At 68.8% G+C, this 108,932-nt stretch carries 113 protein-coding genes, 1 tRNA gene and 1 pseudogene (1 of these 115 running past the window's edge); 62 read left to right on the forward strand and 53 right to left on the reverse strand.

Annotation, left to right across the window (positions count from 1 at the left end; all coding sequences use genetic code 11):
* Positions 1-96 precede the first annotated feature (96 nt).
* The 6 genes from rpmI (at position 97) to C0481_RS14705 (ending at position 5,265) form a co-directional block, all read left to right on the forward strand.
* Positions 97-297, forward strand: coding sequence for a 50S ribosomal protein L35 (gene rpmI / locus C0481_RS14680; RefSeq protein ID WP_293405330.1), 201 nt, complete (start codon positions 97-99; stop codon positions 295-297).
* Positions 298-310: 13 nt separating this feature from the next.
* Positions 311-667, forward strand: a complete 357-nt coding sequence (rplT, locus tag C0481_RS14685; protein WP_293405077.1) for a 50S ribosomal protein L20 — start codon at positions 311-313, stop codon at positions 665-667.
* A gap of 118 nt (positions 668-785) precedes the next feature.
* Positions 786-1,889: a phenylalanine--tRNA ligase subunit alpha gene (pheS, locus tag C0481_RS14690; protein WP_293405079.1), complete on the forward strand. Its 1,104-nt coding sequence runs from the start codon at positions 786-788 to the stop codon at positions 1,887-1,889.
* A complete protein-coding gene (locus C0481_RS14695) occupies positions 1,889-2,290 on the forward strand; it encodes an ASCH domain-containing protein (protein WP_293405081.1) in 402 nt (133 codons plus the stop codon). Before pheS ends, C0481_RS14695 begins: the two co-directional genes overlap by 1 nt.
* Positions 2,287-4,662 carry a phenylalanine--tRNA ligase subunit beta gene (gene pheT, locus C0481_RS14700; RefSeq protein ID WP_293405083.1) on the forward strand — a complete coding sequence of 792 codons (2,376 nt, stop codon included), beginning with the start codon at positions 2,287-2,289 and terminating at the stop codon, positions 4,660-4,662. The genes C0481_RS14695 and pheT overlap by 4 nt, the downstream gene beginning before the upstream one ends.
* Before the next feature lie 54 nt (positions 4,663-4,716).
* Positions 4,717-5,265, forward strand: a complete 549-nt coding sequence (locus tag C0481_RS14705) for a TIGR00645 family protein (RefSeq protein WP_293405086.1) — start codon at positions 4,717-4,719, stop codon at positions 5,263-5,265.
* Positions 5,266-5,272: 7 nt separating this feature from the next.
* Here the strand turns inward: C0481_RS14705 and C0481_RS14710 are convergent, their stop codons facing one another.
* Entirely contained in the window at positions 5,273-6,031 is a 759-nt protein-coding gene (locus C0481_RS14710; protein ID WP_293405088.1) for an alpha/beta fold hydrolase, read from the reverse strand.
* A gap of 19 nt (positions 6,032-6,050) precedes the next feature.
* Complete coding sequence (locus tag C0481_RS14715; protein ID WP_293405090.1) at positions 6,051-6,686, reverse strand: DUF1134 domain-containing protein; 636 nt, start codon at positions 6,684-6,686, stop codon at positions 6,051-6,053.
* 122 nt (positions 6,687-6,808) lie between these two features.
* Here C0481_RS14715 and C0481_RS14720 point away from each other — a divergent pair, with 122 nt between their 5' ends.
* Entirely contained in the window at positions 6,809-7,438 is a 630-nt protein-coding gene (locus tag C0481_RS14720) for a hypothetical protein (RefSeq protein WP_293405092.1), read from the forward strand.
* Positions 7,439-7,483: 45 nt separating this feature from the next.
* The gene (gene lepA / locus C0481_RS14725; RefSeq protein WP_293405094.1) at positions 7,484-9,289 is read left to right on the forward strand and encodes a translation elongation factor 4; all 1,806 of its coding nucleotides are present in this window, start codon (positions 7,484-7,486) and stop codon (positions 9,287-9,289) included.
* On the opposite strand, the gene C0481_RS14730 is transcribed toward lepA, so the two are convergent.
* Entirely contained in the window at positions 9,258-9,656 is a 399-nt protein-coding gene (locus C0481_RS14730; protein WP_293405096.1) for a DUF2784 domain-containing protein, read from the reverse strand. The genes lepA and C0481_RS14730 overlap by 32 nt on opposite strands.
* A 109-nt stretch (positions 9,657-9,765) precedes the next feature.
* Between C0481_RS14730 and C0481_RS14735 the strand changes: the two genes are divergently transcribed.
* A complete protein-coding gene (locus C0481_RS14735; RefSeq protein WP_293405098.1) occupies positions 9,766-9,903 on the forward strand; it encodes an entericidin EcnA/B family protein in 138 nt (45 codons plus the stop codon).
* Positions 9,904-9,911: 8 nt separating this feature from the next.
* On the opposite strand, the gene C0481_RS14740 is transcribed toward C0481_RS14735, so the two are convergent.
* Entirely contained in the window at positions 9,912-10,073 is a 162-nt protein-coding gene (locus tag C0481_RS14740; RefSeq protein WP_293405100.1) for a hypothetical protein, read from the reverse strand.
* 164 nt (positions 10,074-10,237) lie between these two features.
* Between C0481_RS14740 and C0481_RS14745 the strand changes: the two genes are divergently transcribed.
* Together C0481_RS14745 and C0481_RS14750 are read left to right on the forward strand one after the other, a co-directional pair.
* Entirely contained in the window at positions 10,238-10,618 is a 381-nt protein-coding gene (locus C0481_RS14745) for a DUF983 domain-containing protein (RefSeq protein WP_293405102.1), read from the forward strand.
* A gap of 69 nt (positions 10,619-10,687) precedes the next feature.
* Positions 10,688-11,401, forward strand: coding sequence for a DUF599 family protein (locus C0481_RS14750; protein ID WP_363223633.1), 714 nt, complete (start codon positions 10,688-10,690; stop codon positions 11,399-11,401).
* Here C0481_RS14750 and C0481_RS14755 read toward each other — a convergent pair.
* From C0481_RS14755 to msrA, 3 genes are read right to left on the reverse strand one after another with little or no spacing between them, the layout of a single operon-like run.
* On the reverse strand, positions 11,398-11,736 hold the full coding sequence (locus C0481_RS14755; RefSeq protein WP_293405104.1) for an MmcQ/YjbR family DNA-binding protein: 339 nt from the start codon (positions 11,734-11,736) through the stop codon (positions 11,398-11,400). The two genes, C0481_RS14750 and C0481_RS14755, sit on opposite strands and share 4 nt — an antisense overlap.
* Complete coding sequence (locus C0481_RS14760; protein ID WP_293405106.1) at positions 11,733-12,077, reverse strand: MmcQ/YjbR family DNA-binding protein; 345 nt, start codon at positions 12,075-12,077, stop codon at positions 11,733-11,735. The genes C0481_RS14755 and C0481_RS14760 overlap by 4 nt, the downstream gene beginning before the upstream one ends.
* Positions 12,074-12,727 carry a peptide-methionine (S)-S-oxide reductase MsrA gene (msrA, locus tag C0481_RS14765; protein ID WP_293405108.1) on the reverse strand — a complete coding sequence of 218 codons (654 nt, stop codon included), beginning with the start codon at positions 12,725-12,727 and terminating at the stop codon, positions 12,074-12,076. The genes C0481_RS14760 and msrA overlap by 4 nt, the downstream gene beginning before the upstream one ends.
* 139 nt (positions 12,728-12,866) lie before the next feature.
* On the opposite strand from msrA, the gene C0481_RS14770 reads away from it, so the two are divergent.
* The 3 genes from C0481_RS14770 to C0481_RS14780 all read left to right on the forward strand — a co-directional run bounded on the left by C0481_RS14770 (position 12,867) and on the right by C0481_RS14780 (position 14,839).
* Complete coding sequence (locus tag C0481_RS14770) at positions 12,867-13,778, forward strand: tetratricopeptide repeat protein (protein ID WP_293405110.1); 912 nt, start codon at positions 12,867-12,869, stop codon at positions 13,776-13,778.
* A complete protein-coding gene (locus C0481_RS14775) occupies positions 13,745-14,701 on the forward strand; it encodes a hypothetical protein (RefSeq protein WP_293405112.1) in 957 nt (318 codons plus the stop codon). Before C0481_RS14770 ends, C0481_RS14775 begins: the two co-directional genes overlap by 34 nt.
* Before the next feature lie 48 nt (positions 14,702-14,749).
* Positions 14,750-14,839, forward strand: a tRNA-Ser gene (locus C0481_RS14780).
* A gap of 53 nt (positions 14,840-14,892) precedes the next feature.
* On the opposite strand, the gene C0481_RS14785 is transcribed toward C0481_RS14780, so the two are convergent.
* The 3 genes from C0481_RS14785 to C0481_RS14795 form a co-directional block, all read right to left on the reverse strand.
* Positions 14,893-16,389 (reverse strand): arylsulfatase, encoded by a 1,497-nt coding sequence (locus tag C0481_RS14785; protein WP_293405114.1) that lies wholly within the window; start codon positions 16,387-16,389, stop codon positions 14,893-14,895.
* A gap of 115 nt (positions 16,390-16,504) precedes the next feature.
* On the reverse strand, positions 16,505-17,368 hold the full coding sequence (locus tag C0481_RS14790) for a hypothetical protein (RefSeq protein ID WP_293405116.1): 864 nt from the start codon (positions 17,366-17,368) through the stop codon (positions 16,505-16,507).
* A gap of 133 nt (positions 17,369-17,501) precedes the next feature.
* Positions 17,502-18,695: a trypsin-like peptidase domain-containing protein gene (locus C0481_RS14795; protein WP_293405119.1), complete on the reverse strand. Its 1,194-nt coding sequence runs from the start codon at positions 18,693-18,695 to the stop codon at positions 17,502-17,504.
* On the opposite strand from C0481_RS14795, the gene C0481_RS14800 reads away from it, so the two are divergent.
* Positions 18,694-22,701, forward strand: a complete 4,008-nt coding sequence (locus C0481_RS14800; protein WP_293405121.1) for a CHAT domain-containing protein — start codon at positions 18,694-18,696, stop codon at positions 22,699-22,701. The two genes, C0481_RS14795 and C0481_RS14800, sit on opposite strands and share 2 nt — an antisense overlap.
* A 4-nt stretch (positions 22,702-22,705) precedes the next feature.
* On the opposite strand, the gene C0481_RS14805 is transcribed toward C0481_RS14800, so the two are convergent.
* Positions 22,706-23,101, reverse strand: coding sequence for a DUF6491 family protein (locus tag C0481_RS14805; RefSeq protein WP_293405123.1), 396 nt, complete (start codon positions 23,099-23,101; stop codon positions 22,706-22,708).
* A 99-nt stretch (positions 23,102-23,200) separates the two neighbouring features.
* The gene (locus C0481_RS14810) at positions 23,201-24,574 is read right to left on the reverse strand and encodes an L-serine ammonia-lyase (protein WP_293405125.1); all 1,374 of its coding nucleotides are present in this window, start codon (positions 24,572-24,574) and stop codon (positions 23,201-23,203) included.
* 105 nt (positions 24,575-24,679) lie between these two features.
* Between C0481_RS14810 and C0481_RS14815 the strand changes: the two genes are divergently transcribed.
* Positions 24,680-25,216 (forward strand): GNAT family N-acetyltransferase, encoded by a 537-nt coding sequence (locus C0481_RS14815; RefSeq protein WP_293405127.1) that lies wholly within the window; start codon positions 24,680-24,682, stop codon positions 25,214-25,216.
* A gap of 74 nt (positions 25,217-25,290) precedes the next feature.
* Here C0481_RS14815 and C0481_RS14820 read toward each other — a convergent pair whose 3' ends face one another.
* Positions 25,291-27,948, reverse strand: a complete 2,658-nt coding sequence (locus tag C0481_RS14820; protein WP_293405129.1) for a TonB-dependent receptor — start codon at positions 27,946-27,948, stop codon at positions 25,291-25,293.
* Between the two features lie 645 nt (positions 27,949-28,593).
* On the opposite strand from C0481_RS14820, the gene C0481_RS14825 reads away from it, so the two are divergent.
* The 6 genes from C0481_RS14825 to C0481_RS14850 all read left to right on the forward strand — a co-directional run bounded on the left by C0481_RS14825 (position 28,594) and on the right by C0481_RS14850 (position 34,569).
* Positions 28,594-30,186, forward strand: coding sequence for a flavin monoamine oxidase family protein (locus tag C0481_RS14825; protein ID WP_293405131.1), 1,593 nt, complete (start codon positions 28,594-28,596; stop codon positions 30,184-30,186).
* Positions 30,187-30,241: 55 nt separating this feature from the next.
* A complete protein-coding gene (locus tag C0481_RS14830; protein WP_293405134.1) occupies positions 30,242-30,733 on the forward strand; it encodes a RidA family protein in 492 nt (163 codons plus the stop codon).
* Between the two features lie 101 nt (positions 30,734-30,834).
* Entirely contained in the window at positions 30,835-31,350 is a 516-nt protein-coding gene (locus C0481_RS14835) for a Rid family hydrolase (protein ID WP_293405137.1), read from the forward strand.
* Positions 31,347-32,546, forward strand: a complete 1,200-nt coding sequence (locus C0481_RS14840; RefSeq protein ID WP_293405139.1) for a DSD1 family PLP-dependent enzyme — start codon at positions 31,347-31,349, stop codon at positions 32,544-32,546. Before C0481_RS14835 ends, C0481_RS14840 begins: the two co-directional genes overlap by 4 nt.
* A 69-nt stretch (positions 32,547-32,615) precedes the next feature.
* Positions 32,616-33,728, forward strand: coding sequence for an S-(hydroxymethyl)glutathione dehydrogenase/class III alcohol dehydrogenase (locus C0481_RS14845; protein ID WP_293405141.1), 1,113 nt, complete (start codon positions 32,616-32,618; stop codon positions 33,726-33,728).
* 19 nt (positions 33,729-33,747) lie between these two features.
* Positions 33,748-34,569: a PhnD/SsuA/transferrin family substrate-binding protein gene (locus tag C0481_RS14850; protein WP_293405143.1), complete on the forward strand. Its 822-nt coding sequence runs from the start codon at positions 33,748-33,750 to the stop codon at positions 34,567-34,569.
* Between the two features lie 64 nt (positions 34,570-34,633).
* Here the strand turns inward: C0481_RS14850 and C0481_RS14855 are convergent, their stop codons facing one another.
* Positions 34,634-35,122 (reverse strand): hypothetical protein, encoded by a 489-nt coding sequence (locus C0481_RS14855; RefSeq protein ID WP_293405145.1) that lies wholly within the window; start codon positions 35,120-35,122, stop codon positions 34,634-34,636.
* Between the two features lie 981 nt (positions 35,123-36,103).
* On the opposite strand from C0481_RS14855, the gene C0481_RS14860 reads away from it, so the two are divergent.
* A complete protein-coding gene (locus C0481_RS14860; RefSeq protein WP_293405147.1) occupies positions 36,104-36,889 on the forward strand; it encodes a hypothetical protein in 786 nt (261 codons plus the stop codon).
* Here the strand turns inward: C0481_RS14860 and C0481_RS14865 are convergent.
* Genes C0481_RS14865 through C0481_RS14880 form a run of 4 tightly spaced genes read right to left on the reverse strand, consistent with a single transcriptional unit; the run spans position 36,862 to position 42,333 of the window.
* Positions 36,862-37,662 (reverse strand): aminoglycoside 3'-phosphotransferase, encoded by an 801-nt coding sequence (locus C0481_RS14865; protein ID WP_293405149.1) that lies wholly within the window; start codon positions 37,660-37,662, stop codon positions 36,862-36,864. The genes C0481_RS14860 and C0481_RS14865 overlap by 28 nt on opposite strands.
* A 41-nt stretch (positions 37,663-37,703) precedes the next feature.
* Positions 37,704-39,584: an acetyl/propionyl/methylcrotonyl-CoA carboxylase subunit alpha gene (locus C0481_RS14870; protein ID WP_293405151.1), complete on the reverse strand. Its 1,881-nt coding sequence runs from the start codon at positions 39,582-39,584 to the stop codon at positions 37,704-37,706.
* A 2-nt stretch (positions 39,585-39,586) separates the two neighbouring features.
* Positions 39,587-41,179, reverse strand: coding sequence for a carboxyl transferase domain-containing protein (locus tag C0481_RS14875; RefSeq protein WP_293405153.1), 1,593 nt, complete (start codon positions 41,177-41,179; stop codon positions 39,587-39,589).
* Entirely contained in the window at positions 41,176-42,333 is a 1,158-nt protein-coding gene (locus C0481_RS14880) for an isovaleryl-CoA dehydrogenase (RefSeq protein ID WP_293405155.1), read from the reverse strand. The genes C0481_RS14875 and C0481_RS14880 overlap by 4 nt, the downstream gene beginning before the upstream one ends.
* Positions 42,334-42,444: 111 nt before the next feature.
* On the opposite strand from C0481_RS14880, the gene C0481_RS14885 reads away from it, so the two are divergent.
* Both C0481_RS14885 and C0481_RS14890 read left to right on the forward strand, forming a co-directional pair.
* Positions 42,445-43,299: a LysR family transcriptional regulator gene (locus C0481_RS14885; protein WP_293405157.1), complete on the forward strand. Its 855-nt coding sequence runs from the start codon at positions 42,445-42,447 to the stop codon at positions 43,297-43,299.
* A gap of 77 nt (positions 43,300-43,376) precedes the next feature.
* A complete protein-coding gene (locus C0481_RS14890) occupies positions 43,377-43,766 on the forward strand; it encodes a DUF202 domain-containing protein (RefSeq protein WP_293405159.1) in 390 nt (129 codons plus the stop codon).
* A gap of 1 nt (position 43,767) precedes the next feature.
* Here C0481_RS14890 and C0481_RS14895 read toward each other — a convergent pair whose 3' ends face one another.
* Positions 43,768-44,145 carry an META domain-containing protein gene (locus C0481_RS14895; RefSeq protein ID WP_293405161.1) on the reverse strand — a complete coding sequence of 126 codons (378 nt, stop codon included), beginning with the start codon at positions 44,143-44,145 and terminating at the stop codon, positions 43,768-43,770.
* Positions 44,146-44,186: 41 nt separating this feature from the next.
* Positions 44,187-44,771, reverse strand: coding sequence for a beta/gamma crystallin-related protein (locus tag C0481_RS14900; RefSeq protein ID WP_293405163.1), 585 nt, complete (start codon positions 44,769-44,771; stop codon positions 44,187-44,189).
* Between the two features lie 131 nt (positions 44,772-44,902).
* Between C0481_RS14900 and C0481_RS14905 the strand changes: the two genes are divergently transcribed.
* Positions 44,903-45,490 (forward strand): GNAT family N-acetyltransferase, encoded by a 588-nt coding sequence (locus tag C0481_RS14905; protein ID WP_293405165.1) that lies wholly within the window; start codon positions 44,903-44,905, stop codon positions 45,488-45,490.
* Here the strand turns inward: C0481_RS14905 and C0481_RS14910 are convergent.
* Entirely contained in the window at positions 45,487-46,014 is a 528-nt protein-coding gene (locus C0481_RS14910; protein ID WP_293405167.1) for a GNAT family N-acetyltransferase, read from the reverse strand. The genes C0481_RS14905 and C0481_RS14910 overlap by 4 nt on opposite strands.
* A gap of 38 nt (positions 46,015-46,052) precedes the next feature.
* Here C0481_RS14910 and fghA point away from each other — a divergent pair, with 38 nt between their 5' ends.
* Entirely contained in the window at positions 46,053-46,886 is an 834-nt protein-coding gene (gene fghA, locus C0481_RS14915) for an S-formylglutathione hydrolase (RefSeq protein WP_293405169.1), read from the forward strand.
* A 156-nt stretch (positions 46,887-47,042) separates the two neighbouring features.
* Here fghA and C0481_RS14920 read toward each other — a convergent pair whose 3' ends face one another.
* Positions 47,043-47,906, reverse strand: coding sequence for a dienelactone hydrolase family protein (locus tag C0481_RS14920; protein ID WP_293405171.1), 864 nt, complete (start codon positions 47,904-47,906; stop codon positions 47,043-47,045).
* Between the two features lie 76 nt (positions 47,907-47,982).
* Positions 47,983-48,678, reverse strand: coding sequence for a hypothetical protein (locus C0481_RS14925; RefSeq protein ID WP_293405172.1), 696 nt, complete (start codon positions 48,676-48,678; stop codon positions 47,983-47,985).
* 160 nt (positions 48,679-48,838) lie between these two features.
* Here C0481_RS14925 and C0481_RS14930 point away from each other — a divergent pair, with 160 nt between their 5' ends.
* Both C0481_RS14930 and C0481_RS14935 read left to right on the forward strand, forming a co-directional pair.
* A complete protein-coding gene (locus C0481_RS14930; protein WP_293405173.1) occupies positions 48,839-49,312 on the forward strand; it encodes a hypothetical protein in 474 nt (157 codons plus the stop codon).
* Positions 49,309-50,646 (forward strand): GAF domain-containing protein, encoded by a 1,338-nt coding sequence (locus tag C0481_RS14935; RefSeq protein ID WP_293405174.1) that lies wholly within the window; start codon positions 49,309-49,311, stop codon positions 50,644-50,646. The genes C0481_RS14930 and C0481_RS14935 overlap by 4 nt, the downstream gene beginning before the upstream one ends.
* Here the strand turns inward: C0481_RS14935 and C0481_RS14940 are convergent.
* Positions 50,643-51,284, reverse strand: a complete 642-nt coding sequence (locus C0481_RS14940) for a TetR/AcrR family transcriptional regulator (protein WP_293405175.1) — start codon at positions 51,282-51,284, stop codon at positions 50,643-50,645. The genes C0481_RS14935 and C0481_RS14940 overlap by 4 nt on opposite strands.
* 91 nt (positions 51,285-51,375) lie before the next feature.
* Between C0481_RS14940 and C0481_RS14945 the strand changes: the two genes are divergently transcribed.
* The 5 genes from C0481_RS14945 to C0481_RS14965 all read left to right on the forward strand — a co-directional run bounded on the left by C0481_RS14945 (position 51,376) and on the right by C0481_RS14965 (position 58,627).
* Positions 51,376-52,464: an efflux RND transporter periplasmic adaptor subunit gene (locus tag C0481_RS14945; protein ID WP_293405176.1), complete on the forward strand. Its 1,089-nt coding sequence runs from the start codon at positions 51,376-51,378 to the stop codon at positions 52,462-52,464.
* A 4-nt stretch (positions 52,465-52,468) separates the two neighbouring features.
* Positions 52,469-55,561 (forward strand): efflux RND transporter permease subunit, encoded by a 3,093-nt coding sequence (locus C0481_RS14950; RefSeq protein ID WP_293405177.1) that lies wholly within the window; start codon positions 52,469-52,471, stop codon positions 55,559-55,561.
* Positions 55,558-56,724: an MFS transporter gene (locus C0481_RS14955; protein WP_293405178.1), complete on the forward strand. Its 1,167-nt coding sequence runs from the start codon at positions 55,558-55,560 to the stop codon at positions 56,722-56,724. Before C0481_RS14950 ends, C0481_RS14955 begins: the two co-directional genes overlap by 4 nt.
* Before the next feature lie 65 nt (positions 56,725-56,789).
* Positions 56,790-57,806 (forward strand): serine hydrolase, encoded by a 1,017-nt coding sequence (locus tag C0481_RS14960; RefSeq protein ID WP_293405179.1) that lies wholly within the window; start codon positions 56,790-56,792, stop codon positions 57,804-57,806.
* Positions 57,803-58,627: a PIG-L family deacetylase gene (locus C0481_RS14965; RefSeq protein WP_293405180.1), complete on the forward strand. Its 825-nt coding sequence runs from the start codon at positions 57,803-57,805 to the stop codon at positions 58,625-58,627. The genes C0481_RS14960 and C0481_RS14965 overlap by 4 nt, the downstream gene beginning before the upstream one ends.
* Positions 58,628-58,769: 142 nt before the next feature.
* Here the strand turns inward: C0481_RS14965 and C0481_RS14970 are convergent, their stop codons facing one another.
* Genes C0481_RS14970 through C0481_RS14980 form a run of 3 tightly spaced genes read right to left on the reverse strand, consistent with a single transcriptional unit; the run spans position 58,770 to position 62,067 of the window.
* Positions 58,770-60,515, reverse strand: a complete 1,746-nt coding sequence (locus C0481_RS14970; protein ID WP_293405181.1) for an amylo-alpha-1,6-glucosidase — start codon at positions 60,513-60,515, stop codon at positions 58,770-58,772.
* Between the two features lie 59 nt (positions 60,516-60,574).
* On the reverse strand, positions 60,575-61,075 hold the full coding sequence (gene gloA, locus C0481_RS14975; protein ID WP_293405182.1) for a lactoylglutathione lyase: 501 nt from the start codon (positions 61,073-61,075) through the stop codon (positions 60,575-60,577).
* 2 nt (positions 61,076-61,077) lie between these two features.
* Complete coding sequence (locus C0481_RS14980; RefSeq protein WP_293405183.1) at positions 61,078-62,067, reverse strand: WYL domain-containing protein; 990 nt, start codon at positions 62,065-62,067, stop codon at positions 61,078-61,080.
* Between the two features lie 84 nt (positions 62,068-62,151).
* On the opposite strand from C0481_RS14980, the gene C0481_RS14985 reads away from it, so the two are divergent.
* A complete protein-coding gene (locus C0481_RS14985; protein WP_293405185.1) occupies positions 62,152-62,532 on the forward strand; it encodes a hypothetical protein in 381 nt (126 codons plus the stop codon).
* Here C0481_RS14985 and C0481_RS14990 read toward each other — a convergent pair.
* Positions 62,529-63,464: a nitronate monooxygenase gene (locus C0481_RS14990; protein ID WP_293405187.1), complete on the reverse strand. Its 936-nt coding sequence runs from the start codon at positions 63,462-63,464 to the stop codon at positions 62,529-62,531. The two genes, C0481_RS14985 and C0481_RS14990, sit on opposite strands and share 4 nt — an antisense overlap.
* Before the next feature lie 154 nt (positions 63,465-63,618).
* Between C0481_RS14990 and C0481_RS14995 the strand changes: the two genes are divergently transcribed.
* Both C0481_RS14995 and C0481_RS15000 read left to right on the forward strand, forming a co-directional pair.
* Positions 63,619-64,131, forward strand: coding sequence for a hypothetical protein (locus C0481_RS14995; protein ID WP_293405189.1), 513 nt, complete (start codon positions 63,619-63,621; stop codon positions 64,129-64,131).
* A complete protein-coding gene (locus C0481_RS15000) occupies positions 64,131-64,769 on the forward strand; it encodes a VOC family protein (RefSeq protein ID WP_293405191.1) in 639 nt (212 codons plus the stop codon). Before C0481_RS14995 ends, C0481_RS15000 begins: the two co-directional genes overlap by 1 nt.
* Here the strand turns inward: C0481_RS15000 and C0481_RS15005 are convergent.
* On the reverse strand, positions 64,754-65,002 hold the full coding sequence (locus C0481_RS15005; protein WP_293405193.1) for a DUF333 domain-containing protein: 249 nt from the start codon (positions 65,000-65,002) through the stop codon (positions 64,754-64,756). The genes C0481_RS15000 and C0481_RS15005 overlap by 16 nt on opposite strands.
* A 140-nt stretch (positions 65,003-65,142) precedes the next feature.
* Between C0481_RS15005 and C0481_RS15010 the strand changes: the two genes are divergently transcribed.
* A complete protein-coding gene (locus C0481_RS15010; protein WP_293405195.1) occupies positions 65,143-66,201 on the forward strand; it encodes a class I SAM-dependent methyltransferase in 1,059 nt (352 codons plus the stop codon).
* Positions 66,202-66,204: 3 nt separating this feature from the next.
* On the opposite strand, the gene C0481_RS15015 is transcribed toward C0481_RS15010, so the two are convergent.
* On the reverse strand, positions 66,205-67,563 hold the full coding sequence (locus C0481_RS15015) for an SLC13 family permease (protein ID WP_293405196.1): 1,359 nt from the start codon (positions 67,561-67,563) through the stop codon (positions 66,205-66,207).
* Positions 67,564-67,734: 171 nt separating this feature from the next.
* Here C0481_RS15015 and C0481_RS15020 point away from each other — a divergent pair, with 171 nt between their 5' ends.
* The 4 genes from C0481_RS15020 (at position 67,735) to C0481_RS15035 (ending at position 69,469) form a co-directional block, all read left to right on the forward strand.
* Complete coding sequence (locus tag C0481_RS15020) at positions 67,735-68,460, forward strand: hypothetical protein (protein ID WP_293405197.1); 726 nt, start codon at positions 67,735-67,737, stop codon at positions 68,458-68,460.
* Positions 68,461-68,510: 50 nt separating this feature from the next.
* On the forward strand, positions 68,511-68,822 hold the full coding sequence (locus tag C0481_RS15025) for a GNAT family N-acetyltransferase (RefSeq protein ID WP_293405199.1): 312 nt from the start codon (positions 68,511-68,513) through the stop codon (positions 68,820-68,822).
* Positions 68,819-69,115 (forward strand): GNAT family N-acetyltransferase, encoded by a 297-nt coding sequence (locus C0481_RS15030; protein ID WP_293405201.1) that lies wholly within the window; start codon positions 68,819-68,821, stop codon positions 69,113-69,115. The genes C0481_RS15025 and C0481_RS15030 overlap by 4 nt, the downstream gene beginning before the upstream one ends.
* Positions 69,116-69,259: 144 nt before the next feature.
* Entirely contained in the window at positions 69,260-69,469 is a 210-nt protein-coding gene (locus C0481_RS15035) for a hypothetical protein (protein ID WP_293405203.1), read from the forward strand.
* Between the two features lie 9 nt (positions 69,470-69,478).
* Here C0481_RS15035 and C0481_RS15040 read toward each other — a convergent pair whose 3' ends face one another.
* From C0481_RS15040 to C0481_RS15060, 5 genes are all read right to left on the reverse strand, one after another.
* The gene (locus C0481_RS15040) at positions 69,479-71,014 is read right to left on the reverse strand and encodes a hypothetical protein (RefSeq protein WP_293405204.1); all 1,536 of its coding nucleotides are present in this window, start codon (positions 71,012-71,014) and stop codon (positions 69,479-69,481) included.
* 92 nt (positions 71,015-71,106) lie between these two features.
* Entirely contained in the window at positions 71,107-71,403 is a 297-nt protein-coding gene (locus C0481_RS15045; RefSeq protein WP_293405205.1) for a UBP-type zinc finger domain-containing protein, read from the reverse strand.
* On the reverse strand, positions 71,400-72,209 hold the full coding sequence (locus C0481_RS15050; RefSeq protein WP_293405207.1) for a hypothetical protein: 810 nt from the start codon (positions 72,207-72,209) through the stop codon (positions 71,400-71,402). Before C0481_RS15050 ends, C0481_RS15045 begins: the two co-directional genes overlap by 4 nt.
* A gap of 48 nt (positions 72,210-72,257) precedes the next feature.
* Positions 72,258-73,334, reverse strand: coding sequence for an acyl-CoA dehydrogenase family protein (locus tag C0481_RS15055; RefSeq protein WP_293405208.1), 1,077 nt, complete (start codon positions 73,332-73,334; stop codon positions 72,258-72,260).
* Between the two features lies 1 nt (position 73,335).
* On the reverse strand, positions 73,336-74,523 hold the full coding sequence (locus C0481_RS15060; RefSeq protein WP_293405209.1) for an acyl-CoA dehydrogenase family protein: 1,188 nt from the start codon (positions 74,521-74,523) through the stop codon (positions 73,336-73,338).
* Between the two features lie 567 nt (positions 74,524-75,090).
* Here C0481_RS15060 and C0481_RS15065 point away from each other — a divergent pair.
* From C0481_RS15065 to C0481_RS15120, 12 genes are read left to right on the forward strand one after another with little or no spacing between them, the layout of a single operon-like run.
* Complete coding sequence (locus tag C0481_RS15065; protein WP_293405210.1) at positions 75,091-77,001, forward strand: methyl-accepting chemotaxis protein; 1,911 nt, start codon at positions 75,091-75,093, stop codon at positions 76,999-77,001.
* 37 nt (positions 77,002-77,038) lie between these two features.
* Entirely contained in the window at positions 77,039-77,320 is a 282-nt protein-coding gene (locus tag C0481_RS15070) for an STAS domain-containing protein (protein ID WP_267232026.1), read from the forward strand.
* Between the two features lie 10 nt (positions 77,321-77,330).
* Complete coding sequence (locus C0481_RS15075; RefSeq protein WP_056017186.1) at positions 77,331-77,696, forward strand: response regulator; 366 nt, start codon at positions 77,331-77,333, stop codon at positions 77,694-77,696.
* 27 nt (positions 77,697-77,723) lie between these two features.
* Complete coding sequence (locus tag C0481_RS15080; protein ID WP_293405211.1) at positions 77,724-80,060, forward strand: chemotaxis protein CheA; 2,337 nt, start codon at positions 77,724-77,726, stop codon at positions 80,058-80,060.
* 2 nt (positions 80,061-80,062) lie between these two features.
* Positions 80,063-80,533 (forward strand): chemotaxis protein CheW, encoded by a 471-nt coding sequence (locus C0481_RS15085; RefSeq protein ID WP_293405334.1) that lies wholly within the window; start codon positions 80,063-80,065, stop codon positions 80,531-80,533.
* Positions 80,530-81,411, forward strand: coding sequence for a protein-glutamate O-methyltransferase (locus C0481_RS15090; RefSeq protein ID WP_293405213.1), 882 nt, complete (start codon positions 80,530-80,532; stop codon positions 81,409-81,411). Before C0481_RS15085 ends, C0481_RS15090 begins: the two co-directional genes overlap by 4 nt.
* Positions 81,408-82,445: a chemotaxis response regulator protein-glutamate methylesterase gene (locus tag C0481_RS15095; RefSeq protein WP_293405215.1), complete on the forward strand. Its 1,038-nt coding sequence runs from the start codon at positions 81,408-81,410 to the stop codon at positions 82,443-82,445. The genes C0481_RS15090 and C0481_RS15095 overlap by 4 nt, the downstream gene beginning before the upstream one ends.
* A complete protein-coding gene (locus C0481_RS15100) occupies positions 82,445-82,834 on the forward strand; it encodes a response regulator (RefSeq protein ID WP_293405217.1) in 390 nt (129 codons plus the stop codon). The genes C0481_RS15095 and C0481_RS15100 overlap by 1 nt, the downstream gene beginning before the upstream one ends.
* Positions 82,831-83,391 (forward strand): chemotaxis protein CheD, encoded by a 561-nt coding sequence (locus C0481_RS15105; RefSeq protein WP_293405219.1) that lies wholly within the window; start codon positions 82,831-82,833, stop codon positions 83,389-83,391. The genes C0481_RS15100 and C0481_RS15105 overlap by 4 nt, the downstream gene beginning before the upstream one ends.
* The gene (locus C0481_RS15110; RefSeq protein ID WP_293405221.1) at positions 83,391-83,756 is read left to right on the forward strand and encodes a hypothetical protein; all 366 of its coding nucleotides are present in this window, start codon (positions 83,391-83,393) and stop codon (positions 83,754-83,756) included. The genes C0481_RS15105 and C0481_RS15110 overlap by 1 nt, the downstream gene beginning before the upstream one ends.
* Before the next feature lie 13 nt (positions 83,757-83,769).
* Positions 83,770-84,366: a response regulator gene (locus C0481_RS15115; RefSeq protein WP_293405223.1), complete on the forward strand. Its 597-nt coding sequence runs from the start codon at positions 83,770-83,772 to the stop codon at positions 84,364-84,366.
* The gene (locus C0481_RS15120; protein WP_293405225.1) at positions 84,363-84,812 is read left to right on the forward strand and encodes a hypothetical protein; all 450 of its coding nucleotides are present in this window, start codon (positions 84,363-84,365) and stop codon (positions 84,810-84,812) included. Before C0481_RS15115 ends, C0481_RS15120 begins: the two co-directional genes overlap by 4 nt.
* Positions 84,813-84,826: 14 nt before the next feature.
* Here C0481_RS15120 and C0481_RS15125 read toward each other — a convergent pair whose 3' ends face one another.
* The 3 genes from C0481_RS15125 to C0481_RS15135 form a co-directional block, all read right to left on the reverse strand.
* Entirely contained in the window at positions 84,827-85,300 is a 474-nt protein-coding gene (locus C0481_RS15125; RefSeq protein WP_293405227.1) for a hypothetical protein, read from the reverse strand.
* Positions 85,297-85,899, reverse strand: a complete 603-nt coding sequence (locus C0481_RS15130; RefSeq protein WP_293405229.1) for a response regulator — start codon at positions 85,897-85,899, stop codon at positions 85,297-85,299. The genes C0481_RS15125 and C0481_RS15130 overlap by 4 nt, the downstream gene beginning before the upstream one ends.
* 95 nt (positions 85,900-85,994) lie before the next feature.
* The gene (locus C0481_RS15135) at positions 85,995-87,482 is read right to left on the reverse strand and encodes a CehA/McbA family metallohydrolase (protein WP_293405231.1); all 1,488 of its coding nucleotides are present in this window, start codon (positions 87,480-87,482) and stop codon (positions 85,995-85,997) included.
* Between the two features lie 109 nt (positions 87,483-87,591).
* Here C0481_RS15135 and C0481_RS15140 point away from each other — a divergent pair, with 109 nt between their 5' ends.
* Positions 87,592-88,719, forward strand: a complete 1,128-nt coding sequence (locus tag C0481_RS15140; RefSeq protein WP_293405233.1) for a zinc-binding dehydrogenase — start codon at positions 87,592-87,594, stop codon at positions 88,717-88,719.
* A gap of 110 nt (positions 88,720-88,829) precedes the next feature.
* On the opposite strand, the gene C0481_RS15145 is transcribed toward C0481_RS15140, so the two are convergent.
* Complete coding sequence (locus tag C0481_RS15145) at positions 88,830-89,969, reverse strand: hypothetical protein (RefSeq protein WP_293405235.1); 1,140 nt, start codon at positions 89,967-89,969, stop codon at positions 88,830-88,832.
* A gap of 13 nt (positions 89,970-89,982) precedes the next feature.
* Positions 89,983-90,387, reverse strand: a complete 405-nt coding sequence (locus C0481_RS15150; protein WP_183771665.1) for an OB-fold domain-containing protein — start codon at positions 90,385-90,387, stop codon at positions 89,983-89,985.
* Between the two features lie 117 nt (positions 90,388-90,504).
* Here C0481_RS15150 and C0481_RS15155 point away from each other — a divergent pair, with 117 nt between their 5' ends.
* The gene (locus C0481_RS15155) at positions 90,505-90,957 is read left to right on the forward strand and encodes a DUF1810 domain-containing protein (protein ID WP_293405241.1); all 453 of its coding nucleotides are present in this window, start codon (positions 90,505-90,507) and stop codon (positions 90,955-90,957) included.
* On the opposite strand, the gene C0481_RS15160 is transcribed toward C0481_RS15155, so the two are convergent.
* A complete protein-coding gene (locus C0481_RS15160; RefSeq protein WP_293405243.1) occupies positions 90,902-91,591 on the reverse strand; it encodes a winged helix-turn-helix domain-containing protein in 690 nt (229 codons plus the stop codon). The genes C0481_RS15155 and C0481_RS15160 overlap by 56 nt on opposite strands.
* 102 nt (positions 91,592-91,693) lie before the next feature.
* Here C0481_RS15160 and C0481_RS15165 point away from each other — a divergent pair, with 102 nt between their 5' ends.
* Together C0481_RS15165 and C0481_RS15170 are read left to right on the forward strand one after the other, a co-directional pair.
* Entirely contained in the window at positions 91,694-92,002 is a 309-nt protein-coding gene (locus C0481_RS15165; RefSeq protein ID WP_293405245.1) for an NIPSNAP family protein, read from the forward strand.
* Complete coding sequence (locus tag C0481_RS15170; RefSeq protein ID WP_293405247.1) at positions 91,999-92,325, forward strand: antibiotic biosynthesis monooxygenase; 327 nt, start codon at positions 91,999-92,001, stop codon at positions 92,323-92,325. Before C0481_RS15165 ends, C0481_RS15170 begins: the two co-directional genes overlap by 4 nt.
* Here the strand turns inward: C0481_RS15170 and C0481_RS15175 are convergent.
* From C0481_RS15175 to C0481_RS15185, 3 genes are read right to left on the reverse strand one after another with little or no spacing between them, the layout of a single operon-like run.
* On the reverse strand, positions 92,322-92,741 hold the full coding sequence (locus tag C0481_RS15175) for a hypothetical protein (protein ID WP_293405249.1): 420 nt from the start codon (positions 92,739-92,741) through the stop codon (positions 92,322-92,324). The two genes, C0481_RS15170 and C0481_RS15175, sit on opposite strands and share 4 nt — an antisense overlap.
* Positions 92,738-93,757, reverse strand: a complete 1,020-nt coding sequence (locus tag C0481_RS15180; protein WP_293405251.1) for a phosphotransferase family protein — start codon at positions 93,755-93,757, stop codon at positions 92,738-92,740. Before C0481_RS15180 ends, C0481_RS15175 begins: the two co-directional genes overlap by 4 nt.
* Before the next feature lie 8 nt (positions 93,758-93,765).
* Positions 93,766-95,046 (reverse strand): cytochrome P450, encoded by a 1,281-nt coding sequence (locus C0481_RS15185; RefSeq protein ID WP_293405253.1) that lies wholly within the window; start codon positions 95,044-95,046, stop codon positions 93,766-93,768.
* Positions 95,047-95,228: 182 nt separating this feature from the next.
* Here C0481_RS15185 and C0481_RS15190 point away from each other — a divergent pair, with 182 nt between their 5' ends.
* From C0481_RS15190 to C0481_RS15200, 3 genes are all read left to right on the forward strand, one after another.
* Positions 95,229-96,311, forward strand: coding sequence for a hypothetical protein (locus C0481_RS15190; protein ID WP_293405255.1), 1,083 nt, complete (start codon positions 95,229-95,231; stop codon positions 96,309-96,311).
* A 269-nt stretch (positions 96,312-96,580) separates the two neighbouring features.
* A complete protein-coding gene (locus tag C0481_RS15195; RefSeq protein WP_293405257.1) occupies positions 96,581-97,543 on the forward strand; it encodes a MoxR family ATPase in 963 nt (320 codons plus the stop codon).
* Positions 97,544-97,548: 5 nt separating this feature from the next.
* The gene (locus C0481_RS15200; protein ID WP_293405260.1) at positions 97,549-98,901 is read left to right on the forward strand and encodes a VWA domain-containing protein; all 1,353 of its coding nucleotides are present in this window, start codon (positions 97,549-97,551) and stop codon (positions 98,899-98,901) included.
* A 3-nt stretch (positions 98,902-98,904) separates the two neighbouring features.
* Here C0481_RS15200 and C0481_RS15205 read toward each other — a convergent pair whose 3' ends face one another.
* The 8 genes and pseudogenes from C0481_RS15205 to C0481_RS15235 all read right to left on the reverse strand — a co-directional run bounded on the left by C0481_RS15205 (position 98,905) and on the right by C0481_RS15235 (position 107,959).
* Positions 98,905-99,375: a hypothetical protein gene (locus C0481_RS15205; RefSeq protein ID WP_293405262.1), complete on the reverse strand. Its 471-nt coding sequence runs from the start codon at positions 99,373-99,375 to the stop codon at positions 98,905-98,907.
* Between the two features lie 4 nt (positions 99,376-99,379).
* Positions 99,380-99,736, reverse strand: a complete 357-nt coding sequence (locus C0481_RS15210; RefSeq protein ID WP_293405264.1) for a hypothetical protein — start codon at positions 99,734-99,736, stop codon at positions 99,380-99,382.
* A 192-nt stretch (positions 99,737-99,928) separates the two neighbouring features.
* Positions 99,929-100,198 carry a hypothetical protein gene (locus tag C0481_RS15215; protein WP_293405266.1) on the reverse strand — a complete coding sequence of 90 codons (270 nt, stop codon included), beginning with the start codon at positions 100,196-100,198 and terminating at the stop codon, positions 99,929-99,931.
* 109 nt (positions 100,199-100,307) lie between these two features.
* Positions 100,308-100,475: pseudogene (locus C0481_RS21895) on the reverse strand (helix-turn-helix transcriptional regulator); the annotation flags it as partial.
* Between the two features lie 134 nt (positions 100,476-100,609).
* Positions 100,610-103,942 (reverse strand): carboxyl transferase domain-containing protein, encoded by a 3,333-nt coding sequence (locus C0481_RS15220; protein ID WP_293405268.1) that lies wholly within the window; start codon positions 103,940-103,942, stop codon positions 100,610-100,612.
* A gap of 66 nt (positions 103,943-104,008) precedes the next feature.
* Positions 104,009-105,226 (reverse strand): TetR/AcrR family transcriptional regulator, encoded by a 1,218-nt coding sequence (locus C0481_RS15225; protein WP_293405270.1) that lies wholly within the window; start codon positions 105,224-105,226, stop codon positions 104,009-104,011.
* An 82-nt stretch (positions 105,227-105,308) separates the two neighbouring features.
* Complete coding sequence (locus C0481_RS15230) at positions 105,309-107,489, reverse strand: xanthine dehydrogenase family protein molybdopterin-binding subunit (protein WP_293405272.1); 2,181 nt, start codon at positions 107,487-107,489, stop codon at positions 105,309-105,311.
* Between the two features lie 2 nt (positions 107,490-107,491).
* Positions 107,492-107,959 carry a (2Fe-2S)-binding protein gene (locus C0481_RS15235; protein ID WP_293405274.1) on the reverse strand — a complete coding sequence of 156 codons (468 nt, stop codon included), beginning with the start codon at positions 107,957-107,959 and terminating at the stop codon, positions 107,492-107,494.
* Positions 107,960-108,228: 269 nt separating this feature from the next.
* Here C0481_RS15235 and C0481_RS15240 point away from each other — a divergent pair, with 269 nt between their 5' ends.
* Positions 108,229-108,552 carry a UrcA family protein gene (locus tag C0481_RS15240; RefSeq protein ID WP_293405276.1) on the forward strand — a complete coding sequence of 108 codons (324 nt, stop codon included), beginning with the start codon at positions 108,229-108,231 and terminating at the stop codon, positions 108,550-108,552.
* A 61-nt stretch (positions 108,553-108,613) separates the two neighbouring features.
* Here the strand turns inward: C0481_RS15240 and C0481_RS15245 are convergent, their stop codons facing one another.
* On the reverse strand, positions 108,614-108,932 hold the final stretch of the coding sequence (locus C0481_RS15245) for a DUF4908 domain-containing protein (protein ID WP_293405278.1). Its footprint extends 407 nt past the window's final position; 319 of the gene's 726 nt are visible here — the last part of the coding sequence; the start codon falls outside the window, past its right edge; its stop codon occupies positions 108,614-108,616.

Below are 108,932 nucleotides of genomic sequence, written 5' to 3' on the forward strand. Positions count from 1 at the left end.
CGTAAACGCCCCGCTCTTCGGAGTCGTCTGGCCAAAGGCATGCCAGGGCGGTTCATCAATACACCAGAGGACGGGGCCGCGAGGTTCCGCAGAGAAATGCCCAAACTGAAGACCAAATCGGGCGTGAAAAAGCGCTTCAAACTTACCGCGTCCGGCAAGCTGAAGGCCGGCGTCGCTGGCAAGCGTCACCGCCTGATCAGCCACAGCGCGAAGTACATCCGTCAGAACCGCGGCACCAAGGTGATGAGTGAAGCTGACACCAAGATCGTCAAGCTTTGGCTCCCCTACGGCCTTTAAGGAGAACTGACACATGGCTCGCGTGAAACGGGGCGTTGTCGCCCACGCCAAGCACAAGAAGGTTCTCGAGCAAGCCAAGGGCTTCTACGGGCGCCGCAAGAACACCATCCGCGCCGCCAAGGCGGCCGTGGACAAGGCCGGCCAGTACGCCTACCGCGACCGCAAGGTCCGCAAGCGCAACTTCCGTTCGCTGTGGATCCAGCGCATCAACGCTGCGGCTCGCCTGGAAGGCTTCACCTACTCGCAGTTTGTCTTCGGCCTGGACAAGGCCGGGATCGAAATCGACCGCAAGGTCCTCTCGGACATCGCGGGTAACGATCCCACCGGGTTCAAGGCCATCGCCGACAAGGTTCGCGCCGCGCTGGCTTGAGGCCGTTTGAGTCGACAGACTCACTGAGCATTCGAGAAGCCCTTCGGCGTGAACCGCCGGAGGGCTTTTTGCTGTCTCCGCTTCCCGCGCTCCATCCGATCCCTTAGACGAGCCCGTCATGACCGCCCAACTCGAAGCTGACATCCTCGCCGCCGTCGACGGCGCGGGCGACGCCGCCGCCCTTGAGGCCGTGCGCGTCTCCGCCCTCGGCAAGTCCGGCTCCATTTCCGACCTGCTCAAGTCGCTGGGGGGCATGAGCCCCGACGAGCGGCGCGAGCGCGGTCCGCAGATCAACGGCCTGCGCGACCGGGTCCAGACCGCCATCGCCGCGCGCAAGCAGGTGCTGGAGGCCGCCGAGCTCGACGCCAAGCTGGCGGCCGAGAAGGTCGACCTGACCCTGCCCGCGCCGCCGCGCCGAACGGGCAGCGTCCACCCGACCATGCAGGTCATGGACGAGATGATCGCGGTGTTCGCCGAGATGGGCTTCTCGGTCGCCGAAGGCCCGGACATCGAGACCGACTTCAACAACTTCACGGCGCTGAACTTCCCGCCCAAGCATCCGGCGCGGGAGATGCACGACACCTTCTTCCTGCCGGAAGACGCCAATGGCGAGCGCAAGGTGCTGCGCACCCACACCAGCCCGGTGCAGGTGCGGGTGATGCACGCGGTCAACGAGAAGCTGCCGTCCTGGATCGCCAACGGCCAGGAGCCGCCGATCCGGGTGATCGTGCCGGGCCGCACGTTCCGCAAGGACTCAGACCAGACCCACACGCCGATGTTCCACCAGATCGAAGGCCTGGTGATCGACAAGGCCATCCACATGGGCCACCTGAAGTGGACGCTGGAGACCTTCCTGTCGCGCTACTTCGAGACCCCGGACGTGGTCACCCGCTTCCGCCCGCACCACTTCCCGTTCACCGAGCCGAGCGCCGAGATGGACGTGCAGTGCGACCGCTCCGGCGGCGAGGTGAAGATCGGCCAGGGCACTGACTGGCTGGAAATCCTCGGCTGCGGGATGGTGCACCCCAACGTGCTGCGCAACTGCGGCCTGGATCCTGACGTCTGGCAGGGCTTTGCGTTCGGCTGCGGCGTCGACCGGCTGGGGGTGCTGAAGTACGGCATGCCCGACTTGCGCGACATGTTCGCCAGCGACGTGCGGTGGCTGGAGCACTACGGCTTTAGCCCCTACGCGGCGCCCAACCAGGCTTCGGGCCTGAGCTGATGTCCGCCGCGCGCGACGCATTGGAGCACTTCGCCTTCGGCGACAGTCCGGCGACGGCCGACGAGCTTCTCGCCCTGGTGCTCCAGGGCAAGAAGACCGCGACCTGCTGGGCCGCCTCGCAGGGGTTGAAGGGCAGCGCTCCGAACGCGCGCTACGTGGTGCTCGACAGTGCGGGCGCGCCCCGCGCTGTCATCGAGTCCACCGAACTGGTCCAACGGCGCTTCGATGAGGTTCCGGCCGACTTCGCCGCCGAAGAAGGCGAAGGCGATCTCAGCCGCGCCCATTGGGCCGCCGTCCACGAAGACTGTTTCACCCGCGAAGGCACATTCGCGCCCGACATGGCGCTCTGGTGCGAACGCTTCCGCCTGGTCGAGATCATCGGCGAAGGAGCCGATCAATGAAATTCACGCTCTCCTGGTTGAAAGACCACCTCGAAACCGAAGCCACCACCCAGCAGGTGGTCGACGCCATGACCATGGCCGGGCTGGAGGTCGAACACGTCGACGACCCGGCCGCCAAGCTGGCCGCGTTCTCGGTCGCCAAGATCGTCGAGGCCGTCCAGCACCCGAACGCCGACCGCCTGCGCGTCTGCCAGGTGGACACCCGCGACGGCCGCAAGGAGATCGTCTGCGGCGCGCCGAACGCGCGGGCCGGGATCACCGTCGTTTACGCCCCGATCGGCGCCTATGTGCCGGGCCTGGGCGTCACCCTGGTCGAGAAGCCGGTGCGCGGCGTCGTCTCGCACGGCATGCTGTGCTCGGCGTCCGAGTTGGAGACCGCCTCGGAATCGGACGGCATCATGGAGCTGCCCGACAGCCTGGCGGTCGGCACGCCGGTCGCCCAGGCGCTCGGCCTGGAAGCGGTCATCGACTTCGAAGTGACCCCCAACCGCCCCGACTGGCTGGGCGTGGTCGGCATCGCCCGCGACCTGGCCGCCGCGGGCCTGGGCAAGCTGAAGGACGTCAGCGTCGCGCCGGTCGCCGGCACGTTCGCCAATCCGATCGATATCCGCCTGGACGGTTCGGACGGCTGCCGCCAGTTCACCGGCCGGCTGATCCGCGGCGTCAAGAACGGCCCCTCGCCGGCCTGGCTGCAGCAGAAGCTGACCTCGATCGGCCTGCGCCCGATCAACGCCCTGGTCGACGTCACCAACCTGATCTCCTACGACCGCGCCCGGCCGCTGCACGTCTATGACGTCAGCAAGCTTTCGGGCGGCTTCATCGAAGCCCGCGCCGGCAAGGACGGCGAGAGCGTCGAGGCGCTGGACGGCAAGACCTATGCGGTCACGCCCGAGATCACCGTCATCGCCGACGGTTCGGGCGCGATCGGCCTGGGCGGGGTGATGGGCGGCCTGTCGACCGGCTGCTCGGACGAAACCACCGACGTCTTCGTTGAGAGCGCCTGGTTCGACCCGATCCGCATCGCCCAGACCGGCCGCACGACGGGGATCACCTCGGACGCGCAATACCGCTTCGCCCGCACGGTCGACCCGGCCAGCCAGGTCCCCGGCCTGGAGCTGGCCACCAAGCTGATCGTCGAGCTCTGCGGCGGCGAGCCGTCGGAAACGACCGTGGTCGGCGAGGCCCCGGCCGCGCCCGACGCCGTCGTCTTCGACCGGGCCTATGTGAAGCAGCTGTCGGGCCTGGACCTGTCCGTCGCCCGGATCGACGAGATCCTGACCGACCTGGGCTTCGCCCTGGACGGCGACAAGGTGCAACCGCCGAGCTGGCGCCGCGACGTGGAGGGCAAGGCCGACCTGGTCGAGGAAGTGGCCCGCATCGAGGGCTATGACGCCCTGCCCGCCTCGCCCCTGCCCGAGATGGCGCGGCCGGCCGGCGGCGTGCTGACCGCCCGCCAGGCGCGCGTGCGCAGCGGCCGCCGGGCGATGGCCGCCAAGGGCTATGCCGAGACCATCACCTGGAGCTTCACCAAGCGCGAGACCGCGGCCCTGTTCGGCGGCGGCCAGCCGGAGCTGGTGATCACCAACCCGATCGCCTCGGACCTCGACTGCATGCGCCCGTCGATCCTGCCGAACCTGATCGAGGCGGCCGGCCGCAATGCGCGCCGCGGCTTCCCGGACGTCGCCCTGTTCGAAATCGGCCCGCTCTATCGCGGCGACCAGCCGGCCGACCAGCTGACCGCGATCAGCGCCATCGTCGCCCCGCACGCGCCGCGGCGCTGGGACGGCGGGGCGGCCGACGCCCTGTTCGAACTGAAGGCCGATGTGCTGTCGCTGCTGGAAGACCTGGGCGCGCCGACGGGATCGCTGCAGACCGTCCAGGGTGGGCTGTCCGACTGGTGGCATCCGGGCCGTTCGGCCGCGCTGCGGCTGGGCAAGAACGCGCTGGTCGAGTTCGGCGAGATCCATCCGCGCATCCTCAAGGCGCTGGACGTCGAAGGCCCGGTTCTCGGCTTCGAGCTGATCCTCGACAACGTGCCCGAGCCGAAGAAGAAGTCGACCAAGACCAAGCCGGCGCTGGAGCTGTCGGCGCTGATGCCGCTGTCGCGCGACTTCGCCTTCGTGGTCGACGAAGCGGTAGCCGCCGGCGACCTGATCAAGGCCGTGGCCGGCGCCGACAAGGCGCTGATCACGCAGGCGCGGGTGTTCGACGTCTATCGCGGCCAAGGCGTGGCCGAGGGTTCGAAGTCGGTGGCGGTGGAGATCCTGCTGCAGCCGCGCGAGAAGACCCTGACCGACGCCGAGATCGAAGCGCTGTCGGCCAAGGTGGTCGCCGCTGCTGAAAAGGCCGTGAGCGCCAAGCTCCGCGCTTGACCTGAAAGTCCGCGGCGGGGTCTCTCCTTGGAGCCAAGGAGAGACCTCGACCGCATGACCGACGCGCCACGCATCAAGAAGCCCAAGCCCGCCGCCGAACGCTGGCTGGAGACCGGGCTGTTCCACTCGCGCTGGCTGATGGCGCCGTTCTATATCGGTCTGGTCGCAGCGCTGATGGCGCTGCTCGTGGTGTTCTTCAACGAGGCCGTCCACGAGCTGTCGCACCTGTTCGTCATGAAGCCGAACCAGGCGATCATGATGGTGCTGTCGCTGATCGACCTGTCGCTAGCCGGCAACCTGCTGCTGATCGTGATCTTCTCGGGCTACGAGAACTTCGTCTCCAAGATCGACACCGACGACGACGAGGACCGCCCCAGCTGGATGGGGACGGTCGACTTCTCCGGCCTGAAAATGAAGCTGATCGCCTCGATCGTGGCGATCTCGGCCATCGCGCTGCTGAAGGCCTTCATGGAGCTGTCGGAAGGCAAGGAGCTGTCCGACCGCAGCCTGATGTGGCTGGTGATCATCCATGTGACCTTTGTGATCTCGGGCGTGCTGCTGGCGCTGATGGACTGGCTGGCGGCCAAGGTCGACAAGCACTGAGCCGCGCTCAGGCGCGGGCCAGCTCGTCGAGGATGATGTCGCGGCAAAGGTCAGGGGCCTGGCCGAGCACGTCGTGGCCGCAGCCCTCGGCGATCTGCAGCCGCAGGTCTGGATAGGCGGCGACGAGCGCGTGGTCGGCCTCGTCCATCAACGACGGGGCCATGGCCAGGTCGCGCGGCGGGGTCAGGGGCACGTCGCCGCAAACCACCATGGCCGGGGCCTTCAGACGATCCAGCAGGCCGCCGTAGCTGCGGTTCTGCGCGATCGCCCCGTCGCGCCAGCCGAGCGCCTCGAACAGGAATTCGGGAACCGGCAGCTCGCCTTGCGCGGCCCGCCGTTCCAGCACGACCTCAAGCGGCCAGCGACCGGCGGTGGCGAAGAACGGATCGAAGGCGACTGCCGCGTATCCGCGTGCATTGAGCGCCAGCGCCAGCAGGCCGCCGAGGCCAAGTCCGGCCACCAGAACGCGGCGACCGGGTACGACCGTGCGCAGGCACTGGTCGTAGCTGGAGACCAGGTCGTCCCAGCCCTGAGCCGAGAGCGGCGGCGCCGTCCCGTGCCCGGGCAGGGTGGCCAGCATCACCTCGGCCTCAGGCTCCAGGCGGGCGAACCAGGGGGCCATGGCGCCGGGCGTGCTGAGCACGTCATGGATCAGCAGCACCACCGACTTGTGGCGATCGCGCAGCTCAGGCCGGGCGGCGAAGACCAGCAGGTCCCCGCCCGGCGTCTTGCATTGAACCCACTTGGTGTCGCTGACCGGCCGCATCGCGCCGCCCCCTTAAGCCTTAGAACGGCAGGGTGCGCCGAGTCCGGCTGAATCCAAGATAGCCAACATTGGCGCCGAGGCGGACGCCGACGCCGGTGCGGATCGGGGCCAGGATGATGTCGTCCGAGCGCAGGTAGTTCACGCCGAGGCCGGCGACCAGATAGGCCGAGCCCTCGACCCCCGGGAAGCGCTGGAAGATCACTTCCGGGTACTGGAGATTGTAGCAGAGGGTGAAGACCCGGCTGGCGTTGCCGCCGAAGTCCCAGCCCACCGACGGGCCCTGCCAGAACACTTCGATCGGCTGGCGGTTCTTCATGTAGAGCAGGCCGCGGCCGTAGCGCGCGCCGCCCACGAAGGCGCCCGAGGCTTCCTCGCCGGCGATGTAGGCGGTCGGGCGGCCATTGTCCTGGAAGGCGCGTTCGACGGCGCCGCCGGCGGCCTCGGCCGTCACGCCCAGGAAGTCCGAGACGTTGTTGACCAGTTCCTCACGGCTGTAGGTCTCGGCCTGGCCGGTGGGGTAGCTCGGATTGGCGGTGGCGCTCGGGCTCGGCGGCGGCAGCCCGTCAGCCCCAGCAGGGCCGCCCGGCTGGGCGGTCGCGCAGCCCGCGGTTCCAAGCGTGGCCAGTCCCGAAACGATCAGCGTGCGGCGGTCCATGAAATTCCCTTGAAGCTTGAACGAGCCTCACATCCCCAGAGGGCATGAATGCGGCGCTCAGGCTTAACGGGCGATTAACCATGCGACGCCGCAGTCTCCGGCCGAAACTGACCGGAGCCGTCATGCCGATTGTCATCGCCGAGTACGTGGCGCGTTGGACCGCCTCACCCTTCGCCGATGTCGCCGATCCGCCCTGGCGGGCCATCCAGGACGCCGAGGCGCTTGTGTCGAACGCCATGGCGAAACTCTCCGCCGACTACGAGGTCGCCAACGGCGTCGCGATCCACCGCACAGCGACCGTAGAAGCCGGCGCGGTCGTCAAAGGCCCGGCGATCATCGGTCCGCGCTGCTTCGTCGCCGCCAGCGCCTATCTGCGCGGCGGGGTGTTCATGGACGAAGACTGCATCATCGGCCCCGGCGCGGAGCTGAAGACCAGCTTCATGTTCAAGGGCTCGAAGCTGGCGCATCTGAACTTCGTCGGGGACAGCATCCTCGGCGCGGCGGTCAATCTGGAGGCCGGGAGCATCGTCGCCAACTATCGCAACGAACTGGACGACAAGGTCATTCGCATTCGCTTCGGCCGCGACGTAATCGACACCGGCGTGGAAAAATTCGGAGCCTTGATGGGCGATGGAACCCGCGTCGGCGCGAACGCCGTGGTCGCTCCAGGCGCGATCTTCGCGCCGAATGCACGCGTGACCCGGCTGTCTCTGGTCGACCAGCATCCGCTAGCTTCGCCTGCCTTAGATTGACGGCACGCTCGCAGGCGGCTCCGAATGTGCTAGAGGCAGGCCACCATGACGACGCCTCTGTCCCGCATCCGCAACTTTTCCATCGTGGCCCACATCGACCACGGGAAGTCGACCCTGTCCGACCGGCTCATTCAGGAGACCGGCGCGCTGACCAAGCGCGAGATGACCGAGCAGGTCCTGGACAACATGGAGATCGAGCGCGAGCGCGGGATCACCATCAAGGCCCAGACCGTGCGCCTGGAGTACAAGGCCCAGGACGGCGAGACCTATGTCCTCAACCTGATGGACACCCCCGGCCACGTCGACTTCGCCTATGAGGTCAGCCGTTCGCTGGCGGCGTGCGAGGGTTCGATCCTGGTCGTCGACTCCTCGCAAGGCGTCGAGGCCCAGACCCTGGCCAACGTCTACCAGGCGATCGACAACAACCACGAAATCGTGCCGGTCCTGAACAAGATCGACCTGCCGGCCTCGGAGCCCGACCGGGTGCGCCAGCAGATCGAGGACGTCATCGGCATCGACGCCTCGGACGCGGTGCTGTGCTCAGCCAAGACCGGCGAAGGCATCGCCGAGGTGCTGGAAGCCGTCGTCGCCCGCCTGCCGGCGCCGCAGGGCGACCGCGACGCGCCGCTGAAGGCGCTGCTGGTCGACGCCTGGTACGACCCCTACCTGGGCGTCGTGGTGCTGGTGCGCGTCATCGACGGCGTGCTGAAGGCCGGCATGAAGGTGCGGATGATGAACGCCGGCGCCACCCACCAGGTGGACAAGATCGGCGTGTTCCGGCCCAAGCAGACCGAGGTCGCCGAGCTCGGCCCCGGCGAGATCGGCTACATCACCGCCCAGATCAAGCAGGTGGCCGACGCCGCCGTCGGCGACACCATCACCGAGGAAAAGCGCCAGACCGAGCACTCGCTGGCCGGCTTCCGGGTCGCCCAGTCAGTGGTGTTCTGCGGCCTGTTCCCGGTCGACGCCGCCGACTTCGAGGACCTGCGCGCCGCCATCGGCCGGCTGCGCCTGAACGACGCCAGCTTCACCTACGAGATGGAGACCAGTGCGGCGCTCGGCTTCGGCTTCCGCTGCGGGTTCCTGGGGCTGCTGCACCTGGAGATCATCCAGGAGCGGCTGAGCCGCGAGTTCGACCTGGACCTGATCGCGACCGCGCCGAGCGTGGTCTACAAGATCCACATGACCGACGGCAGCGAGATCGAGCTGCACAATCCGGCCGACATGCCCGATCCGGTGAAGATCGATTCGATCAGCGAGCCGTGGATCAAGGCGACGATCCTGACCCCGGACGAATACCTGGGCTCGGTCATCAAGCTCTGCCAGGACCGCCGCGGCGAGCAGCGTGAGCTGAGCTACGTCGGGTCGCGCGCCCTGGTCGTCTACGACCTGCCGCTGAACGAGGTGGTGTTCGACTTCTACGACCGGCTGAAGAGCGTCTCGAAGGGCTATGCGTCCTTCGACTACGTCATCGAGGGCTACCGCGTCGGCGACCTGGTGAAGATGTCGATCCTGGTCAACTCCGAGCCGGTCGACGCCCTGTCGATGCTGGTCCACCGCGACCGGGCCGAGACCCGCGGCCGCGGCATGGTCGAGAAGATGAAGGACCTGATCAGCCCGCACCAGTTCCAGATCCCGCTGCAGGCGGCGATCGGCGGCCGGATCGTGGCCCGCGAGACCATCCGCGCGCTGCGCAAGGACGTCACCGCCAAGTGCTATGGCGGCGACATGAGCCGCAAGCGCAAGCTGCTGGACAAGCAGAAGGCCGGCAAGAAGCGGATGCGCCAGTTCGGCAAGGTGGAGATCCCGCAGGAAGCCTTCATCGCCGCCCTGAAGATGGACGCCGACTAGGGCTGGGGGGAACCAGCTTCCAAAGCGCCAGCACGTAGACGAACACCGCGGCGTAGGTCGCGGTGAACACCCACATGGGCAGCGGCCAATAGATCAGGCCGTTGACGACCCGCATGATCAGCGGCTGCTCGGTCGCTGCGCCCGACATGTCGTCCTGCCAGATCGTCAGGAAGCAGGCGCGGCCGGCCAGGGCCTGCAAAGCCACGACGGCCAGCGAGGCCAGGTGCAGGGCCCGCCACCAGCGCACGCGCACGAACGACCAACCGCGCCAGGCCCCGAGCGGGATGGCGACCAGTCCGAACAGGTTGAAGGCGATGACCGCCAGATGGGCGGCCAGCACCAGTGCGGCGAGGTGGTCGCGGTCCATGCCTTGAGCCTAGCGCCGATCGCGGCCGTTGATCAGAGGCCCGGCGCAGGCCTAAAAATCGCCAGGAAGCTTGGCCAAGAGGCGGCCTCGCCATTCGGGGGAATTTTCCATGCGCAAGATCATCGTCCTGGCCGCCGTCACCGCCGCCTTGATGACTTCGGCCTGCAACACCGTCGCCGGCCTCGGCCGTGACGCCCAAGCCGCCGGCGCGGCCGTCACCGGCGCCGCCAACGACATCAAGCGCTAACGCGCGCCTCAGGCGTCCTCCTCGCGGGACGCCTCCTCAGCGATGCGGGCCTTGTCCTCCGGCGGCACCACCGCCGGATCGGCGCCGCGCGAGACGTCCTCGGCCGGGGTCGCGGGCCCGACATGGCCGTGCGTTGGCTTCTCGGCAGGCGTGTGGGGCTGGTCGCTCATCGGGCGCTCCCTTGCTCCTGGGGTGAGACCGAAGATCGGTCGTCCGCCTGCAGACTTAAAGCCGGCGGCGCGGCGATGTTCCGCGTCCTGCGGCCGCGGCGCCCCTTTCATTGACGTCCGTCAAGGCGCATATCCGAGCGCGACGTCACCCAGGTAGCGTGTCCATGTTCGTGCAATCGATGCTTCGCGGCCTGAAAGGCCGCTGCCCCGCCTGCGGTGAAGGTAAACTGTTCAGCCGCTATCTGAAGGTGCAGCCGACCTGCTCGCACTGCGAGCTGAACCTGGCCAAGTACCCGGCCGACGACGGCCCGGCCTATTTCACGATCCTGATCGTCGGCCACCTGGTGGTCGCGCCGCTGCTGATCTTCCCGGTGATCTGGGAGGCCTCGCCCGCCATCGTACTGCCGGCGACGTTGATTCCGCTGGCCATCGTCACCCTGCTGCTGCTGCACGTGACCAAGGGCTGGTTCATCGGCCTGCTCTATGCGCTGGGCGTGAAGCAGGGCGACGGCGCCATCCACACCGCCGACGTCGCCGACCGCTAGCGCGCGGCTAGCCGATCTGGGGCGAGGCGCCCTACCATCGCCGCCGCCTGACACTCGGAACGAACTTTCGTGAAACTGATCGACGCCCTTTCGAGCGCTGACCTCGTCGCGCTCGCCGTCTTCGCCGTCGTCTGGCTGGCCTATGAGCCGCTGCTGAAGACGCTGGCCCGCGGCAAGGGGCTGATCAACACCGACATGACCGTCGTGCGCGCCGCCTGGATGCGGACCATGGCCGGCCGCGAAAACAAGTTCATGGACGGCCAGCTGCTGGGCCACACCCTGAACTCGGCCTCGTTCTTCGCCTCCTCGAACCTGATCCTGATCGCCGGCGCGGCCGGGGTGCTGTTCGGCGGCGAGGGCGCGTTCCGCAGCGCCTCGAGCCTGATGGTGCTGAAGACCTCGTCGCGGATGCTGTTCGAAGCGCAGATCGCCCTGGTGCTGCTGGCGCTGGCCCGCGGACTGCTCGATTTCATCTGGGCGATCCGGCAGATGAACTACTGCCTGGCGGTGATCGGGGCGACGCCGACCACCGAGGACAAGGCTTTCCAGCGCACCTATGGCGAGGCGGCCGCGCGGCTGCTGAACCCGGCGCTGTCGTCGTTCAATCGCGGGGTGCGCGGCTATTATTTCGCATTGGCCGCCGCGGCCTGGCTGTTTGGTCCGTTCGCCTTCCTGGCGGTGACGGTCTCGGCGGTCGCGCTGCTGTTCATGCGCCAGCGCCATTCGCCCTCCGCGCGGGCGGTGAGCGAGATCCGCCAGCTGCTCGCGAACCGCGAGGACTAGAGTCCGAGCTCGGCCCGCGCCTTGCGGGTCAACTTGGCGGCGATCAACTCGTGGGCGGTGGCGATCCAGCCCTCGGCGTCCTGCGCTTCGACCTCCTCGAAGTCGACGCTGACCCAGCCGCCCTTGGCCAGGTACGGCGCCTGGCGGCCGGGGCCGCCCTCGTCGGTCAGCACCATGAAGCCGATCTCGCTGACCTTGAACGACAAGCCGCCGCCCAGCCCGCAGATCGCGAACACCTTGCCGCCGACCTTGTAGACGTCCGAGCCGCCCCACTGGACGATCTTGGTCGTCGCCGGCAGGCCTAGGGCGATCGCCTCCACCTCCTCGCGGGTCATGCCAGGCCGATCTCGGCGCGCGCCTTGCGGGTGAGCTTGGCGGCGACCAAGGCGTGCGAGGTCGCCAGCCAACCCTCCACCTCGGCGGGGTCGAGCGCGGCCAGATCGTCGAACATCACCCACTTGGCGCGGGCCATGTAGGGCGCGGGCCGCGCGCGGCCCTGCTCGGTCAGCGCCTCGAAGGCGATGTCGGTGACCTTGAACGAGCAGTTGGTGTAGCCGCCATCCGTGCCGGCGAACATCTTGCCGCCGACCTTGTAGATGCAGTCATCGCCCCACTGGACGTCCATGGTCGCCCCGGGGAGCCGGCGCGCGGCGGCGTCGAACTCCTCGCGCGTCACGCGCTGACGCCGACGCCAATCGGGCAGGTGACGCCGGTGCCGCCGATGCCGCAGTAGCCGGCCGGGTTCTTGGCCAGGTACTGCTGATGATAGTCCTCGGCGAAGTAGAACTCCGGCGCCTCGGCGATCTCGGTGGTCACCGCGCCATAGCCCTTGTCGGACAGCGCCTGCTGGTAGGCCTGCAGCGAAGCCACGGCGGCGGAGCCTTGCGCGTCGTTGTGGACATAGATGCCCGAACGGTACTGGGTGCCGATGTCATTGCCCTGGCGCATGCCCTGGGTCGGGTCGTGGTTCTCCCAGAACACCTTCAGCAGGTCCTCGTAGGTGACCACGCGCGGGTCGAAGATCACGCGGACGGCCTCGGTATGGCCGGTGCGGCCGCTGCAGACCTCTTCGTAGGTCGGGTTCGGCGTGATCCCGTTGACGTAGCCAACGGCCGTCACCCAGACGCCCGGGACCTGCCAGAACTTGCGCTCCACGCCCCAGAAGCAACCCATGGCGAAGTCGGCGATCTCCAGCCCGTCCGGATAGGGGCCCTTCAGCGGCCGGCCGTTGACGAAGTGGCTCTCGGCGGTCGGCAGCGGGTTCGACCGGCCCGGCAGGGCGGTGTCGATGGTGGGGAGCTCAAGGGTTTTCTTGGCGAAGATCATGGCGCGCCCGATCAGGAGTGAACTTGGACCGGAACATAAGATCGCCCGCGGCCGATTGCACGCCCGCAGCGCCCAGGCGCCGACGCTGACATAACGCCGGTTTCGTGAAATACTCAGCCCAGCCTTCATGGAGGGCGCGATGAGCAAGTTTCGACAGGTGCTGTTGGCCGGGATCGTGATGAGCTTCACGAGCGCCGGAGTTTCGCTGGCCTCTGGCGGCAGTGGAGGCGCCGGCGACATGCCGTCGGCCTCGGCCCCCGCCTACGATCCCGCCGCCGAGTACATGAAGGGCGTCGCCGCCCTGAACGCCCAGAACTACAAGGACGCTGAGCGGGCGCTGAAGAACGTCGTCAGCGCGGTCCCGAAGAACGCCGAGGCCTGGCGGCTGCTGGGCATGGCCGACGCCGGCCAGAGCGACCACAAGGGCGCGCGCAAAGCCTACGAGCGGGCGGTCAAGCTCGAGCCGGACAACATCCAGGGCCATCAGGGCCTGGGCGTGGCCCTGGGCGCGCTGAAGGATCCCAAGGCGCAGGAACAGCTCGACTGGCTGAAGGCCCGCGAGGCGAGCTGTGGCGGCTGCGCCGACGCCGCGGCGCTGAAGTCGGCGACCGCCGCGGTCGAGAGCGCGATGGCCGGGGCGTCTCCGGCGGCGGCGCTGGCGCGGCCTGCGCTGCTCGCGGGCGGCGGCGACCGGGCCTATCTGCAGGCGGTCGGGCTGATCAACGAGCATCGCTATGACGAGGCGCTGGCCTCGCTCGGCCAGGCCCGCGAGGCGCTGGGGCCGCATCCCGACGTGCTGACTTACCAGGGCTACGTCTGGCGCAAAAAGGGCGATTGGGTCCGCGCCGAAGGCTACTATCGTCAGGCGCTGGCGATCGCGCCGAACCACAAGGGCGCGACCGAGTACTACGGCGAGCTGAAGGTCGAACGCGGCGACATGGCCGGGGCCCGGACGCTGCTCGCCAAACTCGACCGCACCTGCGCCTATGGCTGCGCCGAGGCCGAGGAACTGCGGCGTTGGATCGACGTCGGCGGCGATCCGGCGCGCTAGCCCTCGCGGCCTGTCTGGGCGTGGGGGCGGCGGCGCTGGCCGAAGGACCGCTGCCGTTGCGCGCCGTCGGCTGGACCAACCCCAAGGCCGATGTGGCGGCCGTCCTGACCACCGAACCCACCGAATGCTATGCGCCGACGGACGCCCTGCGCGCGCCGGCCGAGATCGGCCGGGCGGCGTTTCGCACGCCGGTGCTGCTGGGCGGACAGGCGGCGCGCGCCGGCCTGTCGTGCGAGAGCTGCCACCGCGGCGGGCGCGGCAATCCCGAGTTCCTGTTCCCCGGCGTCTCCGGCGCGCCCGGCACCGCCGACGTCACTTCGTCGCTGTTCTCGTCGCATCGCGGCAACGGGCGCGACGATCCGGTCCCGATCCCCGACCTCTCGGGCGAGCGCGCACGGCTGAAGGTGGCGCCGCAGTCGCTGGAAGCGTTCATCCACGGACTGGTGGTCGAGGAGTTCGACGGCCGCGAGCCCGCGCCGGCGGTGCTGACCGGCCTGGCGGACTATGTGCGCAGCCTGCAGCCGCAGGCGTGCCCGCCGTCCGCGACGAGGCCGGTCAGCGTCAGCGGACTGCTCGACGACGTTGATCGGGCGACGGCCGCGGCCGTCAGCGCCCCCGACGAGGCCACGCGGCTGTTGATGATCGCCGGCGCGCGCGCCCGGCTCGGCCTGATCGACGAGCGCTTCGCCGGCCCCGCATTCGCCGCCGAGCGTCATGCCCTGCGGGCCGCCGACGCCGAGCTGGCGGCGATCGCCGGGGCGGTTCGCAGCCGGCGTCCGGAGGCGCGGCAGCGCCTCGCCGCCTGGCGCGAACGCCTGTCGCCGCTGGGTCTACAGCTCGGCCGGCGCGAGGGACAATCGCTGTTCGATCCGAAAACCCTTCGCACTGCGGTGGAAGGCCGCTTGCCCGAAGGGGCGTCATGAGTATATTGCGCGCCTTCCGCGAGGGGCCGCACGCCTCTCAAGGCCTGTGGTGAGGTGGCGGAGTGGTCGATCGCGCACGCTTGGAAAGCGTGTATAGGTGAAAGCCTATCGAGGGTTCGAATCCCTCTCTCACCGCCAAAACCCCACACACAATCATTGCGTTGGGTCACGCTGGACAGCGGCGGCCAGGATCAATCCGTCGGCGCTCTCTCGTGAACTGTCGACAGCAGGGCAGCTGCGCCGATGCCGGTCCCCTTCTGCGACGGCGGGAAGTCGTCGAGACTTTTGACGAAGGCTTGGATCGGTGCGGCCAGGATCGGCATGATCCAGGACTTCTCCTTCATCCAGAGGAAATGACCGCCGGTTTCGGGACTGCGCTCGTAGGGGTCGGCCTTGATGTCGATGATCATCCCGCCGGTGAGTTTGCGCGCGGCCTCGAGCCAGGCGTCCTTGATCGCCAGGTGCAGCTTCCAGCCGTCGACCCGCAGAGCGGTGAGCTCGGTCTCGGCGAAGAAGAAGAACTCGCGGCGGCGGGACTTGCCGCCTGGTTGGGTCAGCATGTCGAGCTGATCGTAGCCGTCGAGGTGGAGCTTGTACTCCCTCCCGCCGACCCGCTTGCCCTTCAGCAGCTCCTCCTTGACGCCGCGCTGGCCGGCGACGGCCAGCAGGGTCGGCAGCCAGTCCTCGCTGGTCATGAACTCGCCGGTCCAGCTGCCCGGCGCGATATGGCCCGGCCAGCGGGCCAGCATCGGCACCCGGAAGCCGCCGTCCCAGGTCGTGCCCTTCTCGCCGCGGAACGAGGCCGTGCCGGCCATCGGCCAGTGGGCCAGGTTCACGCCGTTGTCGGAGGTGAGCAGGACGATGGTGTTGTCGGTCAGCCCCTCGGCGTCGAGCGCGTCGAGCAGCCGGCCGACCAGGGCGTCGAGCTGCAGGACCGCGTCGAAGTAAGGAGTATGTCCGCTCTTGCCGAGCCAGTGCTTGGAGACATGGATCTGCTGGTGCATCCGCGAAGGGCAGTACCAGAGGAAGAACGGCGTATCGGCCGCCTTCTGCCGGCGGACGTAATCGATGGCGTCGCCCGTGAACTCGTCGTCGATCGTGCCCATGTGCTCGCTGGTCAGCGGGCCGAGGTCCTCGATCTTCTGCTTGCCGACCCGCCCCCAGCGCGGGTGTTCGGTGGGGTCGTCGACGTCCGAGGCCCAGCTTTGGATCATGTTGCGCGGCCGGCCGGCGAAGGTTTCGTCCTTGGGGAAGTCCGGCTGCTCGGGCATCTCCATCATGTTCAGGTGGTAGAGGAAGCCCTTGAACTCGTCGAAGCCGTGGACGGTGGGCAGGAACTCGTTGCGGTCGCCCAGGTGGCTCTTGCCGATCAAGGCCGTCGCATAGCCGAGATCCTTGAGCAGGGCCGCAATGGTGATGTCGCCGGCCTGGTGCCCGACCTTGCTGCCCGGCTGGCCGACCGAGGTCAGGCCGGTGCGAATGGGGTACTGGCCGGTGATGAAGGCCGCGCGGCCCGCCGTGCAACTAGGCTGAGCGTAGTAGTCCGAGACCGTGATCCCCTCCTGGGCCAGCCGGTCCATGTTCGGCGTATGAACCGCGCCGAGGCCGCGATGATAGGCCGAGAGATCCATCGGGCACATGTCGTCGATCATGATGGCGACGATGTTCGGACGCTGCGTGTCAGGCATCTGCGGGTCCCTTCTGGGCGGTCGTTCGCTTGGCTGGACGCCCAGCTTTGTCTGCCAAGGCTCGCCTGTCTGTCAGGCGAAACCCGGGGCCGAGCCGCGTAACGCTTAGGGAGCCTCAGGCGATCGCTGCGGCCGCGCCGACGCGCTTGCGCCAAAAGACGTAGGGGATCGTCAGGACCATATTAACCAGGAGGAACAGCAGGACCGCCGCGGCGATCAGGTGTTCGTCGGGAAAATTGAGGTGCGAGATGGCCAGGGCGACCCCGGGGTGGCGCGAGCAGGCCGCCGTCGCCAACACCGTGCGATCGCTCGGATCTGGCCCTCCAATGAGATGGCCGGCGGCCATGCCGATCACGACGAACAGCGCCATGGCGACCAGGGTCCCGTCATGCACGAGGCTCGCGATCACTCGCCATTGGCTGGCGAGAACCAGCACGGCCGCCGTCAGGAGCAACAGCCAGCCGAGGGTCGAGAACAGCCGCCCCAGGCGGGGGGCCAGGCCCGGCGCGAACTTGGCCACGACGACGCCTGCGATCAGCGGCGCCAGCACGGTCATCGCGACGACCTTTGCAACCGCGCCGATCGGAACGCCCAGCGGCAAGCCGAACACGCGCTGATTGATCTCCAACGCCAGCGGGATCCACACCACGGAGATCAATGCGACAGCGACCAGCAGGCCGATCGAATAGGCCTCGTCGCCATGCGCCTTGGCCTGCTTGCGCGGCAGCAACGGAGGAACCGGCGCCAGCGACAGGGCGATCAGCACGATCGCCACCGGCCTGGGCAGGGAGAACACCTGAACGAGCGCGTAGGCGAGCAGCGGCATGAGCACGCACATGACGAGCAGCGAGCGCGCCAGTTCGCGGGGACGCCTGAACAGGTAGATCAACTCGGCCGGGCGAGCGGCGAGGCCGAGGGAAAAAACGATCGCAAGGATGCTGATCTTGAGCGCGATCGGCACCAGTTCGGCGAGTGTCATCGGGCGCGTCCTGTCGAACCTCGGACTGCATTCCCGACACGAGGCGGCCTCTGCGGCCATCGGCTGTGACCCTGAGCCGGCTCAGGGTTTTGGCCGGGGCCGCGGCGCAGAGCTTCACCTTGGCGGCGCGGGCCTACTTGATCCGTTCGTAGCGATAGGGGTCGGCCTCGCCGGGCTTGAACTGGCCGACTAGATCGTACTGGCCGTCGCCGTCGACATCGAGCAGCGCCTCGTCGAAGTTTCCGTCGCGGCCGAGGTCGGTGATCTCGGCGTCGATCTTGCCGTCGCCGTCGTGGTCGAACAGGTAGGTGTGCGGCTCGCTCTTCTTGGCCGGCTCGATCAGCACGAAGTCGCCCTCGCCGTCGCAATTGACGTCGATCAGGACGCCGACGCCCTTCGGATTGCTGACGGACCACTCCTTGAGGGCGGTGGCCTCGCAGTCGCCGCTCGCCGAGGTCGCGCGCTGGCCAGCCGAGCGGGTCGCGCGGCGGTCCTCCTTCAGGGTCAGGAAGCTGCGCACGTCGTCGGCCGAGACCGCGAAGTTCAGCCCCTCGCCGTCGCTCTTGAAGCTGTTGATGCCGATGATCTCGAGATTGTCGTCCAGCAGCGGGCCGCCGGAATTGCCTGGATTGATCGGCGTCTGGGTCTGCACGACCGTCGCCTTGTGATCGAGCCCCATCTCGGTGCGCCAGGCGTAGTCCTTGCGCACCTGGCTGACGATGCCGCGGGTATAGGTCCAGGCCTGGCCGGTCGGATGGCCGATGGCGTGGACGTCGGAGCCGACCTGCACCGCGCCAGAGGCGGCCAGCGGCAAGGGCTTGGCGCCGGCGGGAACCTCCGTGACCTGCAGCAAGGCGAGGTCGGCGACCTCGTCGCGGCGGATCACCTTGGCGCGGCGGACGTCGGTCTTGCCGAAGGAAGCCCCCTCGGCCGCGGGCTTGAACACCACCCCGACCTCCTTGGCGTCGCCGACGACGTGCAGGTTGGTGATGATCTTGCCATCGGCGCTGATCAGCGCGCCGGAGCCGAAGGCGTCGCCGGCCAGCACCAGCACCACCGAGGGCGAGGCGGCCTGATAGACATGGGCGTCCTTGGCCCCGCGGGTGACCTGCCGGGTCTCGGACGCCGCGCCGTCGAGCGCCGCCGCGTAGCGCGCGGCGCTCGCGCCAGGCAGCGAGGGGGCGGCGCCGACCGCGCGCTTGGCGCTCACGGCGTCGGAACCGGGAACCGGCATCGCGCCGCCGGCGCGGCCTACCGCCGATTGCGCGAACACGTATGATGGTGAAGCTAGGAGCACCACCGCCGCATAGATCTGGAGCCGCCGCATGGCGCCTTTTCCCCTGATGACTTCGCCCTGGCGGAGCCTAGCGGCGTGCGGCGTGCTCGCAAGCGCCATATTGCTCAGCTCGCAACCGGCGGTGGCGGCCGAGCCCTCGCCGTGGGGGCTCTACTTCCAGGGCAAGGGCCAGACGGCGCGCCGGATGCTGGAGCAACAGTTGACCGGCAAGGACCTGGATCCGGCGGCTCGCCGCGCCGCGACGGCGACGCTGCTGGAGATCTGCATCCACAGCCGGGCCAGCGATTGCATTCTGGCGCAGGTTCCGAAGTACATCGCCCTGGCCGCGCCGACGGCGCCCAATGAACTGATCCGGCGCGAGGACGTCCGGCGCACCGGCTACTTCCTGGACTACGGCAAGTTCACCTACGGCTCGCCGCCGGTGACCGCGAAGATCCTCGAGGGCGAACTCTGGCGACAGGAGAACTCGGCCAACCCCAGCCTCTATCTGCGCCGTCAGATCCTGGCCTCGAGCATTCAGTTCGCGCAGGAGGACTACGCCGGCGCAGGCGCGACCGTGGACAAGACCTTGTCGCTGATCGCGTCGCTGAAGAACCCGCAGGACGACTCGTTCCTGGTCGCCTGGGCGCTGGCGGACGCGATCGACAGCCTGCGGGTGCTCGGCCAGAGCGACCGGGCCTATGGCGTCTACCTCGCCAGCGGCGGGTTCATCGCCGCCTCGCTGCCGCCGCTGAGCGTCGATGCGCTGATGTACCGGCTGATCGAAGCCGAGCTGCTGCTGGAGCAGGGGCAGTTCGCGGCCGCCCTGCCGGGGCTGGACCTCGCCGTCGCCACCGCCAACGCCATCGAACTGGACGACGACAGCCGCGCCTACGTGACCGCCCAGGCCCTGACCCGCAAGGCGGTGGCGTGCACCGGCCTGCTGAAGCCGGACTGCGCGCGGCAAGCGATCGAGGCGCATCCGTACGGCAAGCTCTATCAACGGGCAGGCCGGACGCCGGCGGACTTCGAGGAGACCGCCTATCTGGCGGCACGGGCGCTTGTCGCGGCGATCGAACAGCGTCCCGACCCGGTGGCCGCCAAGGCCCTGGCGCAGGCCGCGCCCTACGAAGCCGGCGCCGGCGCCAACGCCGAGCCGGCCGCCATCTACCGCACCGCCGGGCGCGCCCTGGCGCTGCCGCCGGGCCCCGAGCGGCAGGCGGGGCTGGCGCAGAGCGGCCGCCTGATCGCGGCCGCGGCGAAGCAGGCTCCGGCCCTGGGCGTCGGCGCCTCGCGGCGTCCGGCTGCGATCGAGCAGATCCTGATCTCCTTCGCGCTCAGTCAGGCCGACCAGGGCGGGGCCGAGGCGGATGAGACGAACTTCACGCTGGTCCAGCTGGCCGCGCGGATCCAGGCGACGGTCGACGCCGACGCCCTGGTCGCGCTGTCACAGGCCAAGGACGCGTTGCAGCGACGTTCGATCCATCAGGGGCTTCGGCTGCGAGCGCGGCGGGACGCCTATGAACGGGGCGAACTGTCCCAATTGGCGGCGCGCGCCGGCGCGCCGGCGACCCAGGCCCTGCTCGCCCACGACATCGCCACCCGCGGGGTGCTGCGCGACTTCGCCGTCCGCCTGGACGAGATCGATCGGTCGCTGGCGCCGGCGACCGGCTCGAACCTGGTCGAGCTGAAGCGCTTCCAGGCTGCGCTGCGCCCCGGAGAAGCGGCGCTGAGCGTCGCCATGGTCCCAGGCGGCATGGCCTATATGTGCGTGCGCCAGGACAGCGTGACGCGGCTGGTCGCGCCGGCCGACTTGCGGCAGGCGACGCTGGACATCAAGATCCTGCAGGCCGCGCTGACCGCCGGACACGCGCCATCGGACGCGCTAGACGCCCAGTTCCCGATGGCCGCCGCAGTGCGGATGCACAAGCTGCTGCTCGCCCCGTTCGGAAAGTGCGTGAAGGAGGGCGACCATCTGCTGTGGCTCGCCAACCCCTCGGTCACGCCGCTGCCGCTGTCGATCCTGCTGCCCCAGGCGCCGCCGAGGCTGGGCGAAGGCTACGACCTGGCGCAGGCGGACTGGCTCGTGCGGCGCCATGCGGTCAGCTATGCCGGATCGCCGGGCGCGATCCTGGCGTCGCGTTCAGGCGCGCTGGCGCCGGCCTCGGACTTCGACTTCCTGGGCGTCGGCGACCCTGTGCTGAGCGGGGCGACCGCGGCGGGCGAGGATCGCGGCCAGATGCTGCTGCGGGGCGCGGGCGGCGCGGGCCTCGCGGCCCTCGCGCCGCTGCCGGAGACGAAGGACGAGCTGGAGCGCTCGGCCAAGGGTTTCGCGACGAGCAAGCTGCTGGTCCAGAACGCGGCCACCGAGCGCGGGGTGCGCGGGCAACTGCTGGGCTCCTATCGCTACCTGTCGTTCGCAACCCACGGCCTGATCCGCGACGAGATCGAGGGGTTGAGCGAGCCGGCCCTGGCGCTGACGCCGGTGTCGTCAGCCGATCCGCTGGACGACGGACTGCTGACCGCCTCGGAAATCGCCGACCTGAACCTGGGTGCGCGGTTCGTGGCGCTGTCGGCCTGCAACACCGCCAACTACGACGTCGCGCAGATGGCCGGCGAGTTGCCGGCCCTGGCCTCGGCCTTCGCGGTGGCGGGCGTGCCCTCGACGCTGGGATCGCTGTGGGCGGTGGACTCCGAGACGACGAAGGAGGTCGTGGCGACCACCTTCGCCACCCTGCGTACCGAGCATGGTGAGAGCCCGGCCCTGGCGCTGGCCCAGGCGCAGCGGACGTTCCTGGCCGCGCCGCCGTCGCGGGCCTATCTGCATCCGCGCTTCTGGGCGCCGCTGATCGTCCTGGGCGACGGCGCACGCCCACCGCAGAGCGCGTCGTCCAGCGCTGGCGCGATCACCGTGGAGGCCGAGTCCGCGCCCGGCGAGGTCACCGCCTTGAAGAGGTCCGGCGATCTCGTGGTGACGAGGTTCGCAGGCAGCGGCGCCCGGCCCGTCTCAGGCGTGGCGATGAGCGGCCAATGGCGCCGCGCAACAGACATGTCTGCGCCGACCCGATTGCTGGTCGAGCAGCAGTCGAGCGTCATCGTCGGCGGCGGACAGCGCGGCGCCGACGGCCGCACGGTCCCGGTGCTGGAGACCTTGGACAAGGCCAGCGGCGCGGTGCGGGCGACCTGGCGCGGCGAGGCGGCCCCGGGCATGGATTCGCTGGCCGCGGTCGGCGTCGCGCTCGGGCCGCGCCAGGCCCTGGTGGCGATCGCCGATAGCGCGGCGCGCGAGCGGGCCGGCGGCCGAGAGGTCGCCGACCGTCTGCGGGTGGTGCTGGTGGAGGGGGCGCAAGCTCCGCGGCTGCTGTTCACGGCCACGCCGCCGCAAGCCGTCGCGATCGAGGATGCGACTCTAAGCTTGCTGGGGGACCGCCTCCTGGTCACCTACACCGTACGTCATCCCGCCCCGCCCCGTCGGCCGCTGGCCGAAGACGACTACGAGCTGGCGCCGTGCATGGGCGTCCCGATCACCTGGGCCGAGCTGCGCGACCGGCGCACCGGGGCGCTGATCAGCTCCCAGCAGTTGACGGGTTGGACCGCACCGACCGCAATGGCCCAGGGCGGGCGCGTGCTGCTGGGCGGCGGCTCCATTACGACCTGCGAGGGCGAGCTGAAGGCCGGCGTGATCGCGCTGGACGACGGACTGCAGTCGCAGCTGATCTATCGCGACGACAGTCTGGGCTGGTCGGAGGTGCGGGCGATGGGCGCGCGCGCCGACGGCGGGGCGCTGATCGCCGCGGCGAAGGTCGCTCAGGTCGACCTTCGGCTCGGGCTTGGCGGCCTGGCCGATCCCTATGCGCCGAGCGCGATGCGGCGCCATATCGGGGCCCTGCTGCTGAACCTTCGCGCCGACGGAAGCGTCTCGGCGCCGAAGCTGCTGGATTCCGGCTCCAACATCTATCTGTCAGGCGTGGACGCCAGCCGGCCCGGCGAGGCGCTGCTGGGCGGCTCGCTGGGCGGCCAGGCGGTCGTCTTCAAGCTGACCGCCGACCGGCCCTGATCCGTCAGGACGCTTTGGCCTTCTTGGCCTTGGCGGGCGGCGGGGCCGAGGTCACCAGACTGGAGATCTGGCATTTGGAGCCGTCGACCAGCACCTGGCCGAAACGGTCGAGGGTGTGGGTCCCGCGGGTGATGAAGCCGACCTTCATCGAATGGTCGAGGCCGATGCACGGGCCGAACAGTTCGGCGCGATACCACTCGCCGCGCTGGCCCTCGATCCACAGGGCGTTGTCGCCGTCGGCCTGGAAGTTGCGGATGCCGGTGCTGTTCGCGAACGGAATGCGGGCGTCGACGCCCAGCGGCCGCTCGGCCGGCGCAGGAGCCGGGGCGGGGTTCGCGGCGGCGAGCGTCGCGGGCAGCAGCATCGCGCCGCCGGCCAGCGCGGCGATCAGGGTCTTCATGTCATGTCCCTTTCGAAGGACGCCCCAGCCCGTGACTGGACGCTAGAAGCAGCGCGTTGAACTCGCGTTGAGAACGCCGTTCATCGGGCGTTCATCGGCTCAGCATTCGACGATGTTGACGGCCAGGCCGCCGAGCGAGGTCTCCTTGTAGATCTCGCTCATGTCCTCGCCGGTGCGTTTCATCGTGGCGATCACCTTGTCGAGGCTGACGGTGTGCTGGCCGTCGCCGAGCAGGGCCAGGCGCGAGGCGTCGATCGCCTTCACCGCGCCCATGGCGTTGCGCTCGATGCAGGGGATCTGCACCAGGCCACCGATCGGGTCGCAGGTCAGGCCGAGATTGTGCTCCATGGCGATCTCGGCGGCGTTCTCGATCTGGGCGTTGGTCCCGCCGAGCGCGGCGGTCAGGCCTGCAGCGGCCATCGAACAGGCGACGCCGACCTCGCCCTGGCAGCCGACCTCGGCGCCGGAGATCGAGGCGTTGCGCTTGTAGAGCGAGCCGATGGCGGCGGCGGTCAGCAGGAAGATGCGCCGGCCTTCCGGCCCGCCGCGATGGAAGCGGTCGTAGTAGCGCAGCACGGCCGGCAGCAGCCCGGCCGCGCCGTTGGTCGGGGCGGTGACGACGCGGCCGCCCGAGGCGTTCTCCTCGTTCACCGCCAGGGCCCAGAGGTTGACCCAGTCGAGGGCGGCGAGCGGATCGGAGATGTTGCGTTCGACCTTGCTCATCAGGTCGGTGTGGATCTGGCGCGCGCGGCGGCGGACCTTGAGCCCGCCGGGCAGACAGCCGTCCTGGCGCAGCCCGCGCTCGATGCATGCCTCCATGGCCGCGAAGATGGCGTCGAGGCCGGCCTCGACCTCGGCCGGCGGGCGCACGGCGGTCTCGTTGGCGAACATCAGCTCGGCGATGGTCAGGCCCGCCTCCTGCGCCTGGGCCAGCAGCTCGGCCCCGGACGCATATGGATAGGGCTCGGGCGCGGCGCGCACCGGCGCGGCGTTCGCGCTCATCTCCGCCTCGTCGGCGACGAAGCCGCCGCCGATCGAGAAGTAGAGCTTCTCGTCGAGCAGCCCCTCGCCGCCATAGGCGCGGAAGGCCAGGGCGTTGGGATGCTGCGGCAGGCGGGTGCGGCCCTCCCAAAGGATGTCGCTGCCTGAATCGAAGGCGATATCGGGCCCCTGCGCGCCGAGCCGCAGGCGGCCGGTGGCGGCGATCGCCTCCAGCGCGGCGTCGGCGGCGTCGGGGTCGATGCTGGCGGGGACGAAGCCCGCCAGACCGAGGATCACGGCGCGGTCGGTGGCGTGGCCCCGCCCGGTCAGGGCCAGGGAGGCGTAGAGCACGACTTCGACGCGTGTGACCTGGGCGAGGGCTCCCTGCGCGGCCAGGCGCTGCAGGAAGCGCGCACCGGCGGTCATCGGACCCATGGTGTGGGAGCTGGACGGGCCCACGCCCAACTTGAACAAATCGAACGCGCTAGCCATGGAAGGTTGGTACGTCATTGCGCGATTTGCGCCAAGCCGGGGCAAGGCGTTCCGCAGCGCAAGCCGCGAGATGACGCCGCCGGTCCGCATCACTAGCTATGGGGCATGAGCCAGACCCTGCATATCCGCCCCGCCATGCGCGAGGACATCCCTACTCTCAAGCTCGTCATGGACCGGGCGATCAAGGAGCTGCTGCCGGCGTTCCTGCCGCCCGAGCAGGTGGCGGCCTCGCAGGAGGTCATGGGCCTGGACACGCAGCTGATCGAGGACGGCACCTATTACGTGGTCGAGGCCGGCGACGTGATCGCCGGCTGCGGCGGCTGGAGCCGGCGCGCCACGCTGTTCGGCGGCGACCATTCGGCCGGACGCGACGCGGCGCTGGTGGATCCGGCCACGGACCCGGCGCGGGTGCGAGCGATGTACACCGATCCCGGTTTCGTACGGCGCGGCGTCGGACGGCTGATCCTGACGACCTGCGAGGTCAAGGCGAAGGCCGAAGGGTTCAGCCGCAGCGAGATGGCCGCGACCATGGCCGGCGAGCCGCTCTACGCGGCTTGCGGCTACCAACGCATCGAGCCGTTCGAGGCGGAAACCTCGAACGGCGTGAAGGTGCCGCTGGTGCGGATGGGCAAGGCGATCTGAGATCGGGCGGTCCGAAGACCGCCCGCCCCCTCAATCCAATAGACGGGCGGCCCCTACCGGGCCGCCCGCGGGGATCAGAACTTCATCTGGATCTTGGCGTAGTAGAATCCGCCCTGCCAATCGACGATCGAGTCGGAGCGATAGATGCGGCCGTTGGTGCCCTGCTCGCCCGTCTCGTCCGGGGTCGGATAGCTGTCGAAGATGTTCCGCACGCCGAGCGTCAGGGTGTAGGTCTCATCGACGTCCCAGTTGGCTTCGACGTCGAACTGGACCTCCGGATCCCAGGTCTGAACGGTCGGGATCGTGACGCTGTACATGTTCTTGTACGACCCATAGACGTTCGCGCGGCCCATGAGCGAGAACGCCCCCATGTGATGGGTCGCGGTCAGCACCGAGCGCCAGTGCGGCGTCGAGTGCTTGAAGTCGTAGATGTACTCGCCATCGAAGAAGGTGCGGGTCGTGCCGGTGGCGTCGACGAACTTCTTCACCTCCTCGACCACCGGGTTGTTGATGTTGAACGAGGCCGAGAAGTTGGTGCTCTGGCCGTTCTCCCAGGCGCGGGCGTACGTGGCGACCACGTCGAGGCCGGTGACGCTGGCGTCGAACGCGTTCTGGAAGAAGTTCACCTGGCCGATGGTGTCGGCGCCAGGAATACCGGCGGCGATCATGGCGGCGGTGATGGTCGGCGTCACCGTGATCGGGGTGATCGCGTAGAACATGTCGTCGACCTTGATGTGGTAGGCGTCGAGCGTGATGTTCAGGCCGTCAAACAGCTCCATGGTCAGGCCGATCGAGTAGTTCTCCGACTTTTCCGGACCCAGCGGCGCGGCGCCCAGATACTGGGCGACCGGGTTGGTCGCCGGGAACAGGCCCTGGGCGACCGGCACCCCGTTATTGACCACGGTCGACGTGTAGGTGGTGAAGGTCTGACCGGTGGTCGGCGCGCGGAAGCCGGTGCCGACCGAACCGCGGACGGCGATGCCGTCGACGATCTCGAAGCGGCCGGCGACCTTGTAGTCGACGGTCGAACCGAAATCGGAGAAGTCCTCCGCGCGCAGCGAGCCCTGCAGGAACAGGCGGTCGGTCACGTCGAGGCTGGCTTCGGCGTAGGCGGCGTAGGAGTCACGCGTCAGACGGCCCGAATAGAGCGGCGGGAAGCCGGGCGCGCCGTTCGAGCCGACGCCCAGCACCGCATAGACCGGGTTGGTGATGGTCCGCCCGTTCAGCACGATGGTCGAGGTGTTGCAGGTGATGCCGGCGTTCTGCGGCGCGGTCGGGCGCAGGGTCCGCTGGGCGACGACGGCTTCGTTGGTGCAGAAGTCGTACGGGTCCTGGGTCGAGTAGGGGCCGGCGGTGTAGGACGGCACGTCGCCGGTCAGGATCTCGTAGCCCTCCTTGCGGTATTCCGCCCCAAAGGCGACGGCCAGCGGGTTCTCGGTGAAGCCGGTGGCGATCTCGTAGGTGAAGTCGGCGTTGAGCGACCACTCGTCGGAGACCAGCGAACCGACGTGGAACTCGGTCGGGCTGGCCTCACCCAGCGAGAAGTTCACCGTCTCGGTCAGGTCGTAGGCCAGCTCGTTACGGCCGTAGCGGGCCGACAGGTCGTAGCCGAGACCATTGAGCACCTCGCCGCGGAAACCGCCCGCGACGCTGGTGTCGTAGACGTCGCCGAAGAACTGGGGCGTGAAGCCGCGCGGGAAGATCTGGTTGGCGCGGAATAGGCCGCCGCTGCGGGTGTAGACGTAGTCGTCGGCCTGGTTGGTGGTCGCGCCGATGTCGATCGGCGGGCGGTAGTTGAAATCTTCCTTGGCGTGGCTCTGGCCGTAGTTGCCGAAGACGTAGAACTCGAGGTTGTCGGAGAACTCATAGCCGGCGTTGACGAAGACCCGCAGGGCCTCGGACTCCGGCTGACCCCACTTCTGCCAGACGTCCGGGATGCGGCCGGGGCCGTAGCCAACCGACTGGGCGTAGGCGGCGCTGAAGGGAGACCCGGGCGCGGTGGTCTCGGTCGGGAACAACTCCGAGCAGAAACCCGCCGACTGATTGGGAATGTTGCGGTTGCAGTATTGCTTGCCGCGGCTGGTCGGCTGGTCGGTCGTCCACTCGAACGAGACGCTGACGAAGCCGGAGTCGCCGATCGCGAAGCCCTTGTTGCCGCCGATGACGATGCCTTCGCCGTCCTTCTCGTAGTACTGGCCGGCCTGGATGCTGAGCAGCCCGCCCTCGGAATTGTCCTTCAGGATGAAGTTGATGACGCCGGCGATGGCGTCGGAGCCGTACTGCGCGCCGGCCCCGTCGCGCAGGACTTCGACCGACTTCAGGGCCGCCGACGGAATCTGGGCGGCGTCCGCCGACTGGCTGCCGTCGCCGCCGGTGGTGACCAGCGCGGCGCGGTGGCGACGCTTGGAATTCACCAGCAGCAGGGTCTTGTCCGATGACAGGCCGCGCAGGGCGGCCGGGCGGATGAAGGTGGCGCCGTCGGAGATCGGCTGGCGGGTGATGGTGTAGGACGGCACCAGGGTCTTGAGCAGGTCCTGGGTGTCGGAATGCGAGATCGCCTCGATGTCCGCGGCGTTGAACGAATCCACCGGCACCGGCGATTCCATCACCGTGCGCGGCAGGGCGCGCGAACCGGTGACCACCACCTCGTCGATGGACGATACCTGGGCCGACGCCATCCCAGCGGAAAACAGAGTCGCGAGAGAGACGCCCGCGAGCAGTCCGATACGCATTTTGGTTGTCATGATTATTGCCCCCACAGCACCGGCGGCCGACATCGACCGCCATTCGTCACAAGCCCCCGTCGCCGGGTTCGGAGTTCAGGGACTTGGATTGGTCGGGCGCACGCAGACGGCGGGTTCGCCGCGCGGCGCCGGAAATTCGCAAGGATGAGTCGCGGACGCCGAGGCGAAGCGCTTCGGCTGGTCTGGTTCGACACGACTTACGCAATAGGTACGCAGGCACATCTCAGACACTCTCCGCGAAGGTGAGATGCCCGGTTCCTGGTTGTTTCCTCGAACGCGCTCTTGCTTATTGTCTTGCGGTTACTGGCCTCAGGCGGCTCCCCACGCCGCTGCGACACCCGAAGGCTCCCCGCGACAGGTTTAGACTGTCAATCGGCCCGGCTCGATAAAGCACCCGATGCTCAGACCGCTGCCCGGCATTCGGACATCAGGGATCCGCTTTTAATCAATACCTGCGAGATCGACATTCGCTCGGATTCGGACAGTGTTCCGGATGCGGAATATTCGAGCCGGCGGCGCCGCGCGATTGATCACCCCGATCATGGACCGCCCCAAGCACCCGCCCCGTGCTTGAACCGACGCGAGAGCGGGCCGGTCATGAACGCCTTGGTGGTTGATCGGGGAACTCGAGAGATGGGGATCAGTCGGCGGTTATTTCTGCACCGTTTGGGCGCGACCGGGGGATACGGCGCGACCTACTCGGCGATGCGGACCTTGGGATTGATGGGCGCGGTGGCGTCGGCGGCGACGCCGGCGATGGCCGCGGACGCCGGGCGCGGCAAGCGGGTGGTCATCCTGGGCGGCGGCGTCGCCGGCCTGGTGGCGGCTTATGAACTGGAGCGGGCCGGCTACACGGTGACGCTGCTGGAGGCGCGCGACCGGCTCGGCGGGCGCAATTGGACGCTCCGCAACGGCTCGAAGGTGGAAATGGTCGGCGAGGAAACGCAGACCGTGCGCTTCTCAGACGGCCTCTACATGAACGCGGGTCCGGCGCGGATCCCCAGCCATCACCAGGGCCTGCTGTCCTATTGCAGCAAGCTGGGCGTGCCGCTGGAGGTGGAGATCAATTCCAGCCGCAGCGCATACCTCTGGGCCGACGGCGGCCAGAAGCTGCAGATGCGCCAGGGGGTCAACGACACCCGCGGCTATATCTCCGAGCTGCTGGCCAAGGCGGTGAACAAGGGCGCGCTCGACCAGGACCTCAGCCTCGAGGACAAGGAGAAGCTGCTGCCGTTCCTGAAGGCCTATGGCGACCTCGGCGAGGACATGGCGTTCAAGGGCACCGAACGCTCGGGACTGCTGCAGGCGCCGGGCGCGGCCAACCAGTTCGCCAAGGCGCGCGATCCGGCCGCGTTCCGCGACCTGATCAACCATCCTCAGATCGGGGCGACCCTGTTCGAGGACAATATCAACATGCAGGCGACGATGTTCCAGCCGGTCGGCGGCATGGACCAGATCATCGCCGGTTTCGAACGCGCGATCCGCAGCCCGGTGATCAAGAACGCCGAGGTCACGCAGATCCGCGCCGACGGCAAGGGCGTGAAGGTCACCTACCGCGACCGCGTCAGCGGCAAGACCCAGGCGGTCGAGGGCGACTATACGATCATCACCCTGCCCCTGGCCCTGCTGGCCAAGATCGACAACAACTTCGGCAAGGATGTGCAGGCGGCTATCGCCTCGGTGCCCAACGACTTCTCCAACAAGATCGGCTTCGACGCGCCGCGGTTCTGGGAGAAGGAGCAGATCTACGGCGGCATCTCGTTCGTCGGCGGCGAGACCAGCCTGATCTGGTATCCCTCCAACGGCCTGCACACCGAGCGCGGCATGCTGCTGGCCTGCTACGGGTCCGGCGGACGCGCCGAGGGCTTCGCCAAGCGCCCGCTCGCCGAGCAGATCGCCATGGCCCGCAGCGTGGTCGGCAAGCTGCACCCCGGCCATGAGGCCGAGCTGACCAACCCGGTGGTCGTCAACTGGAGCAAGATCCCCTTCAACATGGGGCCCTGGCCGCGCTGGGGCGAACGCGGCGGCGTGCAGGAGGGTCACTTCGATTCGGCCGAGTATCGGCTGCTGAACCAGCCGCACGGGCGTGTGCATTTCTCGGGCGCCCACCTCAGCCAGACGCCCGGTTGGCAGGAAGGCGCGGTCTATTCGGCGCAACGCACGATCGCGGCCCTCAACGAACAGGTGAAGGAGCGGGCGCTGGTGGAATCGCGCGCGGCGGCTTGATCCGCACCGATATTGCCTGCCCAATAGCCAAGTTCAGTCATAGGAATTGAAATTCATGCGAAAGTTCATCCTGCCGGCGGCCCTGCTGGCGCTGGTCGCCGCGACGCCCGCCGCCGCCCAGGTCAAGCGGATCGGCGCGCCGACCTCGCCGATCCTGCAGGCGGCGGTCGTGCCGGCCGGCACCGACATCATGTACGTCAGCGGCATCACCCCGCCGGTGCTGAACCCCGGCGCCCCGGCCGGCACGCCGCCGCAGTTCGGCGACACCAAGACCCAGACCATCGGCGTCCTGAAGCGCATCGAGGACATCCTCAAGGCCGAGGGCCTGACCCACGCCGACGTGTTCATGATGCGGGTGCTGCTGGTCGGCGATCCGGCCAAGGACGGCAAGATGGACTTCGCCGGCATGATGGAGGGCTACAAGCAGTTCTACGCCACCGAGGCCCAGCCCAACCGGCCGGCCCGCATCACCAGCCAGGTGGCCGCGCTGGTGGCGCCGGGCATGATGGTCGAGATCGAGGTCCAGGCCGCCAAACCGAAGAAGTAGCGCTGTTGGTCGGCCAGAGGAGAGCTCTGGTCGACCAACGCTTTGCCCCTGGCGCGATCGGGGCGCTCGTCGGAAGCTCCAGAAATCCAGACGAGAGCCCCATGCGCGCCCTGATCCTCGCCTTCCTCCTGCTGACCGCCGGCTCGGCCTCGGCCCAGGAGTTTCCGCTTCGCCTTCCCTCGCCCGGCGGCGAGGTGATCCTGCCCAGCGCCGGCGCCAAGAAGGCGCATGACGAGTGGCGCTACGCCGCCGCCCGGCGGGCCGGCGACACGCTCTATGTCTCCGGCGTAGTGGTGTTCCGCGCGCCCGGCGAAGGCAATGACGCCGCCGCCTTCAAGGCCCAGGCGCGGCGCGGCTTCGAGCAGCTAAAGAAGACCTTGACCGCCTCGGGCGCGACCTTCGCCGACGTGGCGATGATCAACTCGTTCCACGTCTGGGACGGGCCCAACTTCGCCGGGACCAAGGACCAGCAGTTCGCCGCCTTCGAGCAGGTGGTCGGCGAATACTTGAAGGCGCCCTATCCAGCCTGGACCGCGGTTGGTACGACCGGGCTCCTCGGTGAGACCGGACTCGTAGAAGTCCAGCTCATCGTCCATTCGCCGGCGAGGAAACCGTGACCGACACCCTGGGCCCCCTGCTCTCGTTCCAACCTCCCGTGACGCCGGCCCTGGTCGTGCGCCGCTCCGCCCTCGAGGCGAACCTGGCGACGATGCAATCCGCATGCAGCGCCGCCGGCGTCGCGCTGCGGGCCCACGGCAAGATGCACAAATGCACGACGCTGGGCCGCCGGCAGGTCGAGCTGGGCGCGGTCGGGCTTTGCTGCCAGACGGTCGGCGAGGCGCAGGCCTATGCCGCCGCCGGCGTCAGCGACCTGCTGATCACCTCGCCGCCGGCCCCCTGGGGCGCGGAGAAGATCGCCGCCATCGCCAAGTCTGGCGTCAACATCGCGGTCGTCGCCGACGACGCCGAGCAGATCGCGCGGCTGGGCGCGGCGGCGCAAGGCGCCGGAACCACCGTCGGCCTGGTGGTCGACATCGACCTGGGCACCCACCGCACCGGCGTGCCGCCCGAGCAGGTCGCCGCCCTCGCCCGCCTGGCCAGCCAGACGCCGGGCCTGCGCTATCGCGGGATCCAGGCCTATCTCGGCCACCTGCAGCACCTGGCCGACCTGGAGGCGCGGCGCGGCGCCTGCCAGGTGACGCGCCAGCGGCTGGGCGCGCTGGTCGGCGAGTTGACCGAAGCTGGGCTGAAGCCCGAGTTGGTCACCGGCGGCGGCACCGGCACCTATGTCGAGGACCTGGCCAGCGGCGTGTTCAACGAGATCCAGGCCGGCTCCTACGTGTTCATGGACGTCGAGTACGAGGATTGCGGCGCCATCGACGGCCAGGCCTGGCCGTTCGCCCAAGCGCTGTTCATCGCCACCAGCGTGGTCTCGGCCCGCCACAAGACCCACGTGGTCTGCGACTCAGGCTTGAAGGCGCACTCGGTCGACGGCCCGCCGGCCCGCGTCGTAGCTGGAGCGGCGCAGGGAACCCGCTGGCGGCCGATGGGCGACGAGCACGCGGCTCTGTTCCATCCGGCGATGATGGGGGCAGTCAAGGCGGCCGGGGCCGACTTCGCCGGCGGAATCACCGCCGTCGACGAGGACGCGTCGATCGCCTGGCCGGCCGATGCGCCAAAGGTCGGCGACGTGGTCTGGCTGCAGCCCGGACACATCGACCCGACCATCAACCTCTATGACGCGCTGATCGTCGTGGATGAGGACGGGTCGTCGGAAACCTGGCCGGTGGACGCGCGGCGCAGTTCACGCTGATCGTGGCTTTCCCTTCGGGAAGCCGCGTCGTAGTGGGGGGCGACACCCCCCGCCGCCCATGAGGACGCCATGAAGACCCGCGCCGCCGTCGCCTTCGAAGCCAAGAAGCCGCTGGAAATCGTCGAGGTCGACCTGGAAGGTCCCAAGGCGTTCGAGGTGCTGGTCGAGATCAAGGCCACCGGCATCTGCCACACCGACGCCTACACCCTGGACGGGCTGGACTCCGAGGGCATCTTCCCGTCGATCCTGGGCCACGAGGGCGCTGGCGTGGTGGTCGAGGTCGGCCCCGGCGTCACCAGCGTGAAGCCCGGCGACCACGTGATCCCGCTCTACACGCCCGAATGCCGCCAGTGCAAAAGCTGCCTGAGCCGCAAGACCAACCTCTGCACCGCGATCCGCGGCACGCAGGGCAAAGGCCAGATGCCGGACGGCACCAGCCGCTTCTCCTACAAAGGCCAGGCGATCGCCCACTACATGGGCTGCTCGACCTTCTCGAACTACACCGTGCTGCCCGAGATCGCGGTGGCCAAGATCCGGCCCGACGCGCCGTTCGACAAGGCCTGCTACATCGGTTGCGGCGTCACCACCGGGGTCGGCGCGGTGGTCAATACGGCCGGCGTCGAGCCGGGTTCGAACTGCATCGTCTTCGGCCTCGGCGGCATCGGCCTCAACGTGATCCAGGGCCTGAAGATGGTGGGCGCCGACATGATCGTCGGCGTCGACATCAACCCCGACCGTGAGGAATGGGGCCGCAAGTTCGGCATGACCCACTTCGTCAATCCCAACGACATCGGCGGCGCCGACATCGTCCAGCATCTGGTCGCCCTGACCGACGGCGGCGCGGACTACACCTTCGACTGCACCGGCAACACCAACGTCATGCGTCAGGCGCTGGAAGCCTGCCATCGCGGCTGGGGCGAGAGCGTGATCATCGGCGTGGCCGAGGCCGGCAAGGAGATCGCCACCCGTCCGTTCCAGCTGGTCACCGGCCGGGTCTGGAAGGGCTCGGCCTTCGGCGGCGCCCGCGGGCGCACCGACGTGCCGAAGATCGTCGACTGGTACATGGACGGGAAGATCCAGATCGACCCGATGATCACCCACGTCATGCCGCTCGAAGACATCAACAAGGCCTTCGACCTGATGCATGCGGGCGAGAGCATCCGCTCGGTCGTGGTGTTCTAGGAACGCTGGCGCGGCGGGCATGATCGCACTCCTGCTCGCCGCCCAACTGGCCGCCGCCCCGCCGCCGCTGAAGGTGGCGACCTACGCCTATCCGAAATACGACCGCGCCGCGGCGCTAAAGCCGATGGCCGAGCAGCTGGGCGCGGCGCTGGGGCGCGAAACGCAGATGGTCCTGCTGGAGACTCCGGACGCCCTGGCCGCCGCGATCGCCGCCGGCGAGGTCGACATCGCCATGACCAACCTCGCCGCCTATCTGGCGGTGCGGCTCGATCCAAAGGTGCAGGCGGTGGCGGTGCTGGACGTGCCGGCCGCGACCGCCGAGCGCTATCGCGGCGTGCTGGTCGCGCGGCGCGGCGCCGGGGTCGCGGCGATGAGCGACCTGCCAGGAACGGCCGCGCGCCTGCGCTATGCCGAGGTGCTGCCCGGCTCGACCTCCGGAGCCCTGGTCCAGGCCGCAGCGCTGCGGCAGGCAGGCCTGACGCCGGGCCGCTTCAAGGAAGTCCGGCAGGCCGGAACTCACGAGGCGGCGCTAGCCGCGCTGCAGGCTGGAACCGCCGACCTCGCCGCCTTCGCCGAGGAACCCTGGCGCAAGCTGAAAGCCGAAAACCCGCAGGCCGCCGCCGGCCTGGTGGAACTCTGGCGCTCAGCCCCCCTGCCCGCCGGCCCGGTGGTCTGCGTCCGCGCCGCGACGACGCCGTGCGACGAGATTGGGGCTGTGTTGCAGGGGGATGGCGCTGCGGCGGCTGAGCTGGCGAAGGGCTGGTCGGAGACCGAGGGGGCTGTACGGTTTAGGAGCTACGATAGCGCGCTCTACCAGCGATTTGATTTGCCAAACCAATAGCCGACTTCGCTGCTACATCCGCTGAGTTTCGACGTTCTGTACGCTGGCTGGCGGCATGGTGGCGTTAGAGGGCTCCGGATCGACCGCCAGTGAGCGCCGAGTCTGCGTTCCGATTTCCGTTCTGATCATTGAGATGTGCGCCCGCGACGCCTGTCAGATGGCCAAAGAGCTTGCCGAAGTCGTTCTCGTGCCACCAATCGATCTGATATCGATCCGGAAACTCGCGTCGGGCCCGCAGTTGGCCTGCGCTAATGCTGGGCCTTTCTCCCGTTTTGGTTTCCACAAGCAGGCGGCGACTAGAGGCCGGATCAAGAAAAGTGTAGCCGCGAGAGAGCTTCAAGGTTTTGTGGGTGAAGTTTGGCTGGTCCCAATCCGCGATGCGTTTCGCAATCGAGAGGGCCTCACCGGCCCTTCCTTTCGGATGAGGCGGTAGTCTCTTGATGTACCGAGTACCGGCACGTTCTCCCAAACTGCCGAGACGCGCACCAGCGGACGCAGTTTTCATTCCGTCAAGCAACGACACTGGTCGCCCTGCAAAGGCGTCCTGGGCCATGGAGGTAACTAACCCTTCGACAGCCGCTCCCGCGGTAGCTCCCGCTACCTTCGTCAAGGGCCCTGCAACAGTTCCCCCGACCAGAGCGCCAGCAAGGTCTGCAGGAGATGACCGCTGACCACCCTGACCATCTGCCAAGGCCTGAGCGCCAACGCTTGTGACGCCGCTTCCCCCTATGAGTGAGATGAGCTCTCGCGGCGTGTTCTGAATGCGAGAGATCTCACCTAGCTCCCGCCCACCACGAAGCGAGTAAAGAAATCGCGGCGCAACGGCCCTGGCAACTGCAGCGGGCGCTGCAGTTGCCAGGGCGGGCAAAAGGCCCACGGCACCGCCAAGTGAGCTAGCGACTGGGCGCGCCTCCGCCACCGTCCGAGAAAACGCAGCCTGCCGCGCGAGGTTTCGCGCATATCGCTCAACGACGCCGCCTTCCCCACCCGCACCTAGGAGGGTCTGCGCACCAGCAATCAGTTTGTCATCCTGCCCCAGGAAAATCGTACTCTGCGCGGCCTTCAACGCCGCGAACGCCGTCTCGGCGGTAGGCTGAGCACGACTACCACCAGATTGCGAGGGCGCAGCCTTCGCCGGCGGAGCTTTCTTCGGTGCGGGCGCCTTCTTTGGAACCACCTGCGCGACCACGCGCATCGCTTGCCGAGCGATCGCCGGCGGCGTGTTGGGATTCTGCGCGACCTTTAACAGAGTGGCGGCGCTCTGGGCTGAGAGCCGCCGGCCCGTACTTTCTAGATCACGCTTGAGCGTCGCAACTTGCTCCTGCGCTTCGCCACGCTTCTACTCACGAAATTGCTGGCAGCGTCCAACGCCGCCGCGGGGTCGAACCGCGTCGCCATCCAAACCTCTTAGATCAGGAAAATGCGCGGGACCGATTTCGCGCAACATCGATATATGTAACCTATGGGCGCATACTTGACAAGAACAAAATAAGAACAAAGATGTGCGCGACAACGGGACAGGGAGGGACCGTTCATGTGGCTTTTGGTTTTCATTCCTGCCGTGCTCGGCGTGGCGAAGTACCGCTACGCAAGTTACTGGCGGTGGGTGGGCGCGATGTGGCTGTGGCAGGCCGCCGCCACTTACCTTTTCGCCAGCTATGGAAGTCTGGAGCAGCCAGAACGTGACGGCCTGATCAGTCGCGCGATCCGCCTGATGACGGACGATGGCCCGCTGTTCGGGCTCTACGGCATCGTCTTCCTGGTCGTGTTCTACGGCGGCGTCGCGTACTTCGTGCGTCATCTGTACGTCGAAGCCAGGCGGCCCAATGAAGGTGCAATCGCATATGCGTCGAAGGGACGTAAGGCGATTGAATTGACGGCGCTCACGCTTCTGACCGCCGGCCTGCTCTATTCGAACTTCGCCGCGACACTGGCCGCCGATGTCGACGCCCCCTCAGCCCCAACCGTCGAGGCGAGGATCGAGCGGGAAATCGCCATGGCGACGCCACTGGTCGCCACGAAGTTAGACGACATCACGATCCTGACCGGCGTCCGGGGCGACCAGCAGACACTCACCTACGACTATGAAATCACAACGCCCGCTTTCACGCGGGAGGCGTTCACCGCCTACCTCGCCGACGAGAAGCCAGCGGAAGCTTGCGCACACGCCAATACGCGGGGGATCGTGCAAGACGGCGGCGTCGTTCGGTATCGATACAAACTGGCGGCGGGCGGCGATCCCGTGTCGCTTGAGCTGACAGCCGCGCATTGCGCAGCGCTCGCTTCCGCCCCTCAGAAGAACTCGTCCATCAGCCGGTAGAAGGCGCAGGCGGCTTCATCGACGGCGTCTAGCGGGTAGCGGTCGCGCAGGATGGCGGCGGCGTCGAGGTGGGGGTGGTTGAACTTCGCCGAGCGCAGGAAGAGGGCGAGGTCCTGGTAGCGGTCGGCCAGGCCGAAGCGGCCAAGGTCGACCATGCCGACCGGGCGGCCGGGGCTCCAGATGAAGTTCGGCAGGCTGGCGTCGCCGTGGGTGAGGACTAGGCGCTCGGCCGTCGGGCGCGTGGCGCGGGCGGCGTCGAGGGCCTGGACGGCGGTCCAGCCGAGGCGCTCGGCGTCGAAGTCCTCCTCGTCGACCAGGCCGGCGGCGACGCGGCGCTCGGCAAGGGCTAACTTGGCGGCAAGACTCATGTCGAAGGGACAATCTGCCGGGTCGAGGGCGTGCAGCCGGGCCAGCAGGTCGACGGTGGCGGCCAGGGCGTCGGCGGCGTCGTGCGGGGCGACGTGCGAGACCGCCTGGCCGTGCAGGCGTTCGCTGATCAGGCAGTAGCCGCCCTCGAAGGCGCCGCTCCACACGGTGGCGGCGACGCGCACGCGACCGGCCAGCCAGCGCACGACCTCGCCCTCGCGGGCCAGGGCCTCGGCGCTGCCGGGATGGTCGCCGGGGGCGAACTTGACGACGCAGGGACCGACCGTGGCGATCAGGTCGCCCGACTGCCCGTGGCCGACGATCTCGACCGGAGCGCAGCCGCGCGGCAGGTTCGCGGCCTCCAGCATGCAGAGCACATACTCGTCGGCGGAAGCGACCTCGTTCATGGCCGCCTCTCCTCGCACGCCAAAGTCTAGGTTCAGTGGACCTAGGTGGGGATGAGCCTGGCCAATGTCACCCCCTCGCTGACCTGATCGCCCACAGAAACCGACAGGGATTCGACCTGCCCGTCGAAGGGCGCGCTAAGCGCGTGCTCCATCTTCATGGCTTCGAGGGTCAGGAGGGCCTGGCCGCGTACGACCTTGTCGCCGACCGAAACGGCGACGGCCACCACCTTGCCCGGCATCGGCGAGGCGATCGCCCCATCGCCGCCGCCGCCGTGGGCCGCGTCCTTGACCGGTGGGCGCAGGGTGAGGACGAAGGTCTCGCCGGCGTCGAAGACCACGATCTCGCCGTCGTCGGTCAGCAGCACGTCGCCCGGCAGATCGTCGCTGGAGAGCGGCGCATCGAAACCCTGGTCGCCGAGATAGAGCCGCATCGCGGCGGCCGGCGGGGCGTTGAGCCGGAACCCGGTCAGGCCGTCCCAGGGATCGGCGGGGGCGTCCGCTTCGTCCAGGGTGACAGCCATGGCGGCCGAGGCGAGCGCATGCTCCGACGGCGCCGGCTGGGCGGCCAGCGCCTCGATCCGCGCCTCGATGAAGCCGGTGTCGACGTCGCCCTCGATGAAATCGGGGTGGTCGAGGCAGCGGGCCAGGAAGCCAGCGTTGGTCTTGACCGGCCAGACCTCGACCTCGCTGCAGGCCTCCGCCAGCAGGTCGCTGGCGCCCTCGCGGGTCGCGGCGTGGGCGATCAACTTGGCGATCATCGGGTCGTAGAAGGGCGAGACCTCGCCGCCCTCCTCCACGCCGGTGTCCACGCGGACCAGGTCCTCGGGCAGCTTGAAGTGCTCCAGCGAGCCGATCGAGGGCAGGAAGCCGCCGGCCGGGTTCTCGGCGTAGAGGCGGGCCTCCATGGCGTGGCCGGTCAGCTCGATGTCGTCCTGGGCCAGGGGCAGCGGCTCGCCGGCGGCGACGCGGATCTGCCACTCGACTAGGTCGACGCCGGTGACCGCCTCGGTGACCGGATGCTCGACCTGCAGGCGGGTGTTCATTTCCATGAACCAGATGCGGTCGGGCTGCAGGCCGGCGCTGGCGTCGGCGATAAACTCGACGGTGCCGGCGCCGACATAGCCGACGGCCTGGGCGGCGCGGACGGCGGCCTGGGTCACCGCGGCGCGGGCGGCCTCGCTCATGCCCGGCGCGGGCGCTTCTTCGATGACCTTCTGGTGGCGGCGCTGCAGCGAGCAGTCGCGTTCGTAGAGGTGGACGACCTGGCCGAGGCTGTCGCCGAACACCTGCACCTCGATGTGGCGCGGACGGGTGACGTAGGTCTCCAGCAGCACCCGGTCGTCGCCGAACGAGGCGGCGGCCTCGCGCTGGCAGGAGGTCAGGGCCGCGGCGAAGGCGGCCGCGTCGTCGACCTTGCGCATGCCCTTGCCGCCGCCGCCGGCGACGGCCTTGATCAGCACGGGATAGCCGATCTTGTCGGCCTCGGCCTGGAGCCGCGCGGGGCTCTGGTCCTCACCGAGATAGCCGGGCGTCACCGGCACGCCGGCGTTGGCCATCAGCGACTTGGCGGCGTCCTTCAGGCCCATGGCGCGGATCGCGGCGGGCGGCGGTCCGATCCAGGTCAGGCCGGCGGCGGCCACGGCCTCGGCGAACTCGGCGTTCTCGGAGAGGAAGCCGTAGCCCGGGTGGATGGCGTCAGCGCCGGTGGCCAGGGCCGCGTCGATGATTTTCTCACCGACGAGGTAGCTTTCGCGCGCGGGCGCCGGGCCGATCAGCACGGCCTGGTCGGCCATGCGCACGTGCGGGGCGTCGGCGTCGGCCTCGGAGTAGACGGCGACGGTGGCCAGGCCCATGGCTTGGGCGGTGCGGAAGACGCGGCAGGCGATTTCGCCGCGATTGGCGACCAGAATGCTGGTGATCATGGTCACATCCGGAAGACGCCGAACCGGGTTTCCGGGATCGGCGCGTTGAGGGCGGCGGAGATGGAGAGGCCGAGGACGTCGCGGGTCTGGACCGGGTCGATGATGCCGTCGTCCCAGAGCCGGGCGGTGGCGAAGTAGGGCGAGCCCTCGTCTTCGTAGCGGGCGCGGATCGGGGCCTTGAAGGCCTCCTCCTCGGCCGGGGTCCACTTGTCGGCGTCGCGGTGGACGGTGGCCAGCACGCTGGCGGCCTGCTCGCCGCCCATCACCGAGATGCGGCTGTTGGGCCAGGTCCACAGGAAGCGCGGGGAATAGGCGCGGCCGCACATGCCGTAGTTGCCGGCCCCGAACGAGCCGCCGATCAGCACCGTGAACTTCGGCACCTCCGCGCTGGCGACGGCGGTGACCAGCTTGGCCCCGTCCTTGGCGATGCCGCCGGCCTCGTACTTTCCGCCGACCATGAAGCCGGAGATGTTCTGTAGGAAGACCAGCGGAATCTTGCGCTTGCAGGCCAGCTCAATGAAGTGCGCGCCCTTCAGCGCGCTCTCGGAGAACAGCACGCCGTTGTTGGCCAGGATCGCCACCGGCTGGCCCCAGATGCGGGCGAAGCCGCAGACCAGGGTCGTGCCGTAGAGGGCCTTGAACTCGTCGAAGTCCGAGCCGTCGACGATGCGGGCGATGACCTCGCGCACGTCGTAGGGCGCGCGCACGTCGGTGGGCACGATGCCGTAGAGCTCGGCCGGATCGTAGGCCGGCGGGCGCGGGTCGCGCAGGTCTTGGTCGACCTGCTTGGTGGTGTTCAGGTTGGCGACGATCGAGCGGACGATGGTCAGGGCGTGCTCGTCGTCCTCGGCCACATAGTCGACGACGCCGGAGCGGCGGCCGTGGGTGTCGGCGCCGCCGAGCTCCTCGGCGCTGATCACCTCGCCGGTCGCGGCCTTCACCAGCGGCGGGCCGCCAAGGAAGATGGTGCCCTGGCCGCGGACGATCACCGTTTCGTCGGACATCGCCGGCACATAGGCTCCGCCGGCCGTGCACGAGCCCATGACGCAGGCGATCTGCGGGATGCCCTCGCCGCTCATCCGGGCTTGATTGAAGAAGATGCGGCCGAAGTGGTCGCGGTCAGGGAAGACCTCGGCCTGGTGCGGCAGGTTTGCGCCGCCGGAGTCCACTAAGTAGACGCACGGCAGGCGGTTCTGCATGGCGATCTCCTGCGCCCGCAGATGCTTCTTCACCGTGGTCGGGAAGTAGGCCCCGCCCTTCACCGTCGCATCATTGGCGACGATCATCACCTCACGGCCGGAGACACGGCCGATGCCGGTGATGATGCCGGCGCCGGGGGCCTCGTCCTTATAGAGACCGTGGGCGGCCAGGGCGCCGACCTCGAGGAACGGCGAGCCGGGATCGAGCAGCCGCTCGACCCGCTGGCGCGGCAGCAGCTTGCCGCGCGAGGCGTGGCGGTGGCGCGACTGTTCCGGCCCGCCGAGCGCGGCGTGGGCGGTGCGCTCGCCCAGTTCGGCGGCCAGGGCGCGGTTATGGGTGTCGTTGGCCTGGAAGACCGCGTTCGTCTTGTCGATGGCGGTGGCGAGTTTGGTCATGCGCCCAGCAGCTCCCGGCCGATGAGGAAGCGGCGGATCTCGTTGGTGCCCGCGCCGATGTCGTAGAGCTTGGCGTCGCGGACCAGCCGCTCGACCGGAAACTCCTTGGTGTAGCCGGCGCCGCCCAGGGCCTGGACGGCCTCGAGGCTGACCTTCACCGCGTTCTCGGAGGCCAGCAGGATCGCGCCGGCGGCGTCGAAGCGAGTGGTGAGGCCGGCGTCGCAGGCCTTGGCCACGGCGTAAACGTAGGTGCGGGCCGAGTTCAGGGCGACGTACATGTCGGCGATCTTGCCCTGCATCAGCTGGAACGAGCCGATCGGCTTGCCGAACTGCTTGCGCTCGCGGACATAGGGCAGGACCACGTCGAGGCAGGCCTGCATGATGCCGAGCGGCCCGGCCGCCAGCACGGCGCGCTCGTAGTCGAGGCCGCTCATCAAAACGCCGGCGCCGCCGTTCAGCGGGCCGAGCACGTTCTCGTCCGGGATCTCGCAGTCCTCAAACAACAGCTCGGCGGTGTCGGAACCGCGCATGCCCATCTTGTCGAGCTTGGGCGAGACGCTGAAGCCCTTCATGCCCTTCTCGACCAGGAAGGCGGTGACGCCGCGGCTGCCCTCGTCGGGCGAGGTCTTGGCGTAGACCACCAGGGTGTCGGCGTGCGGGGCGTTGGTGATCCAGAACTTCGTGCCGTTGAGCACGTAGCGGTCGCCGCGATGCTCGGCGTGGGTGCGCATGGAGATGACGTCGGAGCCGGAACCGACCTCGCTCATGGCCAGCGAGCCGACATGCTCGCCGCTGATCAGCTTGGGGAGGTAGCGGCGCTTCTGTTCGACGGAGCCCCATCGGCGGATCTGGTTGACGCAGAGGTTGGAGTGGGCGCCGTAGGAGAGGCCCACCGAGGCCGAGGCGCGGGAGATTTCCTCCATCGCCACCACGTGCTCGAGATAGCCGAGGCCCAGGCCGCCGAACTCCTCCTCGACCGTGACGCCATGCAGGCCAAGCTCGCCCATCTGCGGCCACAGCTTGCGCGGGAAGGTGTTGGTGGCGTCGACCTGGGCGGCGATCGGGGCGATCTTGTCGGCGGCGAACCGCGCGGTGGTCTCGCGGATCGCGTCGGCGGTCTCACCGAGGCCGAACTGGAAGTTGGGACCTGACATTCTGGAGCGCCTTCTGCGGGGCTGGTCTGGAGCTAGCCTCGCAAAACTAGCGCCGGCTGAACAATCCACAAAATTGAACGATCATGATGCACATGATAGATGCCATCTATCATGGACCGTTATCTGCTGCGCTACTTCCTGGCCGTCGTGGAGACCGGGAACTTCAGCCGCGCCGCGGCGCGCGAGAATGTCGCCCAGCCCACCCTGTCGGCCGGCATCGCCAAGCTGGAGGGCCAGCTTCAGGCCCGACTGTTCGACCGCACCAATCGCCGCGTGCACCTGACCGAGGCCGGCAGCCGGCTGCTGGTGCATGCCCGCCGCATCGAGCACGAGTTCAACCTGGCCCAGGCGGCTGTCTTGGGCGCGGCGCCGGCGCAGTTGCTGCGAGTGGCGGTGCTGTCGACCGTTCCGGCCGCAGTGATCGAGGAGATCCTGGCGCGCCGGCCGGCCGGCGCCGAGCGCATCGAACTGCTGGAGGGAACCGAGCGCGAGGTGCTCAGCCTGTTGGACCGCGGCCGCGTCGACGTGGCGTTGACGGCCATTAATCCGTCCACGGAGCGTTTCGCCAGCGAGCGCCTGCACGAGGAAGGCTATGGCCTGGCTCTGCCCGCCGGTCATCGGTTGGCCGGGGCTGAATCGGTCGACGGCGAGGCGCTGGCCGACGAGGTGATGATGGTGCGCCGGCACTGCGAGGTGCTGGCCCAGACCAGCCGCTATTTCACCGACCGCGGCGTGCGGCCGTTCTTCAGCTACCGCGGGGCCGGCGACGAGAAGGTGCTGGCCCTGGTCCGCGCCGGCCTGGGGATCACCGTCATGCCCGACAGCTATCGCGACCCCGGCGTCGCCCGGGTCGGCCTGCAGGGCTTCACCCCGCGGCGCGTGATCGGGCTGTGCTACGCAGGCGACGCCGCGCGGCCCAGCACCTTCGTCCAGGCTACGCGCGAGGTGTTCGGCGAGATGGGCTGATCGCTCAGGGATACACCCGATGCCCGGGGCGACGGCCGCGTGGTTCCTTGCAACCCACGGCCGACTGGAGACCCGCAATGACCGCCTCGCGAGCGAAGGGCAATTTGGGCCTGCCCAGCGATCTGGGCACGATGCGCACGATCATGGCCGCGGACCGGACGCTGATGGCCTGGGTCCGCACCTCGCTGTCGATGCTGAGCTTCGGCTTCACGATCTACAAGTTCCTGGAGACCGCCGCGCAGAACGAAGCGCTGGCTCACCCTGACAGCCCCCAGCAGGTCGGGTTGTTCCTGGCCGGCGTCGGCACGCTGTCGATGTTGCTGGGCGTAATCAGCTACTGGACGACATTGAAGGACCTGCAGCGCACCGAGGAGTTCCGGCTCGGACGCCCGACCCTGTTCATCTCGCTGGTGATGCTGCTCGCGGGTCTCGCCCTGTTCGTCGGCATCGCCGGGCGAGTGGTTTGACCTAGTCCTTGCGGAACTTCAGGGGCCCGGCGGCGGTGGCGATCAGCAAGGCGCCGTCGGCGGTGAAGCTGTAGGCGGAGGCGGACTCGAGGGCCTTCAGGTACTTGCCCTCCTGCTCCATCAGCGAGGGCGCGCAGGCCATCATGGTCGAACCCATTTTGCCGATCGTCAGCTTGTCGCCGGTCTGGGTCCAGGTTCCGAAGTAGCGATTGCAGCCGCCAGAGCCGGCGGCGGAGCCATCCTTGGCCAGGGTCAGGGTGAGGTGCGAGCGATCGATGATCCCGCCGCCGAGCAGGTCCTCCAGCCGCCATTCAGACCCGACCAGCGCGCCGCCGCCGCCGGAGGAAGGCGGCGACGGCGCGGTCGCGCAGGCGGACATGACTACGCCTGCGAAACCCAAACCAAACAAGGCCGCGCGCACTACCGCCACCGCGAGCAGAGCACATCGGCCAGATAGATCCGCCCGCCAACCGTCTGGGCCGCTCCGTTCCTGGATCCGGCGTACCCAATCGATTTGCAGAAGTTGTCGGACTCGCGGGTGATGCAGGCGGCGGCGCCGCCTTCGCGGTTGCAGGCTTCGACGCGGCGTCCGCGGACCTCAGGCGCGGGGAAAAACTCGGCGGCCATGCCCTTCAGCGATCGCCCGCCGCCACCGGGAACAGGTTGCGGCAGGGGCGTTGGCGCAGCCGCGGCGGCGCGGATCGAGCGCACGCCGCTGACGCCGAGTTGAGCCTGGAGATTGGCGCTGGAGCCCCTCAACACCGTGCAACGGCCGCGGAAGTTCGGGAGCTCGCACACCTCCCAGGAACTGCCGCCGCCCATGCGAATGCTGCGCGGCGACCAGGTGGCGGGGATCACCGGGGTCTCGCGCGTGATCGTCAGGCTGCGGCCCTGATAGTCGGTTCCCGAAAACAGCTGGGCGTTGGGCGCCATGCGGTCCTGGGCCGAGACTGGCGCGGCCGCCGCCAGCAGGGCGGCGGAGGCCAGGATGATCCGAGACAACATGCAGTCCTCCCAAAATGCCCGTCGCCGACTCTAATGGACAAGCGCAGCCGTAGTTCCCGGCCGCGGCGCCGCGTTGACAAGTGAGCGCCGCGCGGGCGTGGTCCGCGAAGGTTCAGTACAGAGGAGCGGCCATGCTGACGGACGGCTATCACGACGTGGCGCCGGGCAAGATCGCCACCATCGTCACCTCCCTGGAGATGCACGCGCCGCCGCCGCTGCGGGCCGAGGCCGACGGCGCCGGCTGGACGCTGCGGCGGCTGGAAACGCCAGGCGTCGCCGAGTACCGCGAACTCTATTCGGCTGTGGGCCGCGACTGGCTGTGGTTCTCGCGACTGTTGATGACCGACGCCGATCTCGCGGCCGAGATCGGCGCGCCCGGCGTCGAGGTCGATCGGCTAGAAGCGCCCGAGGGCGTCGGCATCCTGGAGCTCGACTTCCGGACAACGGGCGAGTGCGAGCTGACCTTCTTCGGCGTGTCGCCGGGACTGGTCGGCGGCGGCGCGGGGCGTTGGATGATGAACCGCGCGGTGCAGCGAGCCTGGGCCGCGCCTATCAAGCGGTTCTGGGTGCACACCTGCAGTCTCGACCATCCCGGCGCGCTGGCGTTCTACATCCGCTCAGGCTTCACGCCGTTCCGCCGGCAGGTGGAGATCGCCGACGACCCGCGGCTGCTGGACCTGGCGCCCAGGGATTCCGCCGGGCATGTGCCGCTGATCTAGCCGACCTTCAGCTGGGCGATGTCGGCGGTCATGTAGCGCGCGTCCTCGCCATAGCCGGCGACCTTGGCGCGCAGCGGCTCGGGCAGGTCGTCCCGCGCGGCATAGCCGAGCTTTTCCCAGAACCGCCAGGCGCCCTGGACCGCGACCAGATCGCCGCGGGTCAGGCCGCCGTCGAGCGCCGCGCCGGATGCGGCGCCGACCAGGGCGCGGCCAAGACCCAGGCCTCGCGCGGCCGGGCCTATGGCCAGGTCGTGGATGAACCAGTTGTCGGTGGGCGGCGGCGGCTCAAGCGTCGTGCCGATCGGCGGCGGGCTGGCCGCCGGCCATGGGTGGCTGAGGATGTAGGCCAGCAGGTCTTCGCCGTCGAACGCGCCCCAGCAGAGGGTCGGCGCCACGGTCAGGCGGCTGGCCAGAATCTCCTGCGGCTCGTGAAACAGCGGCGCGAAGGCGACGAGCTGCAGGGCGGCGACCGCCGGCATGTCGGCGGCGGTCAGGGGACGCAGGGAGGCTCGCTTCTCGGTCATCGGTCGGCTTATAGACCCAGGTCAGTCAGGAGGTCCCCATGCCGGTCGAAATTCTTCAGCAGCACAAGGTCCACGGCGGGACGCTGAGCTACGTCCGCCACCAGAGCGAGGCGACGGGGACGCCGATGCGGTTCTCGGTCTTCATCCCGGGCGGGGTGACGGGCACGGTTCCCTACCTGATCTGGCTGTCGGGCCTGACCTGCACCGAGGACAACTTCACCACCAAGGCCGGCGCCTATGCCTATGCGGCTAAGGCGGGGGTGGCGATCGTCGCCCCGGACACCAGCCCGCGTGGCGAGGGCGTCGCCGACGATCCGGCCTATGACCTTGGGCAAGGCGCCGGCTTCTACGTCGACGCCATCCAGGCCCCCTGGTCGCCGCACTTCAAGATGGAGAGCTACGTCGTCGCCGACCTGATCGCGGCGGCGGAAGAGGCCTTTGCGCTGGACGGCGGGCGGCGCGGAATCTTCGGTCACTCGATGGGCGGCCACGGGGCGCTGACCTTGGCTCTGCGCCATCCGCAACTGTTCCGAAGCGTCTCGGCGTTTGCGCCGATCTCATCGCCGACCCGGTGCCCGTGGGGGCAGAAGGCGCTGGGCGCCTATCTAGGCCCCGATGAGGCCGCGTGGGCCGAACACGATGCGGCGCTGCTGATCGCCGCCGGCAAGGCGCGCGGCCGGGAGATCCTGGTCGATCAGGGCGGCGGCGACAGCTTCCTGGTTGAACAGCTCAAGCCCGAACTGCTGCAGGCGGCGGCGGCCGAGGGCGGCGCGGCCCTGACCCTGCGGATGCAGGAGGCCTACGACCACTCCTATTTCTTCATCACCAGCTTCGTCGGCGACCACATCGCCTGGCACGCCGCCCGGCTTTAGCCCGGCGGGGCGGTCGGCGGCCGAGCCGCCGACCGCGAGCGCCTAGAGCGTGACGGCTTCAAGTGGAAGCCGCTTGAAGCGGCCGTCACGCTCTAAATATTTGAAGATAGACCATTTTTGTCCGGTTCAGGCGATCCCGCCTGAACCGGAAAGGGTCTAGAGCGCGCGCTTGTAGAGGTCGAGCAGTTCAGCCCAGGCCTTTTCGGCAGCCGGCTCGTTGTAGACTTGGCTGCCCTTGACGGTCCAACCATGGGCGGCGCCTTCGTAGACCTCGACCCGGTTCTTCAGTTTGGCGGCGTCGAGGGCGCCCTTGAGCTTTTCCTTCGCCGCCGGGTCCTGCTTGTCGTCGTTGTCGGCGACCAGGACCATGTACTCGGCGTGGGTCTTGGGCAGCACCAGGTGCGGGCTGGTCGGGGCGTCGGTGAAGAGGCCGCCGCCGTGGAAACTGGCCACCGCGCCCACGCGATTGGGAACCGCGCCGGCCGTGCGGAAGGCCAGCGGCCCGCCCATGCAGTAGCCCTGCGTGCCGACCTTCTTCTTTTTGTCGGTCTGCGGCTGAGCATCGAGGAAGGCCAGGTAGGCCACGGCGTCGCGGTCGGTCCCTTCCGGGGTCACGCTGGCCCGCAGCGGCCCGAGCTTGGCGCGGTCGTCGGGGTTGGCGAAGTTGAACGCGCCGTCGACCACCGGCGCCTTCTTGACCCGGTAGTAGAGGTTGGGAACCAGCACCACGTAGCCGGAGGCAGCCAGGCGCTTGCCCATCTCGCGGAACACCGGGCGCAGGCTGACGACGTCAGGCCACAGCAGCACGGCCGGCCACGCCCCCTTGCCTTCCGGATAGTAGAGCGCCGCGTCGGCGACGCCGTCCGGGGTCTTGATCTCAACGTCCTTCTCGACGACCGGAACCGCCGCGTGCGCGCTGGCGGCGGTCAGGCCGGCCGCCGCCACGGTCATCAGGCCGAACGTCCGGCGCGAAACGGTGGGGTCCTCGATCAGACCCTGGTGGATATCGTCGTCGCACATGGCGTCACCTCCCTATTTTCCAGCCCATGGAGCGCAGCATTTGTTGCGCGGATGTGTCGGATAGGGAAGCTCGGCCTCAGGCCGCCAGGCCCAGGCGCTCCAGTTCGGCGAAGTCGGCCCGCGGCAGGGTCGGGCGCGCCGCGTGCTCGATGACCGCCGCGTAGGCCTGCGGCGGAGCGCCGGCCTTCATGCCGGTCAGCAGGCCGGTGCGCTCGTCCGGGTTCATGGCCGGCAGCATCATCCGCATCGTCGCAAGGGTCTCGTCCGGCGACAGCGAGGCGATGATCGCCTGTTCGATCGTCATCAGCTCGTCGTCGCTGAACTGGGCGCAGAGCAGCGGCCAGGTCACCGTCTCCTCGTGCAACATGTGCAACAGGTCCTCGGCGACGAAGGCGCTGAACTCGAGATAGAGCACCCGGCCGAGACCAGGACGATCGGCGGCGTCGCCGTGCTCCAGCCGCTTGATCGCCGCGTCCAGCGCCGCAAAGCGGGCCCGGTGATGCTCGTGCTGGTCCTCCAGCGTCGCGACGGCGTCCGGCGCGCGGGCCGCCAACGCGGCGTGGATATGATCCTCTTCGTGCGCCAGGTGCTGGGCGCCGATCTCCAGATGGGCCCGCAAGTCAGCGAGCAAGGGCCGCACGTCGGCTGCGTAGTCGGCCGAGCCCAGCCGCGCGGCCATCGCGCCGTGGGCCTGGCGCAGGCCCTTATGGACGGGGCCGTATATGTCCCAGCGGCGGGCGGTCGAGAGGGCGAGGAGGTCGGTGCTGGTCATGGAGCGTCTCGTGGCTAGGCCGTCCGAAGGGCGGCGCGATTGGCTGTTGCGCGCTCCCTACGCCTGGCCTGCCGGCGTCTCATCCTAAATGGTTCCTAAGCGGCGAACGCCGTTCCTAAAACAACGCTATCGAGCTAGGTTTCACGTCAGGGGAACCGGTGTGATCGATGCGGAACTGACGGCCCTGCTGCAGGAGCCGGTGATGATGGTGTTCGCGGCCAGGAGCGCCGCGGGCCTGCCGGCGCTGGGGCGGGCGCTGGGCGCGCGCGCGGCGCCCGACGGCGAAACGCTGGACATCTTCACCCCCGCCGCCCAGTGGGGCGAGGCGCTGAGCGGCCTGGCTCCCGGAGCCCCGCTGGCCTTCACCTTCGTCCAGCCCAACGACTACCGCACGTTCCAGCTGAAGGGCGAGCTGGTCTCGATCGCGCCGGCCGACGCCCGAGACATCGCCGCCGCCGACCGCTACGTCGCCCGGGTATCGCAGGCGCTGACAACGCTCGGCGTCCAGCCGCAGCAGATGGCCCACTGGCTTGGACGCGGCGATCTGATGACCCTGCGCCTGGCGCCGACCATGGCCTTTCGCCAGACACCCGGCCCCCATGCCGGCGAACGCCTGCCGGACCGCGACGCATGAAGGTGTCGCTGGCCAGCATCCGCGACTGTTTCGAAGGCGTGATCCCGTCGATCATCGCCACCCTGGACGCCGCCGGACAGCCGAACGTCTCGTATCTCTCGCAGGTCTATCTGGTGGACGACGAGCACGTGGCGCTGTCGAACCAGTTCTTCTCCAAGACCGCCGCCAATGTCGCGGCGACCGGTCGGGCGCATGTGTTGGTGGTCAGCGGTCGGACGGGCGAGCAATTCGCGCTCGACGTCGAGCATCGGGCCTCGCTGACCGAGGGCGCCGTGTTCGCCAAGATGTCCGCGCAGTTGACCGCCATCAGTTCTCAGCATGGGGTCGGCGAGGCGATGGTGCTGCGCAGCGCCGAGCTCTACCGGGTCAGCGAATGCCAGGCGATACCGGGGCCGCCGATGCTGGCCGACGGGGCCGCGCCGCCAGCGGCCCAGGACCGGCTGGCCCTGGCCGCCAAGGTCGCGGCCGCAATCGCCGCGCAATCCGACGCCGAGGCGATGATCGACGCGGCGATCGACGGACTGACGAGCGCGTTCGGGTTCGCCAACGCCATGCTGCTGATGCTCGACGACGACGGCGGCCGCTTGGCTACCCTCGCCAGCCGCGGCTACGCCCAGGGGGGCGCGGGGGCCGAGGTTACGCTTGGCGAAGGCGCCATCGGCATCGCCGCGGCCAGCGGACAGGCGGTGCGGCTGAGCGACATGAGCCGCGGCCAACGCATGGTCGCGGCGGTCCGGGCGACCTCGACCCTCGACGCCGAGCGCCTGATCGCCCTGCCCGGCCTGAACCAGCCGCAGAGCCAGCTGGCCGCGCCGATGGTCAGCCGCGGCAAGGTGCAGGGCGTGCTGTTCGCCGAGTCCGCCGAGCGCTTCTGGTTCGGCCCCGAGGACGAGGAGGCGATGATGTTGATCGGCGGTCAGCTCGCGGCCAGCCTGCGCCTGGCCGAACTCGAGGCCCGCGAATCGGAGACGGCGGCCGCGAAGAGCGCGCCTGCCGTCGGTGGCGGCGAAATCCGGATCAGGTACTTCGCCCACGACGACAGCCTGTTCCTCGACGACGCCTACCTGATCAAGGGCGTGCCGGGACGGCTGCTGTTCCACCTGCTGACGGTGTTCGCGCAGACCGGCCGCCGCGACTTCACCAATCGCGAGATCCGGCTGGAAGCCTCGCTCCGCCTACCGGGCCTAAAGGACAATCTGGAGACCCGGCTGATCTTGCTGCGGCGGCGGCTGGAGGAGAAGGCCGCGCCGATCCGGCTCGCGCGGCCGGGGCGCGGCCAGATCCGCCTGGAGCTCGACGGCGTCCCTCGCCTGGAGACGGCGCCCTCCGCCTAGTCGCCGCGCCACAGCCCCCGCGCGATGACGCGAAGCTGGCTGGCGATCAGGTGCTCGCGCTCGGACCATGGAAAGCCCGGCTTGGCGATCATCAGCGAGACCAGGCCGTGCATTCCCGACCAGGCGCATTGGGTCAGGGTTTCGATGTCGAGGTCGATGGTCAGCCCGCGGGCCTGGAGCTTGGCCAGTTCGCCGCGCAGCACCCCATAGGTCGACTGCACCGCCGGCAACAGGGCCACGTCCTTCGGCTCGTGCCGCAGCTTGCCGACGTGCTGCCCCTCGGACATGAAGCCGATCCGGTACATGTCCGGGTTCTCGAGCCCGAAGTCGACATAGATGCGCAGCATCCGGACGACGCCGTCGAGGTCGACGATCGGGCCGTGGTCTCCAGCCGCCAGCTTCTCGGCGAGCAACGCGAAGGCGCGATCCTGCAGTTCGTGACCGATATCATCCTTCGTCGGGAAGTAGGCGTAAAGGGTCGGCTGCGAGATGCCGACCGCCTGGGCGATCTGGCGGGTCGAGACTGCGTAGATCCCGAATTCGGTGAACAGCTTCAGCGCCGCCGCGAGGATTTCCTCGCGGCGTTCGGCCCCTTGGCCCTTCGCCTTGCGGGGCGAACGTGAGCTCGGCGCATTCATTCCTGCATGCCTGTCATAAGCCGTCGTCGCTTGACAATCGCACATTATCAATCACTGATCACCTATCACTGATTGATAATTGGAGACACCGGTGCGTATCAGGCGTTTTGTGAGACCACGCCTCGTGCGCGCCGGAGTGGCGGCGGCCGCCAGCCTGGCCGTCGCCACCGCCTGTTCGAAGGCCCCGAAGACCGCCGAAGCCCCGCCGCCCGCGGCGGTCGAGGCGGTCGCTGTGCGCAGCCCCTCAGACGGCGCGATCCTGACCACCACCGGCCCGCTGGAGCGGCGGCGCGAAATGACCCTGTCGTTCCGCATCGGCGGGGTGATCACCGCGCTGAATGTCGACGACGGCGATGTGGTGCGGGCCGGCCAGGTGCTGGCCAGCCTCGATCCGGCCGGGGTGGCCGCCGCCCAGACCCAGGCCGACGTCGAGGTCGAACGCGCCCGCCGCGACCTGGCCCGCGACCAGGCGCTGTTCGACAAGGGCTTCATCTCGGTTCAGCGGCTGGACGACCGCAAAAGCGCCCTGCGCGCGGCCCAGGCCCGGGCCGGATCGGCCGCCTTCGACCGTCGCTGGGCCCAGCTGGTTTCGCCCGCCGGCGGCGTGGTGCTGCAACGCACAGCCCAGGCCGGCGAGGTCGTGCAACCCGGACAGGCGGTGCTGCGCATCGCCGACGAATCCAGTCCGCTCACCCTGCGCGCGCCCCTGGCCGATCGCGACGTGATCCGCGTTCGCGTCGGCCAGAGCGCCAGCGTCCGCATCGACGGTCTCCCCGCCGTCGTGCCCGGTCGTGTCAGCCGGGTGGGTGAGCGGGCCGGGCCCCAGACCGGAGCGGTCGACGTCGAGATCGAGCTGCTGGGCGCCCATCCGCTACGCTCGGGCCAGATCGCCACCGCCGACATCAGCGTCGGCGCCGCGCCGACCACGCCGATGGCGCGGGTGCCGGCCGAGGCGATCCTGGAGGCCGACGGCCAACGCGCCTTCGTCTTCGTGGTCGACAAGGACGTCGCCCGCCGGCGGCCGGTCAGCTTCGGCGGCTTCGACGGCGACGACGCCCTGGTCTCGGGCCTGCCGGCCGGGGCGCGGGTGATCACCGCCGGCGCCGGCTTCATCGACGACGGCGAGAAAGTGCAGGTCGTCGATCCCAAGCAGCTGAACCTGGTCTCGGCGGAGAAGTGAGCCGATGAGGTTCGACGTCGCCGCCTTCGCCGTCCGCAACTGGCAGTTCACGCTGGTCGCCTTCGCCCTGCTGGCCATGCTGGGGCTCAACGCCCTGATGACCACGCCGCGGTCCGAGGACCCGCACTTCCCGATCCCCGTGGTGATCGTCCGCGCGGTGCTGCCCGGCGCCGAGCCGGCCGAGATGGAGCAGCTGGTCGCCGATCCGATCGAGGACGCGCTCGACGGCCTAGACGACGTCAGCAAGATCGCCTCGACCAGCCTGGACGGCGCGGCCATCGTCAGCGTCGAGTTCGACTGGAGCGTCAACACCGAGCGCAAGTACGACGAGGTCGTGCGCGAGGTGAACGCCCTGCGCCCCAACCTGCCCCCGGGCCTGGCCCAGCTGGAAGTGCGGCGCGCGCGCACCACCGAGGTCGCCATCGTCCAGGTGGCGCTGGTCAGCGAGCATCTGCCGATGCGCCGGCTGGAAAAGCTGGCAGACACCCTGCGCGAGCGGCTGGACCGCACCCCCGGCGTGCGCGAAGCGCGCTACTGGGGCGCGCCGCCGTCCGAGGTCCGCGTAGCGATCGACCTGCCCAAGCTGGCGGCGATGCAGCTGCCGCCGACGGCGGTCGCCGACGCCCTGCGCGCGGCCGGCGCCGAGACCCCGGTCGGGGCGGCCCATGCCGGCGAACGCCGCTTCAACGTCAAGGCCGGCGGCGCCTTCCGCGACCTGGAGACCGTGGCGAACACGCCGGTTCGGGCGGTGGACGGCCAGGTCGTGCGGGTCAAGGACGTGGCCCAGGTGAGCTGGGCGCAGCAGGAAGCCGATCACCTGACGCGCTTCAACGGCCAGCGCGCGGTGTTCGTCACGGTCGCCCAGAAGGACGGCGCCGACGTCGCCCGCGTCACCAAGGGCGTGGAGCAGACCCTGGACGCCTTCGAGAAAACCCTGCCGGCCGGCGTGAAGCTGGAGCGCGGCTTCGTGCAGGCCGACAATGTCGCCCACCGCCTCTCACGGCTGTTCCGCGACTTCGGCCTGGCGCTGGCCCTGGTGATGGTGACGTTGCTGCCGCTCGGCCTGCGGGCCGGCGGGGTGGTGATGCTGTCGATCCCGCTGTCGCTGCTGATCGGCCTGTCGGTGCTGCAGGCGCTGGGCTTCACGGTCAACCAGCTGGCCATCGCCGGCTTCGTGCTGTCACTAGGGCTGCTGGTGGACGACAGCATCGTCGTCACCGAAAACATCGCCCGCCACCTGCGCGAGGGCGAAACCCGGCTGAACGCGGCGATCAACGGCACGCGTCAGATCACCCTGGCGGTGATCGGCTGCACCGCCACCCTGATGTTCGCCTTCCTGCCGTTGCTGGCCCTGCCGGGCGGGTCGGGCGCCTACATTCGCTCGCTGCCGGTGACCGTGCTGGCGACGGTCGGGGCCTCGCTGGTGGTGGCGCTGACCATCATCCCGTTCCTGGCCAGCCGCATGCTGTCGCGCCACGAGGAGCCGGAGGGCAACGCCATTCTGCGGGCGGTCAACGGCGCTATCCACCGCTTCTACACGCCGGTGCTGCACCGTGCCCTGGCCCGGCCGTGGGTCGCCGTGGCGATCATCGGGGCGATCTGCGCCACCACCGTGCCGCTGCTCGGCGCCATCGGCTCGAGCCTGTTCCCGCCGGCGGAGACCCCGCAGTTCCTCGTGCGGGTCGAGACCGCCGACGGCTCGTCGATGGCCAAGACCGACCAGGCCCTGCGTCACGTCGAGGCGCGCCTGAAGGCGACGCCGCAGGTCGCCTGGACCGCCGCCAACCTCGGCCGCGGCAACCCGCAGATCTTCTACAACCAGCAACAACGCCAGACCCAGGCCAGCTACGGCGAGGTGTTCGCCAGCCTGAAGGCCTGGGAGCCGGGCAAGAGCGAGAAGGTGCTGGACGCCTTGCGGGCCGACTTCGCGCGCTATCCCGGCGCGCGGATCAGCATCGTCACATTCGAGAACGGCCCGCCGATCGAGGCCCCGGTCGCCATCCGCATCACCGGCGAGAACCTCGACGTGCTGAAGGCGCTGGCCGCCCGCGCCGAGCAGATCATGAAGACGACGCCGGGAACCCGCGACGTCGAGAACCCGCTACGGCTCGACCGCACCGACATCGACCTCGGCCTCGACGAGGCCAAGGCCGCGGCGCTGGGCATGCCGGCGGGCGCGGCGCGGCGCACCGCGCGGCTGGCGCTGTCCGGCGAGGACGCCGCCCGCTACCGCGATCCCGACGGCGACGACTATCCGGTGCGCGTCCGTCTGCCGATGGGCGAGCGCAACGAGCTCTCGGCGCTGTCGCAAATCCACGTGCCGACCGCCGGCGGCCAGGCGGCGCCGCTGGCGGCCGTGGCCCAGCCCACGTTCCGCTCCAGCCCGGCGCTGATCACCCGCTACGACCGCGAGCGCACGGTGACCGTGACCTCGCAGGTCCGCACCGGCGCGCTGACCTCGAAGGTCACCGCCGACGTCGAAGCGCGGCTGGCCAAGGAGCTGCCGATGCCGGCCGGCTACACCCTGTCGCTCGGCGGTCAGGCCGAGGCCCAGTCCGAAAGTTTCGCCGGCCTGGGCGCGGCGATCCTGGTGGCGGTGTTCGGCATCCTCGCCATCCTGGTGCTGGAGTTCGGCAAGTTCCGCACGGCGCTGGTCGTGGCCGGGGTGATCCCGCTCGGCCTGTTCGGCGCGGTGGCTGCACTGTGGCTGACCGGCCATTCGCTGTCGTTCACCGCGACGATCGGGCTGATCGCGCTCATCGGCATCGAGATCAAGAACTCGATCCTTCTGGTCGACTTCACCGAGCAGCTGCGCAAGGGCGGCATGGGCCTGCGCGAGGCGATCGAGAAGGCCGGCGAAGTGCGCTTCCTGCCGGTGCTGCTGACCTCGGTGACGGCGATCGGCGGCCTGCTGCCCTTGGCCCTCGAAGGCTCGGGCCTCTACTCGCCGCTGGCCATCGCCATCATCGGCGGCCTGATCACCTCGACCTTCCTCAGCCGCGTCGCGACGCCGGTGACCTATCTGCTTCTCTCACGCGGCGACGAGAAGAACTCGGTCGACGTGGGCGAGTTCGGCGCTGAAGCTCGGGCGGCATGAACCCGCGCATCTTCGTTCTGGCGCTTTCGACGTTTTCGTTCGGATCCAGCGCCTTCATCTTCGCCGGCCTGCTGGAGAGCATGGCCGCGGACCTCGGCGTCTCGACCGGGGCGGCGGGCCAACTTCAGACCGCCTATGTGCTGGCCTCGGCCCTGGCCGGGCCGCCGCTTGCGATGCTGCTGGGCAAGCTGGAACGCAAGGGCGTGCTGCTGACCGCGCTTGGTCTGGCCGTGGTGCTGAGCCTGGTCTGCATGGTCGCGGCCGACTTCAGCCAACTACTGGGGCTGCGCGCCGCTCTCGGCGCCATCGCCGCCCTGGCGGGGCCGGCCGCCTCGACCATGGCCGCCAGTCTGGTTCCGCCGGAGCGGCGCGGATCGGCCATGGCGACGGTGATGGGCGGGATGACCATCGCGTTCCTCTTGGGCATTCCCTTGGGCAGCGTCGTGGGCGCGGCCTTCGGCTGGCGCGCGACCTTCGCGCTCTCGGCTCTGCTCTCGCTGATCTCCTTCATCGCCGTGGCGCTGGCCACCCCGAAGGTCGAAGCCCCGCCGCCAATCAAGGGCGGCAAGCTAGCGATCCCCACGGCGCTGCCGCTGTGGGCCGCGACCTTCCTGGCCTTCGGCGCCAACATGACCGTCTCGACCTACATCGCTCCGCTCATTCGCCTGCAGACCGGGATCACCGGCGCGGGCGTCGGCGCCTTCCAGATCGCCATCGGCGTGGGCAGTTTCATCGGCCTGTGGCTGGGCGGACGCAGCGCCGACCGCGGCAAGGGCGGCCTGGCCGTGGGCCTCGCCTTCCTGGCCCTGGCGCTGGGCGCGGGGCTACACGAACTGGAGCTGCTGGGCGGCGCGCCGGCCGGGCCGGCCACCTACGCCGTCGTCTGCAGCGCCATCCTGATCGCCGCCACGGCGCTGTTCGCGATCATGCCGGTCGTGCAGACCCGCCTGGTGGAGGCGCTGCCGACCGCCGCCCCGATGGCCCTGGCGCTGAACGGCTCGGCCGCCTCGATGGGCCAAGCCCTGGGCGGCGCAGTCGGCGGCGCGATGCTGAGCGGCTTCGGCGGACCGGCCCTGACCTCGGCGTCGATGGCGCTGGCGGTGAGCGGGGCGCTGTTCTGGACGCTGACCGCCGGCCGGGTGAAGCGCCTGGCGACCGCCTAGGCGGTTGCGGCCCTTCGGCGAACGGTGTTGGTAATGGTCGCTCCGATCTCGAACGAGTGACACGCATGGCCCTCGCCCCCCTGCCCGTTCAGCCCGCCGATGTTCCCTGGCCGACGCAGGCCTGGCCCGTTGGCGAGTTGCCGCCGTCGCTGCAGCGCGCGCGTTTCGACGCGCTGCTGACGCAGGCGTTCGAGGGCGACGGCGTCGGCGAGACCCACGCCCTGGCCATCGTCCAGGGCGGCAAGCTGATCTTCGAGCGCTATGGCGAAGGCCATGGCCCGGACGCGACCTATCCGTCCTGGTCGAAGGCCAAGAGCATCACCCAGTCGCTGGTCGGGATGCTGGTGCTGGACGGCAAGCTGGACGTCCACGCCCCGGCCAAGGTCCGCGAATGGAGCGCCGAGGGCGACCCGCGCGGCGTGATCACCCTCGACCAACTGCTGCGGATGTCGAGCGGGCTGAAGTTCGTCGAGGACTACGTACCCGGCAGTGTCTCCGACGTCATCGAGATGCTGTTCCAGTCCGGCAAGGGCGACGTCGCGCACTACGCCGCCAGCCTGCCGCTAGAGCATGCGCCGGACACCTTCTGGTCCTACGCCAGCGGCACGAGCAACATCGTGGCCCGGGCCGCCGGCGAGGCAGCCGGAGACCTGAAGGCGTTCATGCAGGAGCGCCTGTTCGGCCCGCTCGGCATGACGACCCCGATCCCGAAATTCGACGCCGCCGGCACCTTCATCGGCTCGTCGTTCTGCTACGCCAGCGCCCGCGACTTCGCGCGCTTCGGCCTGCTTTATCTGCGCGACGGCGTCTGGGACGGCCGCCGGCTGCTGCCCGAGGGCTGGGTCGACTACGCCCGAACGCCGACCTTCCAGCAACCCGGCGCCAGCGAGCTCGGCTATGGCGCGCACTGGTGGCTGGGCATCGCCGGCGAGGGCTCGTTCTCGGCCAACGGCTATGATGGACAGTTCACGGTGCTGGTCCCGGAACTCGACCTGATCCTGGTGCGCCACGGCGCCACGCCGCTGGACAAGAAGGAGGCGCTGGCGGCGTGGGTCGGCCAGGCGGTGGACTGCTTCCGATGATGTGGCTGCTGCCGGCTCTGGCGGCGGCGAAGGGCGGAGCGACCTTCTGGCTCGCCCGCAAGCAACTGAACGACGATGGCGTGCCGGTCGCCCGCGACCTGCTTGCGGACGGCGCGCCGCGGCGGGCGATGGCGATCTGGGCCCATCCCGACGACGAGATCACCTGCGCCGGCGCGCTGGCCGGCATGGCCCGCGCCGGCGTCGACCTGACCCTGGTCTATCTGACCGCCGGCGAAGCGGCCAAGGACACCGGCTATACGCGCGAGGAGTTGGCGCGGGTGCGGCGCGCCGAGGCGCAGGCGGCGGGCGCGCATCTCGGTGCGGCCCACGTCGAAGTGCTGGACTTTCCCGACGGCGGGCTGACCGCTAGCGACCCCGCCGCCGCCCGCGCCGCGATCGCCGGCCTGATCGAGCGCTTCGCGCCCAGCCTGGTGATCAGCTTCGACGAGAAGGTCGGCTTCTACGGTCATCCGGACCATGTCCAGACCGGCCGATGGGTGCGCGAGGTGATCGAGACCGGAGCGCCGTCGGTGCGGCGGCTCTATCAGGCCACCTTGCCGAGGCCGATGGTCGCCCTGGCGCTCAAGCTGGTGAGCGCGTTCCGCGACAACTATCCCAAGGTGCCTGAGGACGGGCTGCCGCCACCGACCGTGGCGGTGAACATCGTCGCACAGGGACGGCGCAAGCGGCGACTGCTCGACATCCACGCCTCGCAGGCCAAGGTGATCGCCGACGTCCAGCCCTATGCCGATCGCGTGCCGCATTGGCTGTACTATCGGCTGTTCGATCGCGAGTATTTCGCGCTGGCGGTCGATCGCTAGAGGATTGGATCCTCCCCTCTTGGGGGAGGTGGCTCGATGCGAAGCATCGAGACGGAGGGGGACTGCACTCAAGCTGCAGCGTCAAAGTCCCCCTCAGTCAGCCATACGGCTGACAGCTCCCCCAGCGGGGGAGCATTTCTGGTCATACCGCGTCCGGGTCGCCCGCCAGCACCACATCGCGGTACCTGAGCGCTGCGGCCGCCGGCATGCCGGACCAACCCTGCAACAACGAGCCGCGCCCCCAGGGCGGGGCGAAGTACTCGACCGCGCCCATCCAGCCCTGTTCGAGGCAGGTCTCCCACCAGCGCAGCATCGGATAGCGCCAGCCCGGCAGGCCGCGGCGCAGGCGCTCCTCGGCGTACATCCCCGAGAGCCACGGCCAGTCCGAACCGTTGTGATAGCGGTAGGCGAAGGCCGATTTCGAGCGGGTGTCGGCCTTATGCTTGTAGGGCGGGAAACAGCACATCACGCCCCAGTCGCCATAGGTCTGGGTCGCGTTGTGGCGGCTCTCCAGATTGGCGCGCACCGCCTCCAGCACCTGCAGCGCCCGGTCCGGCGGGACCGCGTCGTGGCGCAGCAGGGTCAGGCTGTCGAGGGTGAGGTGATCTTCCAGGGTCGGCTCGACATCCTCCAGGCCCGGCGGAGCGTGATAGTCGGCGTACCAGCCGGCCTTGCCCCACAGCGCTCCGTCGAGCGCCTCGCGGGTTTGCTCGGCCAGCACCCTGGCGTCGCCTGAGAGCTTCGGATCGATCTTGCGTCCCAGCCGCGCGATCACGTCGAGCGCCCCGACCCAAAGGCCGAGGTCGTAGGCGACGAAGCCGCCGCGATAGACGTTGTCGGCCCAGTCGCGGTCGTGGCGCGGCTTCACCGGCAGGCCCTGTTCGGAGAAGCCGCGATAGCGCTCATAGATCGCCTGGATCAGCGGCCAGTGGCGCTCGGCTGGACCATCGTCGCCGCTGGCCCGCTCGTAGTCGCCGATCGCCAGCACGAAGAACAGCGGCGAGTCGAAGTGGTCGCTCCACCAGTCGTTCGAGCGGGTGTGGATCCAGTCGAGCCCGAACACCGTGGTCCGCAGCTCCTCCCATGCCTTGGCCTGCTCGGGCCCGGAGACGATGACCCCGCTGGGGGCCTCGCCGTCCGGCTGCACGCCGGAGGCCAGCATCTCGATCTGCTCGTGGACCATGGCCGGGGCGGCCGTCAGCAAGAGCTGCAGCGTCCAGTAACCGTCGCGGTAGTAGGTGCGGGCCGGGGCCGAATAGTGCAGTCCGGCGGCCAGGCCGTCGAAGCGGCCGCGCTCGTCGCGACGGATGCTGGAGAGCGCGGCATGCGTGCCCTGCATGACCATGCTGCGCAGCATGGGATCGGCCTCGCGCAGCTGGTCGCAATGATCGGCATAGGCGCGCGCCTCGGCGACGATGGTGTCGACCGAGAAATGCAGCGCGCGCTCGGCCTCGGCGATGTCTGTCCCGGCCGCGATCACCAGGTCCGCGCCGCGCTGCTCGATCAGGACGTTGGCCCACGGCAGGTCGACGCGGCGCCTGGTCTTTTCGCGGCGCACGCCGGTCGTCGGATGGTGAATGCGATCCCAGGAGGCGCAACGCCGGGCCGGCGTGAAGCCTCGATAGGCGGCGCCGCGGATCACCATCACCGGCGCCTCTTGGGCGACGAAGATCCCGCCCCCCGGCGCCGTCAGCAGGTTGGGGCCATGCACATAGGGACCGGCCAGCGGGGTGAAGCGAATCCGGCCGAGGTCGCCCTCGCCCCACAGCGCCAGATCACCGAAGCCCGCGGCCGACAGCTCGCCCTGCAGGCGCGGGGCCATGACCGGCAGCAGGACCGGCGTCGCGCTCTCGACCAGGCCGTCGGCGCGAGGGGTCAGGATCGGCATCGGCGGCTCCCGAGGCTGGCCATGGTGCAGGCCCTCTAGAAGAACGCGAAAGCGCGCAGTTAGCTCGCGCGCACCGCGGTGATCAGGCGCTTCAAGTTCGCCCCGGAGAAGATCTCGATCCAGTAGCCGTCCGGGTCCTTGATGAAGGCGATGCCCTTCATGGCGCCGTCGTTCGGGCGCTTTACGAACTCGACGCCCAGGTCCTCGAAGCGGGCGCAGGCGGCGTCGACATCCGGCACCGACACACCGATGTGGCCAAAGCCGCGCGGTTCGCTGTTGCCGTTGTGATAGGCGAAGTCGGCGTCGTCCTCGGTCCCCCAGTTGTGAGTGAACTCCAGCAGCGCCGGCTGCTCGAACACCCACTTCACGCGCTCGGCGGGGTCGCTGGGAATCTCGCCGCCCGGATAGCCCATGAAGTAGAGCGAGAACTTGCCGGCCTCGAAGTCGTAGCGATCGACCAGGGTCATGCCGAGAACGTCGCGGTAAAAGGGCACCGTCTTGGCCGGATCCTTCACCCGCAGCATGGTCTGGTTCAGCACGAAACCGTCGGTGGCGCTCATCGTCAGATGTCCTTCATGCCGTGAGCCCGGGCCGCCGCGGCCAGCTCCTCGCGCATGACGCTCCTTAGCCGCTGTGGGGCGATGATTTCCACCTTGTCGCCCCAGGTGAACAGGTGCCACGCCAGCTCGCGCATGCCGCCGGCGGTGAAGCGCACCAGCACCGACCCGCCGTCCTGGGGTTCGATCGACTGGGTCGGGTGGAAGCGCCAGCCCATGGCCTCCTCGGCGCCGTGCGGCAGGATGCGCAGGACCACCTCCTCGACCTCGTCCTGATAGATGCCGAAGCTGCGGTTGATGAACGCCTGCAGCGAAAAGCCCGCGGGGCGCGAGCCGGCGGTTTCGGACACCTCGATGTCGCGGATGCGGTCGAGGCGCCAGGTGCGCGGCTCAGGCGAATCTCCCTCGCCGCCGACCAGGTAGTTGGAGCGGCCGAACAGCAGGCCGAAAGGCGTAATCTCGCGCACCCGGCCGGGCGAGGAGCCGCCTTCGTAGCGCAGCCGCAGCCGGCGCAGCGAGATGATCGCCTCACGCACCGCGCCCAGCACCGTCTCGTCCTCGAAGGGGCGCGGACCAGCATGGATGGCCATGGTCTCGGCTTCCAGCAGGGCCTCAAGGTCGGGGGCCAGCTTGCGCCGCGCCCCAGCGCGGATCGCCGAGAGCACCTTCTGCTCGAGCGACAGCAGGGCCCCGGCCCTGGCCCGTGCGCCGGCCGCCTTGTACTGCTCGGCGGCGGCGCGCAGGGCGGCGAACTCGTCGGCGCTAGGGGCCTGGAAGATGCCGTCCAGGCCGGCCGGGATCCGGAAGCGACGGGTCGGCGGGTCGTCGACCTCCTCCAGCTGTGGAAACGCCTCACGCACGGCGTCACGCATCCGCTCGGCGGTGCGGCGGCCGACGCCCAGGCGGTCAGCCATCTCGTCCAGGGTCAGGCCCTCAGCGGACGAGGCCAGCATCCGGGCCAGATCCAGCAGGCGCGCAGCCTTCTCGTGACGCATGAGAACTTTTCCAGAACAAACATACGTCCGCTTCTGACGCATCGGCACTTTAACAAGAACCTGCCGAGAGGAAAGGACTTCCCGATGCCCGCCGCCCGAGTGACTTCGTTCCGCCGTTCGTACGCCGACCCGCTGTTCCTGTTCGAGGCCCGCCGCCCGCTGGCGCCGGCCAACGCCGAGATGATCGATCAGGTCATCACCCATGCCGACGTGGCGGTGCGCCAAGCGGGAGGCCGGCTGAAGCTGCGCCTGTCCGCGGACATGATCGAGCAGCTGCAGTTCGAGGGCAAGCTGGGCGCGGACGCCCATCGGCTGGCCGATCTGACCGTGATCTGGGACGAGGTCGAGGGCCAGGTCCACACCGTGCGCGACGACGCCCGCCTGCGCGACGCGGCCGACCGCTGGGCCGACTGGGACGCCCTGTTCGACGAGGAGAGCTTTCGCCCGGTGAGCGCGGCGGCCTAGCCCCAGCGCTTGCCCATCGTCTTCACCGTCTCCTCGAATTCGGCGACGGTCTCGGCGATGACCTGGGCCACCGGCTTGACCGCGTCGATGCGGCCGGCGACCTGGCCGGTCAGCGGGATCGACTTCTCCAGGTCGCCGCCGAAGTACATCTCCTTGGCGTGGGCGAACTCGCCCATCACGCCCTCGCCGCCCTCGCGCTCGTAGGTTCCGGTCTTCTCGGTGCGCAGGGCGCGCAGGGCCGGGCCCGGGCCGAAGCGGTTGAGGAAGACGGTGTCGGTTTCCTTGGCGCCGACAATGGCGTCCTTCCAGTTCTGGTGCACCGGGCTTTCGGCGGCCGAGACCATGCGGGTGCCCATCTGGACGCCCTCGGCGCCGAGCGCGAAGGCCGCGGCCATCGAGCGGCCGTCGGTGATCCCGCCGGCGGCGATCACCGGCACGTTCACCTTCGAGCAGACCAGCGGCAGCAGGACCATCGTCGAGACATCCCGCGCGTTCTTGAAGCCGCCGCCCTCGCCGCCCTCGACGACCAGCCCGTCGACGCCCGCCTCGATCGCTTTCAGCGCCGCCCCGAGCGACGGCACCACGTGGAAGACCGTCAGACCGGCCTCCTTCAGGGCCGAGCAGTACTTGTTGGGATCGCCGGCCGATGTGGTGACGAACTTCACGCCCTGGTCGACCACGAACGAGACGATGTCGGGGTCGCGCACGAAGGCTTGGGCGATGTTCACCCCGAATGGCTTGTCGGTGAGATCGCGCATCTTCTTGATCTCCTCGCGCACGGCGTCGAGCTCGCCGGACGAGGTTTCGATGATCCCCAGGCCGCCGGCGTTGGACACCGCCGAGGCGAGCTGGCTGCGGGCGATCCAGCCCATCGGCGCCTGGACGATGGGGTACTCGATCCCGAGCATCTGCGTGATGCGGGTCTTGATCATGGAGCGCCTCCCAAACGCTTGTTTGAACCATTGGGCGGCCAGCAGGCGGCGGCGTCAAGCGCCCGGCCGCGGCGAAATCACCGCGACCGCAAAATGATTATTGCGAGTCATTATCAGTAGCAATACGGTCACAGGAGCCCAAGGAGCCTACCCCATGCCCCAGCACGCTCACCGGCCAGACGACCACGCCCGCCTCTGCGACCTCTCCCACGGCGAACACATGCTGCTTTGGGCGTTTCGCGCCGCGGCCTTCTGGGCCGGCGACTGCCATCTGGTGCGCCGCCAGTTCGAAGAGAGTTGCGGTCCGCTGGGGTTGGAGGCGTTGACCGCACTGACTGTGTTCGTGCGCGAACTGAGCATCTGCGGACGCCGCAAGATCACCCTCGCCGCACCAGGCTCCTATCGTGTCACCCGCGACGAGCAGTCGGTGCTGGCGCTGTTCGCCGCCGCCCAGGCCGAAGACTATCCGCGGCTCGACGCGCACCTCGCCTGGCTGCTGGCGGACGCCCCACGCGCACCGTTCCCGGCCGCCGCCTGCCTGGTCGCCCAGGCCCTGTCGATGAGCGGATATGTCCTGCGGCTGCCGACCATCGAGACCGCCCGACCGCCCGAAGCGCTGGAGGGCGCCGAGGACAACGTGCTCGCGTTCCGCCGGCGGGCGTCCTGATGACGCGCATCGACCATCTGGTCTGGGCCGCGCCCGACCTCGACCGCGCGATCGGCGACCTGCAGGCGCGCACCGGCGCCAAGGCCGCGCCCAGCGGGACCCATCCGGGGGCCGGCACCCGCAACGCCGTGCTCGGCCTCGGCGCCGGCAGCTATCTGGAAATCCTCGCCCCCGACCCGGCTCAAGCCGCCCAGTCCGGCGCCGCATCGCAACTGGCGACCCTGGCCGCCCCGACCCTGCACACCTTCGCCGTCGCCACTGATCGCCTGGACCGGGTCGCTGTGAAGCTGGAGAAGGCCGGCCTGCCGCACGCCGGCATCATCCCGATGTCGCGACGGCTGCCGAGCGGGCGGCTGGTGCGCTGGCGGCTGCTGATCCCAGCTGGACACGCCTATGGTCCGCTGGCGCCGTTCTTCATCGACTGGGGCGACAGTCCGCACCCCTCGGAGGGCGACGACCAAGGTTGCCGGCTGACCGGCCTGTCGCTGCGCCACCCCGAGGCCTGGAGCCTGGGCCCGCTGCTGGACCGCCTGGAGGTGGAGGTCGGGATCGAGGTCGGTCCGGCCGAGATCACCGCCGAACTCGACACGCCGAACGGCGCGGTCCGCCTGTCATCGCGCGATCACGTCGCCGGCTGACAGACCTTGTCGCGATAGAGCGCCCACTCCTCGCAGACCTTGCCGTCCGGCAGCTTGCAGACGCCGTACTGGCCGTCCGGACTGCTGCGGATTTCGCTGACCCCGCCGAGCGCGCTGCAGTGCACCGAGGCCGGATTGGCCATGCCGACGGCCTGGCCGGTCGGGGGGTTCGACAGCGTCGGCGCGCACGCCCCAAGCAGCGTCAGCGACGCCCACGTCAAAGCTCTCAACATCGCCTTGGCTCCTCTGTGGCGACCAGCCCGCCGCCTCGCAATCAGAACGCGATCCACGCACGGCCTGATGTCTACAAACCCGCGCCGGGCGGTGACAGAACATCGTCATCCGAACGCACGCCCCACCAAAGGAGGGCCAAGTGCAAGTCGATCAATCCAAACTCGAAGCGTTCCAGGGCAAGATGCTCGGCGACATGGGCGCGGCCATCTCCGCGGCGCTGGTGATCCTCGGCGACCAGCTCGGACTCTACAAGGCGATGGCCAAGAGCGGGCCGACCACCTCGCTAAAGCTCGCCTCCCAGACCGGCACCACCGAGCGTTACGTCCGCGAGTGGCTCGCCGCCCAGGCCGCCTCCGGCTACGTCGAGTACGACGCGGTGAAGTCCGAGTTCTTCCTCACCCCCGAGCAGGCGATGGTGTTCGCCGACGAGGGCGGCCCAGCGTTCATGGCCGGCGGGTTCGAGGTGCTGGCGGCGATGTTCCGCGATGAGCCGAAGGTCGAGGCCGTGTTCAAGAACGGCAAGGGCCTGGGCTGGCACGAGCACGACGTCTGCCTGTTCCGCGGCACCGAGCGGTTCTTCCGGCCGGGCTACAACGCCCACCTGACCACCGAGTGGATCCCGGCGATGGACGGCATGGAGGGCAAGCTGAAGTCCGGCGCGCGGGTCGCCGACGTCGGCTGCGGCCACGGCGCCTCGACCGTGCTGATGGCCAAGACCTATCCCAACTCGAAGTTCTACGGTTTCGACTATCACGGCCCGTCGATCGAGCGGGCGAGGGAGGCGGCCAAAGAAGCCGGGGTCGCCGACCGGGTGACGTTCGAGGTCGCCAGCGCCAAGGACTTCAACGGCGGCGCCTATGACATGATCGCCATCTTCGACGCCCTGCACGACATGGGCGATCCGGTCGGCGCGGCCAAGCACATCCGCGAGAGCCTGGCCCCCGACGGCAGCTGGCTGCTGGTCGAGCCGTTCGCCAACGACGACCTGGCCGACAACCTCAATCCGTTTGGGCGGATCTTCTACTCGGCCTCGACGATGATCTGCACGCCCGCCTCGCTGAGCCAGGAAGTCGGCATGGGCCTGGGCGCCCAGGCCGGCGAGAAGCGGTTGCGGCAGGTGGCCGAAGACGCCGGCTTCACCCACTTCAAGCGGGCGACTGAGACGCCGTTCAATCTGGTGTTCGACGTGCGGCCGTAGGGTTCAGAACGGAAAGAACACCGGGATCGCGATCATCGCCGCGATCCAGGTGACGATGTTCAGCGGCACGCCGACGCGGACGAAGTCCATGTAGCTGTAGCCGCCCATCTGGAAGACCAGAACGTTGGTCTGGTAGCCGAACGGCGTGGCGAAGGCGGCGCTGGCCGCCATCATCACCGCCACCAGGAAGGGCCGCGGATCGACGCCCAGGCTCTCGGCCAGGGCGACGGCGATCGGGGTGACCAGCACCGCGACGGCCGCGTTCGACAGGAACTCGGTGGCGACGAGCGTAACGCCATAGAGGATGATCAGCGCCGCCAACGGCCCGAACGGGCGGATGAAGCCGATCAGGAACTCGCTGCCCATGGCGGCCAGGCCGGTGACCTCGATCGAGAGCCCGACCACCACCATGCCGGCGATCAGCAGCAGCACGTCGGGCCGTAGGCCGGCATAGGCCTCTTCCGGGCTGATCACCCGCAGCAGGATCAACGACACCGCCCCGGCGAAGGCGGCCGCCGAGATCGGCGCGGCCCCGAAGGCGGCGGCGGCGACCACCGCCACGAACACCGCCAGTGCTGTCAGCGCCTTGCCCAGCTGCAGCGGCCGGTCGGCGGCGCTGAACAGCGCCACATCGCCGAGCACAGCATCGCCGGCCCCGCCCTCATGGCCGCGCGCCTCGCCCAGCGGCAACGGCGCCGACGTGTCGGGCGAAGCCTCGTCCCCCTTGGGCAACAGGCGCACCCCGAAGACATAGAGGTACAGCGCCCCGGCCCCGGCCACGCACAGGCCGACCGGCGTGATCTCGAACAGGCCGAAGGTCGGCTGGCCGGCGTTGCGGGCCATGTCGTTGACCAGCAGGTTGGTCGAGGTTCCGATCAGGGTCAGCAGGCCGCCCATCACGGTCACGTAGCTGAGCGGCATCAGAAAGCGCTTCGGCGACAGGCCGATGGAGGTCGCGACGTCGCGGATCACCGGCGCGGCCAGCACCACGATGGGCGTGTTGTTGAGGAAGCCGCCGACCGTGCCGCAGAAGCCGATGACCAGCCACAGGCCCTTCTCGCCCAGCCGGGCGCACATCTTGGTCGCCTGGCGGATCATCAAACCGAGCAGGCCTGAAAGCTCTATGGCGTAGGCGATGACGAACAGCGAGGCGAGCGCGATGACCGCGGGGCTGGCGAAGGCGCCCTGTACTTCGACCGGCCGGATCACCCCCAGCAGCAGCAGCGCCGCGGCGGCCGACAACGCGGCCACGTCCGACCGGAGCCGTCCATGGATCAGCACGCCGACGACGGCGACGAGGACCACGAGGGCGGCGATCTGATCGAAGTTCATCGGCGCGGGGAGACCTTCCGTGACGTTCACGCCAAGGTTCTTGGAACGTGCGGACGGTCACATGCTAGCGTTGCGCCCATGCCTCCCGCAGATGTGAACTCAACGCGCCGGAGACGGACACGCCTCGCCGCCGTCCTTTTTCCTTCCTGCCTGCTGCTGGCCTGCAGCCCCAAAGAGTCCGCGCCGCCGCCGGCCCCGCCTGTGATCGAACCGCCCCCGCCCGAAGCGCCGAAGGTCATCGCGCCGCCGCCGACGCTGGGCCGCGCCGACCTCCTGGCCGCCGCTGCGGCCGCCGCGTCGAGCTACGCCGCGGGGATCGCGCCGGAGGGCGCAGATCCGCTCGCGGGCCGCAGCTTCACGATCCGCACGCCTTTCGGCTGCCTGGCCTCGGCCGGCGAGACCAAGCCCGGTCTGGCCAGCGCCGCGCTGCGGGCCAAGACCAAGACCGTGGAGCTGAGCCTGACGCCCGCCGACTGGGCCGCCTCGCCGCTGGCGGCCGCGGCGGTCGAGGCCAAGGTCTGGGACGCCGTCGAAGGCTATTGGATCGACCGGCCCTGGCTGCAGACCGAGGCCTGTCCGCAGGGTTCGGCGGCCGTGGAGGACGCCCCCGCCTCGACGCCGAGCCCGCAGACGGTCGGCCTGGCCGCCGTGTTCGAACCGCAAGGCTCGCGCTTTGGCCGTCGCAACGGCCGCGCCTACAGCTTCACGGCGCGGGGCGAGCGCGAGACGCCGCCGGTCGCGCCCGCCAACGGCTATCGCCTCGTGCTCGAGGGCCGGTTCGCGGCGTTCCCCGACGGCCGCGCCATCCGCTGCCGCGCCGATAGCGCCGACCAGCGGCCGGTCTGCATCGCGGCGGTGCAGCTCGACCGCGTGGCGTTCGAGGACGGCGACACCGGCGGGCAAATCAGCGAGTGGCGAAAGGACTGAGGCCGCCCTAGATTTCCCAGACCAGATCCCGCGCTCCGAAGAGGACCCAGATGACCGACCCCCTGCCCGACGTGGTGCGCACCGACAAACGCTTCGAGTTCCGGGTCGGCGACGACGTGGCCTTCGCCGAGTACCGGCTTAAGGACGACAGCGTGATCTTCCCGCACACCGTGGTGCCCGAAGCCTTCGCCGGCCAGGGCGTCGGCAAGCGGCTGGTCGAGGCCGGCCTGCAGTTCGCCCGCGAGCAGAAGCTGTGGGTGCGGCCCCACTGCCCGTTCTTCCACGCCTACATCTCCAAGCGCCCCGAGCTGTACGAGATGGTGCACCCCGACGAGCGGCCCGGCCTGAAAGCGAAGGCATGACCGACGTCGTCCGCACGCCGAGCCGGTTCGAGATCGCCCTGGGCGGCGGCGAGGTCGCCTTCGCCGACTATCAGATCATCGGCGACAGCATCGTCTTTCCGCACACGGTCACGCCCAGGGCCTTCGAGGGCCAGGGCTTGGCCTCGAAACTGGCGCAGGCCGCCCTCGCCTATGCCCGCGAACAGGGCCTGATGGTGCGGCCGCACTGCGGCTTCTTCCGCGCCTACATCGCCAAGCGGCCCGAGCTGCACGACCTCGTGCATCCCGATGAGCGGGCGGCCGTGGCGAGCTAGCGGACGATCACGGCAACGTCACGCCGGGCGAGCTGAATCGGGCGTAGGTTGGACTATCGTCGTTGAGGGGCTATCCCGGCGTGCGACGACTGGAAGTCCTGGCCAGAGGCCCCGTGCTCCCGCCACACCGGAAGGGAACACGTTGTGCCTCTTTATACGATCTATCCCACGAAATCGGACGGCGTCGCCGCGACCTTCGAGGCGAGGAGCTGCCCGACAGATCGCCTGGCGAAGGCCGAGGCGATGCTGCTCCTGGAGCAGCATCCCAGCGCCTCGCACGTCGTCGTCTGGCAAGGCGGGCGCCGCGTGCTTACCTGCGCCCGGGTCAAGGGCCCCGACCCGCTGCTGGCCTGACGACGCCCGTCAGTCCTTCCCGGCCTCGCCCTTGCCACCGGCCTTGCCGCCGGCATCGTCCGGCGGCGCAAGATCGGCCTCCGCCTCGGCCGCAGCGGCCGCCTCCGCCTCGCTCGTCGACTTGCCCTCCATCAGCGCCCGCGCCTGGGCCGACAGCGGCCCGCCGTGCGGATTGTTGGCGACGATCGCCAGCAGCCCCTCCGCCCGCTCGCGCTCGCCATGCTTGAGCAGCGCCTGGCCGGCCATCACCGTGATCGGATCCACCGTCGGCGCCAGCGCGCGCGCGGCCAGCAGGGCGTTGAGGTCGTTCTCATTCGGGAAACCGGGCTCGGCCATGCGTGAGACGGCGTAGGCGAACAACACCCGGTAGTCGTCTTCATTGAGCTTGTGGGCCTTGATCAGGTAGGGCCGCGCCGCTCGGGCCCGGGCGAGACGGGTGTCGGGTCGCCGGTGGCCGGCGGTGAGCTGCCCTGTCCCCGCGAGCAGCAGCGCCTCCACATCATTGGTGTTGGCGTCGAGCCGGCGCTGAACGATCGCCTCGCCCGCAGCAATGTCGCCGTGTGCAAATTCGGCCTCCCCCCAGACCAGCTCGGCGTAGCGGTCGTCGGGCCACTTGGCCGCGCGCCGACGCACGTCGGCCAGAAACTTCGGATCCACCGTGTCGTCGCGCTGCGCGACGAGGCGCAGGTGGTCGAGCAGCAGGTCATCCGCCGAGGGCGGCAACCGCGTGACCGTGACGACGGGCGGCGTCTTTAGAACGTCGGTGAATTTGTAGCCGGGCAGCTTTTGATAGCCACGCAGGGCCTTGGTCAGCTCGGCGACGGTCATGCCCGTGGCCTTCTGCATTGCCGGCAGCGGCTGCTCCCCATTGGCGATAGCGAAGATCGCCTCGTTCAATTGCTTGGCGCGGACCGGGTCGCTGCGCATGTAGTGCGTCAACAGCCACGCCTGCGAATAGAACAGGTGTCGACGTTCGCGCGGGATCTGCCACGGCGACTTGGAGAGTACGTCCTCCATCGGCAGCCATGGCGCATTGAACAGCCAGTAGACGCGGTTGACGTTGTAGCCGCCGACCTTGACCGTACGGCCGACGATCTCGGTGGCCATGAAGTACTCGGCCCAGCCTTCGACGAACCAGCCCGGATAGCCGGCGGGAAAGTTCTCCAGCATGAAGTGGTGACCGTATTCGTGGAACAACACGTCGTCGGTGTCGAGCCCGCCGCCGCCGCGATCAGCGATCGCGAACGTGCCGCCGGTCCCGGCGGTGTAGAGCCCCAACGTGCTGGACGACAGACCGGGCCGCACCCGCCGAAGCTCCGCCGCTGAATCGACGAGGTAAACCTCCAGCTTGCGTGCCACCGGCTTCCTTGGGGCCGGACTCATCGAGCGCAGGACGGCGTCGAAGGTGGTCAGCTTGACCGCATACTCGCGCAGCTGCGCCTCGCGCCCGCGGCTGTAGACGATGAAGCGGTCGGTCTCGGCGCGCAGCCACTGCGCGCTGGCGGCGGCCGGCCAAAGCGCGCCGACGACTGTGAGCGCGCTCACGATCAGGCGTACGAGCGTCCTGGTCCTCATGCTCCCCCCGGGCACTTGGTTGCAGGAACGCTTGTAGCACGCGCTAAACGGGTGTCGAGCGACTAGTAGCGCCAGCCTTGCGGGTGCGGCGTGGTCATGCCCTCCAGGTCCAGCATCACCTCGTCGACATAGCACCAGCCCCAGCCGTCCGGCGGATCATAGGTCTCCATGATCGGGTGGCCGGTCGCCTTGAAATGCTTGGTGGCGTGAGTGTTCGGCGAGTCGTCGCAGCAGCCGACATGGCCGCACTCGCGGCAGAGCCGCAGGTGGACCCAGCCCGAGCCGATCTTCAAGCATTCCTCGCAACCGTCCGCAGACGGAACGACGACCTTCAGGTGCGCGCCGTGGGTGCAGGTCATGGGCTCAACCACTCCGCCAGGTTCTCGAAGTATCGCTCAGCCGATCTGCGCCCCCGCGGGTCGGCGATGATGCGGTCCGTCGGCGTCTCGCTGACAAAGCTTGGGCAGCCGCGGCGAGGGTCGAGATTGTAGTCGCAGAAGTGATGGAAGGTGGATTGCGCCACCGCGCGGCCGCCCGGCCCCTCGAAGGCGACGATCAAATTGAAGACCGCGCCGCTCACCTCGCTTACCCCCACGGCGATCACCTGGGCGCCAGGGGTGTCGGTCGGCGCGCTGACCGCGCCCTCGTGGGGATGGGCCGGCAGGTACGGGACATCGGCCAACAGCGGATGGCCCTCGACCCCAGCCCCAACCACCTGGAAGTCGCCGTTGGAGCCGGAGTGGTAGTTCGGCCAGTCGATGTAGGTCGTCTCTTGGTCGTCGCGACAGCAGCGGGCCGGATCGATCTCCGGATTGATCGTGTGGAAGTGATGCGCGCGACCGACCTCGCCGAGCGAGCGCACGGAACTGCCCAGATCCTGGTGGTCGCGGGTCACGAGCACGCCGCCGCCGCGGGCGTGGAACGCCCGGATCGCGGCGCTCTCGTCCTCGCTGAGCCCATCGCCGACATCGACTGCGAAGAGCCAGAGTTGATCAAAGTCGCTGGTCGCCAGCCCCGTCAACACCGGGTCGGGGCCGGCCTCACGATCGCGCGCGACGACCTCGTGACCGGCGGCGCGCAGCACATCGGCCAGCAGGCCGAAGCGGCCGATGTGCCAGTCGTCCGGCGTCGTCGGGATCGTCGTCTGGAGGAGAATGCGCGACATGACCGCGACGCTACCGCCAGGGCCGGCCGACGCAAGCGCCGCCGCGCCTCAGGCCGCCAGTCCCTGCATTCGCGCCGCAATTCTGCGCACCCGCTCGGGACCGCCCAGCAGTTGGCGGTTCAGCCCGATGCGCTTGAACCAGTAGTGCAGGCCGAGCAGGTCGGTGATGCCCATACCCCCGTGAACCTCGGTGGCGGTGCGGGCGATGAAGCGGCCGACCTCGGAAGTATGCGCCTTGGCGTGGGCCGCAGTCAGTCCGGCCTCGGCCGGCGCGTCATCAAAGGCGTAGGCGGCGTACCAGACCAACGAACGGCAGGGCTCCAGCTCGGCCGCCATCTCGGCGCACATGTGCTTCACCGCCTGGAACGAGCCGATCACACGGCCGAACTGCCGCCGCTCCTTGGCGTAGGCCACGGCCTTTTCGATCATCGCCTCAGACGCGCCGAGGGTGTCGGCGGCCAGTAGTGTCCAGGCCGCGTCACGCACGGCGTCCAGCGTGTGGGCGGCCAGCGGCTCGGCCGAGACGCCGTCGAAGGCCAGCTCGCCCAGCCGCCGGGTCAGGTCGATGCTGGTCACGTCCGAACGGGTCAGGCCCGCCGCATCGCCGACCACCAGATGCAGCCCGCCGGCGGTGTCGGCGACCAGGAATAGGTCGGCGGCCGTGGCGTCAGTCACGAACAGCGCCCCGCCGTTGAGACGGCCGCCCGCCGCGGTCACGCCCATGCCGTCCCGCGCGCCGGCCACCGCCTCGGCGATCGCCAGACCGACGACGACCTCGCCCGAGGCGATCTTGGGCAGCCAACGAGACTGCTGTTCGGCGCTGCCGCCGCGCACCAGAGCGACCGACGCGGCGACTGAGCCGAGGAACGGCGTCGGCGCGACGGCCCGGCCCAGCGCCTCGGCGGCGAGGGCCGCGTCGAGCAGGCCAAGGCCCAGTCCGCCATGCTCCTCGGGCACGACGACGCCGGGCAGGCCGAAGTCGGCCAGGGCGGCCCAGACGTCGCGGGCGATCGGCTCGCGGTCCGCGGCGAACTTGCGCACGCGCTCCAGCGGGGCGGCGGCTTCCAGGGTGCGGGCGAGGCTCTCCTGCATCAGCCTCTGGTCGGCGGTGATCGAGAAATCCATGTCAGGCGCTCGCGAGCTTGGGTTCGCGCGGCATGCCAAGTCCGCGTTCGGCGATAATGTTCTTCTGGATCTGGGCCGTGCCGCCGCCGATGATCAGCCCGAGGTCGAACATGTAGTTCCACTGCCAGGAGCCCTTGGCCCGCAGGTGCGGACCGTCCTCGTAGAGCACGCCCAGCTCGCCGAGCGCGTCGATGGCCAGGGCGGCGATCTGGTGGTTCAGCTCGCAGCCCTGCAGCTTGACCACCAGGCCGGCCATGCCGCTGGACTCGCCGTTCACGGACGCGGTGACGTTGCGCAGGCCGTTGAACTTCATGGTCAGCACGCGGGCCTGAAGCTGCATGACCCGGTCGCAGAACACCGGGTCGTCGATCAGCCGACGGCCGTCGACGCACTCGGTCTTCATCAGCTCGATCAGCGCGTGCAACCGCGCCTCGGTGGCGTTGGGGTCGCCCAGCATGCCGCGCTCGTGCTTGAGGGTAGCGTTGGCGACGAACCAGCCGCGGCCGCGTCCGCCGACCACCGCGCTCTTGGGCACGCGCACGTCGGTGAAGAACACCTCGTTGAACTCGGCCGAACCGGTCATGGTCTTCAGCGGCCGCACCTCGATCCCCGGCGTCGTCATCGGGAACAGGATGTAGGAAATGCCGTCGTGCTTGGGCGCATCCGGCTCAGTGCGCACCAGGCAGAAAATCATGTCGGCCTGGGCCGCGGTGCTGGTCCAAATTTTCGAGCCCGAGATGACGAAGTCGTCGCCGTCCTCGACCGCCTTGGTCTGCAGCGAGGCGAGATCCGAGCCGGCGCCCGGCTCGGAGTAGCCCTGGCACCAGACCACCTCGCCGCGCAGGGTCGGACCGATCCAGCGCGTCTTCTGCTCCTCGGACCCGACCTCGAGCAGGGTGGGGACCAGCATCGAGATGCCCTGGTTGGCGAAGCCGCGCGGCGCGCCGGCGCGGGTGAACTCCTCGGCGATGATCCGCGACTTCAGGACGTCGGGCGCCGCGCCATAGCCGCCATAGGCCTTGGGGATCGTCCGCGCAGCATAGCCGTGCTCGATCAGCAGCCGCTGCCACTCCAGCGCCGCCTCGCGCGGGCGCGCGGCATCGCCAATGTAGCGGTCGCGGTGCTTCGTCAGGAAACTGCGAACCTCGTCGCGGAAACCTTCCATTTCGGGCGTGAATCGCAGGTCCATCGGCGTCCTCCCAGGGCGTCGTCGCCGCTAGGCGAGCATCCCGCCGCGGGGCTCGCAAGTATGACCCGACGGAAGCTGGGGGCGCTTCGGCCGATTTTGCGAAATCTCAAATTGAACTCGCGTACAGTATGAGACAGCCGTCACTATATTACCTAGAACTGTAGTGGCAGGGCGCGTGCGCACCCTGGGGTTTTCGGGAGAGCCGACACACCGGACCCCCTGTGGCGGGTTGTCGCAGGCGTTGGCGCAAGTCCCCGCAAATGCATGGGAAACGGCGCCTCCCCATCGGTTGCAGTAACCATTTCTTCAGCCAGGACGACCTAGCGATAGGACGACGACGAAGGCGGGCGGGATTCCTCGCGCTCCGACTTCGCCAAGTATTCGTAGGAGAATAGTGCTCGTTCGCAGGTGACTCGCTTTCGTATAGTTGAGAACAATGTTCTCTGAGTGCGGGCGCGATAAGGTCGCTCCTGCATTTTCTTGGATCTAGTACGGAAGAAAAGCCTGGGGCGCGCTCGCCTCGCAACGCGCTAGCCGCGATGCGGTCTGAACCCTGGGGACGGCCTCGTGTTTCTCGACAACCTGAAGATCTCCCGCAAGCTGGCCCTGGGCTTCGCTGCGGTGGTGCTGACCATGGCCGGCATGGGCGGCGCGATGATGGTCAATCTGCGCACGCTCGATCACGCCCGCGAGCAGATCACGGAAAGCCGCAAGGTGCTGTCGGCCCTCGACGAGGCCAAGTTCTTCATGACCCGGCAGGAGAACAGCTACCGCGGCTATCTGCTGTCGAAGAGCGACTACTATGTCGAGCGGGTGAACAAGCACCGGGCGAACTTCAAGAAGCGCTTGGACGAGGCGCGCGCCGGCCTGGCCGACACGCCTGAACTGGCCGCCAAGATCGACACCGCCTCGGCCTCAGCCGACCGCTGGTACGCCGAGGTCTTCGAGGCCGGCGTGAAGCTCGCCTCCGACCCCGCCACGATCGACCAGGCGATCGCCATGGTCGGCCCGGACGGCTCCGCCGATTCGGTGATCGCGCCGGCCGAAGACGCCATGGACGCCGTGCAGGCGGCGATGACCGAGGAGATGACGCGACTTCAGGCCGAGCAGGTCAAGGCTTCGGCCACCGCGACGCTCAGCCTCGCCATCGGCTTGAGCCTGGCGGTGCTGATCGCCGTCGGCCTGGGCTGGGTTCTGAGCAAGATGATCGGCGCGCCGGTGACCGCCATGACCGCCGCCATGCGCCGCCTGGCTCAAGGCGACTTCACCGCCATCGTTCCGGCGATGGACCGCAAGGACGAGGTCGGCCAGATGGCTCAGGCCGTCGCCGTCTTTAAGGAAGCCGGCATCGAGAAGCTGCGCCTGGAAGGCCAGACCGCCGAACAGCGCGCCGCCGCCGAAGCCGAGCGCCGCGCCCGGGAGGAAGAGAAGGCCCGCAAGGCCGAGGAAGACGCCGTCGCCATCGGCTCGCTGGCCGAGGCGCTGGGCAAGCTGGCCCACGGCGACCTGACCCACCGCATCACCGTTCCGTTCGCGCCGGACGCCGAGCAGCTGAAGACCGACTTCAACGCCGCGATGGTCCAGCTGCAGGACGCGATGCGCGTGGTCATCGCCAACGTCCAGGGCATCAAGAGCGGCGCGGGCGAGATCAGCCACGCCGCCGACGACCTGTCACGCCGCACCGAACAACAGGCCGCGAGCCTCGAAGAGACCGCTGCGGCGCTCGACGAGATCACCGCCACGGTCAACAAGACCGCCAGCGGCGCCAAGACCTGCAGCGACGTCGTGCTCGGCGCGCGCGGCGACGCCCAGAAGAGCGGCGAAGTGGTGCGGCAAGCCGTCGCGGCCATGAGTGAAATCGAGCAGTCGGCGCAGCAGATCAGCCAGATCATCGGCGTCATCGACGAGATCGCCTTCCAGACCAATCTGCTGGCCCTGAACGCCGGCGTCGAAGCCGCCCGCGCCGGGGAAGCTGGCCGTGGCTTCGCGGTCGTCGCCTCGGAAGTGCGGGCCCTCGCCCAGCGCTCGGCCGAAGCGGCCAAAGAAATCAAGACCTTGATCAGCGCCTCCAGCCAACAGGTCGGCCAAGGGGTCCACCTGGTCGGCGAAACCGGCCAGGCCCTGCAGCGGATCGTCGGCCGCGTGGCCGAGATCGACGAGCTGGTTTCGGAGATCGCGGCCAGCGCCCAGGAGCAGGCCGTCGGCCTGCAACAGGTCAACACCGCTGTTAACCAAATGGATCAGGTCACGCAGCAGAATGCGGCCATGGTCGAGGAATCGACGGCGGCGAGCCACGCCCTGGCGGGCGAGGCCGAGACCCTCTCGGGTTCCGTCGCGCGGTTCAACATCGGCCAGGTGCAGGCCGCTCCGGCTGGACGTCGTCCGGCCGCCGCCAGCCCGCAGATGCGACGGTCGAGCCGCGACGGTTCGGCGCTCCGCAAGCCGGAGCCCGAGTCCGACGGTTGGGAAGAATTCTAGGGCGCCGCACCGCGCGGTCCCTTGGGGGGAAGTGAAGATGACGCAGTCGACGGCGCCCGCCGTGGTCAGCCTGCAACCGATCCTGGACCTGCAGGCGGCCGAGCCCCTGCGGGCCGAACTGATGGCCTTGCGTGGCCGCCCGCTGAGCCTGGACGCCTCGCAGGTCACCCGCCTGGGTGGGCTCTGCCTGCAGGTTTTGATGTCTGCGCGCAAAATCTGGTCTGAGGACGGGCTTAGCTTAACTGTGGATCAACCGTCTTCGGGCTTCTCAGAGCAATTGGCTGCGTTTGGCGCGCCCGAGCTGCAATTCGAGTCCTAGGGGGATTCTCGTGAGCAAGACCGTCCTGACGATCGACGATAGCCGCACCATGCGGGAAATGCTGAACCATGCGCTGGTTCAGGCCGGATACACCGTGATCCAGGCCGTGGACGGCGTGGAGGGCCTGGAGGTCCTGCAGGCCAACGGCGCCGACGTCGTCATCACCGACATCAACATGCCTCGCCTGGACGGCTTCGGCGTGATCGAGGGCGTCCGCGCCAATCCCGATCACCGCGCCACGCCGATCCTGGTGCTGACCACCGAAAGCGACGCAGCCAAGAAGGAGCGGGCCCGCGCGGCCGGCGCTACCGGCTGGATCGTGAAGCCCTTCAATCCAGTGAAGCTGGTCGAAGCCGTCCGTCGGGTCGCCGCCTAAACATTCCCTCCCAACCGGAGCGCTCCGTTGGATCCGTTCGAGAGCATCAAGCAGACCTTCTTCCAGGAGTGCGACGAGCTCCTGACCGACGCCGAGCAGGGTCTGCTGGCCATGGAGGCTGGGGACGCCGACAGCGAGACCATCAACGCGGTGTTCCGGGCGGTGCACTCCGTCAAGGGCGGCGCCGGGGCCTTCGGTCTCGAAGACCTGATCCGCTTCGCCCACGTCTTCGAGACGGTCATGGACGATCTGCGCTCGGGGAAGATGGAGCTGACCGACGAGGTCGCCAAAACCCTGCTGCGCGCCTTCGACGTGTTGGCCGACCACGTCGCCGCCGCGCGCGACGGCACGACCGTCGATGAAGCGCGCTCGGCGGGCATGCTCTCCGAACTGAAGTCGTTGATCGGCGACGATGGCTTGGCCGACGACGGCGGCCTGGGCGACGACGAGGACTTCGGCTTCGTGCCGATGGCCGTCTCCATCGACGACGACGCCGCCCCGGCCATGGACTTCGACCTGCCGCCGCCGGTGGCCCTGGAGCTGGAGCCCGCGGCCGCCGCGGGCGGCGCGTGGCTCATCGAGTTCGCGCCGAAGACCGAGATGTACGCCAAGGCCAACGAGGCCGGGCTGCTGCTGCGCGAACTCGCCCGGCTGGGCGAGACGCAGGTGACGCTGGACGACAGCGACCTGCCGCCGCTGGACCAGATCGCGGCCGAGAGCGCCTATCTGCGCTGGACGATCCGCCTGACCACCGAGCAGGACGAAGCTTCGATCCGCGAAGTGTTCGAGTTCGTGGAAGACGACTGCGTGCTGTCGATCATCCGCGAGGGCGGGGACGAACCGGCCCCGAAGGCCGACGTGCCGCTGAGCGACGACGACCTGGCGAAGGCCAGCGCCGAAGCGCCCCTGGACTTGGCCGCCCTGCTGGCCCGCGTCTCTGGCGATGCGCCCGCCGCCGTGGCCGAACCGGAACCGGTCATCGCGCCCGAGCCGGCCGCCGACATGGACGTCGCCGCGCTGATCGCCCGCGCCCAGGCCGAAACCACCGCCCCGGCCGCGCCGCCGCCGCCCGCAGCGGCGCCGGCCGCCGCCGCCCCCGTCGCCACCAAGGCAGCCGCCCCCGCCAACACCACCGCCAACGCCCCGGCGGCGCCGGCCCAAGCCACCATCCGCGTCGACCTGGACCGCGTCGACCGGCTGATCAACGCCGTCGGCGAGCTGGTCATCCAGCAGGCCATGCTGTCCCAGCGCGTGCTGGAGAGCGGCCTGGCCCGCTCGTCGAACGTGGTGCTCGGCCTCGAAGACCTGGAACTGCTGACCCGCGAGATCCAGGACAGCGTCATGGCCATCCGCGCCCAGCCGGTGAAAAGCGTGTTCCAACGCATGCCGCGCCTGGTCCGCGAAGTCGCCGACATGGTCGGCAAGCGCGTGCGTCTGGTGATGGAAGGCGAAGGCACCGAGGTCGACAAGACCGTCATCGAGCGGCTGACCGATCCGATCACCCACATGCTGCGCAACGCCATCGACCACGGGCTGGAGACGCCCGAAGGCCGCGCCGAAGCCGGCAAGCCCGCTGAGGGCGTCGTGCACATGCGCGCCCTGCACCGCGGCGGCCGCATCGTCATCGAAATCCAGGATGACGGCCGCGGCATCAACCGCCAGCGCGTGCGCGGAATCGCCATCGACAAGGGCCTGATTGCCGAGGACGCCGTGCTGTCGGACGAAGAGACCGACAACCTGATCTTCCTGCCCGGCTTCTCCACGGCCGAGACCATCTCCGACATCTCCGGCCGCGGCGTCGGCATGGACGTCGTGCGCCGCTCGATCCAGGGCCTGGGCGGCCGGATCTCGATCTCGTCCGAGCCTGGCAAGGGCTCCAAGTTCACGATGTCGCTGCCGCTGACCCTGGCGGTGCTGGACGGCATGGTGGTCACCGCCGCCGAACAGACCCTGGTCGCGCCGCTGTCGGCGATCGTCGAGAGCCTGACCCCGCGCCCCGAGGACGTGCACTATGTCGGCGGCAAGGACGCGGTGATCCGCATTCGCGACACCTTCGTGCCTCTGATCGACGTCGGCGTGTCGCTGGGCTTCCGCGACGGCCCGATGGAGGCCGGACAGGGCGTGGCCATCCTGGTCGAGAGCGAGGGCGGCGGCAAAGCGGCCCTGCTGGTCGACGCCATCCAGGGCCAGCGCCAGGTCGTGATCAAGAGCCTGGAAGCCAACTACCAGCAGATCGACGGCATCGCCGCGGCGACCATCCTGGGCGACGGCCGAGTCGCCCTGATCCTCGACGTCGACGCCCTTGTGACCACCCAGCACCGGCGCAAGCCGGCGCCGCGTAGCGAAAAGCGAATGGCCGGATGAGCATGACTGACCCGATCACCCATTCCGCGGCCGGCGCGCGCCGCGAGCTGATCGCCTTCCGCATCGCCGAGCAGGAGTTCTGCGTCGACATCATGCAGGTGCGCGAGATCCGCGGCTGGACCCCGGCCACGCCCCTGCCCCGCACCCCGTCCTACATGAAGGGCGTCATCAATCTGCGCGGTGCGGTGCTGCCGATCGTCGACCTGGGCGCACGCCTGGGCCTGACCACCAGCGAGCCCAGCGCCCGCCACGTGATCATGGTGGTCAATGTCGGCGGCCGCACGCTCGGCCTCCTGGTCGAGGCTGTCAGCGACATCATCAATGTCAGCGACGACATGGTGCAGCCGACGCCGGACGTCGCGTGCGACCAAGTGAAGACCTTCGTGAAGGGCCTGTTCGCCATCGACGGGCGGATGGTCAGCCTGATCTCGCTCGACCGCGTGTTGCCGGAGACCGAGGCAGAGGCGGCATGACGAGCCCAGTCGATACCCGCGCCAGGGGCGGCGCCGCGGCCGGACTGGTCGAAGGCGAGTTCCTGTTCACCGACGACGATTTCAAGAAGATCGCCAACATCCTGCACAGCCACGCCGGGATCGCCCTGGCCGAGGGCAAGGCGGCGCTGGTTTATTCGCGCCTGGCCAAGCGGCTGCGCTCGCTGGGGATGCGCTCGTTCCGCGAATACTGCAGCCTGATCGAGGGTCAGCAGGGCGTCGACGAGCGCCAGGCGATGATGGCGGCCCTGACCACCAACGTGACCCGCTATTTCCGCGAGCCGCACCACTTCGATCACCTGCGCGATGTGGTGATGCCCAAGCTGGCCGAAACCGCCCGCCGCGGCGGCCGCGTGCGCCTGTGGTCGGCGGCCTGCTCCAACGGCCAGGAGCCCTACTCCATGGCCATCACGGTGCTGACCGCGCTGCCCGAGGCCGCCAGCCTGGACGTCAAGATCCTGGCCACCGACATCGATCCGAACATGATCGCCGAAGGCAAGGCCGGGGTGTACCGCGAGGACGCCGTCGCCCCGGTGCCGCTGGAACTGCGCCGCAAGTGGTTCAAGAAATCCGGGTCGGGCTGGGAAGTCGCCGACGAGCTGCGCGAGCTGGTGGCGTTCCGCGAGCTGAACCTGATCGGCGACTGGCCGATGAAGGGCAAGTTCGACGTCATCTTCTGCCGCAACGTGGTCATCTACTTCGATGAGCCCACCCAGGAGCGGATCTGGAGCCGCTTTGCGCCGGCGCTCGTCCCCGGCGGCACCCTCTACATCGGCCACTCAGAACGCGTCTCCGGCCCGGCGACGAGCCAGTTCGAGACCACCGGCCTGACGACCTACGCCCTGCGAGGCGGCCGATGACCGTTGGTGTCCTCGTCGTCGACGACAGCGCGACCATGCGCGGCCTGATCGCCGCGGCGCTGAAGCGTGATCCCGAGATCGAGGTCCTTGGCTTCGCCAACGATCCGCTGGAAGCGCGCGAACAGATCAAGAAGCTCAATCCCGATGTCGTCACCCTCGACATCGAGATGCCGAAGATGAATGGCCTGGAGTTTCTGGAAAAGATCATGCGCCTGCGGCCGACGCCGGTGGTCATGGTCTCGACCCTGACCCAGGCTGGCGCCGACGTGACCTTGGAAGCCCTCGAGCTCGGCGCCGTCGACTGCGTCGGCAAGCCGGTCGGCGGGGTGACGGCTCAGCAAGCCTTCAACGAACTGACCCTCAAGGTGAAGGCCGCCGCCCGGGCGCGGGTGAAGCCGTACAATGGCCCCGTCGCCCCGGTCGAACGCGACGGCGACTATCGCGCCTCTGACACGATCCTGGCGATCGGCTCGTCTACCGGCGGGGTCGAGGCGCTGATGACCATCCTGGCGACGTTCCCAGACACCTGTCCGCCAACGGTGATCACCCAGCACATGCCGGCGACCTTCACCAAGAGCTTCGCGGCCCGGTTGGACCGCATCTCCGGGGCCCACGTGACCGAGGCCCGCGACGGCGACCGCCTGCAGCCCGGCCACGTCTACATCGCCCCCGGCGGCGACCAGCACATGGAAGTGATGTCGGCCTCGCATCCGGTGATCCGCCTGCGTGCGGGGGAGCCGGTCAACGGCCACCGCCCCTCAGTCGACGTGCTGTTCGAGTCGGTCGCCAAGCTGAACCGCCATGCGGTCGGGGCGATCCTGACCGGCATGGGCCGCGACGGCGCCGCCGGCTTGCTGGCCATGCGCAAGGCCGGCGCCCGGACCCTCGGCCAGGACGAGCCGTCGTGCGTCGTCTACGGCATGCCGCGCGTCGCCTTCGAAATCGGCGCCGTCGAGAGGCAGGTGGGCCTCTCGCGGATGGGTCCTTCCATCTTGAACCTCTGCTCCGCCGCAGACATCCATAGGAGCGCCTGATGCCCGCCGCCGTCACCATCAAGACCCTGATCGTCGACGACCAGCAGACGATGCGCTCGCTGATCCGCACCAGCCTGCACGCCCTGGGCATCACCCAGACGCGCGAGGCGCCCGACGGCGAAGAGGCGCTGCGTCAGATCATCGCCGCGCCGGCCAACCTGGTGATCACCGACTTCAACATGCCCAAGCTGGACGGGCTGGGCCTGCTGCGCGCGATCCGCGCCCATGGTCCGACCTCGAAGACCGCGGTCATCATGCTCACCGGTCGCGCCGACCGCGAACTGGTGCAGCGGGCCGTGCAGTTCGGCGTGAACAACTACCTGGTGAAGCCCTTCACCACCCAAACGCTCAAAGAAAAAATCGAAGCGGTGTTCGGTCCCCTGACATGATCGTCGAAAATGTCTCCGGACGACCGGGCAAGCGGGTCCACGTGGTGCAGGGAGAGCACCACATCTCCAGCGACCCCGACGTCATGCTGACCACGATCCTCGGATCGTGCGTGGCCGTGTGCATGCGCGATCCCAAGACCGGCGTCGGCGGGATGAACCACTTCCTGCTGCCGAGCGGCAAGGCCGAGGGGCTGGACGAAGGCCGCCGCTATGGGGCCTACGCCATGGAACTGCTGATCAACGAGCTGCTGCGTTCCGGCGCTCGCCGCGATCGGCTGGAGGCCAAGCTGTTCGGTGGGGCGCGCATGTTCGGCGGCCTGTCGGACGTCGGCGCCTCGAACGCCGCCTTCGCCGAGAAATTCCTGCGCGACGAAGGCATTCCCGTCGTCGGCTCCAGCCTCGGCGGCTTGGCCGCGCGCCGGGTGCAGTACTGGCCGACCACCGGCCGCGCGCAACAAAGAACTGTCACTGATAACGCGGAGCTAACCCGTCTGCGCGAACCTGTGGCGCGGGTCCCTGCGCCGGTCGAGGACGAAGGGTCCGTGGAGCTGTTCTGATGAGCCAATCCGCCCTCGTCCGCACCCCCGAGGTGCTCGCCTCCATCGCCCAGGAGCTGGAGCACGCCGGAGAGCTGTGCGATCGCCTGGAGACCCTGGTGACGCAGCTGGTCCGCGCCAGCCGCGGCGAGCCGCTGGCCATCGCCCTGCACGAAGCCCAGACCCTCGACGTGCTGACCCAGCACCTGGCGGCGCTGGCCAACTTCACCCGCAAGCTGTCGGCCCAAGCCGCGAGCGACGCCTATGACCTCACCGACGCCGTCGCCGGCGTCACGCTCGGCGATCTCGCCAACCGCCTGGCGCGAGTGACCCGCGAGGGTTCCGCGCGGGCGACGGCCGACGCCGGGGACCTCGACCTCTTCTGAATCGGCGCGCCAGATGGCCCTCGACCCCAAGATCAGGATCAATCTCGACCGATCGGTGGTGCTGCTGGTCCAGCAGAACTCGCAGGCCATGGACGCCTTGACCGCGATGTTTCGCGGGTTTGGCGTGCGCAAGCAGTTCAAGGCGGCCAACGGCGCCGAGGCCATGCACGTCGTGAAGACCCAGGAACTCGACCTGATCGTCACCGACTCGCACCTGCCCGACATGGACGGCTACGACCTGGTGCACTGGCTGCGTCGCGAAGGCCCCGACAACGCCCGCTTCACGCCGGTGATCATGCTGACCGGCCACGCCGCGCGGACCATGGTCGAGAAGAGCCGGGACTCCGGTGCCAATTTCGTCGTCTCCCGGCCGTTCACCCCCGAAATCCTGCTGCAGCGGGTGTTCTGGGTCGCCAAGGACGAACGTCAGATGGTGGTGGCCGACGGCTATGTCGGCCCTGACCGCCGCTTCAAGAACATGGGCCCACCGTTAGGCGTCAAGGGCCGACGCAAGGACGACCTCTCCACGCACGTTGGGGCGGCCACCGATCCGAACATGGATCAGTCCGACATCGACATGCTGCTGAAACCGATGAAGGCGCAACTGTGAGCGAAGCTGAATTCGTCAAGGTCAAATACCGCTTGACCGAACAGGTCGCCCGTCCGGGCGGCATGACCGCGGGCCTCGCCAACGAGCGCGCGCAACGCGAACTGGCCGCCCATGCCGGCGATGCGATGAAATCGCTCGGCAACATGATCGGCCGCCTGGAAACAATGAACCGCGAGAAGTCGGTGTCGCTGGACACGGTGTACGAGGAGGCTTCGACCATCCTCGACATCGCCGGCCTGTTCGACAAGCGCACGCTCTGCGACGCCTGCTACAGCCTCTGCGAACTCGTCGACCGCCAGCGGACTCACGGGCGCCAGGACTGGGCCAGCATCGGGGTCCACGTCAGCGCCCTACGGCTGCTCTGGACCAAGGATGGTCAGGACCCCGAGTCGCTGAAATCGGTGGTCGACGGCCTCTGGTCGATCACGGACCGGCTGGCGCCCTAAGGCGCCGCCGCCCCTTACTCCGGCCGGGCGTAGCGCTGGCTGACCTTGCGCAAGCCGGCGAGGATCGCCTGGGTGCCGGCCGCGTCCGCCGCGCCCTCGGTCTGCAGCAATAGGCGGCAGGCGCGCAGGTGGACCGCCACGGCGTTGCCGTCCCAGCGTTGCTGGCTCTTCAGATAATCGAGCAGATCCGACAGGCTGATCAGCGCCGTGTCGATCGCCGCCAGGCCGCAGACGCTCGGCACACCGATCGGCTTGGCGACGATGTCGTAGAGCTCGGCGGTCAGCGCCGGGTCGTAGTCGGCGCCGGCCCGCGCCGCGCTGGCTTCGGCGTGGTCGAGCATGGTGGTCAACTCGCCGAGGCATTCGTTCTTCAGGCTGGCGAGGCCCGCGCCGGCGCGTTGCACGGCCTCGGCGACCGGCAAGCCGCCCGGCGTGCGCAAGAGCTTCGCCAGCTTGACCGGCGGAGTATGGATCCGAACTGAGCTCATAGTTCCACCCGTCTTGTCTTCATCAGGCTGTCGATGACTTCCTGATCCATGTTGGGGCTTTGGGCTTCGCCGATGTCGCCTTGCAGGTCGTCGCGGCGGCGTCCGGTGACGCCCGACGGTACGCCTTCGTTCTTGAAGCGGCGGTCGGGGCCTACGTAGGTGTCGCACTCCACGAACCGGCGGCCCTCGCGCGCGATCCAGATGATGCGCTCGAGCACGGCGATCGGGGTCAACGGCTTGGCCATGATGAAATGCGCGCCGCAGTCGCGCGCCTTCTGCACCGCGTGGCTGGGTGTGTGGCCGGAGGTCAGCAGCACCGGCGCATAGCAGTTCGGTTCGATCCGGCTCGACCGCAGCCACTTGACGAAGTCATAGCCCTCGCCCGCCGCGCCCATGGCGTCGCAGACGATCAGGTCGACCTCCGTCTTGGCGATCGCCTCCTTGGCTTCCTCGACCTTTTCGCAGCGGTGCAGCGTCTTGACCCCGAAGCCGGTGAGAATCTGCACGAGGATGCTCATGCCCATAGGGGACTCATCGAGCACCAGCACCGAAGCGCGCTCGAGATTGAAGCGGGCGCGGGATTCGGGACTAAGACCCATACTGTTTCCGGGCGGCGAAACGACTGCTCCGACCCTACGGCGAGCAGGGTTAATAAGTGTTTCCAGGTTCAACGGTGCGGCGAGCCGCCACACGTCTAAGGCCGCAAGTAGATCGGGTTCCCCAGCAGGATCAGCTTGCCGTCGGGGGCGAGCACGTCGATCCGCAGCCAGCGGGCCGCGCCGTCGGCTGTGAGGTCGAACGCGAGCGTCTGGTCGCCCGAGCCGATCGACAGATCCCCCGGCGTCGCCAGCGTTGCGGCGTCGCCCGCCAGTCGAACGCGACCGCCCGCGGCGCCCGCCACGTGGACCTCGACCGCAATCTTGCCCCCAGCCGGCGCGGCGAGGGTGTCGCCCATCTGCGCCACGTCCGTCCCGCTGCGGGCGCTGACCTCCAGCAGCCGGTCGGCGGTTCCGGCGACGTCGATGAAGACATGCCCGCGCCGGATCGCCCCGAGGATCTCAGCCTGGCTCAGCTGCGATGCCCAGACCACGGTGGTCGGCACGCCGATGGCCGGCGCCTTGCGCGGATCGAGCCCGGCGTCGTGGTTGTCCGAGCCACCGACGGCGGTGATCCGACGCCCTTCATTGAGCCGCGCCTCCCAGAAGGCGAGCCCGGACAGAGGGCCTTCGGCGAAGCCGCCGTTGACCACTTCGATCGCCTGGACGGCGGAATAGTCCGTATCCGGAGCAGTCCAGCCGCACCCCATGCAGAACTCGCCGGATGGCAGGCCGGGGTGATTGATCGAGAAGAGCCCGCCGGCCTTCGCCGCCTGCGCCTGAATGTCCGCGATGCGAGGCGCGCGGGGACCGCCCAGCTGAAAGTCGATGTCGGCGGTCGGCCCGAAGACGTTGGCATGGCCGTGAAAGGTCGTGATCTCGCGGCCGGCCAGGATCAGCAGGTCGTCGTAGTAGGGCGCGAGCTCGCGCAGCGCGTCGAAGTGCGAGGTCGTGTTGTGATCGGTGACCGCCACGAAATCGAGCCCCCGCGTCGCGGCCGCCTCAAGGGTCTTGAACACCGGGCACGGGACCCTCGCCCCCTTGCGCGACAGACACGCGCCGTCGCTGTGCGCGGTGTGCATGTGCAGATCCCCGCGCCACCAGCGCTCGGCCCCAGGCCCCGCCGCCGCCGACAGCTCGGCCGGCGGCGCGCCGGCGCGATCGAACCACAGCCGAGCGACATACTCGGCGCGGGCGTCCTTGCGGATGTTCGGCGCCCCGAGGATCAGCCTCCAGGTCCCCGGCTTGATCGACCCGGCGAGGTACGACGGCGTGGCGTCGGTCGCCGAGAGGGTGAAGCGGTCCTTGTTCCCGCCGCTCCAGCCACGCAAGCGCTCGGGATCGCGGAGTCCAAGGTCGATGACCGACTTCTGCTCCTGGCCGGTGTAGACGAACTCGATAGTCAGGCGCTCGGTCCCCGGCGGCACCATGAACGGAACCTCGACATAGGTCTGGTGCGCCGCTGCAGTCAGCGTCCCGCTCAGCGTCTGGTCCGGCGCACGCGCTGGTTGGGCCTGCGCCGCCGTCGCCAGCGCCATCGCCATCGCCAAGCCCGCCCAGGCGCGCAGCTGCAGGGTCCATCTCATCGGATTCCGGCATAGCACGCGCAAATTTACGACCGATCGTGCGTTTTTCGTTGCCGTTGCGGCGCCCTGTCCATATTTACGACGTAAGCAACATCAAACGGAGACGGGTATGGAAACGAGCCTGCAACTGCGCTCACTGGTGAAGTCGAGCGGCGAACTGGAACTGTCCCTGGCGCGCGTGCCGGTGCCGCAACCCGCCGGCGACGAGGTGCTGGTCCGTATCGAAGGCGCCCCGATCAACCCCTCTGACCTCGGCCTTCTGCTCGGCCCGGTCGACGTCGCCGCCGCCAAGGTCACCGGCTCGGGCGACGACACCGTCGTCACCTTCCCGGTGCCGCAACAGTTCCTGCGCGCGCTGAAGGCGCGGCTCGACGACTCGATGCCGGTCGGCAATGAAGGCGCGGGCGTGGTCGTCGCGGCCGGCGACGCGCCGGAGGCGCAGGCCCTGCTCGGCAAGACCGTCGCCATCCTCGGCGGCGCCACCTACGCCCAACACCGCATCGCCAAGGCCGGCGACGTGCTCGTGCTACCGGCGGACGCCACCCCGGCTGACGGCGCCTCGTGCTTCGTCAACCCGCTGACCGCGCTGAGCATGGTGGAAGTCATGCGCCGCGAGGGCCACACCGCCCTCATCCACACCGCCGCAGCCTCGAACCTCGGCCAGATGCTGAACAAGATCTGCATCAAGGACGGCGTGGCCCTGGTCAACATCGTCCGCAGCCAGGAGCAGGCCGACCTGCTGCGCGGCATCGGCGCCAAGTACGTGGTCGACTCGACTGCGCCCGACTTCATCGACGCCCTGACCGACGCCATCGACGAGACCGGCGCGACGCTGGCCTTCGACGCCATCGGCGGCGGCAAGCTGGCCTCGCAGATCCTCTCGGCCATGGAGGTCGCGGCCAACCGCAAGGCGACCGTCTACAGCCGCTACGGCTCGTCGACCTACAAGCAGGTCTACATCTATGGCGGCCTGGACACGCGCCCGACCGAACTGGCCCGCAACTTCGGCCTGTCCTGGGGCGTCAACGGCTGGCTGCTCACGCCCTTCCTGGTGAAGATCGGCGCCGACGCCGCCAAGCTGCGCGCCCGCGTGGCGGCCGAACTGAAGACCACCTTCGCCAGCCACTACACCGCCGAGCTGTCGCTGGCGGAGGTGCTGCAGCCGGAAACCATCGCCGCCTACGCCCGCAAGGCGACCGGCGAGAAGTACCTGATCAACCCGAACAAGGGCGTCTGACGCAAAAAAAATGCTGCACCCACGCCTTGCAGCATGGGTGCAGCATGAACTGCGGTAAGTCGCTGTTTCAACAGCCTTTCCTGACCCGGGAAAGGCTGTTTCTTTGACCGCTACTTTTCGTTCGTGAAGATCACCGTCCCGGAGGAGGCGAACATGCCGCCGACGCCGTGGGCGACACTGATCTTGGCGCCTTCGATCTGGGCCGCGGCGGTGCCGCGCATCTGCCGCACGCTCTCCTGCAGGGCGTACATGCCGTACATCCCCGAGTGCATGTAGGAGAGGCCCCCGCCGTTGGTGTTCAGCGGCAGCTTGCCGCCGATGGCGGTGTTGCGCTCCCTGATAAAGTCCTTGGCTTCGCCCGGCTTCACGAAGCCGAGGTCTTCCAGGCCATAGAGCGGCAGGTGGGCGAAGGCGTCGTAGATCATCAGGTGATCGACGTCGGAGTGCTTGATGCCGGCGTCTTCGAACGCCTTGGCGCCCGAGATCTTGAACGCCGTCGACGAGGTGAAGTCGTACATCTGCGAAACCATCGGGGTCTCGACGCTTTCACCCGTGCCGAGCACGTAGACCGGCTTGTTCGGGAAGTCCTTGGCCCGATCGGCGCTGGTCAGGATCAGCGCGCCGCCGCCGTCGGTGACCAGGCAGCACATCAGCATGCGGTACGGCCAGGCGATCATCGGCGAGTTCAGCACGTCGTCGACGGTGATCGGATCCTTGAAGCTGGCGCGCGGGTTCTTGGCGGCCCATTCGCGCTGGATGACTGCGACCGTGGCCAGGTCTTCCTCGGTGACGCCGTAGGTCTTCATGTAGCGAAGCACCGGCACCGTGAACATGGTCGGCGGACCGACCGGGCCGAACGGCATCTCGAACTGGCCCATCAGGCTGGACGGCGCGCGGCCGAAGCCGCCGGCGCCGACGCGCGAGCGGCCCGACTCGCCGTGGGTGATCAGGATGGTCTTGGCGTGGCCGGCGGCGATCGCCGCCGCCGCATGGCGCACGTGCAGCATGAACGAGCAGCCGCCGACCGAGGTGCCGTCAGCATAGGTCGGCTTGATGCCGAGATAGTGGGCGAGCTCGACCGGGCTGATGCCGGCGGTGGCGACACCGTCGATATCGGCCGGCGTCAGGCCGGCATCGGCCATGGCGTTCAGCGCCGCATCGGCATGCAGGCCGATCACGGACACGTCCGGAATCTTGCCCATCTTCGTGGTTTCCGCGGCCCCGACGACCGCGACGGAATTCTTTTGCATGGTCTTGGAGCCCTTACGACTTGGCCGGCTGGAAGAAGGGCAGCGAGATGGTGTCGCTGAACTTTTCGAAAACGACCTCGAGCGGCATGTCGAGGACCAGGGCTTCGGGCGTCTGCGGGCAGCCGACGATGTTGGTCATCATGGTCGGGCCTTCTTCGAGCTTCACCACCGCGATGGCGTAGGGCTCGGTCCCCATGTCGGGGCGGGGACGATGGTTGATCACGTAGGACCACAGCACGGCCTTGCCGCTGGCCTTGAAGACCTCGACGTCGCGCGAGCCGGTCTTCGGACAGAACGGGCGCGGCGGGAAATAGGCTTCGCCGGTGGCCTTGTTGCGTTGCAGGAGCAGTTCGCCCCGGGCGGCCCCATCCCAGAAATGCTGGGTCTCGGGCGTGGGTTCAGGCAAGATTCTCGCCATCTTGAAATTCGTCCCCAATCAAAATTCGACGTTTGGAAATTGGCCCGCCTCACGACGGGCGCGGCAGAAAAGCCCGATACGACCGCGTTGTCGATGCTGACGCTAAGGGAAACTTCGATGTCCGATCCTTTCGACCTCGCCCGTTTCCTCGAGGCCCAGGAGCCGGTGATCGCTGTCGCCCGCGCAGAGCTGGCGGTCGGGCGCAAGCGATCGCACTGGATGTGGTTCGTGTTTCCGCAGATCGCTGGCCTGGGATCGAGCGCCATGGCCCAGCGCTACGCCATCGGCTCAGCCGCGGAGGCGCGCGCCTATCTCGACCACCCCGTGCTCGGCTCGCGGCTGCGCGACCTGACCGAACTAGCCAGCGAGGCGCCCGGCTTGGCGCGCGATGTGTTCGGCCCGCCAGACGACCTCAAGTTCCGATCCAGCATGACTCTGTTCAACGCCGTCGCGCCGAACGAGACGTCATTCCGCACCGCGCTCGCCCGCTTCTTCGGCGGCGAGCGCGACGACCTCACCCTGCAGATCCTGGAAAGGCTTGCTGAAACGCCGCCAGGCCCGGGGCGCTGAACGCCACCACCCGCGTTCCGTCGAGACGCCGCGCCCAACCGCGATCGTAGATCGTCTGCAGCAGCGCCTTGCCCAGCGCACCGCCCATGTGATTGCGCCGCTCGCTCCAGTCCAGGCAGGCGCGGCACAGCGGCCGGCGGCCGCGCGCCAGCGCTTCCGGATCGACGCCGAAGCTGCGGAAGTAGCCGGCGCCCTCCGGGCTGAGGCTCAGCGAACCGGCCCGATCCTCGACCAGTCCGCGCCCAACCAGACTGTCGAGCATGGCCACGCCGAGGCCGCCCGCCAGGTGGTCGTAGCAGACCCGCGCCGCGCGCAGGGCGGGCTCGCGCGGGCCCGGCCGCGTTCGCAACGCCCCGGCGCCCGCCGCCAGCCCCGCGAGACTCTCCATCAGTTCGGCCACTTCCTCGCCGGCAAGCGCGTAGTAGGCGTGACGCCCCTGGCGGCGCGGCGTGACCAGGCCCCCCTGCGCCAGCTTAGCCAGATGCGAACTAGCGGTCTGCGGACTGACGCCGGCCTCGCGGGCCAGTTCGCCGGCCGTCAGGGCGCAACCGCCCATCAGCGCACTCATCATGTTGGCGCGGGCCGGGTCACCGATCAGGGCGGCGACCCGCGAGATGTCGGGGCCAAGTTTCATGGCGCGATCCTAGCTCAAAGCGAAACGACCACCATTCGACGCGGATCGAAGCATTCGACGCCCCGGCCCGGCTACCAAAGCGGCCTCACCCACGAGGATGCCATGACCATCACTTGCGCCATTCGCTACGTCATCGATCCGTTCCAGCGAGAGGCCTTCGAGGCCTATGCCCGCGCCTGGACGACCATCATCCCCGCATGCGGCGGCGATCTGGTTGGCTACTGGCTCCCGCACGAGGGGACCGACAACATCGCCCAGGCGATGATCTCCCTGCCGAGCCTGGCCGCCTACGAGGCCTATCGCGCCCGACTGAAGACCGACCCGGCCGGCGCGGCGAACCTCGCCGCCGCCCGCGCGCAACGCTACGTCCTGTCTGAGCAGCGGACCTTCCTGACTCCGGTGACGCCATGATCGCGGTCATCTTCGAGGGGCTGCCCGCGCAGGGCCGCCAAGGCGACTATCTCGACCAGGCCGCCGCTCTGCGGCCGCTGCTGGACGGGCTAGACGGCTTTATTTCGATCGAGCGCTTCGAGAGCCTGTCGACGCCCGGCAAGGTGTTGGCCTTGTCCTTCTGGCGCGACGAGGCGGCGGTCGTCGCCTGGCGCGAGAACGCCCGGCACCGCGCCGGCCAGGCGGCCGGACGCGGCGGCGTTTTCGCGGACTATCGCGTGCGGGTGGCCGAGGTCGTTCGCGACTACGGGCTGGAAGCCCGCGATCAAGCCCCCGCGCCCTAGACCGGCGACGACGCCAGTTTGCGACGCTCGGTCGAGGCGAGCAACTCGCTCCAGATCGCCGCCTGCAGCTCCGCGGCCCCGTTCGCCTCGGCCGCGGCCTGCAGCTCGATCAGCGCCGCCCGCAGGCTGTCGTTGCCGGCCTTCAGCGCCGACAGCCGTAAGTCGGCGTCATCGCCGGCCGCGAGGGCCGCGAAGTTCAACCCAACCTCCCCCGCCCGCGCCAACAGCGGCCGGATGGCGCGGTTCTCGGCCACCAGCCGGGCGGCCATGCCGTCCCAGACCTCGGCGGCGACGCCCAGCAGCGCCGCCGACAGGCCAAGCGCGCTGGCGCGATCGGCGGGATGAACGTCCGGCATCGCATTGCGGACGCTGAGTCCGGCGAGCTCGGCCAGGACGGCGGGAACAGGCGGGTTCATAGGCGTCCCATCACTTGCAGGGTGGCGCGGTCCTGGGCGTTCTGCAGCAGCCAGGGCGGATAGACCATGATCGGCTCGCGGTTGCCGCCGTCGATCCAGACGCGGGCCGAGGAGATCCAGATCGCCTGGCCCTTCACGCAGTTGAACAGCTCCCACCAGTGCAGCGCGGCGGGGTCGGCCTTGAGGCCGCTGGCGCGCTCCCAGATGGCGATCGCCTCCTCGCGCGGCAGCAGGCCGCCGGCCTTGCCCTGGCCGAACGACCAGACCGGATTGAAGCTCCAGCCAAGGTCCTCCAGCGGATCGCCCAGGTGGCACATTTCCCAGTCGAGGATGCCGTGAATGCCGCCGGCCTCGTCGTAGAGGAAGTTGCCGGTCCGGTAGTCGCCATGCACCACCGACAGCTTCTGGGCCGGCGGCGGCGGGTTGGCGCGCAGCCAGCGGATCGCCGCGCGGGTGATCGGCAGCGGCTCGGGCTCGTCGCGGTCGAGCAGACCCTCCCAGTAGCTGAGCTCGCGATCCCAGCAGGCGTCGGACGCGACCGGCGTCATCACCTGCGTCAGACCCAGCGGAACCGGATCGGCCTTGGCGATCTCACCCAGGATGGTCCACTTGCGCTGGCCCAGTTGGCCGAGGGTCGCCGCATAGGGCGGCCCGAACAACAGCATCGGCGAGGCCTGAAAGCCGGCGATCTCCTCAGCGATGAAGAACGGGTGGTCGAGGGCTCCGTCCTCTTCCTCCAGCCACAGCATCTCGGGCACCGGCACGGCGCTGCCGTGGAAGGCGCGATAGGCCTCGAACTCGATCCGCCGCTCGGTCTCGATCAGCGAGGCCGGCGGATCGCGACGCAGGATCAGCTTGCGCTCGCGCGCCGCGCCGTCCTCGTTCCACGACAGTCGAAAGCGGTAAGTCTCACGCGAAGCGCCGCCCGAGATACGCGACAGGTCTGCCACCGCCACATCGCGCGCACCTGGCATACGGGCGGCGATGTAGGCGGCCAGACGGGGTTCCAACGCCATACTTGAACTCAATGCATCTGGAAGCGGATCGGCAGTGTCTTGGGCCCGTTGACGAAAGTCGCGAGGCTCTGCTTGGGCTCACCATTCAGCTCGACGGACTTGATGCGCGGCAGCATCTCCTCCCAGAGGATCCGCATCTCCATCTTCGCCAGGTGCTGGCCCAGGCACAGGTGGGCGCCGTAGCCGAAGGCCAGATGCTTGTTGGGCTTGCGGTCGACCTTGAACGCCGCGGCGTCGTCGAACACCTCCTCGTCGCGGTTGCCCGAGGCGTAGCAGAGCATCATCCAGTCGTCCTTGGCGAGCTGGCGGCCAGCGAACTCGGTCGGCTCGGTGGCCGTGCGCATGAAGGTCTTCACCGGCGTGATCCAGCGGATGCTCTCGTCCACCAGACTGGGGATCAGCGACGGGTCGGCCTTCACCTTGGCGAACTCGCCCGGATTGGCCGCCAGGCCCCAGAGCGCGCCGGCGGTCGACGACGAGGTCGTGTCGTGCCCGGCGGTGGCGACGATCATGTAGTAGCTGATCGCCTCCAGCTCGGAGATCGGCTGGCCGTCGATGGTGGAATTGGCGATCACCGAGGCGACATCGTCGCGCGGATTGGCCCGGCGGTCGGCCGAGACCTTGTTGAAGTAGGTGTAGAAGTCGGCGATCACCCCGTCGCGCATGAGGGACTCGAAGTCCCGCTGCTGGCCGCCGTCGCGCGCCAGCTCCGGGTCGGTGGCGCCGAACAGCTCCTGCGTCAGGGTCAGCATCCGGGGCTCGTCCTCCTCCGGTACGCCCAGGATTTCCATGATCACGTGCAGCGGATAGCCCAGCGCAACGTCGCGGACGAAGTCGCATTCGCCGCCGGTCGCCGCCATCTTGTCGACCGCGCGACGGGCGATGCCGCGGATGCGGTCCTCCAGCCCCTTGATGTTGGTCGGCATGAACCAGGACTGGGTCAGGGCGCGGTACTTCGGGTGGTCCGGCGCGTCCATCTGCACCAGGCTGCGCACCAGATGCGGGCTGCCGCCCATCATCGCGCGCACGGCAGTGTCGGCGGCCTTGTTGGTGATCACCGTCGCCTTGTCGCCGTTGTGGAACAGCGCGTTCTGCCGGCTGATTTCCAAAATGTCGGCGTGCTTGGTCGCCACCCAGAACGGGTCGAAACCGTCGATCTCGGCCAGTCCGAAGGGGTTATTGGCGCGGAGCCAAGCATAGGTCTCATGAATACGGCCGTCCGCGTAGGCGGTGGGGTCGACCAAGTTGGCCGCGTATTCGTCGGGTATGCGCGCGTTGCTTGTGCTCATCTCTCCTGAGCGCTCGTTGCTGGTTTACGCCCCGTAACCTTACGTGGCGTCAGCAAAAAGCGTCCTCCCTTGTTTTGTTTTCTTTGTTCACTTGATAATGCCGCAGACGGCGACGTCGCAATACCGTCAATCGACAAAGACAAGATCGCCGCAGTTCAGATGTGTCTGGGAGGACGCCACCCATGCTGACCAAGGCCGACGATTTTCCGATCCACCAGACGCCCGAGCCGATCGCCTACGCCGGGACCGACCGGAATTTCTACGATCGCTACTTCTTCAACGGCTATCAGCCGGACGGGACCGAGTTCTTCGCCGTCGCCTTCGGGGTCTACCCGCAGCTGAACGTCGCCGACGCCCACTTCTCGGTGATCCGTGACGGGGTCGAGCACTGCCTGCACGCCTCCAAGGTCATCAACATGGAGCGGATGGACCTGGCCTGCGGGCCGATCTCGATCGAAGTGCTCGAGCCGCTGCAGAAGCTGAAGGTCACGGTCGCCCCGTCGAACGGCTTCGCGGCCGAGATCGTCTTCGACGGCCGCTCGTTCCCGATCGAGGAACCGCGCTTCATGCGCCGGATCGGACCGCGCGCCTTCATGGACTACACCCGGCTGACCCAGAACGTGCGCTGCACCGGCTGGATCGAGGTCGACGGCGTGCGCAGGCAACTGGCGGCTGGCTCGGTCGGCACCCGCGACCGCTCGTGGGGGATTCGGCCGATCGGCGCGCCTGATCCCCAGCCGCCGGTCCCGATGACCCTCGGCGGCTTCTTCTGGCAGTGGACGCCGCTGAATTTCGCCGACCGCAGCATCTTCTTCCACGTCAACGCCGACCCCGAGGGGCGCCCCTGGAACACCCGCGCGGTGATCGCCCCGGACGGCGCGGGCCACGACGGCTTCTACGAAACCGAAGCGCCGACGATGGACGAGGTGTCGCTGATCCCCGGCACCCGCCACGCCAGCACCGGAACCCTAAACGTGCCGCTGGCCCAGGGCTCGGCCTCCATCCGCTTCAAGCCGTTCCTGACCTTCCTGATGCGCGGCATCGGCTATGGCGCACCGAACTGGCGCCATGGGGGCTACAAGGGCGACCTGGTCGTCGAGCGCGAAGACATCGACCTGGCCGCCACCGACATGGGCAGCCCTGAGAACTGGCACATCCAGGCGCTCAGCCGCGTCACTCTGACCCTGCCGGGCGAGGCGCCAGTCGAGGGCATGGGCGTGTTCGAGCAGTTGGTCGCCGGGCCGTACCGGCCATACGGGCTCTAGTCGGCCCACCCCTCGTGTCATCCCGGTTTGCAAAGCAAGACCGGGATCCATGAACTCCGGTTCGGGAAGGATGCGGCTCCGCCGCGCCCGTCCTCAAGCGCTAGCGACAATGGGTCCCGGTCCTCGGCTGCGCCGAAACCGGGATAACACCCGCAGGCGCCCAACACCTGTTTGAACCAGCGCTTGCGTGCGGGGCCCCGCCCCTGCACACTCGCGTTCATTGAAGCTAGCCAGGCGCCATTTCGCGCGACTTTTGAAAGTTTGAGACTTTGACCGCTACCTCCCCCGCGGCGATTAAGGCCGCGCAGCCGGACGTCCTGTCGTCCGTGGACGCCCTGATCGAAGGTCTGGCCGGCGTCGGCTACATCGCCTCGCGACGCATCGCCACGGCCCTCTACATGGCCATTCACCTGCAAAAGCCGATCCTGGTCGAAGGTTCGGCCGGCGTGGGCAAGACCGAGCTGGCGCTGTCGACCGCCAAGCTGCTCGGCCAGCCGCTGATCCGCATGCAGTGCTACGAGGGGCTGGACGAGTCCAAGGCGCTGTACGAGTGGAAGTACGGCAAGCAACTGCTCTACACCCAGATCCTCAAGGACCGGATGGGCGCCGCGCTCTCCGACGCCCAGGACATGGACGCCGCCATGGAGCGCCTGCACGGCATCGGCGATCTGTTCTTCTCCGAGCCCTTCCTGGAACCGCGCCCGCTGATGAAGGCGCTGAAGGAAGACGACGGCTGCGTGTTGCTGATCGACGAGATCGACAAATCCGACGAAGCGTTCGAGGCCTTCCTGCTCGAAGTGCTGTCGGCCTACCAGGTCTCCATTCCGGAGCTCGGCGTCATCGAGGCCAAGACCCCGCCGCTGGTGTTCCTGACCTCGAACAACATCCGCGACCTGGGCGACGCCCTGAAGCGCCGCTGCCTGCACCTGCACATCCCGCTGCCCGACGCTGACCTGGAGCGCAAGATCGTCGCCAGCCGCGTGCCGGGCGTCGAGCAGACCCTGACGACCAGCCTGGTGGGCTTCGTCCAATCGCTGCGCACGCTCGACCTACGCAAGTCGCCGTCGATCTCCGAGACCGTCGACTGGGCCCGGGCATTGATCCTGCTGAACGCCGACAGCCTCAATCCCGAGATCGTCCGCGACACGCTGAACGTGCTCCTGAAGTTCGAGCCCGACATCGCCGCGGTGGAGCCGCAGATCTCCGAACTGCTCCGCCGCCCGGCGGCGTAAGACCCATGCAGGGTGCGCTGGAGGACTTCTTCCGGGCCCTGCGGGCCGCGGACGTGAAGGTCTCGCCTGCCGAGGCCATCGACGCCCACCGCACGGTGGAGAAGGTCGGCTTCGCCGATCGCGAGTTGTTCAAGGACGCGCTGTGCGCGACCCTGGCCAAGACCTCGGACGAGGTGATCCGGTTCGACGAGACGTTCGAGACCTTCTTCCGCCGCGACGAGCTCAGCTTCGAGCCGCCGCCGCAGGGCGAGGGCGACCCGATGGAGGGGCTGCCGGAAGAGGCCGAAGCCTCAGAACTCGCCCGCATGCTGCTGGAGGGCGACGCCTCGGGCCTGGCCCAGGCGATGGAAGAGGCCGCCCAAAGGGCGCAGGTCTCGCAGATCCGCCTGACCACGCAGCGCTCGCGCCTCACCCGGCGCCTGCTTGAGGAGATGGGCCTGGCGCAGATCGAGTCGATCATCGCCAACGCCCGAAAGCTGGAAGGCGGCGGCGACGCCGCCGACCGCCTCGAAGCCGGCAAGCGGCGGCTGGCGCAGGAAGCTCAGCGCTATGTCGAGCGCCAGCACGAGCTCTACGCCTCAGGTTCAGGCAAGATGCTTCGCGAGGAGATGCTGGCCCGCAAGGCGCTGAATGCCGACGGCGGCATCGATCCGATCGACCAGGCGATGATGCAGGCGCTGGTCAAGAAGATGGCCAAGCGGCTGGCCGACCGCTACTCGCGCCGCCGCAACCGCGCCCGCAAGGGCCACATGGACATCCGCCGCACGCTGCGGAAGTCCATGCCCTATGGCGGCATGCCGTTCGAGATCATCTGGAAGACGCAGAAGATCGACAAGCCGTCGATCATCTGCATCTGCGACGTGTCGAAGTCGGTGGCCGCCGCCGCGCAGTTCCTGCTGACCTTCCTCTACTCGCTCAACGAAGTGGTCGACCGGATGGAGGCCTATGCGTTCTCCGGCCGCCTGATCAGCGTCAACGACATCCTCGACGACGAGCACGTCGACGGCGCGATCTTCCAGGTGCTGCGCAAGATCGGCTTCCAGCAGACCGACTACGGCAAGTCGCTGGAGGACTTCTGCGAGAACCACCTCGACAGCGTCGACCGGCACACCACCGTCATCTTCCTGGGCGACGGGCGGTCGAATTATGCCGATCCGCGGCTCGATCTGATGGCCACGATCCAGAATCGCGCCCGTTCGGTCATCTGGCTGAACCCCGAGCCGGAAAGCTACTGGAGCCAGGGGGACAGCGTCATGTACCGCTACGAACGCTTCTGCCACGTGGCCAAGACCTGCAACACGCTGGGCCAGCTGGAACGGATCATCGAGGACGTGCTGCGGACCTACGTCCCGCACTAGGCGCTAGGCGCCCGCCGCCCTCGTGCGGCGGGCGTTCGCCTCGAACGCGCCCCAGGCCAGCGAGGCCAGGAAGCCGAAGTAGAGGATGTAGAGGCTGGCGACATAGCCGCGCGCCAGCAGCGTGACGTCCGCCAGCTTGGCGGCGTGGCACATCAGGGTCAGCGCCTCGGCCGCCCACGCCCCGATCAGCCACTGGCGATCGTAGAACCAGATCAGCAGGGTCACGACGCCGAGCACCGTCGCATCTACGGCCGCCACGCCCCAGAGCGGCTGCGGCAGGCCGCCGAGTTGCTGGGCGAGCGGGCTGAGGAAGAAGGCCGCGAGACTGACGCAGGCGGCGATCCGCTCGGGAGCGCCGCCCTTCCAGAGCGCCAACAGCGTGACCGCCGCCGTGGCGACGGCGCCGGTCAGTTGCACGGGCGCATTGATCAGCTCGAACCAGCTCATCCCCGGAAGGGAAAGCGGTGCGAGCATCGCGTCAAGCCGCGCTGGCGACGGCGCGCAGGATCGGCGCCTCGGCTTCTGACACGCCGGTCGGCGGCTTCTCGACGCCGGTGCCGTGCAGGGTGGTGGGCTGAACGCCCAGCTGCGGCGAAGCCTTTTCGAAGGCGGCGTGGGCCGACATCGTGTGGCCGCGGGCCTCGCCCAGGGCGTCGATGGTGCGGGTCAGGGCGGCGACCGCCTCGTGGCCCAGCACCGCCGAATAGTTGTGCTCGCGGCGAAGGGCGCTGGTCTGGGCGATGAGCAGCGCGGCCCGCTCGAGGGCGGCGTCCAGCGCGGCTTCGGTTTCGAACAGTGAGGTGGCGATGGCCTGGGCCAGTTCGCGACGTTGCATGAGGTGTCCTTCCTCCGCGCCGGCGGCGCGGGACGTTTGAAGTGCTGCAATGGGAAGCGGCGGCGGCTCTGGGAGCCGGTCAGCCGCGGGCAAGCCAGACGTCGAGCGTCTGCATGAGATGGCCGAGCTGGATGGCGATAGCCAAACCGCCGATCAGCAGAGCCCCAGCGACCAGGGTGAACAGCATGGCGCTCAGGAGTCGTCGCCAGGGGGTCCGGGCGGTCCCTGGGCCAGCCACCTCCACGACTGGGGGGGCTGCGCTTCCGCGGGCAACAAGACGAGCGCGACGCAGATAATCTCGCGCAGCAGATCGAGCCTCGTGAGATACGGGCTCATCTCCCGCGTCACCTGCAAGAGGTGATGCACCGTCTCCTTCTGCTGACCCGTGCTGGCCAGGCTGTCGAAGATCGCTTCCAGGTCGCCCCAGGTGGTCTGTGGCAATTGTTTCGCCGTGTGGGGCATGTGCGCCTCCTTTCGAGAAGGAGGACAGCATCTCGTCGACGCCGGCGGCCAGGGGGAGCGGCGCCCCTACGTAGTCATCGCGTACATCGCCGGCGAGCATGCGCGCGGCGTCGCGCCGGTTGGCCGCGCCCAGCTTCTTGATCGACCGCTCGATGTGCTTGTCGACCGTCCGCGCCTCGAGACCGAGCTCGCGCGCGATCTCCTTCGACTGGAGATGGCGCGCCACCCCCATGAGGCATTGCCGCTCGCGTGGCGTGAGCGTGGCCAGCCTATCCATTACCCGTCCCCCGACCCTCGCCAGAGCGGGCCGCCGGCGAGGCGGCCGCGCGCCGCGAGGCCTAGCGGGCGTAAACTTGCTTAACGCCGGGGGCGAAGCAAGGCGCGCTCAGTCACACCCTGTGCATGAACCGCTCACCAGCTGTCGATCCAGCGCAGCTTCTTCTCGGTACGGACCGGCAGCGGCGGCAGGGACTTCAGGCCCGACAGCACCCACCGACGGGTGTCGGCCGGATCGATGACGTCGTCGAGGGCCGGGCCCATGGCCTGGGACAGCGCCTTGCCGCGGGCGTAGGCGGCGGCGACCATCTCGTCGAACTTGACCTTGCGGGCGCCCGCATCCTCTATCGCCGCCAGTTCGTTGCGGTAGCCGAGCTTCACCGAGCCTTCGAGGCCCATGCCGCCGAACTCGCCGGTCGGCCAGGAGACGCTGAACATCGAAGCCTGGTAGCTGCCGCCGGTCATGGCGATGGCCCCTAGGCCGTAGCTCTTGCGCAAAATCACCGAGAACAGCGGCACGGTCAGGTTCGCGCCGATCACGAACAGGCGCGAGCAATGGCGGATCAGGCCGGTCTTCTCGGCCTCCGGCCCGACCATGTTGCCCGGAGTGTCGGACAGCGACAGCAATGGGATATCGAAGGCCTCGCACAGCTGCATGAAGCGCGCGGCCTTGTCCGAGGCGTCGGAATCGATCGCCCCGCCGATGTGTTGAGGGTTGTTGGCGAACACGCCGACCGGGCGGCCCTCGATGCGGATGAAGGCGGTGATCATGGCCAGGCCGAACTTCGGACGTAGCTCCAGCACCGAACCCTCGTCGGCGATCAGCTCGATGACCTTGCGGATGTCGTAGACTCGCAGACGGTTCTCCGGGATCGCCCGCCGCAAAAGCCGCTGATCCGCGCAGCTCCAGTTGGCGACCGGACCCTGGAAGTAGGACAGGTATTGCTTGGCCAGGCGCACGGCGTCGGCCTCGTCCTGCGCCAGCACGTCGATCGTGCCGTTGGCCTGCATGACCTTGATCGGACCGATCTCCTCGGGACGGAACACCCCCAGTCCGCCGCCTTCGACCATGGCCGGACCACCCATGCCGAGCGCCGCATCCTTGGTGGCGATGATCACGTCGCAGCACCCGAGGATGGCCGCATTGCCAGCGAAGCAGCGCCCGGAGGCGACGCCGACCAACGGCACAGCGCCGGACAGCCGGCCCCAGAACTCAAAGCCACGTACGAAGCCGCCGCCCTCGGTGTCGCCAGGCCGGCCGCCGCCGCCCTCGGTGAAGAACACCGTTGGCAGTCGCCAGCGCGCAGCGATCTCGCTCATCCGGTCGAGCTTGTCGTGGTTGTGCGAGCCCTGGGTGCCGGCCAGCACTGTGTAGTCATAGGCCATCACCGCCACGCGGGCCTTGTCCTCGGCAAAGCGGTCGCCGTTGACCGCCCCCAGCCCCATCACCATGCCGTCGGCCGGGGTCTGGGCGATGAGCTCGTCAACGGTGTTGCGTCTGCGGCGGGCGGCGACGGTGAGCGCGCCGTATTCGGTGAAGCTGCCCGGATCGCAGAGATCGTCGATGTTCTCGCGGGTGGTGCGCTGGCTGGTCTTGCGACGACGGGCGACAGCGTCAGGCCGCGCCGCATCGAGCGTCAGGCGGTGGCGCTCCAGCACCTCGGCCAGGTCAGGGCGAACATGATCGAGGTCGATCGCCTCTTCGCTCACGATCGCACCGCCGGCGACGTCGGCCGGCTCGATAAACGCCAGCGCATGGTCTTCGAAGACCGTGTCGCCCTCGCCCACCGCCACCAGTCGCACGACGCCGGAGACGTCCGCCGCGACCACGTGCTCCATCTTCATCGCTTCCATGACGAAGAGCGGCTGACCCACCCGCACCTCATCGCCCGGCTGGATCATCAGGCCGATCACCGTGCCCTGCAGCGGCGCGCGCACCGGCCGCGTGCCTTCCGGACCTTCCAGCTCTTCAGGCTCGTCCTGCGTTTCCGCCTGGGCCTTGCCGTGGTGCAGAACGGCCAGCGGATCGGAAGCGTCGACCTGCGCTCCGGCCCGCTTGGGCGCAGTCGCCGCGGCGGTCTCGAAGTAGTGGCGCGGGGCTGACGGCGCCTGCGCCAGCTCGTCCATGCGTTCCTCGATCAGCCGGGTATGGACCTCGCCGCCTGTCACCGCCGGATGGGCCAGCAGGCCCTGCAGAAACTCGATGTTGGTCGCCGCCCCGACGATCTTGAACTCCGAGAGCGCTCGCCGCGCCTTGGTCGTTACCGAGGCGAGGTCCGGCGCATGGACGATCAGCTTGGCGAGCAGCGAGTCGAACCGGGTCCCGGTGCGGTAACCGGCGTAGCCGAACCCGTCGACGCGCACGCCCGGGCCGGAGGGCGGCTCGTACGCCGACAGCACCCCGCCGGACGGCTTGGCCGCCCCGTCGGGGGTCATGGTCTCCAGATTGACCCGAGCCTGCAGCGCGACGCCGCGAGGCCGTGGAACCGCCGCCTGGACAAGGTCGAGCTCAGCCAGCGAGCGCCCCCGCGCCAGTTCAATCTGTAGACGGACGAGATCGAGCCCGGTGACCTCCTCGGTCACGGTGTGCTCGACCTGCAGGCGCGGATTGGCCTCGATGAACACCACCCGCTCGCCATCGACCAGGAACTCGACGGTGCCGAGGTTGCGGTAATGCGCCGCTCGTCCCAGGGCAACCGCGGCCTCAAACAGGCGCTCGCGGGTTTCGGTCGGCAGGGTCGAAGCCGGCGCGATCTCGACCACTTTTTGCCGCTGGCGCTGCAGGCTGCATTCGCGGTCCCACAGGTGGGAGACGATCTGGCCATCGCCGATGATCTGGACCTCGACGTGCCTTGCGCGAGGCAGAAACTCCTCGACATAGAGCGCCCCGTCGCCGAACGCGGCCTGCGCCTCGGAAGCGCAGCGCTCGAAGGCCTCGGTCAGTTCATCGGGTGACCGCACCGGTCGCATGCCGCGCCCGCCGCCGCCGGCGACCGCCTTGACCATCACCGCCCCTGTCGACCCCAGGCTTTCGAGGAACACCCGCGCCTCGGCCAAGGTCGTCCCACCGTGAGTGCCGGCCAGGATCGGCACGTCACAGCGCTCGGCCAGGGCGCGGGCCGCGCCCTTGTCGCCGAACAGCTCCAACGTCTCGGGCGAGGGGCCGACAAAGGTCATGCCGCCCTGGGCGCATGCGCGCGCGAAGGCGGCGTTCTCGGACAGGAAACCGTAGCCGGGGTGGACGGCGTCGCAGCCGTGCGCCTGGGCGGCGGCCAGGATCTGCACGCCGTCGAGATAGGCCGCCGGCCCGGCGCCGTTCAGCGCATGGGCCGTGTCCGCCACGCGAGTGTGCAGCGAGGCCGCGTCGTCGCTGGAGTAAGCCGCCAGCGTCTCAATCCCCATGTCCGCCGCGGTGCGGGCGATGCGGATGGCGATCTCGCCGCGGTTGGCGATCAGCAGCTTCTTCACCTGGCGTTCCCCCTGGCGTGGCTCTCGGGCTTTTCGCCCACTCTGCCCGGGCGCCGCGGGGGCCGTCTACGCCTTGGGGGCCAGTCCTTCGAAGAATGGCCGCACATAGAGAGCGGCGGCGGCCTGCGGCGTGACCCCCGGCGTCCAGTGGTGCAGTTCGGCCGCGGCGTTGATCATCGCCGTCAGCATCTGAGCGCCGACATTGACGTCCACCGGCCGCACGGAGCCGTCGGCGATTCCGTCGGAGATCAGCGAGGCGAAGCGATCCGACAGACGGTCGAAGCGGGCCAAGAGCTGCGGCTGGATGACTTCCGGGGCCGAGGTCAAGGCCGAGGCGCGCAACAACGGCGCATTGCCGTTCAGTTGATACTCGACCAGCGCGGTGGCGATGGTCGCCAAGGTCTGCAGGCCGGAGGTCGACACAACCTCGGCCTGGCGGATGGCGCGACGCATCACATCGAAAGTGCGCTCGAAGCAGGCGACCACCAGTTCGTCCTTGGTCTCGTGGTGGTGGTAGAAGGCGCCCTTGGTGACATTCAGCCGGGCGCTGATCTTCTCGACCGAGGCGCCGACATAGCCCTCCTCGTTGATCAGCTGCGTCGCCGCGCGCAGAAAGAGCTCACTGGACGCCTCGGCGCCCGTCTTCGGGATCAGGGTCGGCAGTGCGATGGGATTCCACGCCGCGCCGGGCGCGGCGAGCCCATCGACCGTGATCGCCCAGACCCGCTGGGACACCCGGCCGAAGTCCTCCACATCGTTGCGGTGCAGCCAAACCGGCGCCCAGAACACCTCCGAAATCAGCAAGAGCGCTCGGGCGCCCAGAGCCGGCCGCGACACGTCGTGAGTTTCCGGACCCGAGAACAGCGTACGGATACGCCGGAACATGTCGACATAGGCCGTGTTGACCGAAGCGCTGTTCAGCGCCCGCACGTCGTTGAAGACCGTGAGGGGTTCGGCCTCCCCCGCCAGCATTCGCGCGCGGTAGTCGAAGTACGCGTCGAGGAACAGCTTGACCCGCGCCCGAACGTCCGGCCCGCTCTCGGCCTGGGCGATAAGGCCGTTGTAGCGATCGATCCCGCGCAGGAAGCAGGCCGCAGCCAGGTCTTCCTTGTTTCGGAAGTAGTAGATCACCCCGGTCGGCACGAGATCGAGGCGCGCCGCCACATCGGCCAGCGTCATGCCCCGCACGCCGCGTCGGTTGAGCACCTCCACGGCCGATCCCACAATAGCGTTTTTGCGCTGCTCATAGCGCTTGGTCGGTACACGGACCGTCGTCGTCGTCATCGATGCTGTTCTTGTTATTTAGACGACGACAGATCAGCCCCGCCGCGTCCTCCCGAACGCATGATGGCTGACCTGAGCGCGCTTAGCCACTCTTCAACATGGCCGTATCGATCGGAAGCTGACGAATGCGCTTTCCAGTGGCGGCGAAGATCGCGTTGCACAACGCCGGGACAATCGGCGGGAGCGCCGGTTCGCCCAGTCCTGTCGGCGAATTGTCCGACTTGATGAAGTGGGTTTCGATCGGCGGCGCCTCATTGATGCGCATGAGCGGATAGTCGGTGAAGTTGCTCTCGACCGCCGCGCCGTTTTCGATGGTGATCGCCTGGTGCAGCGCCCCCGACAGGCCGTCCAACACCGATCCTTCGACCTGGTTCAGGGCGCCGAACGGATTGATGATGTGCCGTCCAACGTCGGCGGCCACCCATACCTTCACCAGCTTGATCGCCCCGTCGGGCGCGACCGCCACCTCGGCGACTTCGGCGAAGTAACCCAGGTGGCTGTAGTGGAAGGCGATTCCCAGGCCCGAGCCCTTCGGCATCGTCCGGCCCCAGCCCGACTTTTCGGCGGCGAGCTTGACCACTGCGGCCATGCGGCCGGCCGCGTAGCCGGACGGCGCCTCGCCGACCATCGGCTTGTCGCCAAGCAGCTTCAGCCGGAACGCCACCGGGTCGGCGCCGGCCGCATGAGCCAGTTCGTCGATGAACGACTGCACGACGAAGGCGATCGCGTTGGAGCCAGGCGCGCGCAGCGGGCCGGTCGGCACGCCGCAGGGCATCATGGACAGGTCGTAGCGATAGTTGGATACGAAGCGCGCCGGGAACTCGGTCGGCGACATGCCGGCGCTGCGCGCCGCCGTGCCGTTCTCGCCCAGGGTGACGAAGTGGTCGTGCCAACCGACCACTGCGCCGGACGCGTCGACCCCGCCCTTCAGGAAATGCCAGCCGGCCGGGCGATAGAAGTCGTGGCGCATGTCGTCTTCACGCGTCCAGAGCAGCTTCACCGGCGCGCCGGCATGCTTGGAGATCCAGACCGCTTCGACCATGTAGTCGTTCATCAGCCGGCGACCGAAGCCGCCCCCGCCGCGGATCATGTGAATGGTGATGTCGTCCGGCGCGATGCCCAAGGTCTTGGCGACCAGTTGGCGGCCGGGCTCGGGGTTCTGGGTCGGGGCCCAGATCTCGACCTTGCCGTCCTTGAAGTGCGCGGTGCAGTTCTGCGGCTCGAGATTGGCGTGCGAGATGAACGGATAGGCGTAAGCCGCCTCGACCGTCTTGACCGCGCCCTTCAGGGCGGCGTCGACGTCGCCGTCGTTGCGCTCGGTCTTGCCCGGCGCGGCCTTGGAGAGCTCGACCGCCTTGGCGGCGAAACCCGTCGACGACTGCGCCGAGGTCGGGTGCTCCGCCCAGCGCGTGTTCAGCTTGTCCCGCCCCTTTCGCGCCGCCCACCAGCTGTCGGCGACCACCGCCACGCCGGGCAGCAGGCCGTCGAGCGCAGCCCCGCCCTCGACCACGAAGGCGTCGCGCACGCCCTTGACGCCCTTGGCCGCGGCTAGGTCCGCGCCGGCCACCTTGGCCCCGAACACGGGCGCTTTCTCATAGGTCGCGTAGAGCATTCCGGGCACCACGACGTCGATGCCGAACAGCGGCTTGCCGGTGACGATGGCGTCGGTGTCCACCTGACGCAGCGGCTTGCCGATGATCTTGTAGTCCTTGGGATCCTTCACCGGCACGGTCTTCAGGTCCGGCACCGGGACCGATGCGGCCTTGGTGGCCAGCGAGCCATAGGTCGCCTTGCGCTTGGAGCCGGCGTGATGAACGACGCCGCTGGCGGTCGTGCATTCGGTCGCCGGCACGCCCCAGCCCTGCGCCGCCGTCGCCACCAGCATCATCCGGGCTGCCGCACCGACCCGGCGCAGTTCGTCCCAGTGCAGCGGCGTGGCCATGCTGCCGCCGGCGAACTGGCGGCCATAAGTGGCGAAGTCATTCATCGCCTGCTCGGTCCGGACCTGCGCCCAGTCGACGTCCAGTTCCTCGGCGATCAACATCGGCAGCATCGTCTTGATGCCCTGCCCGACCTCCGGGTTCTTGGAGACGATGGTCACGCTGTTGTCGGGAGCGACCCGCACATAGGCGTTGAGCTTGCCAGCCGCGCCGCCGGCTTCGGCCGCGCCGGCCTTGCCCACGACTGCAAACGAAAGCACCAGGCCCGCGCCCGCCAGGACGTCGCGGCGATTGGCCGAAGGAAGCTGGGATCCGTCCGCCATGATCAGGCCTCCGTCTTCTGGCCGGAGGCCAGTTTGATGGCCGCACGGATGCGCGTGTAGGTCGCGCAGCGGCAGATGTTCCCCGCCATGGCCTCGTCGATATCGGCGTCGGTGGGGGTCGGCTTCTCGGCCAGCAGAGCGGTCGCCGACATGATCTGACCAGCCTGGCAGTAGCCGCATTGGGCCACGTCGAGCTCGCTCCAGGCGGCCTGGACCTTCTTGCCCACGGCGCTGGCGCCGACGCCCTCGATGGTGACGATCTTCGACTGCCCGAGCCCCTCGACCGGGACCGCGCACGAGCGCATCGGCGCGCCGTCAACATGCACCGTGCAGGCGCCGCATTGCGCGACGCCGCAGCCGTACTTGGGCCCGAGTATGCCGAGGGTGTCGCGCAGCACCCAGAGCAGCGGCGTATCGCCGTCGACGTCCGCGGACAGGACCTTGCCGTTCACGTTGAGCTTGAAGGCCATGAAAGCCGCCCTCCCTGTTTCTGCTGGAATCCTAAGGGTTGGTATGGCCCCGCCGCAAGCGGAGTAAATCTGACAGAGGCCCGACGACGCGCTTGACCGCCCCGCACAACGCATGAAATTCGAGTAATTATTCCAAATGTACATTTGGTAATATTCTTAAACATTGGTCATTACTCCACTTTAACAAGACCAATTAGCACAACTCGGAATATCCAATATTCATCGGCGGCTCGCAGAGACGCCACATCAAATGAATAGGGAGAGTTCAGATGACCAAGTTCAGCGCCACTCTGGCCGGCGTCGCGACCATCGCCCTGGCGGCAGTTCCCATCCTGGCCCTGGCCACCGGCGCGCAAGCGGCCCCAGTCGCGCTGAAGGTGTCGGACATCGACGTCGGTTCGGCGCGCGACGCCCACACTCTGGAGCACCGGGTGGCGAAGGCCGCCGCCGACTACTGCGGCTCCGCCTCGGTCGGTCGGATCACGCTGGCGGCGCATCACGCCTGCCTGCAGGGCGCCCGCGCCGAGATCCAGGACAAGCTGGCCGTGCGCCAAGACCTGGCCGCCAGGCCGCAGAAACTCGCCCAGCGCTAGTTCCGCCCGGAAGGCGGCGCGAGAGAGGCCCGCCCCTGCGGCGGGCCTTTGCACGTCCGCCCTATTGGGCGCCTGCCGCCTGCATGACCCGGTCAGACGACGGCCGGCCGTAGAGGCCGTCGGCCGGCGTCACGGTGATCCGCATCTCGTCACCGTACAGGATCGCCGAGGGCCGACGCCCTTCGACCAGCTTCACCTTCTTCACGCGCGACAGCAGGCTGCGGCCGTCCGAACGGCGCGAGATGCGCACCACGGCCTCGGCCGTCACGGCCGCGGCGTCAGCGACGACCGCCGACGAAGCCGGCGAGGCGTCAGCCTCGAACGGAATCAGCCGCCGCGCCGCGCGGGTTGCACGGGCGCTGGCCTGGGCCAGCTTTTCG

This window comes from Phenylobacterium sp., assembly GCF_013822795.1.
Lineage (GTDB): Bacteria > Pseudomonadota > Alphaproteobacteria > Caulobacterales > Caulobacteraceae > Phenylobacterium.

What these genes read in the sequence shown, in the direction of transcription:
- rpmI (WP_293405330.1), top strand. Translation starts at nt 97, where the DNA reads ATGCCCAAACTGAAGACCAAATCGGGCGTGAAAAAGCGCTTCAAACTT.
- rplT (WP_293405077.1), top strand. Translation starts at nt 311, where the DNA reads ATGGCTCGCGTGAAACGGGGCGTTGTCGCCCACGCCAAGCACAAGAAG.
- pheS (WP_293405079.1), top strand. Translation starts at nt 786, where the DNA reads ATGACCGCCCAACTCGAAGCTGACATCCTCGCCGCCGTCGACGGCGCG.
- C0481_RS14695 (WP_293405081.1), top strand. Translation starts at nt 1,889, where the DNA reads ATGTCCGCCGCGCGCGACGCATTGGAGCACTTCGCCTTCGGCGACAGT.
- pheT (WP_293405083.1), top strand. Translation starts at nt 2,287, where the DNA reads ATGAAATTCACGCTCTCCTGGTTGAAAGACCACCTCGAAACCGAAGCC.
- C0481_RS14705 (WP_293405086.1), top strand. Translation starts at nt 4,717, where the DNA reads ATGACCGACGCGCCACGCATCAAGAAGCCCAAGCCCGCCGCCGAACGC.
- C0481_RS14710 (WP_293405088.1), bottom strand. Translation starts at nt 6,031, where the DNA reads ATGCGGCCGGTCAGCGACACCAAGTGGGTTCAATGCAAGACGCCGGGC.
- C0481_RS14715 (WP_293405090.1), bottom strand. Translation starts at nt 6,686, where the DNA reads ATGGACCGCCGCACGCTGATCGTTTCGGGACTGGCCACGCTTGGAACC.
- C0481_RS14720 (WP_293405092.1), top strand. Translation starts at nt 6,809, where the DNA reads ATGCCGATTGTCATCGCCGAGTACGTGGCGCGTTGGACCGCCTCACCC.
- lepA (WP_293405094.1), top strand. Translation starts at nt 7,484, where the DNA reads ATGACGACGCCTCTGTCCCGCATCCGCAACTTTTCCATCGTGGCCCAC.
- C0481_RS14730 (WP_293405096.1), bottom strand. Translation starts at nt 9,656, where the DNA reads ATGGACCGCGACCACCTCGCCGCACTGGTGCTGGCCGCCCATCTGGCG.
- C0481_RS14735 (WP_293405098.1), top strand. Translation starts at nt 9,766, where the DNA reads ATGCGCAAGATCATCGTCCTGGCCGCCGTCACCGCCGCCTTGATGACT.
- C0481_RS14740 (WP_293405100.1), bottom strand. Translation starts at nt 10,073, where the DNA reads ATGAGCGACCAGCCCCACACGCCTGCCGAGAAGCCAACGCACGGCCAT.
- C0481_RS14745 (WP_293405102.1), top strand. Translation starts at nt 10,238, where the DNA reads ATGTTCGTGCAATCGATGCTTCGCGGCCTGAAAGGCCGCTGCCCCGCC.
- C0481_RS14755 (WP_293405104.1), bottom strand. Translation starts at nt 11,736, where the DNA reads ATGACCCGCGAGGAGGTGGAGGCGATCGCCCTAGGCCTGCCGGCGACG.
- msrA (WP_293405108.1), bottom strand. Translation starts at nt 12,727, where the DNA reads ATGATCTTCGCCAAGAAAACCCTTGAGCTCCCCACCATCGACACCGCC.
- C0481_RS14770 (WP_293405110.1), top strand. Translation starts at nt 12,867, where the DNA reads ATGAGCAAGTTTCGACAGGTGCTGTTGGCCGGGATCGTGATGAGCTTC.
- C0481_RS14785 (WP_293405114.1), bottom strand. Translation starts at nt 16,389, where the DNA reads ATGCCTGACACGCAGCGTCCGAACATCGTCGCCATCATGATCGACGAC.
- C0481_RS14790 (WP_293405116.1), bottom strand. Translation starts at nt 17,368, where the DNA reads ATGACACTCGCCGAACTGGTGCCGATCGCGCTCAAGATCAGCATCCTT.
- C0481_RS14800 (WP_293405121.1), top strand. Translation starts at nt 18,694, where the DNA reads ATGGCGCCTTTTCCCCTGATGACTTCGCCCTGGCGGAGCCTAGCGGCG.
- C0481_RS14795 (WP_293405119.1), bottom strand. Translation starts at nt 18,695, where the DNA reads ATGCGGCGGCTCCAGATCTATGCGGCGGTGGTGCTCCTAGCTTCACCA.
- C0481_RS14805 (WP_293405123.1), bottom strand. Translation starts at nt 23,101, where the DNA reads ATGAAGACCCTGATCGCCGCGCTGGCCGGCGGCGCGATGCTGCTGCCC.
- C0481_RS14810 (WP_293405125.1), bottom strand. Translation starts at nt 24,574, where the DNA reads ATGGCTAGCGCGTTCGATTTGTTCAAGTTGGGCGTGGGCCCGTCCAGC.
- C0481_RS14815 (WP_293405127.1), top strand. Translation starts at nt 24,680, where the DNA reads ATGAGCCAGACCCTGCATATCCGCCCCGCCATGCGCGAGGACATCCCT.
- C0481_RS14820 (WP_293405129.1), bottom strand. Translation starts at nt 27,948, where the DNA reads ATGCGTATCGGACTGCTCGCGGGCGTCTCTCTCGCGACTCTGTTTTCC.
- C0481_RS14825 (WP_293405131.1), top strand. Translation starts at nt 28,594, where the DNA reads ATGGGGATCAGTCGGCGGTTATTTCTGCACCGTTTGGGCGCGACCGGG.
- C0481_RS14830 (WP_293405134.1), top strand. Translation starts at nt 30,242, where the DNA reads ATGCGAAAGTTCATCCTGCCGGCGGCCCTGCTGGCGCTGGTCGCCGCG.
- C0481_RS14835 (WP_293405137.1), top strand. Translation starts at nt 30,835, where the DNA reads ATGCGCGCCCTGATCCTCGCCTTCCTCCTGCTGACCGCCGGCTCGGCC.
- C0481_RS14845 (WP_293405141.1), top strand. Translation starts at nt 32,616, where the DNA reads ATGAAGACCCGCGCCGCCGTCGCCTTCGAAGCCAAGAAGCCGCTGGAA.
- C0481_RS14850 (WP_293405143.1), top strand. Translation starts at nt 33,748, where the DNA reads ATGATCGCACTCCTGCTCGCCGCCCAACTGGCCGCCGCCCCGCCGCCG.
- C0481_RS14855 (WP_293405145.1), bottom strand. Translation starts at nt 35,122, where the DNA reads ATGGCCCAGGACGCCTTTGCAGGGCGACCAGTGTCGTTGCTTGACGGA.
- C0481_RS14860 (WP_293405147.1), top strand. Translation starts at nt 36,104, where the DNA reads ATGTGGCTTTTGGTTTTCATTCCTGCCGTGCTCGGCGTGGCGAAGTAC.
- C0481_RS14865 (WP_293405149.1), bottom strand. Translation starts at nt 37,662, where the DNA reads ATGAACGAGGTCGCTTCCGCCGACGAGTATGTGCTCTGCATGCTGGAG.
- C0481_RS14870 (WP_293405151.1), bottom strand. Translation starts at nt 39,584, where the DNA reads ATGATCACCAGCATTCTGGTCGCCAATCGCGGCGAAATCGCCTGCCGC.
- C0481_RS14875 (WP_293405153.1), bottom strand. Translation starts at nt 41,179, where the DNA reads ATGACCAAACTCGCCACCGCCATCGACAAGACGAACGCGGTCTTCCAG.
- C0481_RS14880 (WP_293405155.1), bottom strand. Translation starts at nt 42,333, where the DNA reads ATGTCAGGTCCCAACTTCCAGTTCGGCCTCGGTGAGACCGCCGACGCG.
- C0481_RS14885 (WP_293405157.1), top strand. Translation starts at nt 42,445, where the DNA reads ATGGACCGTTATCTGCTGCGCTACTTCCTGGCCGTCGTGGAGACCGGG.
- C0481_RS14890 (WP_293405159.1), top strand. Translation starts at nt 43,377, where the DNA reads ATGACCGCCTCGCGAGCGAAGGGCAATTTGGGCCTGCCCAGCGATCTG.
- C0481_RS14895 (WP_293405161.1), bottom strand. Translation starts at nt 44,145, where the DNA reads ATGTCCGCCTGCGCGACCGCGCCGTCGCCGCCTTCCTCCGGCGGCGGC.
- C0481_RS14900 (WP_293405163.1), bottom strand. Translation starts at nt 44,771, where the DNA reads ATGTTGTCTCGGATCATCCTGGCCTCCGCCGCCCTGCTGGCGGCGGCC.
- C0481_RS14905 (WP_293405165.1), top strand. Translation starts at nt 44,903, where the DNA reads ATGCTGACGGACGGCTATCACGACGTGGCGCCGGGCAAGATCGCCACC.
- C0481_RS14910 (WP_293405167.1), bottom strand. Translation starts at nt 46,014, where the DNA reads ATGACCGAGAAGCGAGCCTCCCTGCGTCCCCTGACCGCCGCCGACATG.
- fghA (WP_293405169.1), top strand. Translation starts at nt 46,053, where the DNA reads ATGCCGGTCGAAATTCTTCAGCAGCACAAGGTCCACGGCGGGACGCTG.
- C0481_RS14920 (WP_293405171.1), bottom strand. Translation starts at nt 47,906, where the DNA reads ATGTGCGACGACGATATCCACCAGGGTCTGATCGAGGACCCCACCGTT.
- C0481_RS14925 (WP_293405172.1), bottom strand. Translation starts at nt 48,678, where the DNA reads ATGACCAGCACCGACCTCCTCGCCCTCTCGACCGCCCGCCGCTGGGAC.
- C0481_RS14935 (WP_293405174.1), top strand. Translation starts at nt 49,309, where the DNA reads ATGAAGGTGTCGCTGGCCAGCATCCGCGACTGTTTCGAAGGCGTGATC.
- C0481_RS14940 (WP_293405175.1), bottom strand. Translation starts at nt 51,284, where the DNA reads ATGAATGCGCCGAGCTCACGTTCGCCCCGCAAGGCGAAGGGCCAAGGG.
- C0481_RS14950 (WP_293405177.1), top strand. Translation starts at nt 52,469, where the DNA reads ATGAGGTTCGACGTCGCCGCCTTCGCCGTCCGCAACTGGCAGTTCACG.
- C0481_RS14955 (WP_293405178.1), top strand. Translation starts at nt 55,558, where the DNA reads ATGAACCCGCGCATCTTCGTTCTGGCGCTTTCGACGTTTTCGTTCGGA.
- C0481_RS14960 (WP_293405179.1), top strand. Translation starts at nt 56,790, where the DNA reads ATGGCCCTCGCCCCCCTGCCCGTTCAGCCCGCCGATGTTCCCTGGCCG.
- C0481_RS14965 (WP_293405180.1), top strand. Translation starts at nt 57,803, where the DNA reads ATGATGTGGCTGCTGCCGGCTCTGGCGGCGGCGAAGGGCGGAGCGACC.
- C0481_RS14970 (WP_293405181.1), bottom strand. Translation starts at nt 60,515, where the DNA reads ATGCCGATCCTGACCCCTCGCGCCGACGGCCTGGTCGAGAGCGCGACG.
- gloA (WP_293405182.1), bottom strand. Translation starts at nt 61,075, where the DNA reads ATGAGCGCCACCGACGGTTTCGTGCTGAACCAGACCATGCTGCGGGTG.
- C0481_RS14980 (WP_293405183.1), bottom strand. Translation starts at nt 62,067, where the DNA reads ATGCGTCACGAGAAGGCTGCGCGCCTGCTGGATCTGGCCCGGATGCTG.
- C0481_RS14985 (WP_293405185.1), top strand. Translation starts at nt 62,152, where the DNA reads ATGCCCGCCGCCCGAGTGACTTCGTTCCGCCGTTCGTACGCCGACCCG.
- C0481_RS14990 (WP_293405187.1), bottom strand. Translation starts at nt 63,464, where the DNA reads ATGATCAAGACCCGCATCACGCAGATGCTCGGGATCGAGTACCCCATC.
- C0481_RS14995 (WP_293405189.1), top strand. Translation starts at nt 63,619, where the DNA reads ATGCCCCAGCACGCTCACCGGCCAGACGACCACGCCCGCCTCTGCGAC.
- C0481_RS15000 (WP_293405191.1), top strand. Translation starts at nt 64,131, where the DNA reads ATGACGCGCATCGACCATCTGGTCTGGGCCGCGCCCGACCTCGACCGC.
- C0481_RS15005 (WP_293405193.1), bottom strand. Translation starts at nt 65,002, where the DNA reads ATGTTGAGAGCTTTGACGTGGGCGTCGCTGACGCTGCTTGGGGCGTGC.
- C0481_RS15025 (WP_293405199.1), top strand. Translation starts at nt 68,511, where the DNA reads ATGACCGACCCCCTGCCCGACGTGGTGCGCACCGACAAACGCTTCGAG.
- C0481_RS15030 (WP_293405201.1), top strand. Translation starts at nt 68,819, where the DNA reads ATGACCGACGTCGTCCGCACGCCGAGCCGGTTCGAGATCGCCCTGGGC.
- C0481_RS15045 (WP_293405205.1), bottom strand. Translation starts at nt 71,403, where the DNA reads ATGACCTGCACCCACGGCGCGCACCTGAAGGTCGTCGTTCCGTCTGCG.
- C0481_RS15050 (WP_293405207.1), bottom strand. Translation starts at nt 72,209, where the DNA reads ATGTCGCGCATTCTCCTCCAGACGACGATCCCGACGACGCCGGACGAC.
- C0481_RS15055 (WP_293405208.1), bottom strand. Translation starts at nt 73,334, where the DNA reads ATGGATTTCTCGATCACCGCCGACCAGAGGCTGATGCAGGAGAGCCTC.
- C0481_RS15060 (WP_293405209.1), bottom strand. Translation starts at nt 74,523, where the DNA reads ATGGACCTGCGATTCACGCCCGAAATGGAAGGTTTCCGCGACGAGGTT.
- C0481_RS15070 (WP_267232026.1), top strand. Translation starts at nt 77,039, where the DNA reads ATGACGCAGTCGACGGCGCCCGCCGTGGTCAGCCTGCAACCGATCCTG.
- C0481_RS15085 (WP_293405334.1), top strand. Translation starts at nt 80,063, where the DNA reads ATGACTGACCCGATCACCCATTCCGCGGCCGGCGCGCGCCGCGAGCTG.
- C0481_RS15090 (WP_293405213.1), top strand. Translation starts at nt 80,530, where the DNA reads ATGACGAGCCCAGTCGATACCCGCGCCAGGGGCGGCGCCGCGGCCGGA.
- C0481_RS15095 (WP_293405215.1), top strand. Translation starts at nt 81,408, where the DNA reads ATGACCGTTGGTGTCCTCGTCGTCGACGACAGCGCGACCATGCGCGGC.
- C0481_RS15100 (WP_293405217.1), top strand. Translation starts at nt 82,445, where the DNA reads ATGCCCGCCGCCGTCACCATCAAGACCCTGATCGTCGACGACCAGCAG.
- C0481_RS15105 (WP_293405219.1), top strand. Translation starts at nt 82,831, where the DNA reads ATGATCGTCGAAAATGTCTCCGGACGACCGGGCAAGCGGGTCCACGTG.
- C0481_RS15110 (WP_293405221.1), top strand. Translation starts at nt 83,391, where the DNA reads ATGAGCCAATCCGCCCTCGTCCGCACCCCCGAGGTGCTCGCCTCCATC.
- C0481_RS15115 (WP_293405223.1), top strand. Translation starts at nt 83,770, where the DNA reads ATGGCCCTCGACCCCAAGATCAGGATCAATCTCGACCGATCGGTGGTG.
- C0481_RS15125 (WP_293405227.1), bottom strand. Translation starts at nt 85,300, where the DNA reads ATGAGCTCAGTTCGGATCCATACTCCGCCGGTCAAGCTGGCGAAGCTC.
- C0481_RS15130 (WP_293405229.1), bottom strand. Translation starts at nt 85,899, where the DNA reads ATGGGTCTTAGTCCCGAATCCCGCGCCCGCTTCAATCTCGAGCGCGCT.
- C0481_RS15135 (WP_293405231.1), bottom strand. Translation starts at nt 87,482, where the DNA reads ATGAGATGGACCCTGCAGCTGCGCGCCTGGGCGGGCTTGGCGATGGCG.
- C0481_RS15140 (WP_293405233.1), top strand. Translation starts at nt 87,592, where the DNA reads ATGGAAACGAGCCTGCAACTGCGCTCACTGGTGAAGTCGAGCGGCGAA.
- C0481_RS15145 (WP_293405235.1), bottom strand. Translation starts at nt 89,969, where the DNA reads ATGCAAAAGAATTCCGTCGCGGTCGTCGGGGCCGCGGAAACCACGAAG.
- C0481_RS15150 (WP_183771665.1), bottom strand. Translation starts at nt 90,387, where the DNA reads ATGGCGAGAATCTTGCCTGAACCCACGCCCGAGACCCAGCATTTCTGG.
- C0481_RS15155 (WP_293405241.1), top strand. Translation starts at nt 90,505, where the DNA reads ATGTCCGATCCTTTCGACCTCGCCCGTTTCCTCGAGGCCCAGGAGCCG.
- C0481_RS15160 (WP_293405243.1), bottom strand. Translation starts at nt 91,591, where the DNA reads ATGAAACTTGGCCCCGACATCTCGCGGGTCGCCGCCCTGATCGGTGAC.
- C0481_RS15165 (WP_293405245.1), top strand. Translation starts at nt 91,694, where the DNA reads ATGACCATCACTTGCGCCATTCGCTACGTCATCGATCCGTTCCAGCGA.
- C0481_RS15170 (WP_293405247.1), top strand. Translation starts at nt 91,999, where the DNA reads ATGATCGCGGTCATCTTCGAGGGGCTGCCCGCGCAGGGCCGCCAAGGC.
- C0481_RS15175 (WP_293405249.1), bottom strand. Translation starts at nt 92,741, where the DNA reads ATGAACCCGCCTGTTCCCGCCGTCCTGGCCGAGCTCGCCGGACTCAGC.
- C0481_RS15180 (WP_293405251.1), bottom strand. Translation starts at nt 93,757, where the DNA reads ATGGCGTTGGAACCCCGTCTGGCCGCCTACATCGCCGCCCGTATGCCA.
- C0481_RS15185 (WP_293405253.1), bottom strand. Translation starts at nt 95,046, where the DNA reads ATGAGCACAAGCAACGCGCGCATACCCGACGAATACGCGGCCAACTTG.
- C0481_RS15190 (WP_293405255.1), top strand. Translation starts at nt 95,229, where the DNA reads ATGCTGACCAAGGCCGACGATTTTCCGATCCACCAGACGCCCGAGCCG.
- C0481_RS15200 (WP_293405260.1), top strand. Translation starts at nt 97,549, where the DNA reads ATGCAGGGTGCGCTGGAGGACTTCTTCCGGGCCCTGCGGGCCGCGGAC.
- C0481_RS15205 (WP_293405262.1), bottom strand. Translation starts at nt 99,375, where the DNA reads ATGCTCGCACCGCTTTCCCTTCCGGGGATGAGCTGGTTCGAGCTGATC.
- C0481_RS15210 (WP_293405264.1), bottom strand. Translation starts at nt 99,736, where the DNA reads ATGCAACGTCGCGAACTGGCCCAGGCCATCGCCACCTCACTGTTCGAA.
- C0481_RS15215 (WP_293405266.1), bottom strand. Translation starts at nt 100,198, where the DNA reads ATGCCCCACACGGCGAAACAATTGCCACAGACCACCTGGGGCGACCTG.
- C0481_RS15225 (WP_293405270.1), bottom strand. Translation starts at nt 105,226, where the DNA reads ATGACGACGACGACGGTCCGTGTACCGACCAAGCGCTATGAGCAGCGC.
- C0481_RS15230 (WP_293405272.1), bottom strand. Translation starts at nt 107,489, where the DNA reads ATGGCGGACGGATCCCAGCTTCCTTCGGCCAATCGCCGCGACGTCCTG.
- C0481_RS15235 (WP_293405274.1), bottom strand. Translation starts at nt 107,959, where the DNA reads ATGGCCTTCAAGCTCAACGTGAACGGCAAGGTCCTGTCCGCGGACGTC.
- C0481_RS15240 (WP_293405276.1), top strand. Translation starts at nt 108,229, where the DNA reads ATGACCAAGTTCAGCGCCACTCTGGCCGGCGTCGCGACCATCGCCCTG.